The organism is Aureibaculum luteum, assembly GCF_003449015.1.
GTDB lineage: Bacteria > Bacteroidota > Bacteroidia > Flavobacteriales > Flavobacteriaceae > Aureibaculum > Aureibaculum luteum.
In genome coordinates this window covers 1-115343 of record NZ_QRGD01000011.1, presented here as the reverse complement: position 1 = coordinate 115343, position 115343 = coordinate 1, and the positions used below count along the sequence as shown (strand labels likewise).

The window sequence follows — 115343 nt, the reverse complement described above, 5'->3', positions numbered from 1 at the left end:
GTAATTGCCGGTTTGGCAAGGATTCTCGAAAATTTACCTCAGGAGTATAGCAATCGACAAAAATTTGAACAACAATATAAAGAAATGGCTCTAAAGTTACTATCTATTCAGAGTGAAGATGGTCTTTGGAGAGTAAGTTTACACGATCCTAAATATTTAGACATGGGTGAATCTAGCGGTAGCTCTTTCTTTACTTTTGCCTTGGCGTGGGGCATAAATAATGGTTTAATTTCAGAAAAATATAAACCCAATGTTAAAAAAGCATGGGCAGCTTTATGTAGCAATGTTAATAATGAAGGGAGATTAGGTTTTGTGCAACAGGTGGCGGGAGACCCTTATCCATTTCATGAAGATGAGTCACATGTTTATGCTACTGGAGCATTTTTGTTGGCTGGGAAAGAAATGATTGAGCTCGTTAAGGAATAAGTCTAACGGTGTTCAAAAATGTCATACTGTATTTTGTATCGGTATAATGTTTTTTATGAGATTTTGGTCGAAGAGATGTGTAAAATTATTTAATGAGTACTATTTAAATAGTAGCTTATATGTTTTGTGCCTTCCATTTTAAACCATTGAAAAGTACCACGAAAAAAAACCTCGAAATTAATATTTCGAGGTTTTTTAATAGTTGAAAATCAAAAAGATTATTTTTTCTTTTTGAATTTATCATATTTGTTTTTGAACTTGTCAATTCTACCAGCACTATCAACTAATTTAACTTTACCAGTATAGTAAGGGTGAGAAGTTCTTGAAATCTCTAATTTAATTAAAGGATACTCAACACCTTCAACTTCTAACGTCTCCTTTGAATCGGCAGTAGATTTTGTTAAAAAAACATCTTCGTTAGACATGTCTTTAAAAGCTACCATTCTATAATTTTCAGGATGAATTCCTTTTTTCATCTTAGTATTTTTTTAAATGTTATAATTTATTAGCCATTTATGTAAAATAATCTACTTGGCTATTTTGAGACTGCAAATTTAATACTATTTTTGAAAATTCAAACATAATCTGAACTATTTTATATGAAAAAGCATAAAATAATTTTATCCTTGGTATTAATTGCATCATTTTTTGGTTCATGTGGTAACACATATAAGCTGAAATTGAGTTCGCCAAAATCAATGAAAATCAATGAAAAGCTAACACTATCCGTAACTGAAGAAAATAGTAAGCCTATTGATTCTGTTAGATATTATCTAGACGGAAAACGTTTGCCTGGAAATAAGGATGTTACCTTAAACACAAGTAAATTAGGAGCACATGCCATTTCTGCTACGGTTTTTTATGGTGAAGAACAGAAAAAATTAACCAATACTATTCTGTTATTTGCAGAAAAATCACCTGAAATTTATTCGTATGAAATTGTAAACGAATATCCACATGATGAAAATGCTTTTACACAGGGATTAGAGTATCATAATGGGTTTTTATATGAAAGTACCGGACAAAATGGAGAGTCAACATTAAGAAAGGTGGAGCTGAAAACAGGTGAAGTTTTACAAAAAATAGATTTAGATAAGAGTTTTTTTGGAGAAGGCATGACCATTTACAATGATAAAGTGTACATGTTAACTTGGCAATCAGGAAAAGGGTTTGTTTTTAATTTAGAATCTTTTGAGAAGGAAAAAGAGTTTAAATATGATCAAAGTAAGCAGGGATGGGGTTTAACTCATAACGGTGAGAAATTAATAAAATCTGATGGAACCGATAAAATTTGGTTTTTAGATCCAGAAACAGGTACTGAAGAATCTCACATCGAAGCGTATACCATAGATCGAGCGGTACCAAAATTAAATGAATTAGAATTTATTGATGGTAAAATTTATGCCAATGTATGGCAACGCAATAGCTTAGTAATGATTAATCCTAATACAGGTGCATTAGAGGGTATAGCTGATTTGGCAGGATTACAGGAGAAAGTAGGTCAAAAAGGTGATGAAAATGTACTAAATGGAATTGCCTATGACGAAGAAAACGACCGTCTTTTTGTTACAGGGAAAGATTGGAATACTTTATTTGAGATAAAATTAAATAAAAAGTAATAAATAACATAGCAAGTAGTTATACCTTATAAATGCCCTCAATAATGCGATTATTGTATTCAGTTCTTATTGCTCTTATTATTTTAGGGATATCTTCTTGTCGTAAAGATTTTGGTACCATTGTAAGTTCTGGTAATTTAGAATTCTCAGTAGATACGGTATTGTTAAATAGAGTCTTTGATGATATTAGCTCAAGTACACAAACTTTTAAAGTATATAATAGAAGTAATGAAGCCATAACTATTCCTACTATTAAACTGGGAAGGGGCGATAATTCTTTCTATCGCTTAAATGTAGATGGTGTTCCAGGAAAGTCATTTGAAAATATAGATATCTTGGCAAATGATAGTATTTATGTTTTTGTTGAAGCAACGGTTGATTTTGAGCAAATTACGGATACTGAGTTTTTCTATAGAGATTCTGTTGTTTTTCAGTCAGAGACCAGTGAACAAGATGTTAAATTGGAAGCTTTAGTATTAGATGTTAATTTGATAAAACCTGATAGAACAGAACAACCAGATGGCAGTTTTGTTTATGAAACTATTATTCTTGGGCAAAACACAGATGGTGATTTGTTAGGTGTTAGAGGGACAACTTTGTCAGGAAACAATACGTTCACAAATACAAAACCATACCTGATTTATGGGTATGTGGGGGTTGCAGAAAACACAACCTTAACCATTGATGCAGGGGCTACTTTATATTTTCATGACAATTCAGGAATCGTAGTCGGAAAAAACGCGACTTTAAATGTAAAGGGTGCTTTTGAAAATGAAGTGTTATTTGAAGATGATAGGCTTGAACCTGAATTTGATGATACTTCGGGACAATGGGGAACTATTTGGTTGCGGGCCGGAAGTAAAAATAATAGTATCAACTATGCAATAATTAAAAATAATGTTATTGGTGTATTAGCTGATTCTATTGGTAATGTAAATCCAACCCTAACAATTAAAAATACACAGATTTACAATACGTCTAATTATGGAATTTTAGGTAGGGAGACCAATATTTTGGGAGAGAATATCGTAATTGGTAATAGTGGACAATCTACATTGGCGTGCACTGTAGGTGGTACCTATAATTTTACGCACTGTACTTTTGCTAATTATTGGCGAAGTGGTTTTAGACAATATCCAAGTGTATTGGTGAATAATTTCTTTAGCTATTATGATGAAAGCAATACAGAAGTTATTGAAACCCGTAATTTAAATGCGGCAAACTTTACCAATTGTATTATTGATGGTAATCAGGATGTGGAATTTGTTTTAAATAAAGTTGAAGGAGCGGACTTCAATTTTAATGTTAAAAATAGCATGTTAAAATTTAATACGACGAATACAGAAGTGTTAGACAACCCATTATTTGATTTTACAAATGCTTCTTTATATCAAAATGTAATACGTAATGGAAATCTCGATTTTAAGGATACACAAGAAAATGAATTAATCATAGGTGAAGCGTCTGAAGCAATTGGAAACGCAGATGTAAATGCGGCATTTCAAGTACCTAATGATATTTTAAATGTGAGTAGAACTACTTCACCAGATATCGGTGCATATCAACATATTGTTTTTGAAGAGGAAGAGAATTAGTTGGAAGTCGGAAGTCACCAGTTAATAGTAATAATATTACTCAAACCGCCCATACCAGCTCCAATCATAGAATAATTCATGATCTAAATCATACTTACCGTAGTTGGCATTATCGTTTTTATAAACCCTAAAAATTTTCATTTTAGGAAATACATTTAGAATATTTTTAATGGAGTCAATGTGTTGTTCAGAGACGTTTTTATCTGCGATAAGGTTAAAATACAAGTTTTTTATTTCTTCTTCTTCCCATATTGCCCGTTCCGAATAAATATAGGGTTTTATAAAACTTGAAATATCGTTACCATATTCAAGAGGATGATCAAGTTTTACAATTAATTTTTTATTCTTATACCCAACAAATAAGTCAATACCATATTCTATAGCCTCATTTTTGGTCATCTCAAAATTAGCTTCAGGTAAATTAATTTGAAAATCAAATTTTCTTAAATAGTGAATCCAATAATTATTGACTTTGAAAAGACCGTGATGCGAAAAGACTGAATCCTTTGGTAGTTTAGCAAATAAGGCATCTTTATTTTCACTCAATTTGTAGTCGAGCGTAAATTTTGTGTTAAAACCCGCAAGTTCTTTTGGGAAATGAAATTTTATTTGTGACTTATCTACCTGCCACGTACCTTTCCTGTAAATATTGTAAGTGTAATGAATTATAGAATCTTCATAAAACCTAAATTCGTTACTACCTCCTGAGGGAAAATCATTCCAAACTCCAATCAATTCTTTTTCATATTTATTTCTAGAACAATTAACTAGAAACACTAGCAATAAAAATAGAAGACTTCTTTTTATGAAAATACTTAATCTCAAATTATTATTTCTTATAAACCTTTCCTTCTTTCATTACAAAAACAACATTTTCCATAGTATTGATGTTTTTGGTAGGGTCTTCGTCCGTAGCCACTATATCAGCTATAAAGCCAATCGCTATTTGACCAATTTCAGTTGGCATTTCTAATATTTTTGCATTGGTAATCGTTGCAGACTGAATGGTTTCTATGGCTGGCATACCAGCTTCTACCATATAACCAAACTCTTTACCATTATCGCCATGATCAAAAACACCCGCATCGGTACCAAAAGCGATGGAAACTCCTTTTTTATAGGCTTTACCAAAAGTACTTTGAATTTTAGGTCCGATAGCTAATGCTTTCGGAACAATAATTTCAGGAAAGTATCCTTTAATTTTTGCCTTATCAGCAACTGATTTCCCTGCTGTTATTGTAGGTACATAGTATGCATCATGCTTTTTCATGAGCTCCATGGTTTCTTCACTCATTAAAGTACCGTGTTCTATAGTTTTAACACCTCCTATTATGGCTCTTTGCATGCCTTCATCACCATGGGCATGTGCGGCAACATGCATACCATAATCTTTAGCCGTCTCGCAAATCGCTTTTATTTCTTCGATTGTAAATTGTGGATTTTGCCCACTTTTTGCAACACTTAACACGCCTCCTGTGGCTGTAATTTTTATAAGGTCAGCACCGTTTTTATAACGTTGTCTCACCGCTTTTCTAGCATCTTCAACACTATTTACAACACCCTCTTTAGGGCCAGGATTCCCCATGAGTTTCTTGCTAAACCCATTGGTAGGGTCGGCATGACCTCCAGTTGTAGCCAGTGATTTTTCAGCAGTAAATATTCTAGGGCCGTCAACCTTTCCTTGATTAATAGCGTTTCGTAAAGATACGTTTACACCACTTCCTCCAAGATCTCTAACTGTTGTAAATCCTGCTAATAAAGTAGATTTGGCAAAACCTTGAGCGTCAAAAGCAATATCGGCGTCATTCAATACAAAAGGTGCAATATAACTTTTAGGATTCAGTTGCCCTTCTAAGTGAACATGCATATCAATTAGACCTGGCATTACGGTCTTAGATTTTAAATCTATTATATTATCCTTTTTAGATTTCGGATTTATATATCCGCTTTTTACATCTGTAATTTTATTACCAGAAACAATAACTGTCATTTCAGTAAGAACTTTACCGTCTTTGGTGTCAATGAGCTTACCACAATGTAAATAGGTGTTTTGTGCAGGTAAAATGAAACTGAATAAAAGGCAAAAACTAATAAGTAATTTTTTCATAATGTAGGTTGCTGAGTTAATGATTATATTTGATGCTTAAAAATAAGAAATTTTAATGGCTTTTATTGATAATAATATAGAATCAGATATAATGGTTGTGAAAAACATTGTAGTAACAGGGGCAAGCAGAGGTATTGGATACGAGATGGTAAAGCTTTTGAGTGAAAAAGGACATCAAGTTTTGGCGATTTCTAGAAATATTTCAACGCTAGAAGAATTGCAAAAAACACTTAAAAACATTTCGGTTTTGGGAGTTGATATCTCTGATGAAAATCAACTAAATACTATTTCAAAGTTTCTAAAAGAAAAATGGGATTCTGTTGATGTTTTAATTCATAATGCAGGAGCTATAGTCAACAAGCCATTTGCGGAGACGAGTGCAAAAGAATTTTTAGAAGTTTATAAAGTCAACGTATTTGCTGTAGCAAGCTTGACTAAAATTATGTTACCCTATTTGAAAGCAGGCAGTCATGTTGTTGCTATCAGTAGCATGGGCGGTATTCAAGGAAGTATGAAATTTCCGGGATTATCGGCATACAGTTCTTCAAAAGGAGCCGTTATTACTTTAATGGAATTGTTGGCAGAAGAATTTAAGGAAAAACAAATTGCATTTAACACGTTAGCATTAGGAGCAGTACAAACGGAAATGTTGGCAGCAGCTTTTCCAGGATATCAAGCACCCACAACTCCTAAAGAAATGGGAGCGTATATTGCTAATTTTGCTTTGACAGGTAATCAGTTTTATAATGGTAAAGTGTTGCAAGTGTCGTCTTCAACACCTTAAAAAAATGAAAGAAAGACAAATTTTAGAAAAATATATTCCTTTGGCATCTATTGATTTAGTAATTGATTTACTGAATAAATATCCGTGTAAACTAAAAATTGTAAATAATAGAAAGACAAAACATGGTGATTTTAGAAAATTGAATACAGGTCAATTTCAAATTACTATTAATAACGATTTGAATCATTATCGCTTTTTGTTGACTTTAATACACGAAATAGCTCATTTAGTAACTCATCAAAAACACAAACGAGTAAAACCACATGGTATTGAATGGAAAATGAACTTTCAGCATTTGATGTTGCCATATGTTACTCCAGAAATTTACCCAACTGAAATATTACCTTATTTAGCACGTTATTTACAGAACCCAAAGGCGAGTACTGATGCTGATGCAAAATTATCTTTAGCGTTAAAAAAGTATGATGAAACGAATGAATTAAATTATATTTTTGAATTAGCACCAAAGAATAAATTTATTCATAATAATCGTATTTTTGAAATGATAGAAAAGCGAAGAACACGATATGAGTGTATTGAGGTTAGAACAAAAAAGAGGTATTTGTTTCATCAAAATGCAGAAGTAGAGGTGATTAAATAATAAAATATTTATCTTTCATTATAGATATTAAACACTAGAAATAGTACATAAAAAATAAAAAAAAATGCAACAAAATTATTACGCAGTAATTATGGCAGGTGGTGTTGGTTCAAGGTTTTGGCCAGTGAGTACTACACAATTCCCAAAACAGTTCCATGACATGTTAGGGAAAGGAGATTCTTTATTGCAACGTACTTTTAAGAGACTATCAACTTTAATTCCGAAAGAAAATATTTTAATAGCTACAAACGCTATATATAAAGAACTTGTTTTAGAACAATTACCCGAATGCACAGAGAAACAATTATTGTTAGAACCTGCAATGCGTAATACGGCTCCGTGTATTTTATATGCTGCATTAAAAATTCAACAAAAAGATCCCAATGCGGTTATGGTTGTAGCTCCATCTGATCATTGGATTGATAATGAGCAAGAATTTATAAATAATATTCAGACGGCTTTTATTGCTTGTGAGAAAAATGATATTTTAATGACCTTGGGTATACAGCCTAATAGTCCTAATACGGGATATGGTTATATAAAATTTGAAAATAATGACTCCGAAATAAAAAAAGTAATTAATTTTACAGAGAAGCCTGATTTAGAAACAGCTACAAAATTTTTAGAAAGTGGAGATTATGTTTGGAATGCGGGTATTTTTATTTGGAGTGTAAAAAGCATTGTAAAGGCTTTTCAGAATTATTTACCAGAAATGAATACATTATTCTGTGAAGGGAATAAAGCCTATAATACCAATTTGGAAGATGATTTTATAAATAATAATTATCAAAAAGCAGAAAATATTTCCATTGATTATGGTATTATGCAAAAGGCGGAAAATATATATACCTTGCCAGTTGAATTTGGATGGAATGATTTAGGAACTTGGAGTTCTTTACACGAAAAATTAGAAAAGGACGAAGATAATAACGCCGTTGTAAATGCGAAAACCATTTTTAATGATGCTTCAGGGAATATGGTGAGTACCACAAAATACAAGCATGTTGTTATTCAAGGGTTAGAAGATTTTATAGTAGTTGAAAAAGAAGATGTATTGTTAATTTGTCCTAAAAAGAACGAACAGGATATTAAACAAATAGTTTCTCAGGTTAAAGAAAAATTTGGCAAAGATTTAGTTTAAAAAGAATAAGCTCTATAAACCATGGAAGAAAACAAAAAGGTTGAAGTTGATCTTGATGTAAAAAAAGAAGAAACCCAAAAGAAGGTTACTGGTATCTTAGGTGGTATAAAAGAGTTTTTGATAGATCTTTTAGACATAAAACACGATACGAATAAGGAAGGGACAGTACAGGCAATCAAGGATAATATTTCCATGAAAGGTCATACGGCTTGGATTTTGGTCTTTTCAATTCTTATAGCCTCCATTGGTTTAAATGCGAACTCAACAGCAGTTGTAATTGGAGCCATGTTAATATCGCCTTTAATGGGACCAATATTAGGAGTTGGCTTGTCTATAGGTATTAATGATATTGATACTTTGAGACGCTCAATGGTTAATTTAGGGGTTATGGTTGGGTTAAGTTTGCTAACTTCTTTCTTGTTTTTTAGTATCCCATTGTTTCAAGATGCGACTACTGAAATTTTAGCTAGAACAAGACCCGATGTACGTGATGTTTTTATAGCACTTGCAGGTGGTTTGGCACTTATTATAGCGGTTAGTAGACCTTCTGCTCAAACCAATACTGTAGCTGGTGTTGCTATTGCGACAGCATTAATGCCACCTTTATGTACCGCCGGTTATGGTTTAGCTACTGGTCAGTTTTCCTATTTTCTTGGTGCTATGTTTTTATTTACCATCAATACCATTTTTATAGCGTTAGCAACATTTGTAATTGTTAAGTTTTTAAGTTTTCCGATGGTTAAGTATATTAATTCTGCTAAACGGAAGCGAATTAGTCAATTTGCCTCAGTAGTGGCATTTATTATACTGGCTGGAAGTATATATTCATTTTATAATTTATTTAGAGAAAATGAATTTAAAAAAACGGCACAATCTTTTATTCATGAACTAAAAGGAAATGGAGTATCTATAATTGGGGAAGACGATAAAAATATTGATTATACTAATAAAAAAATAACACTGCCTTTATTTAATCCAGTTTCTGATGCTCAAGTTGGTATTTGGAAAGATAGGATGGGGGAGTTAGGTTTGGGAGAAGTTGAATTGAAAATTCAGCAGCAGGATGATACAGAAATGCTAGCACAAGTGAAAAATCTACAGGATCTGTATTCTCAAAATCAAAAAATTATTACTTCCCGTGATGAAAATATCAAAGAAAAAGAGGACAGAATTAGATTGTTAGAAAATGAACTTAATAAGTTTTACAAAGATCAAATTCCTTTTAAATCGGTCAGTGAAGAAGCGAAAATAAATTATGACGGTATTGAGAAGATGAGCTATGCTAAAAAAGTGGTAACTGATTTCTCAAAAATTGATTCCATCGCTTTTTTTAGTATAAAATGGAAAGATAAAATGGCTAAAAAGGAGTTGAACATGCAAGAGGCAAAGCTCAAATTATGGCTTAAAACAAGATTGGCTTTGGATACCTTAAAAATTATCAGAGAATAGTGTATTTATTTAATCTTTAGTTTTAATAGGCGTCATCTTATTAAGAGCCGCTATTGTCTTGTTTTAATTGTGCTTCTCTTACTTTTTTAAATAAGTTAGAGGAATAAACAAAATCAACCAACGATTCATTGTCTGTTTTAAAAACTTCGTCATTGGTACCTTCCCATTCTTTAACACCATGCTTCAATAATATAATTTTTTCACCAATTTCCATCACAGAATTCATGTCATGGCTATTAATTATGGTGGTTATATTATATTCTTTCGTAATTTCTTGAATTAAATTATCAATTACTGTCGAAGTTTTCGGATCTAATCCCGAGTTTGGCTCATCACAAAATAAATACTTTGGGTTCATTACAATTGCTCTAGCAATGGCTACCCGTTTTTGCATACCTCCAGAAAGTTCAGCGGGAAATTTTTTGTTCGCATTTTCTAAGTTTACACGGTCTAAAACAAAATTTACACGCTCAATTTTTTCTTCATATGACTGATCCGTAAACATTTTTAAAGGGAACATTACATTTTCTTCAACAGTAGAACTGTCAAATAAAGCACTTCCTTGAAAAACCATGCCAATATCCTTTTTTAAATCACGTTTCTCATCACCGCTCATTTCATTATAGATCTGACCATCATAAATAATATCACCTTTCTCAGGTTGAATCAAACCCAGCAGACATTTTAAGAATACGGTTTTTCCTGATCCACTAGTTCCAATAACCAAGCTCGTTTTTCCATTTTCGAAAGTGGCATCAATACCCTTCAATACTTGAACCCCGTCAAACTCCTTATTTAAATTTCTTACTTCAATCATTTTCCTAAAAGCATTTGAGTTAAAAAGTAATTCAATACGATTATTACAATACTTGTCCATACTACGGCACGTGTACTGGCATTACCCACTTCAATAGCTCCTCCTTTAACATAAAAGCCTTGATACGCCGGTATTGTAGCAATAACAAAAGCAAATACAGAAGTCTTAATCATAGAATAGACCAAGTGAAAAGGTTCAAATTCACTTCTAATACCCATTATGTAATCAGCTGAGCTTACTAAGCCTGTTAAATTTCCAGCAACCCATCCCCCAAAAATACCAAGCCAAATACTAATAATAATAACGAACGGATAAAAGAAGACGTTGGCAATAATTTTAGGGAGCACTAAATAATTTAATGAATTTATACCCATTACTTCAAGAGCATCAATTTGTTCTGTAACTCGCATAGTACCAATACTAGAAGTAATGTACGAGCCTACTTTTCCTGCTAAAATAATTGAAATAAGTGTTGGTGAAAATTCTAATATTAATGATTCTCTAGATGCATATCCAATTAAATATTTAGGTGTAATGGGATTGTCCAAATTTAAAGCGGTTTGAATAACCACAACACCACCAACAAAAAAGGAAATAAAAGCAACTATTCCTATGGAGTTAATACCCAAATCTTCAATTTCTTTAAAAATGGATTCTCTAAAAATAGATCCTTTTTGAGGTCTTTTAAAAACCTCTTTAAGCATAATAAAATACTTACCAATATATTTAAAATAGTTGATCAAATTATAGGTTTCTGTTATTGGAAATGAATTAACATTAATTTAATTTTCAAATATCAAAAATATAATATTAAATGTAAAAAAAGCCCTAATTTTGATTTTAATATAAAATATCACTGATGAAAAAATTATTATCTTTTGTTATAACCTTAGTTTTATTCACTTCTAGTTTCGCTCAAAATTCTGTTGTAAATGAACCAGAGTTCAGTCTTACTTCAATAGAAATGCAACGCCCTAAATTGGTTGTTGGTATCGTAGTTGATCAAATGCGTTATGACTATTTAACACGATTTTACAATAGATATGGAAATGATGGTTTTAAAAGAATAATTGATGGTGGGTTTAGCTGTGAAAATGGACATTATAATTACATTCCAACCTATACTGCTGTTGGACATACTTCCATATATACAGGTACTACACCAAGTTATCACGGTATAATTGGAAACAATTGGTATGATAAGTTCACTAAAAAGTCTATTTATTGTGTAGATGATAATGATTATAAGAGTGTTGGAGCAGACGATGGTGGTAGAAAATCGCCGCGTAGAATGTTATCTACCACAATAGGTGATGAGCTTAAAATGGCACAAAATAAGAGAGGTAAAGTCATAGGGTTAAGTATAAAAGATAGATCAGCTATTTTACCAGCAGGGCATGCGGCAGATGGTTCATATTGGTTTCAAGGAAAAAAAGAAGGTAAGTTTATTACCAGTTCTTATTATATGGATAAATTACCGAAATGGGTTCAAGAATTTAATAAGAACGGCAATGCTAAAAAATATTTAAATTCCACTTGGAATACACTGTACGATATTAATACATACACAGAAAGTATAGCCGATGATAATAAGTTTGAAGGGTTATTTAAAGGGAAAAAAACACCAACATTTCCTTATGATTTAAAAAAACTGAAGAAGAATAATGGTAATTACGATCTTTTAAAGGCCGTACCTTATGGTAATACTATTGTAAAAGATTTTGCTGAGGCAGCTATAATTGGCGAGAACTTAGGTCAAACACAAAATGTAACTGACTTTTTAGCAGTTAGTTTTTCTAGTACCGATTATGTCGGGCATAAATTTGGGGTTGACTCCAAAGAAATTGAAGATACGTATTTAAGGTTGGATAAAGAGTTGGCTTCATTTTTTAAGTTTTTAGACGAAAAGGTAGGTAAAGGTAATTACACGTTGTTTTTAACTGCAGACCATGCTGCTGTGCAAGTTCCTTCCTATTTAAAGACGTTAAAAATACCTTCCGGTTATTTTGATAATAAAGATTTTAAAAAGAAAGCATCTGCCTTTCTTTTAGATAAATATAAATCGGATGACTTGATTGAAGATATATCTAATTTTCAAATCTTTTTAAACAAGAGTAAAATTAAAGAGTTGAAATTAGATGCAAACGAAGTTGCTCAAAGTTTAGCAGATGAAGTTATTAATTATAAGGGTATTTCAAGAGCAGTAACGGCTCGTACCATGCAAACTGCCAATTTTACGGAGGGTATAATGCACTTTTTACAAAATGGATACAATCAGAAATTTTCAGGTGACGTATTATTAGTGCCAAACCCGGCTACAATAAGCTATTCAAAAACAGGTTCTACGCACGGGTCAGGTTATAATTACGATACGCATGTGCCTATCATTTTTTATGGTAAAGGTATTAAGAAAGGCTCAAGTAAAACTTTGGTAAATATTACAGATATTGCTCCAACAATGTCAAGTTTATTAAACATTACATTTCCTAATGCAACTTCAGGGAAAGTAGTACAAGAGGTTTTAGAGGATTAATTTTAGGTTGTCAAACTATTGTTGAAATTTTTTAATTAGTGATGATTGCTTGATATATGCAAAACAGCAACTAGATAATTATTTCTTCTTTTTTATATAATGAAGAAATTATATGTAGTATAAGTATAAAACTAATGATAAGGGTTTTAGGTCTAATACCTATACACAACAGCATTAATGTTCATACCTGCACCTACGGAGGCTAAAATAATTACATCTCCTTCGTTTAGGTTATGATTTTCTATTTTTCCTTTCAATACCAAATCGAGTAGTGTGGGAATAGTAGCCACAGAGCTATTGCCTAATTTATGAATATTCATTGGCAATACATTTTCTGGTACGTGAGATTTATACAACCTAAAAAAACGTTTGATGATGGCTTCATCCATTTTTTCATTGGCTTGATGTATAAATATTTTTTTTACATCTTCAATAGGCACTCCACTTTTATCTAGAGCCTTTTTCATGGCTAAAGGCACATTGTTTAAGGAGTATTCATAAATTTTTCGTCCCAACATTTTTATATACCGAACACCTTCATTAGTATTGGGTTTATTTGACTCTCCAAAATATAGATAATTAGATTCTTCAATGGTATCAGATAGTGCGGCATAGCTTAAAATTCCGTTATCACTATTTTCTTTGGCTTCCATAATGCAAGCACCTGCACCATCAGCAAAAATCATTGAATCTCTATCGTGATTATCAATTACCCTTGATAAGGTTTCAGAACCAATAACCAAACATTTTTGTGCTTCACCAGATTTTATATAAATATGAGCCTGTATAACACCTTGTAGCCATCCTGGGCAACCGAATATAATGTCATAAGCTACACAATTAGAGTTTTTAATTTTCAAATTATGCTTTACTCGAGCAGCTAAACTTGGTAAAATGTCTGTTTGAACGCTTCCTTTTTTAACGTCACCAAAATTTTGAGCAACTATAATGTAGTCTAATTCTTCTGGGTCAATACCAGAATCATCAATAGCTCTTTGTGCAGCAATTGTCGCAATGTCTGAAGAGTTTAAATTATCTTTTACATAACGTCTTTCTCCGATGCCTGTAATAGATTTAAACTTTTCTATGATTACTTCGTTCGACGTAGTAAAAAGCTTTTTATTGTCATCATAAAACTGACTTTCAATAAAATCACTATTTTTTATAGCTACTGAGGGGATGAAACTGCCGTTTCCAGTGATAACTGACTTCATATAAAAAAAGGTCTAGGGTGCTGAATTACAACCAACGGCTAAATTAATTATTTTAAGCTTAGTAATTAAATTTTAAAAAGAATATTTTAAGAATTACTGCTCATTTTTATTTCCATAACTGTAGCAATAGACAAGGCTCTTGTCTTGGCCATTTCTGATTTTTCGCCTTTATAGTTGTCGTCAATAGACGAAGTGAAATGTAGTAACCACCTTTTAAAATGTTCATGCTTAAAAGGCTTACGTTCATTAAGAATTAAATGAGGTTGCATGGCATTTCTTTGGTAATCAGTGGTGCTAAATAAAATTCCATTCCAAAAATCAGTTACAATATTGAGGTGTTCTTCTAAATGATTTTCATTAATAACATCTTCAAAGAAATGCTTAACAATATCATCTGATAACAATTTCTTGTATAGTTCCGTAATTATAAAATGGATGTCTTTTCTTGTTTTAATGTCTTGCATAAGGTTAAGTAGTTGCTAGTTTATCTGATAATCGAATTTTAATTATAAAAAGCTACTGTCAAATCCAAAAGGTAATAAATCTTTTAAAGCATTTACCTTAACAACTTTTCCTTCCTCTCCCATAAAATAAATTTCTATTGCTTGCTTTTGTTTGTGCTCGTATTCAGCAATACTTTGTCTGCAGGCACCACAAGGACCAACAGGGTTTGTTACTTTATGTTTCGATGAACTTGCTGAAATGGCAATAGATAAGATTGTGCATTCCGGGTAATTGGCACCTGCATTATAAATAGCAACACGTTCTGCACACAAGCCAGAAGGGAAAGCTGCATTTTCTTGATTGTTACCTAGCACTATCTTATTATTATCTAGTAAGATAGCAGCACCGACATTAAAATTAGAATATGGGGCATAGGCTTTTTCACGGGCTTTTATAGCTTCGTTCATTAAATAACGTGCATTGATGTCCAGTTCATCAATATTTTCGAATAACATGTATTCTATTTTACTTTGTATTTTTTGCATAAAAAGCTACACTTTGGGGATGATACCAATTCTTACTTAAAATCACCTCTTTAAAACCGTTCTTTTTGCACTATATTTCAAAAGAAAGATACAACCATAACTATAGTTATGGTTGAACTTTATTCTTCATTTATTACAAAAATATTCAATTTTCATTATCGGTACTTTTAAATAAGAATTGAAATAAAAAAATCATTTTAGCTAAAATACTAAAATGATTTTTGAAATTATATATTTGAACTGATTTATAAGAATCTTAATAATCAAATATGTCACCGAAATTGAAAGTTAAAGAAAAACGTAATGTGTTTTCCAAAGGATTATTAACATCTGATGAGTTTATCAAGTAGGACATATCTAAGTTTAAACTTTTAAATTTAAATCCGGCTCCTAATGTAAAATATTTACGAGCTCCTTTCAATTCATTTTCGTTAAAATATCCAAGACGAAGTCCCAACGTATTGTCATACATATATTCAGCTCCCAATGCCCAAGTAAATTCTTTAAGTTCTTCACTAAATCCGTTTGGAGCATCTCCAAAAGAACTGAACATACCACTTAAAAAGCTAACGTCATCATCTTTTCCTTCTAGAATTTCTCCTGTTGAAGAATCTCTAATTGGTGGCGTAGGTACTAATAATTTATTAAATTCAAGGTTGGTTGTTACTGAGTTCATATCATCTAAGATAAATTCAAATCCACCACCTAATTTTAAATTGGTTGGTATAAAACTTTCTCTTCCTCCATCAGATAATGTGACTTTTGGACCAATGTTAGAAACATTAAATCCACCACGCCAAATACCATTAAAATTACCGTAATTTTTTTCTGGAGATTGATAATAACCAGCAACATCAACGGCAAAAGTATTTACAGTTTTTAAGTCAGAATTTTCAACTTTTAAAGCATAATCAGAACGAATGTAACGTACACCAACAGCTAACGCGAACGTTTCGTTTAGTTTTAAAGAGTACGAACCATCAAAAGATAATTCGTTAGGGTTTTCAGTACCTATTGGGTTTCCACCTGTATCCGTTAAATCTATGGTTCCAAGAGAAAAGTATTTTAAACTGGCACCCCAAGCACTTTGTTCATTGATTTTATTTGAAAAAGTTAAACTACTGACAAATACATCATTCGTTAAGTTACGTAACCAAGGGGTATAGTTAACACCTACTGCGAACTGAGTATCCGAAAAAGCAAATTTTGCTGGGTTATGATGTTGAGAATTGGCATCAGGTTTGGTAGCTACACCAATATCACCCATACCTCCAGCACGAGCGTCTGGTACAATTGTTAAAAATGGAGCGGCCGTTGTTATCGGATTTGGTTCGTCTTGTGCGTTAGCTACATGTAAGCATAAAAATGCTATAAGTAGTAAAAATGAGTTTTTCATCAGAATAGTTAAGTTAGGGATTTTGAACATTTTGATTTTACTGTAAAATGACAAGTTTTTCAAATTTTTCGTTTTTAGTATTTGTTAATGTCGATTTAACATTGAGTTTATAAATGTAAACCCCTTTTCCAATTTTATTACCAAAGTCATCTAAACCATTCCATGATATGGAACGTGATAGATTTTCAGACTGTACGTTTTGGTTAATTGTTTTAATTAGTTTACCAGAAACTGTAAATATCTGAACTTGAACCTCTAAGGGTTCATTTGGTTTATTGTGATTAAACCAAAACTCTGTATAATTTATAAAAGGATTAGGATAATTAAGAACGTTACTCAATACCAAATCGCTGTTATCTACTACAACAAAATTTAACGTTGCTTCTGATGAATTATTGTATGTATCCCAAACTTTAAAATTTAGGGTATGTAAACCCGGTTCTAAATTTCGAAAAGGGAACTTTACTTTTCCTGTTGTAAAGTCGTCTAGTTCTGTTTCATAAAAATCATTTAAGATGTATGGATTGGCCTGATCTCCATCTAAAATAGCAACAATATCGTGGTCAACTGCAGTAATTGAAGTATTGATACCTGAACTATCTTCTAAAATGGCAATTAAATGGGGTGATTCGCTTGTGTTACCTCCATCTGCAAAAGATTCATCATCCATAAAAAGTTGAATGATTGGTCCAACATTATCTTCAGGTGCATTTTTATCAATACCACCAATAATAACCTCTTGATTTACGCCACCTTTGTCAATAGCATCATTGTTGGCGTATAAACTGATTTTAGATTTTCCGTATGCTATTCTAATGTCTTTCGGTACAATAAAATCAAAATTAAAAATACCATTTTTTATGGAAGCTCTTCCTCTAAAAATTTTACTTTCAATAGCATCAAAAGACAATTTGTTACCAAAATTATTATTGTCTAAAGTGATACGGTCTACCGATTTATCATAAATGGTTGCAGACAACTCACCATTAAAATCGGTTAAATTATTTCCGAGAGCATCTTTAACAACTCCTTCTAAACTTATTTTAGATAAGGCTTTTAGCGTATCAGTTGTTGAGGTGATGTTTTGTCCGTTTAATTTAGTAAGCTCAATACTTGGTTTTGGACGGGCAAGTTTCATAGCAGGATCACCTAAATAAAAAACAAATAAACGTTGCGTGGTATTTGGAGCTGTTGGGTCATTTTTCATGGCCATCATAGCTTCAGCAATAGTATAATCTTCTCCGTTGAATCCAAAAAGCTTTTTGGTTAGTATATCATTAAAGCGTTGCCCAACACTAATAAAAATTTCACGTGTTGTCGTTATTAAACTTGTGGCACCTCCGTAAGGATTTAAGAAAACAAATTCGCCAGCAGTAGGTCTAAGTGGGTTATCAAATTTAGAAAACTCACAAGTAACAGTTATAAATAGCGGTAACTTGTTGAGGTTGTTCCAATCATTTATAGCTGAGTTTTCTAAAATACGCTCGTTAGCCCAACCATCTTCCCCACCATGTCCGAAATAATTTATTACTAAAGAACCTGTTTCAACAGCGTTATTTATGGCTTCGTTTACATCAGGATAACGTTCTCCTCCAGCAGAAGTTTCCTGTACATAGGCATCTGCATAAATTTTTGATAAATTATAAATAGGTCGTCTGTTTTTAAGTGTATCGGCTAATTTTTCTACGGTTTCTTGAAGAATAAACTCGCTGGCCACATCTGGATCATCAGCCACTAAAGTGATTCTATTACGCCAATCTCCAAAAGATTCTGTGTTATAATAGTTTAAGGTTTTATCAACTGTAGTTTTGGCTTCACTTACTGTTGATATAGGAAACCTTCCAGTAGCTACATCTTGATTATCAGCATTGCTTAATTCACCTTCATCATCATCCATCATACCATAATAATCATCCGTAACATAAGAACGTGCCAAATCAAAACTTTCTAAAGATTGAAAAGAAGGTACAATATTATTGTTATCATTAATCCGATCCTTAAAATCATAAGAAGCATCGCCAAATAAACAGACATACTTAATTCTGGTTTCTTCAGTAGATGCATTTCGATACAAATGTCTTATAAAATCGCGAATCGACGTTAAATCAGGTGAGCCAGAACCAAATTCATTATATATATGGTCTAAATTGATCACTTGAACCGTTAAATTGGAATGTTCTCTGTGATATGCAGCTAATCGTTCCGCTTCGTTCATTAAAAAATCTTGAGTAATAATTACATAATCGATATCTTTTAAAGCTTGTAAGTTTTGATTAGGTATTTTGCTCTGCTTAATCATTTTAGGTTTGTAATAATCATTTTCGTTCAGTACGATAAACTCTTCCAATGAACCTCCGAACGAATTAAAACTAAATTGATCTGAACTGGATAGATTATTAATAATTTTTGGATTGATACCGTCTGTAACAATCCACACTTGATCGATATTCGTATTGTTTTCTATTTGATAATTATATAGCGTAGAATTTGATTGGGATTCAAAATTTCTAAAGGAAAATTGTTTACCATTTGCAATTAGTTTTTTAACACCTATTAGTTCTACATAATCTAGATAGGCTTTTGCCGAAGGGTTACCATTATTATTATAAGTAATCTCTACTGCTATAGTTGAGGTACTCGCAGATGTGCTCTGTGAACTTTCACGAGGAATGGCAAGTGTTAGATTACCTGACGTTGAGGGTACTGCCGGCAAGCTAATATTCATTAAATTCTGACCATTCACTTTTACATCAAATGAAGATGCCGTAGAAGATATGGCTACACCTCTTACTCTTATAGTAATTGGTTGTAAAATGTCTAGGTTCTCAAATTGAAATATTTTCGTTGTAGTATTTTCAAAACTTAATTCTTTACCAAACCATTGTTGTCCATTGGCAAATAAATTTGTTTTATCGTTTTCAATGAAATCATAATCATTATATGTAGTAATTGTTTCGGTTGGGGTAGCTAAAATATCAGGAACGTTAGTTATTCGTTTACCCAAACCATTATCAATGGTTAAGAAATAATAAGCATTATCGCTATATATATTATTAATGTGTTTAGATTGGGAAGGTTGTGATGGAATGGTATTCCAACCATGTGGTCCGATACCATAAAAGAGGATATAATCATTATTATCAAATCGATTATCTTCTTCACCATTTACAAAAATTGCATTTTCTTGTAATCCGTCATATCTGAAATCTGCATTTTTTTGAGGTAGTAGTTGTCCACCATTTCCAAATATCCTGATATTTTTAGGGTTAATATCAGTCGTGTTTACACCTAGGTTTTTTAAAAATTGATTATCTATTTTAAAAACACCAGTAGTATCAATTGAAAACTTGTACCAAGTACCTTCAGAGAGGATAGAATTTTTAACCACCGACGCTTTGGGGGAATAAGATTTTGTATTAGATATAACATTTCTATCAATGTTTTGCGAATAAACAAAGAGAGGGGCTATATATAATAGGTGTACTAAATATCTAAAATTTTTTTTCAAATGAAATGACTTCATATATAAATTAAAATGGCTCGCAAGATAATCATACTTATTTTATATTAAGCATTAATCAAATCTAAACAGGATAGAGCTTGTTTGGACGGTTTGTTTTAAATGCTTACAAATTTAAATAGAATTAATATCATATTTTATAACACAACATATAATAAAGAAATAAAACAATCGTTATACTAGCATTAACAGGCATAATGTGTCAAAAAAATACACCCCTAATGCCGAATGATTCAACTCTAAAAGAATAAATTAAGAAGTTTAAATATGAGAAGGTATATCGGAAACAAAGTTTTGTTAACAGTATTAGTAGCTGCTACTTTAATAAGTTGTGGTAAAAAGTCCAGAACACATTCTGAACTTACAGGTTGGAAATTTAATGATCCAACTTATGGTGGTTTTACAGCTAATACAAACTATGCTGGTCAAAAAGTTCCACCAGGAATGGTACTAATAGAAGGAGGTACATTTACCATGGGTAGTGTAACTGATGATGTAATGTTCGACTGGAACACTACACCAACAAAACAACAAGTACGTTCATTCTATATGGATGAAGCTGAGGTTACAAACTTAGAATATTTGTTCTATTTACAATATTTAGAGAAAGTATACCCTCCATCAGATGATAGTTATAGAAAAATTTATCAATCTGCTTTGCCAGATACATTGGTTTGGAGAGATGCTCTTGGTTTTAACGAGTTATTAACTGAAGCATATTTACGTCACCCATCATATTCTGATTATCCAGTAGTAGGTGTGTCTTGGTTACAAGCTACTGAATACTGTAAATGGCGAACCGATAGGGTTAACGAAAAAATATTAATGGATAAAGGTGTACTTAAATCTTTATTTGATATGGATTCGGTTACTGTAGAAGGTAAAAATAGATTTGACACAGGTGCCTATTTAGCAAATCCTGATTTGTTATTTGATGGTAACGAAGATATTTATGGAAAAGGTCTATATGATCCAAATGCTCAAGTAAAGAAACAAAGTAAAAAAGAAAGAAAAGCAGCAAAAAATGCTGATGATGCTTCTGGAGATGATGGTGAAAAATTATCAAGAAAAGATAGAAAGTCTAAAAAATCTGATCAAGGTTTTACAGGTCGTCACGTTAAAACGTCTGATGGTATGTTAACACAACGTTTTAGATTGCCTACTGAATCCGAATGGGAATATGCTGCAAAAGCTGAAATTGAAAATAGAGAATATAATACTATTAGAGGTAGAAAAAAATATTCTTGGAATGGTTCAACAACTAGAGATGATTCTAGAAGAAGAGGTGGTGACCAATTAGCAAACTTTAAACAAGGTAAAGGTGATTATAGTGGTTTAGCAGGATGGAGTAATGATGGTGCTGACATCACAATTAGAGTAAAATCTTATGATTCTAATGCATTTGGACTGTATGATATGTCAGGTAATGTTGCAGAATGGGTAGCTGATGTTTATAGACCAATAATTGATAACGATGCAAATGACTTTAACTATTTTAGAGGTAATGTATTTAAAAAACCTTTAATTGATGAAGAAGGTAAGGTAGTTGTTGTTGATTATAACAGCATAGAGTTTGATACTTTAGATAATGGTAAAATTGTACCTAAAGATTTGCCAGGAAGTATTAAATATGTGCCAATTACTAAGCGTGATGCTTTTATGAGACCTAATTATGAAAAAGCTGATAATATTTCTATCGGTGATGGAGATATGGCTTCAACTAAAAATTACTATCAAGATGAGGAAGATATGGAAAATCAACCAAGAATGTATAATTCACCTAAAACACCAAAACAGATTGGAGAAAGTGGATTAATCATTCAACAATATGATACAAAAACTAGGAACACTTTAATTAGTGATCAAGCTAGAGTATATAAAGGAGGTTCTTGGAAAGATAGAGCCTATTGGTTAGACCCAGCTCAACGTAGATATTTGCCAGAGTATATGGCTACAAATTATATCGGATTTAGATGTGCAACTGACAAGTTGGGTGCAATGTCTTACAAAAGAAGACGTAAGGAACCACAAAGATAAGTCTTGCTATAGAATAAATAATTAAAACTCAATACATTTTGTATTGAGTTTTTTTTTAGTTTTAACCCATGAAATGCCAAAGTTAAAATTAGGAAAACAGTCAAAGTGATAATTATGGTATTCCATCTGACTATAAAATTAATATACATTGACGCATGAATATTTCAGAACTCTATAAAATTTATAAACAGTCCTATCAAGTTTCTACAGATACTAGAAAAGTAGAAAGAGGTTGTGTCTTTTTTGCTTTAAAAGGTGATAATTTTAATGGTAATAAATTTGCCGAAGATGCTTTAAAAAAAGGAGCAGCTTTTGCCGTTGTTGATGAAGCTATTTATCAAACAAAACCAACTATTATTTTAGTAAACGATGTTATGGCAACGATGCAGGCATTAGCTACCTACCACAGAAAAGAACTTAATATACCCATCATTAGTCTAACAGGAAGTAACGGTAAAACCACCACTAAAGAATTGATTAATGCTGTTCTTTCTGAGAAATACAATACAACAGCAACAAAGGGTAATTTAAACAATCATATTGGAGTACCTTTGACACTACTTTCAATGACCCCTAAAACTGAAATAGGTATCGTTGAAATGGGGGCGAATCATTTAAAAGAAATTGAACTTTTATGTAATATTGCCCAACCCGATTACGGTTATATTACGAACTTTGGAAAAGCACATTTAGAAGGGTTTGGTAGTATTGAAGGTGTAATAGAAGGTAAATCAGAATTGTATACCTATTTGAAAAATAAAAATAAAACTGCTTTTGTAAATGCGAATGACCCTATTCAATTAGAAAAATCAGTAACTATAAACCAAGTTACATTTGGTGGGAACAATAGCGATGTTCTTGTTAGTTTTGTAGAGGCTAATCCGTTTGTTCATGTTCAATTTAATAATGAAATTGTAAAAAGCCAATTGATTGGGGCTTATAATTATAATAATATTTCGGCGGCATTAGCTATTGGTAATTTCTTTAAAGTGAAAAGTGAAGATAGTATTAAGGCCATAGAGAATTATGTACCAAGTAATAATCGCTCTCAAATAATACATAAAGGATCTAATAAAATTGTTTTAGATGCCTATAATGCTAATCCGAGTAGTATGGAAGTTGCTTTAGAGAATTTATCCAATTTAACGGATTCTCATAAAATTGCAATTTTGGGCGATATGTTTGAACTAGGAAAGACTGCTGAAGCTGAGCATCAATTTATTGTTGATTTGTTAAGTAAACTTTCAATATCAAAAGCATATTTAATTGGAGAGAATTTTTATAAATGTAGAGCTAATGAAGATAAAATTCAACTTTTTAATTCTTATGAATCGTTTAAAAAGCATTTTTCAACTCTCAATATTACGAATGCAACACTACTAATTAAAGCCTCAAGAGGTATGGCTTTAGAGCGAGTGTTAGACATTGTTTAACCTTACTTTTGTTTTAATAAAAATTCTTTAAAAGCGTTCCAATAATTTTCATGACCGTCATTCTTTTCCCATAAGGCTTTAGAACCGTGGTATCCTTTTAACTTAGGCTTAAATTGTGTAATTAAGTTTGGCTTAACTTGACTTAATAGTTTTTCCACAGGTTTGATTTCTCGTTTAGAAGACGTTGCAAATACAGGGATACTTATTGATTTTATAGTTTGCTTTAATTTTATACCTGTTAAATATTCTCCGGGGCTAAAGACAGCAATAGCTTTTGTTTTTGAATTTTCACTACCAATCCACAAAGCTAATGAAGCAGAGTAGGAGCTACCTACTAAAATAACAGGTTGTTCGCCATTTATTTTATACAAATAATCTATAGCGGCCTCAACATCTTGTTTGGCTCCAGCATAACCAACATTTCTTAATTTATTATTTGCATCAATTGCGGTTTGGTTAACAATTCCGTTTATTTCTTGACCAGAACGCTGATCTATTGCCATGCAAGAAAAACCTAATGCATTGAGCTCTTTCGCAGTATTTAAATATTCACCACGACTATAGCCTGCCTGATGACATAACAAAACTGTTGGGGGTATGTTTTCTAAAAAGTAAGTGTCAGCCGTAATAATTACAGAATCTTTGGCATAAAATGTAATCGTTTTAGAATCTAAACTAGATTCTTGGGCCGGAATATCTGATAAATATAATAGACCAATAAGTAAAATATAAAAACGCATAGTATAGATTTATGTTACCAAGATAATAAATTTAAATAACTAATTTTATTGTTCTGATTAACTATTTTTTTAAACTTTTTAGCACAACCTTCAGTACATGGATACCATAATTGTAGCTTATTTTCAATAAGCTTATAATTAATTTTATACTCAGAAGAATTACATTCGTTTTTTACAAAAATAATCTCAGTTTTATCATTAGATGAGCCAACGTTATTCTTTTTCGTATCACTATTTGTAGACCAAAAAAAACCATTTGATATGTTTTTTTTATTTTTAAAGAATTAAATAATTCCCTCACTTACAATAGGTTGATAATCATCACTACCATCTCTTGGGTCCCAATATTGTACAATCAATTTCCATTTTTCAATTAATTCTTCATTTTGTAATAATACATCCTCTTCTTTTGTACAAGAAGAAAGAATAGCTATTGTAAGTACCAAAAATATAGGTCGATTCGTTGTTTAATTTAGAATAATAGATGCTATTGGTCGAAAAAAGTTGCATACGAATAGTATTTTGGTTTATTTTAGATTTTATATTTAAACTCTAATCTAATCAACCCTGTATTATGAATAAAATCTTAATTATTTTATTAATATCAATTCTATTTATTTCCTGTAAAGACAAATCAGATACAGAAATATCGAAAAGTAAAATTCCGGTTTATGCATGGACTGGAGGTCCTGGTGAAGCTACAGATGCAGAACTTTTGACCAGTTTTAAAGGTTTTAAAGATCATGGTGTTGATGGACTAATGTATAATGGAGGTCAAAACCCAGAAACGTATAAACGGGTGGGTAAAATAGCCAAAGAAGCAGGTTTAGAATTCCATACGTGGATTCCAACAATGAGACAAGACCCAAACGATACATTAACCGCTGATTTGTTTGGTGTTAATGGGGAAGGAGATTCTGCCTTTGATAAACCTGTTTATGCAAAGCATTATACTTTTTTATGCCCAAATAAAGAAAAAGTAGTTGATTATTTAACAGACTTATATGGTAAGATAGCTGATGTTGATGAGGTTGATGGAATTCATTTAGATTATATACGTTTTCCAGATGTTATTTTAGCAAGAGGTTTATGGGAAAAATATGATTTAGTAATGGATAAAGAGTTTCCTAAATACGATTATTGCTATTGCGATAAATGTAAGGCTGACTTTAAAGAACAGTCAGGTATTGATATTAATGAAGTGGAAGATCCGTCACAGGTACAAGAATGGAAACAATTCAGATATGATTTAATTACAAATATGGTGAATAAAATTGCTGAGGTAGTCCATGCAAAAGGAAAGCAATTAAATGCAGCCGTTTTTCCGGGACCTTCATTAGCGAAAAAAATGGTGCGTCAAGAATGGGAAAAATGGGACTTAGATGCAATTTTTCCAATGAATTACAATGATTTTTATTTAGAAGATACCAAATGGGTTGGTGAAATGGTTAAAGAAGAGGTAGCGTCAGTTAATAACGCCAAACCAATTTATAGTGGACTATTTATAACACCATTTCCTAATGAAAAGGCAGAGCATCCAGATCCTGAAGATCACGGTGTCTCTCCAGAAGAATTAGTGGATGCTATTGAACAGTCTATGATAAACGGAGCTGCAGGTATTTGTTTGTTTACACCAGGTCGTATGACTGATGAGCACTGGAAAGTATTTAAAGAAGCTATTTATAAGGACTATACCAAACTGAAAATATTAGCAAATAAAAAACAGTAAGAAATTGAAACGAGGAGATTTGTATTTTTTTACAAAATCTTTTTGGGTACAATTTTTCTAGTCCATGCCTTAATACGTTTGACTGTTTTAACTTTATTATCAGGATTGAAGTCTGCAGTAGTTTGCCATGAATTTTCGGGTTTAAACTCAATTTCCATGCCTTTTAAAACATTGTCTGATATCTTTTTATTTTTGATAATTGCCAAACATTCTGTGTTAAGGTTAGCACTTCTAGGGTCTAAATTAAAAGTACCTATCACTGTTGTTTCACTATCAACTACCATTGATTTTGAATGTAAGCCAAAAATGGGTTTAAAATCTAACTTGGCTTGCAAATGGCCTGTCATTATTTTAAAACGCTCTTCAGCATCTGGTTTAAATTCATAGATTTCTACACCAGTTTCTAACAAGGCTTTTCTATCACGTTGATAACCATTAAAGGCTTCTAGATTATCTGTAGAAGCTAAACTGTTGGTCAAAATTCTAATTTTCACACCACGTTTTATGGCATTTTTAAACAGGTTACGACTCAACGCTGTAGTAATTAAATAGGGAGTTTGAATGTCTAAAGACGATTTTGCATTTTTTACTAATTTAATCAAGGCATCTGTGGTATATCCGCCACCACCTAAACCTTCAGAGCCATCATTTTTTCCAGGTGCATCAGAAATAAAGGCAACTTCTTTAGTCCAAACTAAACCGCCAGACTCTTTTATTTTTTTAAGGGTAGTGGGTAAATTTTCAATTTGTGTTCTTATCTGCGGCCAAAAATTATCGGGATTACATGCATATTGATGCAATTTTTCAAACCGATTAGGGTCGGTATAATTTTCGGGTAACTCCTCTGCTAAATTTTTAATTGGCACACTTAAATTATTATTCCAAAACTGTTCAAATGACTGTTCTACTTTTGGAGTAATTTTACCAAGTAGTAATACATCTCTATCCCTAAAGTTATATTCATGGTCATAATCAAAATATTCATCAGCAATATTTCTACCGCCTGTAATTACTACTTTACTATCAACAATAAAGGTTTTATTGTGCATTCTTAAGTTTGCAGATCTAAAGTCAGTTGCAAATTTTTTAAGTTTACTAACGATGCTTTTGCCTAAATTAACACCAGGATTATAGACTTTAATAGCAATATTTTCATGGCTTGCCATCATTAAAATATCTTCTAACTCTGCATCAACCATAATGTCATCAACCAAAATTCTAACTTTTACACCGCGGTCTGCTGCTCTAATCAAATAATCACAGGCTATAAGTCCTACATTATCAGTTGAAAATATAAAATACTGTATATCAATTGTTTTTTCAGCATTTTGTGTAAGCCAAGCCCTTGTGGTCAAAGATCCTCCACCATCTTCTAAAACATAAACACCAGTTTTAGTTTGCATTTCTTCCTCAATATCTGCTAATTCTTTAGAAAGGCTGATGCTATCTTTTCTATGAATGGTTTCGCAGAAGTTTTGACTACTAACTATTTTGGGAATTGGTTTTTTGCAATTGTTAAGTAATAGAATGAGTAGAAACGCTATTAGATAATGCTTTAAGTAATGGATATGAGTCATTTAGTTGTAATAGGAGATTGGTTAAAGGTATTATAGATCATCAGTAAAATGACCTCTGTGTTTTTCTTTTTCAAACTTACTTATATTATAAGTTGAAGACTTATTTTTAGGTATTGAAAGGCTTTTCCATTGTTTGCCTTTTATTAATTTACCAACATAAACGAGCTGACCTATATGATAAGAATAGTGACTCAATTGTCTATTAATAGCTTCTAGAGTAGTGTGGCCTTCGTTCCTGATATAAATAATTCGTTGTAAATCTTCCGCTTTTAAGTTACCAATTATAAGAAATAAACAAGCCCATCCCTTTTCCCATGCCGTTGTCATTTCGATTTTTGAAGTATAATTGTCCTCAAATTCTGTATCTCTATGTCGCCAATCTTTTTCACCATCTTCAGTGTGAAAATTAGTCCATCGAGACAACATATTGCCTACTATATGTTTTACAATAATGGCAATGCTATTGCTATCTTCATTGAGTGACCAATGTATTTCAGTATCACTAACTTGATCAAAAGTCTTATCGCCTAAACTTTTGTAATAACTAAATTGTTTTTGAATACTGTCTATATAATTTTTGTTCATATTGATGTGAAAAAAAAAGTCCTCACTATGAGGACTCTAAATTTAATAAAATAATATTAGTTATTTTTTCTCAGCGGAAACAAACTTTATAGAACTTGTATTTACACAATAACGTTGTCCTGTGGTCTCCTTAGGGCCATCATCAAAAACATGACCTAAATGTCCATCACAATTTGTACACGTTATTTCCGTTCTGATCATACCAGCACTATTGTCTTTTTTAAAATCAACGGTTCCAGGAATCGCATCATCGAACGACGGCCAACCGCAGTGACTTTCATATTTACTACCCGATTTGAATAACTGAGCATTACAAGCTCTACATACATAAGTGCCTTTTTCAAAGTGTTTGGTATAGCCAGTGTCACCTGGTCTATCTGTACCTTTTAGACGCAATACATAATATTCTTGATCTGTTAATTCAGCTTTCCATTCTGCGTCTGTTTTTACAATTTTATCTTTATTGTCTGTCATGTCTTTGTTTTCTTTTTTTGATTTTTGAGCATTACTGGTACAGCTAACTAGTAGTGAAATAAATAATAAAGTGAATATACTTTTCATGTTTTAATTTTTGAGAAAATCTATAATTTTATGTATCGTATTATGATCCCTTAATATTTGTCGATGGCCTAGACCATTAGTAATTAATAATTTACCCTTTACTAAGTTTTGACGTATTTTATACGCAGAACTTACATCAACATCGTTGTCTTGCACATCATGTACTACTAATGTTGGGTTAGTCACACTTTTTGCACTTGTAATGGCTGCTAATGATTCAAGATCTACTTCAAATTTCGACCTAATTTGTTTTTTCATCAACGTTGCCACTTTATTTTTGAGCTTTAATTTTTGCACAAAAAGATCTAAAATTTTATTGTTTGAGGCTTCAATACCGATGATTGCTAGTTTATTTAAAAATTGTTTTTTAGCCAATGATGCTAATAAGGTAATTCCACCAAAAGAGTGGCCAATCGCAGCTTCAAATGGGCCAAATTTATCATTAATGTATTCAACGGTAGCAATACATTCAAGCATGTTAGTAGTTTTGCCCGAAGATAGTCCATGTGCGGGAAGATCAACACTAATGACCATCATTCCATTTTCAAGTAATTTATCGGCAACTTCGTAGAGTTGAGTACCCCGTCCGGCCCATCCATGAACTAAAAGAATTTTAGTTTTGGAAAAACCATATTCATATACATTTACATCTTTTTGGATCGATGGAATATTTATTAAAATGTTTTTTGCACTCTTTCGCATCATTTCTTCTCTTTCAGGAGTTTTAAATTTTGGAGGCGTGGTAAATAGTTTTATGGCAAAATTTGCAGCTAATTTGCTAGAAAATAATTGTAATGTTTTTCCTGTTCGAATTATAGAACTTGGTATTTCAAAATTGTTTTTTTTTGGCATTATTTTGGATTAATTACAATAAATATTCGCAAATACGAAGTTAATCATTTTTTGTATATTTATATTTGCATTCTTAAAACTTAAAAAAACAAGATGAAAAAAATTATTGCATTAACTATTGTAACCTTATTTTTAATTAGTTGCAGTACAGTGCCAATTACTGGAAGGAAAAGAGTAAACTTTGTAAGCGATGCTGAAGTATTACCTATGGCCTTTGCTCAATACAAGGGGTTTTTAGAAGAAAATAAATTGTCTACCAATGCTTCGAAAACTAAAGAAATTAAAGATATAGGTGCTAGAATATCTCAAGCAGTTGATCGATTTATGCGTGTAAATGGAATGAAAGCAGAAGCTGATAGTTATCAATGGGAGTTTAACTTAGTTGAAGATGAAACAGTAAATGCTTGGTGTATGCCCGGTGGAAAAGTCGTTTTTTATACAGGTATTTTGCCTATTTGTAAAAATTCCGATGGTATTGCTGCTGTAATGGGACATGAGGTTGCTCATGCCTTCGCTAAACATGGTCAAGAGCGTATGTCAACGGGTCAATTACAACAGTTAGGTGGCGTTGCAGTAGCTGTTGCAACTGCCAACAAATCAGCTGAGCAGCAACAAATATGGAATACTGCTTATGGTTTAGGTTCTCAAGTTGGAATTATGTTGCCATTTAGTAGAACTCACGAACGAGAAGCAGACAGATTAGGATTAGTATTTATGATTATGGCAGGTTATAATGGTGAAGAGGCAGCCGAAGTGTGGGTGAGGATGAGTGAACGTGCAGGAGGAGAGGCTCCTCCTCAAATTTTAAGTACGCACCCATCTAATGAATCAAGAATAGCCGATTTGAAGGCCTATTTACCTGAAGCAAGAGCTCATGCAAAAAAGTATAATGCGAAAGCATTGACAAGTGAATAAAGATGAATTGATTGATTGGTTTGGATCACTTAAAACTATATTTTATATCTAAAAAAATTTAGATTGGCAAGTAGATTTCCCCAATCTTTTAAAATTAGTAGTACATTGTGAGCCGTATTTCAACTGAAATATGGCTTTTTATTTTACAACCAACCCTATGTTAAAAAGAGGAGATAAGAAACTAATCAATGCTTGGTCATTTTATGACTGGGCAAATTCAGTATATTCTTTAGTAATTGGTACAGCTGTTTTTCCTATTTATTATGAATCTGTTACCGGAGGTGGTAATGGAGTAGTTCAATTTTTAGGTTCTGAATGGTATAACACAACGATTTATTCGTATGCTCTCGGGTTTTCCTTCTTAATTGTGGCTTTATTGTCTCCAATACTGTCTGCTATTGCGGATTATACGGGCAATAAAAAACGATTTTTAAAATTTTTCTGTCTGTTAGGTTCCCTATCCGTAATGATGTTGTTCTTTTTTACAGGTAAGGAAAATGTATGGATTGGAATTGTCTTTACTATTTTAGCGAGCATTGGTTTTTGGGGCAGTATGGTTTTTTATAATGCTTATTTACCTGAAGTTGCTTTTCCTGAACAGCAAGATAAAGTGAGTGCCAAAGGTTTTATGCTTGGTTACGTAGGTTCTGTGATTTTATTGGCATTTAATTTATCAATGGTTATGATGCCTGAGTTGTATGGTATAACTGATGCCACATTACCGGCCAGAATATCATTTTTAACAGTAGGTATTTGGTGGATAGGGTTTGCACAGTATACTTTTAAAAACCTCCCCAATAACCCATATAAACGAAAACCAGAAAGAGATTTTATTTTTAAGGGCTACAAAGAGTTACGAGTGGTTTTAAAAGAAATAAAAACGCAATCGCAACTGAAAATATTATTAATTTCGTTTTTTTTATATAGTGTAGGTGTACAAACAATAATATTATTAGCATCTATTTTTGGCACTAAAGATTTAGGCTTAGAAACAAGTAATTTAATTATAACTATTTTACTAATTCAAATTGTTGGGGTAGTAGGGGCTTATTTTTTTTCCAGACTATCTACTAGAATTGGAAATATAAGTGCGTTAAAAATAACGATAATAATTTGGGCTTTTGCCTGCGTTGGAGCGTATCTTTTGGATAGAGATGATCCTAATGTATATTTAAAATTTTATGTTTTAGGTGCTTTTTTGGGTTTTGTACTTGGTGCTATTCAGACGCTATCTAGATCTACATATTCTAAATTGATTCCAGATGAAACGCAAGATCATGCGACGTATTTCAGCTTCTTTGATGTAACAGAAAAGCTTGCTATAGTTGTAGGGATGGTTATTGCAGGAGTTGTAACTTCTTATACCAGTTCTCTTAAATTGTTTATTTTAATTTTAGGAGTTTTTTTTATTGCAGGATTTATTGTGCTAAGTTTTATGAAAGCATCTAAGTATGTAAAATAAAGTGCTGTTGTTCTAGTTTAAAATGAAGAAGCAACCAATCTTAATTTTGGACATCTATAATAAAATTGACACTTCTAATATGATGTTTAAAACAGTAAAAATTATATGTTTCTTTTTATTTAGTTCACTATTTATTTCATGTCAAAATGATGAGGCTCCAGAAAAAAATCAGGAAATTTATTTTGAGAAATTTAGTATTAATTATGCATGGGGATTAAATTATAACCATTGGATAATTGATAATGAAGGTAATGTAAGGGTGAACAAAGAAAGAGATTCAATAATCTGGATAGATACAGATAACTTGAACAGTTATAAAGAAATGTTTGACTCTATTGTTTTTATAGTTGATAAAAGTGAGCTTGAAAAGTATGTAGCTTTAATTTCCAAAGCTGCTAAGGGGAAAGTTATTGAAAGCAATCAAAATCGTGCCGATTTTGGTAATGTGGGTTTTAATTGTTTTACAAAAAACAATCATAATTTTAAAACAGTAGTGCTTACTGAAATGAGTGATCTTTTAGATAAGAAAAATCTTAGTACAGAAGCTGAAAAAATTGGGATTTGGTTAAGAGAACTGAATCTTAAGATGAATTCTAATTAAAAAATACACCTTAAGATTAAATTCTAATAATGTGATTATTAGTACTCAAAAGTGATTAACGTTTACCACTTCTTTTACTTCCACTAAAACCTCCGCTTTTTTTACCACCTTTATATCCGCCTCCACTAGAGCTTTTTCCTTTATATCCGCCACCAGAGCCACCTCCAGAGCGTCTTTCTCTTCCGCCACCGCTTGAATTTCTATCTCCACCACCGAAGCTGCGTTTTTTGCCACTTCTTCTTCCTCCGCCACCTTTTGGTTTAGTGGTTACTTCTACAATTACAGATCTACCTTCAAATTCTGCATGTTGAAATGCTTCAACTACTTGATCTGCAAAAGCTTTGTCAATTTCAAAGAATGAGAAACTTTTAAGAATTTCTATTTGTCCAATTTCAACATCACTCTTTTTAAGATTTTCGTTGATTAATCCTATTAATCTGGCAGGATTCAATCCGTCCATTTTTCCTAAATTGATATAGAATCTTGTAAAATTCTCGTCAGTACTTCTAGTTCTTCGTTCTCTAGAGTCGTCTCCATTGAGGTCTTCAGCACCTTGGTAATATGATAAGAATTGATTAAACTCGATAGAAACAAATCGTTTTATTAATTCGTCATGTTCAATATCTTTCAATTGAGCATAAATACCTTCTAAATAAGGATTTATTTGATCTTCATTTACTTCAACATCTTTTACCTTTTCAATCAGTTTAAATAATTGCTTTTCGCAAATTTCTTGACCTCCAGGTACTTGTTGAGCTATGAATTTTTTACCAATTTTACTTTCAATTGGTCTTAGAGAATTTTTCTCTCTGTTCGTAATTATTGCAATAGAAATACCTTCTTTACCAGCTCTACCTGTTCTACCACTTCTATGTGTATAGTTTTCCGCTTGATCTGGTAATTTATAGTTGATAACATGCGTTAAGTCATCCACATCTAATCCTCTTGCTGCTACATCAGTAGCCACTAAAATTTGTAAATGTTTAGCTCTAAATTTTTCCATTACTATATCACGCTGAGCCTGTGATAAATCACCATGTAAGGCATCTGCATTATAACCATCATCAATTAAATTGGCGGCTACATTTTTTGTTTCCCTTCTTGTTCTACAAAAAACGATAGCATATATATTAGGGTTAACATCTGCTAATCTCTTTAGGGTCGGGTATCTGTTTTTTTCAGAAACCAAATAATATTCATGTGAAACTTTATCTGCACCAGCATTCTTTTTTCCCGCACTAATTTCTACAGGTTTAGTCATGTAGTTTTTAGCAATAGCATCTACTTCTCTAGGAAAAGTTGCTGAAAATAATAAAGTTTGTTTTTCTTTTGGTGTTACTTCTAATATCTGGTCTAAATCATCTTTAAACCCCATATTTAACATCTCATCGGCTTCATCTAACACGACCCATTTAATGTCTTTCAGTTTTAACTGTTTACGTTTAATTAAATCGACAGTTCTACCTGGAGTACCTACAACAATTTGAGCACCTCTTTTTAATCCACGAATCTGTTCGTCAATATTGGCTCCACCGTAAACGGTAACCACATTAACACGTTTCATGTATTTACAGAATTCTTCAATGTTTTTTCCTATTTGAATAGCTAGCTCTCGTGTAGGAGACAAAATAATAGCTTGTGTAGCCTTACTTTCTAAATCTAATTTTTCAAGAATTGGTAAACTAAATGCGGCCGTTTTTCCGGTACCTGTTTGTGCAAATGCTTTTAAGTCATTAGAAGCATTAATAATTTGCGGTATCGCTTGTTGTTGGATTGGTGTCGGTTTTTCGTAACCTAAATCGGTTAAAGCATCGACAATTTCTTGGCGTAGGCCAAGATCATTAAATAAAGACATATATTAAAAATTTATCAAACTAAGGCTTCCCAATAGTGCTGTCTTAGCAGATAAATAAGCCTTTTCGTTTATGAATGTGCAAAAGTAGTCTTAATTTAATGATTATTAGAGGTTTTTAAAATTAATTAGCAAAATTGACTCATCAATCTTTATTTAATTTGCTTGATTTGTTTCTCAAAACTACGATTTGAGAGATGCGTCATGTTGTTTTGAATTCTTCCTTCTTTGTCTATTAAAATTGCCCTTGGAAAATTAATATCTAACCAGTCAATACCTTCATCAATACGATATTGATTGTCTTTATTTAGCTTTATTAAACTCCTCCACTCGGCTTCCATATAGACAGAAGTAAGACCAATAAAATGATATTCTGGATATTTTTTTTCTAAATAGTTAAAACGTTTGGAAAAATTTTCCATTTCACTAGAGTTTGAAGGCCAAGTACATATTACTGTTTTTTTATTTTTAATAATGGTATTTAACTGAATGGCTTCACCATTAAAATTGTTGGGAGAAATATTTGGTAACTTATAGCCTTTAGCTAATTTTTTTGAAACCTCTATTAAATTTGAAATTTCAGCTACACTTTTTTTATCTGTAGAATGATCAAAAAATAAGCGTACAGCTCTTTCTTTTTCTACAATAGGGGTGTCTTCATTTAACAGAGCATACCAGATACCCATATATAAAAAGTTATTTTTAACAGATTCTGTTTTAATGTTTTCGAGTGCCGCCTGCATCATGTTAACATCTATATCGCTTTTAAAACTATCTAAAACTTGTTTTTCATAAGCTAAATGATGCAAATAAGCTCTTACATAACTTTGATGTGGGTAAAATCCAGTTAAATCTTTATCATCGAGGTCTATGTTTTTTCTAAATTTAAAGAACCTTGGGTTTATGTTGGGATGCTCGTTAGATCCAATAGATTTCATGTGATTATGCGGGTAGATTTCCTTTTTTTTGTATAAGGGATAATTTATGGCAGTATTTACTAATTTGTCAAATAAAATAGAACTTTCAGGTACTTCAGATTTAAACTGCGAGTAAAGTAAATTTTTTAACATTAATATGGAATCAAATTTTAATTGAAATAAGCTATCGCTAAGCTTGTAATATTTGTTAAAATCTCGATCTTCCTTTTGATTAACTAAAAATAGATTGATTAAAAAATTATTACGTTCAGCACCTTTTCCACTAAAAACAAGTGATTCATCAAAATCCCATGTGTTTAAACGAATTAATAAACTGTCATTTGATTCCATATATACATATTGGAACTCATTACCATGTTTAAATTTGTAAAATCCGTTGGTAAATTTTTTTAATTTTATTAAAAATTTATCGTTGATACTTAATTTTGAAGAGTCTAACAATTGGTCTTTGTAATAAAAATAAACCTTGTCTGATTTAGGGTTTATTATTTGACCGCCAAAATAAGCCACATCATTAGTCCCTTTATCTTTGCAACTTACAATAATAAGCGTAACAATAGATAAAGTGAAAAGGTTAGTTGAAAAAAAGGAGAGTAATTTTCTTGCCAAATTTGTTAGGTTTTTTTGAACAACACAAAAATAGCCATTCAAACTCCCAAAATTAGTTAATGGGATGTTAAATTAAGCAGTTGAGTATTTCAAGTGACACTTATTAATTTGCGTAAAATGAGTTTATTCAGCAATACTAAATTGAAGTTAATAATGAAGTTTTAAATATTCTTAAAACTAAGAAAGAGTACTGCGTTTTAAATTATATGGAGTTCTTTTCGCTAATAGCTACGCATTGCTTACTTTTGCACGGAATTTAAAAAAATAATAATGTTATCAGTTTCTAACTTATCAGTACAATTCGGAAAACGCATCTTATTTGATGAAGTAAATACCATTTTTACACAAGGTAATTGCTATGGAATAATTGGTGCAAATGGAGCAGGAAAATCTACATTTTTAAAGATTATTGCGGGTGATATTGATCCAGCTTCAGGGAATGTTTCTTTGGAAAAAGGAAAACGCATGTCTGTGCTATCGCAAGATCATAATGCCTCAGATGAATTTCCTGTATTAGAAGCTGTAATTAGGGGTAACAAGTCACTTTTTAAAATTAAGTCAGAAATTGATGCTTTATATGCTGATTATACTGACGAAAATGCAGAAAAAATTGGTGAGTTACAAGTGAAATTTGAAGAAATGAACGGTTGGAATGCTGAGAGTAATGCGGCAGCAATGTTGTCTAACTTAGGCGTGAAAGAAGATCAGCACTTCACATTGATGAAAGATTTAGATGGTAAGGCGAAAGTACGTGTATTATTAGCACAAGCTTTATTTGGAAATCCGGATGTGTTGATAATGGATGAGCCTACCAATGATTTGGATTATGAAACCATTAAGTGGTTAGAAAACTTTTTGGCCAATTATGAAAATACAGTTATTGTTGTTTCACATGATAGGCACTTTTTAGATGCTGTTTGTACTCATATTTCTGATATTGATTTTGGTAAAATAAACAACTACTCTGGTAATTATTCTTTTTGGTACGAATCTAGTCAATTGGCTGCTCGTCAAAGATCTCAGCAAAATAAAAAAGCTGAAGAAAAGAAAAAAGAACTGGAAGAATTTATACGTAGATTTTCTGCAAATGTTGCTAAATCTAAGCAAGCAACCAGTAGGAAAAAGATGATTGAAAAATTAAATATTTCTGATATTAAGCCATCGAGTAGGAGGTATCCGGCCATAATATTTGACCGTGAGCGTGAAGCAGGTGATCAGATATTAAATATTGAAGGTTTACAAAAATCTATTGATGGTGAATTGTTATTTGATAATATTAATCTCAATTTAACTAAAGGAGATAAGGTGGTAATCTTTTCAAAAGATTCAAGAGCAGTTACCGCATTTTTCGAAATTATCAATGGAAACACAAAGCAAGATGCAGGAAAGTTTGCTTGGGGGGTTACCACAACACAGGCCTATTTACCGTTAGAGAATGCACACTTTTTTGATAATGATTTAAGTCTGGTGGACTGGTTAAGACAATGGGCAACGACAGAAGAAGAAAGAGAAGAAGTTTATATCCGTGGGTTTTTAGGAAAAATGATTTTTAGTGGAGAGGAAGCTTTAAAGCAATGTAATGTATTGTCAGGTGGAGAAAAAGTACGTTGTATGTTATCTAGAATGATGATGCTGAGAGCAAATGTATTGATGTTAGATGAGCCGACAAACCACTTGGACTTAGAATCTATTCAAGCTTTTAATAATTCACTTACGAACTTTAAAGGCACTGTTTTATTTGCAACGCATGATCATGAATTTGCACAAACTGTTGCTAATCGTGTTATTGAATTAACACCGCAAGGAGCCATAGACAGATATACTACCTTTGATGATTATTTCGAAAACGATAAGATAAAAGAACAACGAGAAAAAATGTATCAGGTTTAAAAGTAAAAGACGCGAAACTTCGCGTCTATAATATTAGCCATTGATAAATGGTGCATCAAATGTCTAAGGTTACACTTATTTTGTGTTTATTTTTGTATTTTTTGTAAATTTTAAAGATTTTCAGACTACTTAAAGAATGAATATGGTCAATTTATTTACGGTCTCGCAACTTCGTAGCCACCACCTTTTGATTTTTTATAAAAAACGCCATTTAATTTATAATACTTTACACCTGCCATTACTACATTTTCACCACCTTTAGGTACATTTTTAAGTTTAGCACCTTTTGGAGCTGTTCTTAATACAAATCTCTTTTTGATTTTTGCATACCAAACACCATCAATAATGTAGTAATCAATGTTTTTATATACAATTTTTTCAGGTTGTTTGTCAGAACTGTTTATTGTTTCTTTTTTAGTAGTAGCTGCATCAGATTGGGCGTTCATACTATTGAATGATAACATAGCAATACCCAAAATGGCAATAATTCTTAATTTTTTCATCTTTTTCTTTCCTTTTTTCCAGTGCAAATTTAGAAAATAACATTGTTTTGCCAAATTCTAAGGGGATTAGTTTTTGTTCATATTACCACCTCTATTTCTAAATCGTTTTAATAATTCCTTATTAAAATTTTGTTCTGCACTTATTAATTTTATCATTTTCTTAGAAGATATAACTCCAGTTAAATTTTTTTTTAAGTTTTCTTTGGCTTTGGCAACATTACTATCAATTTCCACAAATTCTTCTAAAATAGTATCAGCTTCGCTTTCAGATAACTGATCAATTCCACCCGCGATTCTAATTTTTTTAAATATTTGACGCGTTTTGGTAATTTTAATTTTCTGATATTCTTTTGAATACGCATTATAAACTGGCCAAAACTTTTCCGCTTCATCAACGGTTAGTTCTAATGCTTCAGTAAGAAAAGCCGTTTTATAAGCCTTTATTTTTTCATTATCATTGCGTTGAGCTATTCCAGTAAAAACTGTAAATAACAAAATTCCAAATATAATTTTTTTTAAATTCATCAGTTTTCTAGTATTAAGTTCTCAATATCCGTGCCATTTAAAAATTCTATAATTTCATCATCTTCGAAAATGGGTTGGCTTTCCAATTCTATATCTTCAAATACATCCGTTATTTCGTAAGTGTCAAAGGCAATTAAGTCATTGTCAATCCATTCTTCTATATCGGCAGACGCCAATTGATCTAAATTGGTATCAGTACTGCTGCTGTTATAATTTATAAAAATAAATAGTAATAATGACGCTGCCGCCGCAAGAGGAATTAACCTTTTTAAGAATATAGTTTTAAAGTCAATAACTTTGGACTTGCTTTTTTTACTTTTAATCTTTTCTAAGACATCATCTTCAATTGAATCTAGATAGTTTTTAGGAATTTTGTATCCTGATTCTTTTTTCTCATTATTCAATTGTAGTTTTTGTAATACATTTTCTTCAATGGAATCAAAATAACCGTCAGGATTATTAAATCCGTCTTTTTTAGGAAATGTTTCACTAGTCATTTTAGCAAAAACAGCATCCTCAACCGTGTCAAAATACGCTTGTGGAGTTTTAAATCCTGATTTTTTAATATGTTCTAGTTTCTTTTTTGGCATCTTATCTTTTAGACTGTAGTTTTTTGTAATGGTTTAATACTTATTTTGTTATATATTTTTCAATCTTTTTTACCGCGTGATGGTATGAGGCTTTTAACGCACCAACGGAGGTTTCTAAAACATCAGAAATATCCTGATATTTCATATTATCAAAATATTTCATATTAAACACCAATTGTTGTTTTTGAGGTAATGTGGCAACTGCTTTTTGTAATTTTAATTGTATTTCATCACCATCAAAATAAACATCTGATTCTAAGTTCTGTATCATCTCACTTTGCAATTCATTGACATCAACTTGCCTCATTTTAGCTCTCTTATTTATAAATGTAATGGACTCATTGGTCGCAATTCTATACATCCATGAGTAAATTTTACTCTCCGCATTAAATTTGTCAATATTTTTATAAACTTTAATAAACGTGTTCTGTAAAACATCATCGGCATCATCATGTGAAATTACTATTTTACGGATATGCCAATACAAACGTTCTTTATATAAAGACATTAATTCTCTAAACGCTTTTTCTTGCGTTGATGGATTTTTTAATTCAGATATGAGATCCCCTTCTACTATCAATAAAGTGTTTTTATACTTAGACTATAAAGATAGTGAAAGGTTTAAATTAGTTGGATTGTTTTTAGTTTTTATGTTTGTAGTTCTCTTGCGGAGTAGGTTTCATGCTATGACCTTAAAGAGATTTGCAAATCCTGTCAAGTTTTAAAGACTTTTACTCTTTTAAACCACAACAAGTGTCAAATAGTTAAACTTAAAGACCAATTTTTAGCTTTACATTCAATACCCTTCCAGATAAATAATTAGGGATTCCGATAGAGCGTGATGAAGAAATATCTCTTACCCAAGTATTGGTAATTGAATTTTGAACATCAAACATATTAAAGAGTTCAATACCCAATGAGAATTCTTTAAAATTTTCTAGCCATTTGATGTTGGTGGTGTTTTCAGCATCTTTAAAAACATAAGACATGCCAATGTCTGATCTGAAATAATCCTTTAATCTACTTTGAAATATATAAGGATCAGCATACGATGGTGAACCTCCTGGAAGTCCCGTGTTATACACCATATTCAGATACATTTTTAAATTTGGATAATTGGGAACGTAATCTTGAAACAACACCGCAAATTTTAAACGTTGATCTGTTGGTCTGGCAATATAACCTTGGTTATCGATATTCTCTTCCGTTTTTAGATACCCAAAACTAAAGTAAGATTCTGTTCCTTCTACAAACTCTCCATTGATTCGAGCATCAAATCCTACAGCATAAGCTTTAGCATTATTTTTAGCTCTATAACGTATTTGTACATTGTCAACAGTAAATGGATTTACATCTGTTAAAGATTTATAATAGGCTTCGGTAACCAATTTAAAAGGTCTATTCCATAACTTAAAACTGTAGTCATTCCCCAATACAAAATGAATAGAGCGTTGGGCTTTTACTTCCGGATGAACTACACCTGAAGAATCTCTTAATTCTCTATAGAATGGGGGTTGATAATAATAACCACCTGAAACTCTGAACAGCATGTCTTTTTTCCAATCTGGTTTTATCGAAAATTGTGCTCGAGGGCTTATAACCGTATGTCCTTTTTCTTCAATGCCTTCAGCTTTAACTTTCCAGTTTTGAGCTCTAACACCTAAGTTAAACCACAATTGAGTGTCATTTATATATGTTGATTTACTCCATTGTCCAAATCCTGAAATTCTGTTGATTTGAACATTGTTTGTAGCTCTTACGCTGGTAAATGGTACAATTGGTCCGGTATAAGAATTATAAGGTTCATCATTACTAGGTAGTAGACTAGGAGGCCTTAAAGAGAAGCCGGCAGAGTCAATCACTTCCCATTCAACAATACGGTCTTTTATGTCTTCTAATTGGTATTTGGCTCCAAATTCAAAAAGGTGCTTGTCTTTTTTTAGCGTTGCTTTTACTTGAACGTTTGTTATTAAAGCATCCAAGTCATTTCGAGCATGGTCTAATTGCGAACCAATGGCTTGTGAAAATTCTACATCTCCAAAGCTATCACTACCAAAATCGGCATTTACATTGCCAATACCATAAAAAGCTAAAATATCGTAATGCTCTTCTTCTTGCGTATTATAAGCAGATGAAGTTAATTCTAATTTAAGGTTGTCATTTACTAAATAAGTACCTTTTAAAGCACCAAAAAGGGTTAAGTATTGATCCGTCTCTTTACCTCTGTAATTTACAATAAGGGCTTTGGGGTCACTAAGAGTACCGAATTTCGTTTCTCTGCTTACAGGTGTGTATTTGTAATTATTAAGAGAGAAATTACCTAAAAAATCTAAACTAAACTTATTATTAAATTGATACGAAACGTAGGTCTGAACATCCGTAAAACTAGGTTTAAAATTAGTTTCTATATCTTTTTGATTGACAAAAAGGCTATTATTTCTATATCTAGCTCCCAGTATGGCAGAAAGCTTTTTGTCTTTAGAGATTCCTTCTGCAGTTAAACTTCCTCCTAAAAGACTTGCCTCTAATCCAATGCCAAAAGATTTTGGTTTTTTATAGGTAATATCCAACACGGAAGATAATTTATCGCCATATTTTGCTTGAAATCCACCGGCAGAAAATTTTACATTTTGCGTTAAATTAGGGTTTACAAAACTTAAACCTTCTTGTTGACCAGAACGGACTAAGAAGGGTCTGTATACTTCAATGCCATTAACATAAACTAAATTCTCATCATAATTACCACCTCTTACATTGTACTGTGTGCTCAATTCATTATTACCACTTACACCTAGTCCAATATTTTTTAAAGTGCCTTCAATTCCCGCATTAGCACTCGGTAATTTTTTTATAGTTTCAATAGGAACTTTATCAATGCCTTGAGCATCATCTTTTTTATCTTTAACAACAACCGTCTCTATTTCTTCAATTTTAATTTTAAGTTTAGGTGAAAAAAACAAATTTCTGTTTTTTGGAATTTTTACTTTTTTATTGAGTGTGGTGTATGCAATATGACTAAAGGTAACTGTTACCTCCGTATTTGCAGGAAGAGAAAGTGTATACCTTCCGTTACTATCAGTATTAGTTCCTTTTTGGTTATAGGTAACAGAAACATCTTCAATAGGTTTACCTTCTTCATTTTTCACAGTACCTTTTATGGTTGCCGTTTGTGCAATAGCAATACTAGTGAAAAAGAAAAATACGACTAAAAAAGAAATTGATGCTTTCAACAATGATTGTCTTTAGTGAAATATGGTTTAATACTCCAATCGGTTTGCTATGCCTAATTTATAAATTACGACTATAGCATACAGCTATCCTACTTGGTATTAAACGATGCAATATACACATTAGTATTGTTTACATTATCAACAACCGTTAGTTTTAACTTGTGTTTTACGCCTTCAATTTTGCCATCGTTAAAATCGTAAGTCAGTACATTTTTTTTAGGCTCATATTCAAACAATACCCACTTACCATCAATCTCTCCTCTATACGATTTTATTCCAGAAAGGTTATCAGTAATTTTTAATTTTAAATAACGGTATTTCGATAACCATTGTTTGTCCTTAAAGTTAACGGGACTAATTTTTGGAGCTACAGAGTCAATAGCCAATGTGTAATTTCCTAAGCTTCTACTTAACGTGTAAACTTTGTTGTCTTTTCTTTTTGTTGAGGCGTAAGATCGTCTTCCTTTGTCATTAATAGATGCAATAATTACTTGCTTTTTATCCTTGGCGGGATAGTCAGAAATATCAAAAGTTAAAGTGAAATTGCGATGCAATGGAATACCTCCATTGTGTAGTTTTACAATATTGTTATCATAACTAAAATCGAAATAAATGTCCTCATAAAAACTATTTTTTGGAAAAGCAACACTTATGTTTTCTTTGTTAATTTTGTTAAACTCATTCGCTCTGAAAAAATGAGGCGTTTTTTTAGATTCCGTTTTTACAATTGTAGTTGTCTTTTTTCCTTTTATAGGAATAATTAGTTTGGTTGTATTACCCTTAAAATCTTTAGCCGTAATTTCAACGTTATAGGATAATCCATCCTCAATCGTTAAATATCCATTGTTAATTAATGATTTATAGATGCTTAATTTGTTAGAAGGTTCTACAAAACACCTTTGAATTTTTTGCCTTTTTTTGAAGTATCGCTCATAATCTATTAAGGTATTTATGTAACGTGTTTCCGCAAAACTGACCGTATTTACTTCATGTTCATAAACCTTTTTACCATTAACGGTCATTTGTAAATTGAAAATACCATTGTTGTTTAAGGCTCCATCCAGTTTATCAACGGCATTAATACCAATACCAATTTTTCCATAAGCGGAAATGGGATTGGCAACTAAATTTCCATTCTTGTTTTTTATAATTAATTCCTTAACGGCATCGGTTCCGTCAACATTTGTAGAATCACCAAAGGAATAAACAACTCCAGCTCTTATCAATGGTTGCTGATGATCGGGAATGTCAATACCAAAAAACATTGGATTTATTGGATTGGATTTTCCATCCCTAATTTCAAAATGCAAGTGTGGTCCACCAGAACTCCCTGAATTACCACTATATGCTACGAGTTTTCCTTTCTCTACTTTTAATGCATTGGCTTGAGGAAATAATTCTAACGTGTATCTCTGTTTTTTATATTGTTGTTGTTTAACATAAGCCTCAATTTCAGGAGCAAACTTCTTTAAATGTCCATAAACTGTTGTGTAACCATTTGGGTGTGTAATATAAAGTGCCTTACCATAGCCCCAATGTGCAACATTTATTCGTGATACATAACCGTCAGCCGCAGCCACAACATTTAATCCTTCACGTTGTTGTGTTTTTATATCCAATCCTCCATGGAAATGATTGGTACGTAATTCACCAAAAGTACCTGATAAAATTAGCGGTACTTCTAATGGTTTAATAAAGTAGTCTTTAGGGTAATTTGCTTGTGAAAATCCTTGGAAAAAGACCAAGAAAAGCAATGTAAATAAAAATGTTTTTCTCATGATAAGGGCAAAAATAATCAATCAAATTTGAATTAAAAAATATAATAGATGATGTTAATTAATGTTATAACAATCAGTAGATTAGGTTGAATAATTAATAATATTTTAAAAAACCTTGTTTAATTCTAAATAGAACACTAAATTTGTTGATAATGTTTAGAATCTCTGTATTTAATGAGTAATGTTTTAGAAATAGTTGATTCCCTGCAAAGTAAGCTTGAAAACTTACTTACCAAATATGAATTATTGAAGATTGAAAACCAACAGTTGTTGGAGAAAAGTGAAAACTTAGTTCAAGAAGTTCAGAAAGGGAAAGAATCTATAAACGCTATTGAAAGTAAATACGAATCATTAAAAGTTGCAAATGCGATGGTAGGCAGCAAAGAAGATAAACATTCAACTAAATTGAAAATAAATACATTAATACGCGAAATTGATAAGTGTATATTGCAGTTAAGTGAATAAACCCGATGGAAGATAAGTTAAAGATAAAAGTAACTATTGGAGATAGAGTTTATCCTTTAACTATAAACAGTGAAGGTGAAGAGGAAGGTGTAAGAAAAGCTGTAAAAAAAATAAACGACTTAATAAAACGTTTTGAAGAGAATTATGAAGTAAGAGATAAGCAAGATGTTTTAGCCATGTGTGCATTACAATTTGCCTCTTTACAGGAAGTAAAAAGTATTTATAATGATCAGGATGGTGAAGAAATAGAAAAAAAATTACTAGAAATGAGTGAAGTTTTAGATGCTCATTTATAATATACGTTCTTTAAAATATAACAATTACTGCCTACATTTAGTTATTTGTTCATTAAACTCAACATTATTTTTTTAAAAAGGGTGAGTCTAAGCTAGTAAAGCATGCCGCATGTGCCAAATTTATTTTGGATTTGGCGGATCCTTGATCAGCCAGTTAGCCCTAAACTTGTCTTACAAGGAGTTTAAAAAACCGTACTAGATGTAGGCTTTTTTTATGGACGCCGTTCAAGTTATTGAGCTGTGTTTTATTACACCAATTTACCTAAAACTAAAACAATGGATGGAATGATATTACCAATAATTATTGGTATTGTAGTAGGTTTGATTATCGGGTTTTTTATTGCAAAAGCCCTTGAGAAAAACAAAGCATTTGCTATACTAAAAAATGCAAAAAGCCAAGCCTCATCAATTATTAAAACAGCAACAAGCGACGCTGAAGTATTAAAAAAAGATAAAGTATTACAAGCTAAAGAAAAATTTATTGAACTAAAATCAGAACACGAAAAGGTGATTCTGAGTAGAGATAGAAAAGTTTCTGAAGCTGAAAAAAGAATACGAGAAAAGGAATCTAAAGTAGCTCAGGAACTGGACAAGAGCAGTAAGCTTAATAAGAAATTAGAAGAAAAAGCCGCTGATTACGATTTTAGAATTGATTTTTTAGAAAAGAAACAAACGGAGGCTGAAAAATTACATAAAAAACATGTTGAACATCTTGAAGTAATTTCAGGACTCTCTGCTGAAGATGCTAAGAAGGAATTAGTTACCTCTTTAAGAGACGAAGCTAAATCAGATGCAATGAGCTATATTCAAGACACACTTGAAGAGGCAAAATTGACCGCTCAACAAGAAGCTAAAAAAATTATTTTAAGTACCATACAGCGTATCGGTGTAGAGCAAACTGTTGAAAACTGTGTCTCTGTCTTTAACTTGGAATCAGATGATGTTAAAGGAAGAATTATTGGTAGAGAAGGAAGAAATATTAGAGCGATAGAATCGGCTACTGGTGTTGAAATTATTGTAGATGATACTCCAGAAGCAATTATTCTTTCATGTTTCGATCCAATACGTAGAGAGATTGCTAGATTGTCGTTACACAAATTGGTAACAGATGGTAGAATTCACCCTGCTAGAATTGAAGAAATAGTAGCGAAAACATCTAAAGAAATCAATCAAGAAATTATTGAAGTCGGTAAACGTACCGTAATAGACTTAGGAATTCATGGGCTACACCCGGAATTAATTAAAGTTGTTGGTAGAATGAAATACCGTTCTTCTTATGGACAAAATTTATTACAACACTCAAGAGAAGTTGCTAATTTATGTGCATTAATGGCTGCGGAATTAGGGTTGAATCCTAAAGTTGCTAAACGTGCAGGTTTATTACATGATATTGGTAAAGTACCAGAAACGGAGAGTGAATTACCTCATGCTTTATTAGGTATGGAATGGGCACAGAAATACGGTGAAAAACCTGATGTTTGTAATGCTATTGGTGCTCACCATGACGAGATCGAGATGAAATCGTTATATGCTCCAATTGTTCAAGTTTGTGATGCTATTTCAGGTGCTAGACCTGGTGCAAGGCGTCAGGTGTTAGATTCTTATATTCAACGTTTAAAAGATCTTGAAAATGTAGCATTTGGTTTTGCAGGTGTACAAAAAGCCTACGCTATTCAAGCGGGTAGAGAATTACGTGTTATTGTTGAAAGTGAAAAAGTAGATGATATAAAAGCATCAGAATTATCATTTAATATTTCACAAAAAATTCAAAATGACATGACCTATCCTGGTCAGGTTCGTGTTACTGTAATTAGAGAAACAAGAGCTGTAAATATTGCGAAATAATTGTGAAAGGATTTATAAATGATAAGCTAATTGATTGTGGTAATGCACAAGTTAGTGCTTATGATTTAGGTTTAAATAGAGGATATGCCGTTTTCGATTTTTTTAGAATCGTAAACGGCAATTTTCGTTTTTTATCAGACCATTTAGATCGGTTTATCAATTCAATTTACTTAGCTAAAATTCCTAATCCATATACTAAATCTCAATTACACGATAAAGTATTAGAACTACAAGCCATAAATAAAGTAGATAATGGTTATATTAGAATTACATTAACTGCAGGTACATCACTCAACTTTGGTTCATTAGCTGCATCTACCTTAATTGTTTTAACTGGTGTTTCAGGTGCGAATACAAATACTGATTATACGGAAGGAGTAAAATTAATTTCTAAAACGCATCAAAGATCTTTTCCTAGAATAAAGAGTACCGATTATTTCTTTCCTCAAATGCTTCATCAAGAATTAAAAGAAGGAAAGGCCACAGATGTGTTGTACGCTACTGATTATATTACAGAGACTTCTCGAGCTAATATCTTTTGTGTAAAAGATGGAAAAATTAGTACTCCAAAAAAGAATATTTTAGAAGGGATCACCCGAAAAAAAATAGTGACTATGGAACCTTCCATAATCTTAACCGATATAACTATTAAAGATTTATATGCTTGTGATGAAGTATTTATTACAAGTTCAAGTAAAGAGTTGATGCCTGTTGTACAGATTGATAATCAAATTATTGGAACAGGAAAAGTTGGACAAGTTTATAGAAACTTACACACTCAATTTTCTACATTTTGTAAGTAATAATTATAACACTAAATTATCATAGGTGGTACAATTGATAAGAACAAATTCTGCAAACAAAGATTTTATTGAATTAGTTAAATTACTCGATGCTGATTTAGCCATAAGAGATGGTGAAGATCATGATTTTTACAATCAATTTAATAAATTGGATAGTATAAATCATGTCGTAGTGTTATACGAAGATGAAATTCTAATTGGCTGTGGTGCGGTTAAAGAGTTTGAATCAAGTACTATGGAAGTTAAACGCATGTTTACATTACATGAGGTTAGAGGTAAGGGAGTGGCAAGTCAAGTTCTTACAGAGTTAGAAAAATGGACAGCGGAATTGTTTTATACACGACTTGTATTAGAAACCGGATTACAACAACCTGAAGCTATTGCATTATATGAAAAATGTGGTTATAATAAAATAACCAATTACGGACAGTATGCATGTGTTGAGAATAGCGTTTGTTTTGAGAAAGTGATATAAAACCTATTCTTTTAATCCGTTTAGTTACACCGTATGCCGCCAACTTATTTCCTCGGATGATATTTTTCTACGACCTCCTTTAAAAAAGACTTATCCACATGCATGTAAATTTCTGTGGTAGTAATGCTTTCATGACCTAACATTTGCTGAATAGAGCGAAGGTCAGCCCCATTTTCTAACAAATGGGTAGCAAAAGAATGTCTAAATGTATGTGGACTTACCGTTTTACCAAGTTCGGCTTTTAGAGCCAACTCTTTAATGATCATAAATACCATATTCCGTGAGAGTTGCTTTCCTCTTCTGTTTAAAAACAGAGTATCTTCAAAACCTTTTTTCACGTTAATATGAACCCTTATTTGTTTTATGTAAATAGTAATAAACTTTTGAGTTTCTATATTTATAGGAACAAAACGCTCTTTATCTCCTTTACCAGTAACTTTTATAAAACCTTCAGCAAAAAATAAGTCTGATATTTGTAAGGTAATTAATTCCGTAACACGTAAACCACAGCTGTATAAAGTCTCTAGCATAGCTCTGTTACGTTCACCTTCTGGTGTGCTAAGGTCAATTTGACTTATGATTAAGTCAATCTCTTCAATAGCTAGAGTGTCTGGTAATTTTCTGCCTATTTTAGGTGTTTCTAGAATTGCTGTGGGATTGTCTTTTCTATAATTTTCAAAAATTAAATAATCAAAAAAACTGCGTAGACCCGAAATTATTCGCGATTGACTTCTCGCATTTACCTCTTTAGAAATGTGGTAAATAAATTGTTGAGTGGTTTCGTCGGTAATATTTTTAGGAGAAATTTTAATCTCATTTTCTTCTAAAAAAAGAATTAATTTTTCAACATCTCTCGTGTAACTTTGAACTGAATTAGCTGATAAGCCACGTTCAATTTTAAGATATAATTGATAATCATATAAAGCGTTTTGCCAAGTCATGCTGAGATGATAGTTTTTTTATATATTGCAATATTAAATTAAAAAAATCGAAACGAGTGAAAATAATCATCATCAACGGACCAAATTTAAACTTATTAGGTAAACGTGAGCCAACTATTTACGGTAATGCCTCGTTTGAGGAGTATTTTAATAGTTTAAAAAAGCAATATCCCAACATTCAACTTGAATATTTTCAATCGAATATTGAAGGTGAACTTATTGATAAAATGCATGAAGTTGGTTTTGATTATCATGGTATCATCTTAAATGCAGCTGCTTATACACATACCTCTGTGGGTATTGGTGATGCTGTAAAAGCTATTGAACCCCCCGTCGTTGAAGTGCATATCTCTAATGTTTATGCTCGTGAAGAGTTTAGACAGCATTCTTATATTTCTCCTAATGCTGCTGGAGTTATAGTGGGGTTTGGACTAAAAGGATATCAGTTAGCTTTAGAAAGTTTTATAAAATAGTGAGATCTACCGTTTGAGTAATTGTGTGATACAATTGAAAAACGTGAATTTGACAATGAGAGTTCTTTTAAGCTAATGCATTACATTTAAAAAAGTAATATATAGCTTATGTATTAATAAGCTCGTTAACACCTATAAATTGCACTCCTTTTTTGCGTAATTCAATTTGTTGCCGGTGATAAACATCTTTATCTAATGCTTGTACGGCTTCATTGATAACAATACATTTAAATCCTTCATTTAGAGCATCAATTATGGAGAAGTAGACACAAATATCTGCAGCCAATCCACAAAAATAAATTTCACGAACTCCTTTATCTTTTAAATACCCAGTTAATCCTGTAGATTTTAAATGGGCGTTGTCATAAAAAGCACTACAACTATCAATTTCTACAGAAGTTCCTTTTCTGAAAATAGCTTCAATAGCTTGATCATTAAGTTTTGCATGCAAGGCAGCACCTGATGTGTTTTGCACACAATGTGTAGGCCATAATGTTTGTGATAGTCCATCAATGGTAATTACGTCAAACTCTTTCTTACCTGAGTGGTTATTCGCAAAACTAATATGGTTTTTAGGATGCCAATCTTGTGTTGCTACCACCAAATCAAAATGTGATTGCACTTGATTGATCATAGGTAAAATGGTGTCGCCGTCAGGCACAGGTAAATTACCATTAGGCATAAAATCTGGCTGAACATCAATTAAAAGTAGAGCTTGCATATGTTTAAACGGGTTAAATTTTACGTGATTTGATCAGTGCTTCTTGCTCTTTTTTGAGTGCTGTACTTATTCCTATTTTGTATTGATGTGGATTGTAAAAACGTTTATATTCTAATGGTAGTTGAGCAAAACGCTCGCGACTATATTCTGCAATTTCTGAAAGCGTACGTAGTTTAATTTTAATTTCTCCTTCGCCCATTACTTCTTTTAGCAACGGTTCTTGTTTTAAACTGTCAATGTCCATTTGCTTAAATGGGTCAAAAGGATGATGCATAGTTGTAACATGATTCTCGGTTTTCAAACTAATAACGTCCGCCCCAATCCATGTGCCCTCCTCAGATGTTACACGGTAAACTTGCTTGGCGTGTGGCAATGTGATTTTTTCTAAATTTTCTGAAATTTTAATTCTTGGTTTTCCATTAGAAAAAGCAAGTTTATATACACCATCTAGAGCTCCATTTGGTTTGCCAATGACCAAATTAGTACCTACACCATAGATGTCAATGGGTGCATTTTGTTCTTGCAAACTTTTTATTACATATTCATCTAATTGATTTGATGCTGCTATTTTTACATAGTGTAGTCCGGCTGCATCTAGAAGCTTTCTGCTTTCTTTGGCAAAATAAGCTAAATCTCCACTGTCCAATCGAATAGCAAATAACTTTTCACCACGTACCTCCATTTCTTTGGCTATGATAATGGCGTTGGGTATACCACTTTTTAAGGTGTTGTACGTGTCTACTAAAAGGACACATTTTTTTGGAAGTTGTAGGGCGAAATCTCTAAAAGATTCGAGCTCATTATCATAACTTTGCACAAAGGAATGAGCCATGGTTCCTGAAATAGGGATATTAAAATCTTCTCCAGCAATAACATTACTAGTGCCATCAAAACCACCAATAAAGGCAGCACGAGAAGCATAATAACCACCTGGTCCTTGTGCACGCCTTAGTCCAAAATCCAATAAAGAGCGATTACCTGCAATAAATCGCATACGACGAGCTTTAGTCGCAATTAAGCTTTGAAAATTAAGTAAATTTAGAACTATTGTTTCAATGAGTTGAGCTTCAATAAGAGTGCCTTCTACACGGAGCGTCGGTCGGTTTGGAAAAATCACATCACCTTCCATAACAGAAAATATTTTTCCATGAAAGCGGAATTTTTCTAAATAATCTAAAAAATCGTCAGGAAAATTTTGAGTTTTTAAAAACGAGATATCTTCCTTGCTAAATCGTAAACTTTTTAGTTTTTGTAATAAATCTTCAAGACCAGCAAAAATAGTATAGCCTCCTTCAAAAGGGTTTTTTCTAAAGTAATAATCAAACACGGCTGTTTGCTCATGTTTATTATTTTTAAAATAGGCTTGTGCCATCCTGAGTTGGTACAAATCGGTATAAGTAGCAGAAATTTTGAACACGTCTTGTTTTTAAACAAATATAAGTATTAGTCTTTAAGTAGGATCTTAATTAATTATACTTTTTTATGAAAAATAGCATAAACTAAAGGGCTATGTTAAGTAATAAGTAGTTGAAAATCCTTATAAATATTGATAAAATTTAAAAAAGAAGGGTGTTTTTTTAAATCGCACGTATTCGTTTATATTTTTAACTTCTAATCATTATCTTTGCACGATACAAAAAAATGCAGAACGCCAATGTTTTCAAATTTAAGTGATAAATTAGATAAAGCTATTCATGTCTTAAAAGGACATGGTCAAATAACAGAAATAAATGTTGCAGAAACATTAAAGGAGGTCCGTAGGGCTTTGTTAGATGCCGATGTTAATTATAAAATAGCTAAAGAATTTACGGCTCGTGTAAAAGAAAAAGCCTTAGGTCAAAACGTGTTAACCACATTAAACCCAGGTCAGTTACTTGTAAAAATAGTTAAAGATGAGTTGACAGAACTCATGGGAGGAGAAACCGTTGGAATTAATTTAAAAGGTTCTCCTACTGTAATTTTAATGTCAGGTTTACAAGGTTCTGGTAAAACTACTTTTTCTGGTAAATTGGCTAATTATCTAAAGACCAAAAAATCAAAAGAAGTTTTATTAGTAGGTTGTGATGTTTACAGACCTGCAGCAATTAATCAATTAAAAGTTGTTGGCGAGCAGATTGGTGTTGAGGTTTATGCGGAAGAAGGTAATCAGAATCCTGTTGAGATTTCTGAAAATGCCGTAAAGTATGCCAAAGCGAATGGTAAGAATGTTGTTATTATAGATACTGCCGGTCGTTTGGCTGTTGATGAAACTATGATGACCGAGATCTCAAATATTCATAAAGCTGTAAATCCACAAGAAACATTGTTTGTGGTAGATTCTATGACAGGGCAAGATGCTGTAAATACGGCAAAAGCCTTTAATGATGTCTTAAATTTTGAAGGAGTTATCTTAACGAAGTTAGATGGTGATACCCGAGGTGGAGCAGCCTTATCTATAAAATCTGTTGTTGATAAACCGATTAAGTTTATTGGTACTGGTGAAAAAATGGAAGCCATTGATGTTTTTCATCCCGATAGGATGGCAGAACGTATTTTGGGAATGGGTGATGTCGTTTCTTTGGTAGAAAGAGCTCAAGAGCAATATGATGAAGAAGAGGCTAGAAAAATACAGAAAAAAATAGCTAAAAACCAATTCGGATTTGATGATTTCTTAAAACAAATTCAGCAAATCAAGAAAATGGGTAACATGAAGGATTTGGTAGGTATGATTCCTGGTGTTGGTAAGGCTATGAAAGATATAGATATTGATGATGATGCTTTTAAAGGAATTGAAGCTATTATACATTCAATGACGCCTCTTGAAAGAAGCACGCCAACGGAAATCAATGCAAGTAGAAAAAAACGTATTGCAAAAGGTTCTGGAACTTCGGTTCAAGAAGTGAATCAACTCATGAAACAATTTGATCAAATGAGTAAAATGATGAAAATGATGCAAGGTGGTGGTGGCAAAAAAATGATGCAAATGATGAAGGGGATGAAATAAAACTGGAGCTGAGGCTTGAGCTATTTGACTTGAGACTCAACTAAAAATAATATTAATATCTCATATTTTTATAATGATAATTCTTGACGGTAAAAAAACATCAGCTGAATTAAAATCTGAAATTGCTGAATCAGTAAAACTATTAAAATCACAAGGAAAAAAAACACCGCATCTTGTTGCCGTGTTAGTGGGTACTGACGGAGCAAGTATGACCTATGTTGGAGCAAAAGTTAAGGCCTGTGAATTGGTAGGTTTCGAGTCTACATTAATAGATTTACCAGAAGAAACTACTGAAGAGAAATTATTACAAGAAATTGAAAGTCTCAACAATAATGATAGTATTGATGGGTTTATAGTTCAATTACCCTTGCCAAAACATATTGATGAACAAAAGGTATTGATGGCTGTAAACCCAGATAAAGATGTTGATGGGTTTCACCCAACTAATGTTGGGAAAATGACCTTAGATTTACCTTCTTTTTTACCTGCTACACCATATGGAATTTTAGAGCTTCTTGAAAGATATGAAGTTGAAACATCTGGTAAACATGTTGTCGTTATTGGTAGAAGTCATATTGTTGGTAGGCCAATGAGTATCTTAATGAGTCAAAAACGTAAAGCAGGTAATGCTACTGTAACCGTTGCTCACAGTCGTACAAAAAATCTAAAGGAATTAACATTACAAGCTGATATTATTGTTGCCGCTTTAGGAATTGCAGAGTTTCTTACTGGTGATATGGTAAAAGACGGTGTGGTTGTTATTGATGTAGGTATTACAAGAGTTGATGATGCTACAAAAAAACGAGGTTATAAATTAGCTGGTGATGTGCATTTTGAAAGTGTAAGCAAAAAAGCGAGTTTTATTACTCCTGTTCCTGGTGGTGTTGGACCAATGACTATTGCAATGCTTTTGAAAAACACACTTTTAGCTTGCGAAAATAAGGAGTAAAGTTTATTCGATTGAATTCCAGATATCTAGATATATTTTCCAGTCTTCATTTACTTTTTTCCAAACAATAACATATTTGCCTTTAAAAGCGGAAGTAGTGTTGTTTTTGTTGTTTTTAGAAGTTCCTTCAAAGTAACCATAATCATATGCATAATTATCAATTACGTTAATTTCTTTTGGAGTAACTTTATGTGATACTATTTTTATGTGTTTGGGTATAGTCCACCGTTTTTTAATGGCTTCATATCCCTCAATTATATCCGAATTCTCAGGGAAAATTTTACCATCTTCACTATAAAGAGAAGTTAATTTTTCAATATCGCCATCTATATAAGCCTTAGAAAATTCTTTGGTATTTTTTAAAATAACACTAACATCCTCACCCTTACCGACATACTCTTGTGCGTTAACAGAAATGGTTAATAGTAAAAACAGTAAAAAAGCATTAATTCTAGATGACATAGTGACTTTAAAATTAACTGAGTATTGAAAGAAGCGTAATAAGAACTGCAACAATAACTTTAACAAGAATCATGGTATATGAATTTTTATCAAAATTACGAATTCTGTTATGGTTACCGTATCATTATTAAAATAATTAGTAAATATTTAACCTTTATTTTAACATAATTTTCATCAAAATAGTTTTACGCTATTTAGCGAAAAGTTGATTCACATCTTTAAAAGCTTTAAATTCTAATGCATTTCCTGCTGGGTCTAAAAAAAACATAGTGGCTTGTTCTCCTATTTCACCTTCAAAACGGATGTAAGGCTCAATTATAAATTCAACATTTTTAGACTTTAATTTACTTGAAAAATCTTGAAAAGTATTCCATTCTAATACCACACCATAATGTGGCACAGGTACACTTTTTCCATCAACAGCATTCGTATGAGATTTTTCTTCTGATTTTGGCTTAAAATGGATTACTAATTGATGTCCAAAAAAATTAAAATCGACCCAATGATCACTACTTCTACCTTCTTCACATTCTAAAACAGTATTGTAAAATTTTCTGCACTCGGCTAAGTTATGAACGGGAATTGCAATGTGGAATGGCTGTACTTTTGTCATCGTTTTTTGTTTTTTTAAGATTCTCTATTTACTGCGTCAATTGAAAAGGCGGGCAAGCAAATTGCGAGATATTCACAAGCTTCATTAAACGGATTTGAATACTGAACTCTTGCATTCTTTTTTATTTTAATAGATTGTCCCGTTTCTAAAACTATTTTTTCACCTTCAATAATAAATTGTTTTTTGCCTTTTATGATATACGTATATTCATCAAATTCAGGAGACTGAAAAGGTTCAGACCAGCCTGGAGGAGCTATCATATGAGCAATGCTTACATCTGAATTGCCATCGGTTGCTAAGCCAAAATGTTCTTCAATTACTTTTCCGTCATCAGTAGGAACGACAAAGGGTGATTTCTGAATTTGATAATATTTCATTTTTTTCATTTTTTGTAAAAATAAGAGTTATTCCTCTTCGTATAAACTTAACCTATTGTTAAGTGTTATAATTTCTGTTTGTAAATTTTCAACACGTTTTAAAAGTTTATCTACAACATCTAATCCTTCCATATTAATATCTAGGTCAAAATGTAAACGTATCAATTTTTCAATAGTACTAATGTGATTTTTAGCTACACATTGTGTCTTTTCTATTTTAACAATTTCAACCAATTCATATTCACTTAATGTGTCTAAGAAAGATGATGGTACGTTATAATGAAGACAAAATTGTTGTATTGATATATAATTATCTGTGTCCATAATTACTGTAATTTTTTAAGTTCTTGAAATAATTCTTTCTCTTTAATGGAAAGATTTTTAGGCATCTCAATGGTATAGGTAATATACAGATTACCATATTCTCCTTCTTTTTTGTACTTAGGAAAACCTTTACCACTCAATTTTACTTTGGTACCATTTTGTGTTTCTGGCTTCACTTTCAATTTTACCTTACCATCAAAGGTGTCTACGGTAATATCACCACCTAAAATAGCTGTATAAATATCAATAGAAGCATCGGTATAAAGATGCTCATGATCTCGTTTAAACTTGGTGTTATTAATTATTGAAAAGGTAATAAACAAGTCACCATTTGGACCGCCATTAACGCCTTTACTACCATGTCCTTTAATTTTAATTACCTGTCCGTTTTCTATACCTGCTGGAATTGTAATTCTTATATTCTTACCGTTTACGGTTAATGTACGCTTATGTGTTGCGTACACATCTTTAAGATTCAGTTGTAATTCTGCATTAAAATCTTGTCCTCTAAACTTAACACCAGCACTACTTCGTTGACCGGAACTTCTACCGCCGAACATCGATTCAAAAAAATCTGAAAAATCATGTTCTGAAGAATTACCAGAGTAGGTACGTTGCCCTGAATTTCCTTGGTATTGATTTTGTTGTTTTGCTTTTTCGAATTGTTCAGCATGTTGCCAATCTTTGCCATACTCATCATATTTTTTTCTGTTTTCAGGATTACTTAAGACCTCATTGGCTTCGTTAATTTCCTTAAACTTTTTTTCAGACGCTTTGTTATTTGGATTTAAGTCTGGATGATATTTTCTGGCTAATTTTCTATAGGCTTTTTTGATGTCCTTTTCTGATGCGGTTTTTGATATCTCTAATATTTTATAGTAATCTATAAATGCCATTTATTTAGATTTTTAAATTTTAATAATATCTGTTGGTGTCTCCACTAAAATAGTAATTTCTCCTCTTAAAGCAATGGGCTGTTTCATTATTTCAGGATTATTTTGTATCATTTTTATCCAATCATCAGTAGAGAAGTTATGATGTTCAAAATGTTTAGCATAAGCAGGATGTTCTTGATTAACCAAATCTTTTAATTCCAAATTTAATTTATCAGCTAATTCAACAAGTTGTGTACCTGTTAATTTGGTTTTTAACATGTCTATTTCATGTATTGGCAATCCTTCTGATTTAGCATAAGCCAATGTTTGCTTTGCCCTTACTGAGTTTGAATTATAATACAGTGTAATTTGTCTGTTTGATGTCGCTATTTCTCCCATCTATTTATAATATATAACTATTGACTTATAAAAGTAGGAAAAAAGAGATAGAATAATACTGATTAATATCATTTTAAATTTTAAACCTTAAGCTTAATATTACGTATAAATTAAAATATATGAAACTTACTTTTTTTGGAGGAGCTGGCACGGTAACAGGTTCTAAAATATTATTAGAAGTAAATTATAAAAAAATATTAATTGATTGTGGCTTATTCCAAGGGCTTAAAGAATTACGTTTAAAAAATAGAGAACCGCTCCCTATAAACCTAAGCGATTTAGATGTTGTGTTATTAACTCATGCTCATTTAGATCATTGTGGTTATTTGCCTGTATTGGTAAAAAATGGTTATCAGGGTAAAATTTATTGTACAGAAGCTACTAGAGATTTAACCGAGATTATATTACTCGATAGTGGTAAAATTCAAAAAGAAGAGGCGGAAAGAGCCAATAGATATGGGTATACCAAGCATAAGCCAGCGGAGCCTTTATACGATGTAGATGATGCTAAAGATACCCTTGCACATTTTAAAACTTTTGAAGAAGATGTATGGCATGCTATTGACGAAGAAATTAAATTTAAGTTTTTAAATAGCGGTCATATTTTAGGTAGTGTTTTTATTGTTTTAGAAGTGAAAGGGAAAACATTTGTTTTTTCGGGAGATATTGGTAGAAAGCAACCTATACTTTTACATCCGTATAATTACATTCAGAAAGCAGATTATTTGGTAATAGAATCTACTTACGGTAATAGAATTCATGAGGATATTTCTATTGAAGATGAATTGTTAAGAACAATAAAACATACCTATACAAAAAGAGGAATATTAATTATACCAACTTTTTCAGTGGAAAGAGCTCAAGAAATTATTTATCTATTAAGTGTTTTAAAACGCAGAAATTTATTGCCGAACATTCCTATTTATTTAGACAGTCCAATGGGAGTAAACGCAACGGAGGTCTATTTTAAACATACAAAAAATCATACATTAACCACGGCAGATATCAATAGTATGTTAGCAACAGTGGAATTAATAAGTAATATTGACGCCTCAAAAGCTATAGTAAATGATGATAACCCAAAGATAGTTTTGGCGGGTAGTGGAATGATTACAGGTGGGCGAGTACTGCATTATTTAGATAATAATATTGGTGATAAAAAAAATAGTGTGTTAATTGTTGGTTTCCAGGCAGAAGGTACAAGAGGTCGGGCTTTATTGGAAGGAGATCGAGAAATCAAATTTTTTGGAAAATACCATAAAATTGAGGCGGAAGTCTTTAAGATTAATGCATTTTCTGGCCATGCAGATCAGAGTGAATTATTAGATTGGTTAACTCATTTTACCAGTCCACCAACACTTACATTTATAAATCATGGAGAACCACATCAAAGTCAAGTGTTAAGAACTAAAATTAAAACGGATTTAGGGTGGAATTGTACTGTGGCTAAAATGAATAAAGAGTATTACCTAAGTTAAAAAGGGTACCTTACTGTTATTCTTGATTGAATAATTCTACTGTATAAGATAGTAATTCTGTTCCTCCGGCTTTACCATGTCCTGGAATGACATGTACTATGTTTGGTAATTCCTTTATTATTTTTGAAACGGTATTTGACCAATCTGCAGTATTAGCATCCTCTAAATTTCCTTTTTTTGCTCCAATTGATTTTATCAAACAACCGCCAAAAAGGACTTTTTCACTGGGTATGTAGCTTACAATATTGTCATTAGTATGTCCTTCTCCAGAATATGAATTTCTTATGATTTCACCATTTAGTACAAGATTTTTTTTAAGGTCTAAAGTGACTTGAGGTAATTCTGCACTTTTATCTTTTATCATTGCTATGGTTTTTTCAGAGGCATATGATTTTATATTGTTTTTGTGAAACTCCTGTAATCCACCAAGGCAATCTTTATGAAAATGAGTTACTACCACTCCTTTAATATCAACCTTTTTCTTATTCTGAAGCCAATCGATAAGTTCTTTTGAAGTGGCATTATCAGTAGGTGTATCAAAGACCATCGCTTCACCTTCTTTAATAAATACCATGCCGTTACAAGCTACTTTTCCAAAATCTTGAGTTTGTAAATAAGAAATATGTATAAACGTATTTTCTGTTACTTGTTGTATCACAAGGTTTTCAGATTTATATATTTCTTTTTCAATTTGCGTTTGACATGAAACTAAAAATAAAAATAGACTTGTTAGCTGTTTAATTTTTATTTTGGTGTATTAATAAGCTTTAAAAATAGTAAATCCTTTATGAATTCATTAATTTTGCCCCCTAATTTTTTATTTTGATGAATATTCAAGAAACCATAGACAAAGCTATTAGAGCTGGATTGCAAGAGATTTATAATGTTGACATTGAAAATGTAGAGTTTCAAGCTACCCGAAAAGATTTTGAAGGAGATATTACTGTAGTGGTTTTTCCGTTTTTAAAAGTAATTAAAGGCAACCCCGTTGAAATAGGTACAAAGTTAGGTGTGTATCTTACTGAAAATGTTACTGAAATAACAAAATTCAATGTGGTCAAAGGTTTTTTAAATCTAGTATTGAGCGATGCTTATTTTATTGAAAACTTTGAGAAGAGCTATCAAATAGATAATTTTGGAATTAAAGAACCTGAATCAGGTCAGAAATCGGTTATGGTTGAATATTCTTCGCCAAACACTAATAAACCTTTGCATTTAGGTCATATTCGAAATAATTTATTGGGTTATTCAGTTGCTGAAATTATAAAGGCGTCTGGTAAAAAAGTTTATAAAACACAGATAATTAATGACCGTGGTATTCATATTTGTAAAAGCATGTTGGCTTGGCAAAAATGGGGAAATGGAGAGACGCCAGAGAGCACAAGCCTAAAAGGTGATAAGTTGGTGGGTAATTATTATGTGAAATTTGATCAAGAATACAAAAAAGAGATTCTCGATTTAGTTTCTAAAGGATACGCTGAAGATGATGCAAAAAAACAAGCACCATTACTTTTAGAAGCTCAAGAAATGCTTCAAAAATGGGAAGCCAATGATAAAACTGTTGTTGACTTATGGAAAGAAATGAACCAATGGGTGTATGACGGGTTTGAACAAACGTACAAAGCTCTTGGAGTTGATTTTGATAAAAATTATTATGAAAGTGATACCTATTTATTAGGTAAAGATATTGTAGCAGAAGGCTTAGAAAAAGGTGTCTTTTATAAAAAGGATGACGGATCAGTTTGGATAGATTTAACTGACGATGGTCTTGATGAGAAAATAGTATTACGTTCTGATGGTACAGCGGTGTATATGACACAAGATATTGGTACGGCAATACAACGTATTAAGGATTACCCAGATGTTGGAGGATTGGTTTATACCGTGGGTAACGAGCAAGATTATCATTTTAAAGTACTCTTTTTGATACTTAAAAAACTAGGGTTTGATTGGGCTAAAAATCTTTACCATTTGAGTTATGGTATGGTTGATTTACCTTCAGGAAAAATGAAATCTCGTGAAGGAACGGTAGTTGATGCAGATGATTTACTACTGGACATGACCAACACCGCCAGAGAAATTTCTGAAGATCTAGGGAAACTAGAAGGGTATACGGATGGAGAAAAAGCAAGCTTATTTAAAACCATAGGCTTAGGAGCTTTAAAATACCATATTCTAAAAGTTGATCCTAAAAAACGAATTTTATTTGATCCCAAAGAATCTATAGATTTTCAAGGAAATACAGGGCCTTTTATTCAGTATACCTATGCAAGAATACAATCTATATTACGAAAAGCAGATTTTGACTATGCTTTAGTAACAAACATAAATGATACAGCCCTAGAAGATAAAGAAAAATCAGTCTTAAAACAGTTGGCTTTATTTCCAGAAGTTGTACAACAAGCCGCAGAAAATTATAGTCCTGCTTTAATTGCAAATTATACCTACGACTTGGTTAAAGAATACAATTCTTTCTATCAAAGTATCCCCATTTTAGCTGCCGAAGACGAGCAAGAAAAGGTATTTAGAGTACAGTTATCCAAAAAAACAAGTGAAGTTATAAAGAGTGCTTTTGATATGTTAGGCATTGAGGTGCCGGAAAGGATGTAAGAGAATAAAATAAATACAAATAAATTTATGAAAAAATTAATTGTGCTAGTTTTAGTTTCAAGTATATTATTTACGTCTTGTACAAAAGAAAATGACCAAGAACCGAAAGATCCCATAATAGGTGCTTGGAAACCTATAAAAGAGGTAGAGGTTTATACGGATAACTCAATTTCTGAATTCTCGAATAATAATTGTAACCAAAAGTCTAGATTTATATTTTTTGAAGATGGCTCATTGGATTTTATTGAATATGCAAATGATGAAGTAAACGATGATTGTGAGAAAAGGACTGAGCCCGTCTTGACTTTTGGAAGTTGGGAGAGAAGTGTTAATGGATCTTATCGTATTATAACAACTTATACATATACTGCCAATCAGCATAGTTATACGGATGACAATATTCCCGATGTTTTTATATTTGAAAACAATAACAATACATTGAAGTTTGGCTATAATGATGATGAGATTATTAATGGTAAGCAATTAAAACACTATTACACTGAGTTTTTAAGAGTTGAATAAAATAGTTTTAATTTATTAGGTGTAGAAGTATCAGAAAGAATAATGCAACTCAAATAGCCAAGATCAATTCCTTATGAATATACAACTAATTTGTTCTGATATTGACGGAACGCTTTTAAACAAAGATAGAGAACTCTCAATTGCAACAATTGAGCAGATAAAAAGATTATCTCATATTCCTTTTATATTAATTTCTTCTAGAATGCCTAAAGCAATGACGCATTTGCAAGGTCAATTGGGGATTAAAAATTTAGCTCTAATAGCATATAATGGTGGTTTGGTTTTAGAAAATGAAACGGTTGTAGATTCTACAGAAATATCTACCAGCATTATCGATAAATTGCATAAAACTATTTTGAACACAGAATTACACTTTAGCTTATATCATGCCAATGAATGGTATGTACCTGAGTTGGACTATTGGGCAAAAAGAGAAGCGAATAATACAAAGGTTGATCCTGAAATTCAGGCTATTGACGTAACTATTGCGAACTGGAAAAAGGAAGACAAAGGAGCTCATAAAATCATGATAATGGGCGATGCGGAAGATATTGATCGCGTAGTTGAGATTATAAAAGACCAATTTGATTCAGAAATAATTGGGTATCGGTCAAAAGATACCTATTTAGAAATTGCTCCAAAATCCATTTCTAAAAAGACAGCTATCGAGGTTTTATTAAATAGTCATTATCCAAAATTAGCATTAGAAAATGTGGTTGCTTTTGGTGATAATTATAATGATATCGAAATGTTGAAAGCTGTGGGTGTTGGTGTTGCGGTATCTAATGCAATTGAAGAGGTTTTGGAAGTTAGTAGCACAGTTACGGATACCAATAAAAATGATGGTGTGGCAAAATTTCTAAGAGATTTTTTATAGTATTTTTGAAGGAATTACAGCGTTAAATGATTTTTATTTTGGAATATCTGTAAAAAAATAGCCGAATATAAACATTACTCGAACTTGGTAACCCATCAATTTTATAAACCTTATCTTTGCCAACTTATAAAAAACTATGACATTTAAAGACTTAGGCATTGTTGAGCCGATATTAAAAGCCTTAAACGAAAAAGGCTATACACACCCAACACCAATTCAAGAACAAGCTATACCCATTTTATTAAAAGGTAAAGACCTTATGGGCTGTGCACAAACAGGTACCGGTAAAACGGCCGCGTTTGCCATTCCTATTATACAACATATTTATAATAACAACCAAAAAGGTAGAGATTCTAAAAAAATTAAAGCTCTTATAGTTACACCAACTCGTGAGTTAGCTATCCAAATTTATGATAATTTCAAAATCTACGGTAAAAATACAGGCATCAAATGCAATGTTATTTTTGGTGGAGTAAAACAACATGCCCAAACCGCAGCTCTTCGACAAGGAGTTGATGTTCTTGTGGCGACACCAGGTAGACTGCTAGATTTGATGAACCAAGGTTTTATCAGCTTAAGAGATATAGAGTATTTTGTATTAGATGAGGCAGATCAGATGTTGGACATGGGGTTTATACACGATATTAAAAAAATATTAGCAAAATTACCTCAAAAAAGGCAATCGCTTTTCTTTTCAGCAACAATGCCTAAAAGTATTGTAGAATTATCTAGAAAAATATTGGGTAATTTTGATACGGTGACGATAAAACCAGAACAAGCCACTGCAGAAAAAGTGGAGCAAGCTATTTATTTTGTCCACAAAAAAGCAAAAATAAAATTATTAGTACATATACTTGAAACGCAGTCCATTAATTCTACATTGGTGTTTTCAAGAACCAAACATGGTGCCAATAAAATTGTAAAGTTGTTGGATAAAGAAGGAATTAATTCCGCAGCTATCCATGGTAATAAATCACAAGGAGCAAGAGTAAAAGCATTAGAAGGTTTTAAAGATGGTAAAATAAAAGTACTAGTTGCAACTGACATTGCAGCAAGAGGTATTGATATTGATGAACTGGCCTTAGTTGTAAATTATGATTTGCCAAATATTGCAGAAACGTATGTGCACAGAATAGGTAGAACAGGACGTGCTAAGGCAAGTGGTATTGCTGTTTCATTTTGCGACCAAGAAGAAAGAGCCTATTTACGTGATATTGAAAAATTAATCAAACAGAAAATACCTGTGATATCAGAACATCCTTTTATTAATTTTAAAGATGATAATCCAGGAAGTGATGAAAAGCCAAGACAACGTTCTAGATCTAATAATTCATCTAACAGAGATAGTCGTAATGGGAATAAAATCAAGAAAAATCCTAATAACAAAAGGCGTGAGTCAAACTCTAGGAATAGATAATAGATATTACATGTATTATGGTACTGTTTGATTTTAATAAAAATACCGACATATCTCATTGGAAAGTTACCAATGATGCCGTTATGGGAGGTAAATCGGTCGGGCAATTTTTACTTGATAATGAAGGTAATGGTGTTTATAAAGGAGAAGTATCTTTAGAAAATAATGGCGGATTTTCTTCTGTGAAAACTACTTTTGAACCAAAAAATATTGCGGACTTCAATACTTTTATTTTAAAAATTAAGGGAGATGGTAAAGCGTATCAATTTAGAATAAAATCAGATACATCTCAGCGTCATTCCTATATTTATAAATTTGATACAACCGGTGATTGGCAAACTATAGAAATTCCTTTATCTGATTTACATCCTGTATTTAGAGGGAGGAAGTTAGATTTGCCTAATTTTTGTGATCACCTATTGGCGGTAGTAACTTTTCTTATTGCCAATAAGAAAAATGAATCTTTTCAATTAAAAATAGCAAGTATTGATTTAAAATAATTAGTTATCTTTAACCTAATGTAAAGCCGAAATCATAAATAATTTAAGGAGGTTATGAGCTTTCTGTTTTATTAATTATTTTAGAAGTCCGTCTATGAAACCAACTATATTTTTACTACTCATGTTTTCATTTCTTTCAAATAATAAGTTATCTGCTCAAGATTGGCCTAACCTCACTAAATTCAAAATAGACAACGCTCCTATAGAAAAAGAAGCCAATAGTGAAAGTCGTATTGTGTTTATGGGTAACTCTATTACAGAAGGGTGGCTGAAATTAGATACTGCTTTTTTTGACAATAAAAATTATATAAACAGAGGGATAAGTGGTCAAACTACACCGCAGATGTTACTAAGGTTTAGGGCAGATGTAATTAATTTGGAACCTAAAGTTGTAGTAATTCTTGCAGGTACAAATGATATTGCTGGCAATACTGGACCAATGAGTTTCGATATGATTATAGATAACATGAAGTCTATGTGTGAGTTGGCAAAAGCTAATGCTATCAAAGTTGTATTATCTTCGGTACTTCCTGCCTATGATTATCCTTGGCGAAAAGGTCTTAATCCTAATGAAAAGATTCCAAAATTAAATAAACTTTTAAAAGCATATGCTGATGAAAATGACATTGTCTATTTAGATTATTTTTCGGCGATGGTTGACGATGAAAACGGATTGAAAAAAATATACACTGCTGACGGTGTACATCCAAATAAAGAAGGTTACCAAATTATGGACCCTCTTGCTAAAATGGCTATTGAAAAAGCTTTAAAAAAATAAATAATGTATAAACAGCTTACGTTTCTTATTCTTGCAGTAATTGTAATTTCATGCAAAGCCCCATCACAAAAGGAAATTACCAAAATAGCATTTGGTTCATGTGGACATGAGACACATCCTTTACCCATTTTTGATGTTGTGGTAAAACATAACCCTGATTATTTTATTTTTTTAGGTGATAATATCTATGGAGATACGAAAGATATGGATGTGTTAAAAACAAAATATCAAAAGCTGGCTGATAAACCTACCTTTCAAAACCTTAAAAAGAATACTGAAATTTTAGCCACTTGGGACGATCATGATTATGGATGGAACGATGCCGGTCGACATTATTCTCATAAGAAAGAATCGAAAGAAATATTTCTCGATTTTTTTGATGAACCTAAAAATTCTGAGCGTAGAAATCATAAAGGTATTTACACATCATATGTAAAAGAAATCGGCAACAAAAAATTACAAATCATTCTATTAGATGTTCGTACTTTTAGAGATGATATTAAAAGGAACGAAGGCGAATTTAAAGATGATAAGCGATATTTTTATAAACTTGATTATGCTCCATATCAAACTGCAGATTCTACTTTTTTAGGTGCTAAGCAATGGAAATGGTTAGAAAAAGAATTAGAAAAACCAGCAGATATAAGAATAATAGGTTCCGGTTCACAATTTGGTATTGAATTTAATGGATATGAAGGTTGGGCTAATTTTCCGCATGAACAGAAAAGATTACTTAACCTTATTAAAAAGACAAAAGCAAATGGAGTCCTATTCATTACTGGGGATGTACATTATGCTGAAATTTCAAAACTTAAAGAACCAGATCTTTACCCCATATATGATGTAACTTCAAGTGGGTTATCATCAACTTGGCATTTTGCAACACCCAATAAAAATAGAATTGAAGGTCCAGTAATGGAAAATCATTTTGGACTAATCAGCATTGATTGGTCATTAAAAATTCCAGAAATAAAAATGGAAGTTTGGGATGTTAACGATAATCAAAGGTTTGAATACACCATCAATTTGGCAGATATTAGTTTTAATTAATACCGTTTAATTTGGAAGATTGGTTGTTCAGCTAAATAATTTATAATAATAAATTATTATGTTTATTTTTAGGGCTTAATCAATCAGTATGAAAAATAAAATATTTTACCCTTATTTCTTAATTATTTGCATCGGACTTATTAGCTTAACTTCTTGTGAAACTAAAAAACCAGCTATTCCTAAAGATTTAGCGAAGCAACAATTGATACCAAAACCAGTTAATGTTAATGCTACAGGTAGTTCATTTGAAATAAATAGCAATACCTCTATTCAGTATCAAACTGACGAATTACAACCTATTGCAGCGTATCTTGCTGAAATGTTACGTCCTGCTACAGGCTTTGAAATTCCAGTAAAAGTAATGGACTCTAAACCATCATCTGATCATATATTTTTAACCCTAACAGATAGTATTACGTCAAATGAAGGTTATAAATTAATAACAAAAGAAAGCGGTATCGTCATCAAAGCAAATAAACCTGCAGGTTTGTTTTATGGTGTACAAACCTTGCGACAATTATTACCAGCAAGTATTGAAAAAGGCACTAAAATATCTGACACCTTATTAGTGGCTACAGGAACAATTACAGATAGTCCATCATACGGTTATCGTGGTGCAATGTTAGATGTATCTCGTCACTTTTTTGGTGTTGATGATGTGAAAAGAGTAATTGATTTACTTTCAATTTATAAAATGAACAGGTTGCATTTGCACCTTTCTGATGATCAGGGATGGCGTATTGAAATTAAATCATGGCCAAACTTAACAGCACATGGTGGAAGCTCAGAAGTAGGAGACGGAGAAGGTGGGTTTTATACCCAAGAGCAATATAAGGACATTGTTAAATACGCTCAAGATCGTTTTATAACTATTGTTCCAGAAATTGATATGCCGGGCCATACTAATGCTGCATTGGCTTCTTATCCTGAATTGAATTGTAATGGAAAAGCAACAGAATTATACCACGGAACAAATGTTGGATTCAGTACCCTATGTATAGATAAAGAAATAACCTATAAATTTATTGATGATGTTTTTGGCGAATTAGCAGCCATGACACCGGGAGAATATATTCATATTGGTGGTGATGAATCGCATGTAACTCCTTTAAAGGACTTTATTCCATTTATTAATAGAGCTCAGAAAATTGTTGAAAAACATGGAAAAAAAGTCATAGGTTGGGATGAAATTGCACATGCTGAGTTATTACCAAATACGGTGGTACAATATTGGTCAAAAGGCGAAAATGCTATCAAAGGTATGGGGCAAGGAGCGAAAGTATTAATGTCTCCAGCAACAAAGGCATATTTAGATATGCAATATGATTCTATTACTCCAATCGGTCTACATTGGGCTGCTTATATAGAGGTTGATGAAGCTTATAATTGGGATTTAGCCACTTTTGAGGAAGGAATCTCAAAAGAAAATATTATTGGTATTGAAGCTCCATTATGGTCTGAAACAGTTGAGACTATGGATGATATAGAATATTTAGTTTTTCCTAGAGTATTAGGTTTGGCAGAAATTGGATGGACGCCAACCTCTCAAAGAAATTGGGATGAGTACAAAGTAAGACTAGGTAATCATAAAGACAGGTTGGAAGCTTTAGGTATAAACTATTATCCTTCTACACGTGTTCCATGGAATTCTATTTCCGCTCAAAATGATAGTATCATTAAAAAATAAAAACAAGGATCAAGGTAACAGCTTTTATTGGAGTTCAAACACGGTGATGTTAGGATTCTTTATTTTAATTAAACATAAAATAGTATTAAAATGAAACAAATTTCAGTTCTATTTTTTCTAGTTATTCTCTTTTTAAGCTGTACGAAGTCAAATAAAGAAGAGAAACTTGAGGTTCAAGTTGATAATGCCTATAGAGTTATTGCTTATGTTCATGGATGGAATGATATTTTAGTAACACACAAAGAAAAAGCCAATCAAATAACCCATATTAATTATGCCTTTGCCAATATTAAAGATGGAAAAGTCACTGAGGGTAATAGTTCTGATTCAGAAATATTAAAAAAGATAAACCAATTAAAATTGGTAAATCCCGATTTGAAAATTCTAATTTCTGTTGGAGGATGGTCTTGGTCTAAAAATTTTTCAGATGCAGTTCTAACGGAGCAATCCAGAGAAGTTTTTGCGAATAGTGCCATTGCCTTTATGCAGAAACATGATATTGATGGTATTGATTTGGATTGGGAGTATCCAGGGCAAATTGGAGATAATAATACGTTTAGACCAGAGGATAAAGAGAATTTTACCTCAATTTTAAAGTTAATTAGAGAAAAGTTAGAAGCTATTAAGCCAAAAACATACCTTTTAACTATCGCTACAGGAGCCAATCAAGCGTATTTGGAGCATACCGATATGGCTGAAGCTCATCAATATTTAGATTTTATAAATATAATGACTTACGATTATTATACCGGTGGATCAAATAGTACTGGGCATCATTCTAATTTATACGCATCTGAACTAAATAAGGACGCTATGAATTCTGCTAAAGCAGTTGAGCAACATATAAATGCGGGTATTCCAATTGAAAAAATAGTTCTAGGAGTTCCTTTTTATGGGAGATGGTGGAAAGGTGTAAATGCAGAAAATAACGGATTATATCAAGATTCTTCTGGAGCAAGAGGAAGTTACAACTTCAAAGACGTTGAAGAAAATTACATTGATAAAAACGGATTTGTAGCTCTCTGGGATGATGAAGCAAAAGTACCTTACTTATGGAATACTGCAGAAACTCAATTTGTAACCTATGAAAATTCTAAATCATTAAAATTTAAAATTGATTATATTAAAGAAAAGAAAATAGGTGGTGTAATGTTTTGGCAATTGAACCAAGATAGTGGTACATTGCTAAATACTATTTCAGATAACTTAAAATAACTTCAGTGTTTAATTGCTTCATTCACGATCTAGTTATTACAATCTTATGTAACGTAACACAGCCTATCTCAATTTTTTCATTATCATTGGACCAATTAGTTTAGAAACTCCTGACGTATTTATCTTCATTCTATTGGCTTACTTTCAGTTCAACTAACCATATTTAACTATATTTGTCGCCACAAAAAAAATCAGGATGTTACAAAGAAAAGTAGGTGCCATATTATTGTTTTGTTTATTATGTAGTGTCTTTACGAATGCACAAAAGGATACCGTAAATTTGAAAGAAGTAATTGTTACGTCAAACAGAATATCAATACCTTATTTTAAAACTTCAAGAACAATAAACCTTATAACCGCAAAAGAAATAAAAAACTCGACAGCAACAAATGTTGTAGAAGTTTTGCAGCAGGTAGCGGGTATTGATGTCAGACAACGGGGTGTAGATGGCACGCAAGCAGATCTTTACATTAGAGGTGGTAGCTTTGATCAGACACTTATTTTAATTGATGGCATAAAAATGGATGATGCTCAAACGGGGCATCATACAATGAATGCTATGGTAGCCTTAGATAATATAGAACGTATTGAAGTCATTAAAGGCCCAGCTGCGAGAGTATTTGGACAAAACGCCTTTGCTGGAGCTATAAATATTGTGACTAAAAAAATCCAATCAAATGCATTGACAGCATCGCTTGGGTATGGTTCTTATAATAATTTAAAGGCTTCTGTAGGTTATAGAAAAGCTTTTACAAATGGAGGAGGTTTTCAAATCCATGCACAAAAACAAAAATCGGATGGGTATAGAACAAATTCTGATTTTGATAACACTTCTGTATTTTTAAAATCGCAAGTTAAAAATTATAATTTTTTAGTTTCTTTAAGTGAGCGAAAATTTGGTGCAGAAAATTTTTACACATCAAATCCTGATTGGAAAGAATATGAAGAAACACAAACAAGTTTATTTGCAGTTTCTTCTGTGTACAGAGCTAAGAACTTGATCATAAAGCCAAGAATTTATTGGAGAAGAAATCAAGATATATTTTTATTGAAAAGATATGAGCCTAGCTTTTTTAGGAATTTGCATATCACAAATAAAATTGCGGCTGAAACTAATTTTGAACTGACCTCTGACTTGGGGAAAACGGGATTTGGAATAGACTTAAATAAAGTGTTTTTGTCAAGTAATAATTTAGGTGATCGTGATCGATTTATGTTAACTTCATTTTTAGAACATCGTTTTGAAATTGGTGATTTAGATGTAACTCCGGGATTAGCATTTACTTACTTTTCTGATTTTGATGCTCAAATATTTCCTGGTTTAGATGTCGGATATGGGGTGACAGATCATATAAAATTATATGGTAATATAGGCTATACCTATCGTATACCAACTTTTACAGATTTATACTATTCAGATCCAGGCACCGAAGGTAATTCTGAATTAAAACCTGAATCTGCCTTGTCTGAAGAAATTGGATTTAAGTTTACCACTGAAAAATTTCAGGTTAATGTTGCTGTTTTTAATCGGACTTCTGATGATTTAATTGATTATACCAAAGAGGTTGAAGCTGATAAATGGAAAGCTCAAAATTTTAGTAAAGTAAATACCAAAGGTTTTGAAACTTCAGTTAATTATAATTTTGAAGTTAGTAATTATAATCAAAATATAAAATTAGGGTATAATTTTATAGATGATGATATAAAAGATGTAAACGTCGCATTTACCAGATATGGTTTAAATAGTTTAAAGCATCAATTTACTTCAAGTTTACATACTCAATTTTTGTCTTTTTTAGACCAAAGCATTAGCTTTAGGTTTGTGGAAAGAACTAACGGACAAACTTATAATTTGGTTGATTTTAAGTTAAGAGCCAAATTCAATAAATTTGAAATTTCAGCAAAGGCTAATAATATTTTTAATACGGAATATATAGAACAAGGTTTGGTACCTATGCCAAAAGGAAATTTTATGTTTGGATTAACTTATAATTTATATTAATCAACTAAAGTTTAAGACGTTAAAAAACGTTGTTTTTATCAGGTAAAAATAGTTAGCTGAGGTTATAATCTTAGTAAAGTAGATAACTTCAGCAGAGTTAATAAACGAATTATAATTTCGATTTCTTTCAATTCCGTATATTTATACTCAAACCCTTTTCCATGAGATTTTTACTGTTATTTGTGTTCGTTTTTAGTATTGCTTGCTCACAATCTAATATAACTCCACTCGAACAAGCTCTAGCATCTGAAAATCAAAAAATTCGTACTGTAATGGACAGCTTAGAGCAGTACGAAGTACAAATTCTATATACAGAAATAATTAGAGATGAAGCTAATCGACCTTCATTTAAAGATGATAGGTTTCAGGTTAATGATAGTAATTATTTTTATCCAGCAAGTACAGTAAAATTTCCAACATCAATTTTGGCTTTGGAAAAGCTAAATGAAGATGATCGTTTTGACAGAAATGCCAATTTTTTTGTTGAAGGCGATACTCTAGTCACAACATTTGGTAATGAAATTAAGAAAATATTTGCCGTAAGTGACAATGCGTCTAACAATAGGCTATTTGAATATTTAGGACAAGATGAAATCAACAACCGATTAGAAAGTAAAGGGATAATTGCTCGTATTTCACATAGATTATCTATTCCAAATTCGGATAAGCTAACCACAAAATCACTGGTTTTTTATTTAAATGACAGTACCACAACCCCTACAATGCCTATAATTAATAAACCTTTAGAATCGCTAACTATTAAAAAAATAAGTAAAGGGGTAGGTTTTTTAGATGATGATGAGTTGATAAATGAACCGATGGATTTTTCTTTTAAAAATTATTTACCTATTACTTCATTACATAATACGATGAAGCAATTGATGTTTCCTGAACTATACCCTAAAGAAAAACAGTTTCATTTAACAGAAAACGACAGGGAGTTTTTAATCAATATGATGAAAATAACACCAAAAGAAGCAGGTTATATAGGTGATGATTATTACGATAGTTATGTAAATTTTTTGGTATTTGGAGATGATAAATCACCAATGCCTGATACTATAGAAATTTACAATAAGGTTGGGTATGCCTATGGTTACTTAACTGATTGTGCATATATCAAAAACAAAGAAACGGATAAGGAATACATTATAACGGCCACTATTCATACCAACAAAAATAAAATTTATAATGATGGTATTTATGAAACAGATTCTGTTGGAATTCCTTTTTTGGCTGAGCTAGGTAGGCAGTTGGTTAAAATATAAGTTTATATTTCCTCCAAAACAGATTTCCCTTTTGATTTGTCGCCTGAAGTCCATTGCCAACTTTCATGTAATCTAATTTTTCCAGAAGGCATAATTTCTGGACTTGATTTACAATTACCAGTCATTATTTCACCTCTTTTATTAATTTGATGATAGCTCATTTCAATGTTTCCATCACCATCTACTAAACCAATTAAATGACCACAAATTATTTGCCCACCTGAATAATTGGAGGTGAGTATAGTGCCTTTTTGTTTATATTCAAAAACGGTTTCGGTTGAAGTTTCACCATTTTCGCTGTTAGCAATGGATCGAAAAAGTTTGTTATTATAATTCATTTTTTTGATGATTTGGCCTTCTTATAAAATTTTTTCAAGAGCTAACTAAATTGGTCTTTTGAAGACTCTTTTTGAATAAATTTATAAAACATACTTGTTAAAGATATCATCTAACTCTTCATCGGGATTATAACAGAGTCCTGAGTGCGTTTTAGAGCTTTGAATAATGGTACTTCTACAAGCTGCTAGCCATCTAAACCTATCAGATAATTCGAGTTTACCTATGGGGCCACCAGCAGTTGCTCCATCACAAATTAATTTCCAAGCATTTAAATATTCATTCAATACTTCTAACTCCGTTTCAGGAGAAAATACTTTTAATAATTCTTGATTAACTTTATATTTTATGCCTAGAAATTTTTTCCGTTTAGAAAACAGAATTACGCCAACATTGAAGAATTCTTCGCGTTCTACTCTAGGAACAACTCTGATTATGGCATATTCAAATGTAACTCTATCTTGCATCGGCTGCTTCTTTAACTAAAATATCAATCATAGATAATTTAGTGGTTATAAATTGAATATATGCTGCTCTCATTTCCTCAGGACCTAAAATATCAGATTCACTTAGCAACCAGTCTTCTGGAATATTTGAAACTATTTCAATAATTTTATCTTTATGAAGTAACTTTTGTATTTCTATAGAAGCTTCTTCTAAACAAGTAGCTCGTTGTAAAAGTACATGGTCTTTTATATAAGGAAAAGTCCTGTCAAGATGGCTTTCCCAATTTTCCCAATTATGATGAAAATAGAAACTAGCTCCGTTATCTATAACCCACAGTTCATTATTCCAGTTAAGTAAATTGGTATTTTTGGCTGTTCGGTCAATATTACTAATTAAGCTATCTAAAATAACCACTTTCGAAGCAGTCATTGCATCTACTTTGGAAACTAAAGGATCAAAAGTAATAGAACCCGATAAATAATGCAATCCTAAGTTTAAACCAATACTAAATTTAAGCAAGTCCTGTATTTCTTCATCAGGTTCTGTTTTACTAAACGAATCATCCAAATTCATAAATACCAATTCAGGAACATTAAGTCCAACGGCTCGAGCTAATTCGCCACCAATGAATTCAGCTATAAGAGCCTTTTTTCCTTGTCCTGCTCCTCTAAACTTGAGCACATATAGAAAACCATCATCAGCTTTTACTATCGCAGGAAGCGAACCACCTTCTCTTAATGGATGTACATATTGAACAACATCTACTATTCTAATATCAATTTTATTCATGAATACTAAAATAGTAAAAATATTAGGTTGAGAGCCTATAGATATTTTTATTATTAAAATATCTTGGTATAAAATAAGGGGTTATGGATTGGCTAATTGTATAAATGGTATGAGCTGTTAAAATTAATCACTTTAACTGTCTATTAAACTGCTCTTCTAATTATGTTTTAGTAAATTTTAAAACGGATCTAAAGACAACTAGCTAAAATGTCATCATTATAAAGTGGTTAGTTTAAAATATAAATGAGAGCATAAATCGAAATAAAGACCCATAACGTAAGTGCCAATAGAATCGGTTTAATACCCGAAGATTTTAGATCGTTAATTGAAATTGTTGAACCTACAATAAAGAGCGTAACTATTAATAAACGTTTTGCCATTAAAACAATTATATGAGTAGCTGGTTCAGGGATAATATGATAACTATTTATGATTATAGCAATGACAAATAAAATTATAAAATAAGGAATCCTTATGCGTTCTCCTTTTGTTTTAAATAGAAACATTGAAAACACGGATAAAGGGATAATCCATAAGGTTCTTGATAGTTTTACAGTCGTTGCAATTTTTAAGGCTTCATCTCCATAACCTATTGTGGCTCCTACAACCGAACTAGTGTCATGTATTGCTACGGCACACCATAAACCAAATTGTTGTTGTGTTAAATTTAATAAATGACCAATCGCAGGGAAAACAAACAAAGCAATAGAATTAAATAGAAATACGATACCTAAAGCGATACTTATAGTATTGCTTTTAGCCTTGATAACTGGTGATATTGCGGCTATCGCACTACCGCCACAAATGGCAGTGCCTGAGGTTATAAGGTAACCTAATTTTAAATCTAATTTAAAAAGCCTTGTAAGGAATAGGCCTAATGATACGGTCAAAAATATTGTAGAAATGGTTAAGCTGAATCCTTCTTTGCTGGCTACTAGCGTTTCTTTTAAGAACATACCAAAGCCCAAACCAATAACCGAAATTTTTAGAAAATAATGAATGGCTTTATTACTATACGATTTATATGGATTATCGAAAATAAGCACAAATACAAAACCTAACAATAATGCGGATGGGCTATTTATTTCACCTAAGAGAGTAGTAATGATTATAAGGAAGTAGACTGCTTTAGCGAAAATAGTCTTCATATCAATTTACTTTGTTTGATACAAAAATAATTTTAACAAATAACTAATAAGCAAAGTAATATGTTATCTTGGATAACTAAAAGTTATAGCTGTGTCGTATAAATTTTTCAAAATATTCTATCTTACTTGATTGATAGCCAGTTCTTTTTACAAAATAAAACCACCGTTCTATACCTGAGCTATTAATATCTATTATTTTTAATTTATTATTAACCAGGTCGTTATTAATAGCATTTATAGAAAGAAGAGCATAATCGTCAGAATGGTATAAATAATTTTTAATGGCTTCTGTGCTATTTAAGGAGACCACACTATTCAGTCTTTTAATGTTATTGTCTTTTAAAAATGAATCAATAATGTCTTTAGTACCAGAGCCTTTTTCACGTTCAATTATTGGGATTTTTTGTAGGGTTTCTATATCTATATTACCTTTTTTGAAAGAATTATTATTAAAATTGGTAACGAGGACAATTTCATCTTTAATAAATTTTTCAAAATGTAGTTTTGTATTTGTTACACTTCCTTCTGTGATTCCAAAATCTATTTCATCATTTAAAATTAGCTCTTCAATGTTGGCTGAATTATCACTTATAATTTCAAATTTAGTTTGTGGAAATTGAACTCTAAATTTGGCAATTACTTTCGGAATAATATAATTGGATAACGTGGTACTTACACCGAAACTGATAAACTCAGGAAAGCGTTCTTTTTTATGTAGAAATTGTTCATCCATTTCAGAATATATAGCAAGAATTTTATTGGTATATAAAAGGAAAGACTTCCCTTCGGTGGTAAGTTCAATTGAGTTTCTCTTTCTAATAAATAATGTGGTTTTGTATTCTTCTTCTAAATTTTTTATAGCTTTTGATACAGCAGGTTGCGAAACAAATAATTGTTCTGCAGCTTTTGTGAAACTTAAATGCTTAGCAACAATTTTAAATATATGTAACTTGGTTTTCATTCGCTTTTGTAAGGGGTTTATTTATGATATTAAATAATAAGATTTTAGAAACATAATTAGAAGCTTAACGAATGCCTAATAAAATTCAAGTGAAAATTGATTACGCTCTTTTATTTCTTTAAGTGGAGTCTTATTTGTGGCATTATTAAATTCAAAACCTATTATTTAGTATTCTACATATTTTTGATTTTTTTTAAAATTACAAACTTTATAGTTTGGAGAATAGAATTAAAACTAATATTTAAATTTTGCTTATTATTTTTTAGTTTAGACTCTGCGTGTCATACGAGATATGTTTGTGTACTATAAGGTGTTTACAAATTGAAATGTGCCTTCATTTTGAATATAAAAGTAGAATAAAATTTTTATTAATTTTTTCATATAACCCTTTGTTAATACATACCTAAAGGAATGAATCTTTATTGTTACTATAGTTGACGATAACCTATTATATAAACCTAATTTATTGAATTATATAGATGTAGGATACACAATTTTATTTTTTTTGTAAGGCTGGTTTCTTTTTCCGTCTACCTAAAAAAATAAACATAAAATACATGAGAAATTTAACATTAGTTATTGCATTATTTATTTCAACAATTTCATTTTCGCAGATTGATGCTGAACATTTAGAAATAGGAGATGCAGCTCCATTAATTACCGGAACTGATCAATTTGATAATAAAATTAATTCTTCAAAAATTTTAGAGGGCAATAAAATTATTCTTATTTTTTACAGAGGTAATTGGTGTCCTCATTGTAGAAAACACTTAAAAACATTACAAGAAAATTTAAAAGCCTTAAATGAAAAAGGATATGCTGTTGTAGTAGTAACACCTGAAAAGGTAGAAAAAACCAAAGAGACTGCAGAAAAATTTGGAAGTACATTTTCTATTTTACACGATGCCGATAATACAATAATGAACAATTATAAAGTGGCTTTTGAAGTAAACGAAAAAAGTGTCCCGAATTACTTTAGTGCAACACAGAAAAAATTAGCAGAATATAATGCTGAAAATAATAATGTCTTACCTGTACCTGCTACATACATCATAAACAAAAAAGGTGAAATTGAGTTTGTACATTACGACCCTAACTATTCTAACCGTTTTGATGTTACTGAGTTACTGAAATAGTAGAAATACGAGAATATAAGATATAAAAATTCCAAATAGTTACTTTTAAAGCAAACTATTTGGAATTTTTATTTTAACACTGAAATAAGAAGTGATGTATTGTTTAACGCTTAACTAATAACACTACATTCTCTACATGGTGTGTTTGTGGGAACATATCTACTGCTTGTGTTTTAACAAGCTTATATTTTTCATCTAATAAGGCTAAATCTCTGGCCTGTGTAGCTGAATTACAACTTACATATACAATTTTTTCGGCTTCAATTTTTAAGAGCTGCTCAATAACATTTTTGTGCATACCATCTCTTGGTGGATCAGTAATAATTACATCTGGTTTACCGTTTTTTGCAATGAATTCATCTGTAAAAACTTTAGCCATATCACCAACAAAAAAGTCAGTATTGCTGATGTTGTTATTTTTGGCATTTTCTTTCGCATCTGCAATAGCTTCAGGCACGCTTTCTATACCTACTACTTTTTTTGCTTGCTTTGAAACAAACTGAGCAATGGTACCTGTACCTGTATACAAATCGTATACAACTTCGTTGCCAGATAAATTGGCAAAATTTCTTGTTATTTTATACAATTCATAAGCTTGTGATGAATTGGTTTGGTAAAAGGACTTGGCATTAATTTTAAATTGTAAACCTTCCATTTCTTCAAAAATATGGTCGCGACCTTTAAAGCAAACTATTTCTTGATCGTAAAAAGTATCATTAGCTTTCTGATTTACCAAATATTGTAATGAGGTTATTTGTGGAAATTTTTCAGCAACAAAATTCAATAACAATTCTCGTTTTTCTTTGTCATCATCATAAAATTGAACAATTAGCATAATTTCTCCATTAGAAGAAATACGAACCATCATGGTACGTAATAACCCACTTTTCTCACGTGGATTAAAAAAACTGAAATTGTTTTCTGTGGCAAATTCTTTAATTGAATTTCTAAGATGATTAGAAGGGTCTTCTTGTAAATGACACTTATTAATATCTAATATTTTGTCCCACATACCTGCAATATGAAACCCTAATGCGTTTTTATTTTCAATAGTAACATCAGAGTTTATCTCTTCTAACGTCAACCAACGACTGCTAGAAAATGAAAATTCCATTTTGTTTCTATAAAAATAATGCTTGCTAGCTCCTAAAATGGGTGTAATTTCAGGTAATTCGATATGACCAATCCGTTGTAGATTATTAGTAACTTCCTTTTCCTTGTAAAACAACTGATCTTCATATTTCATATGTTGCCATTTACAGCCACCACAATTTTCAAAGTGTTCGCAAACAGGTGTTGTTCTTTTGTCAGAATAGGTTTTAAAATTAATGGCTTTACCTTCGTAGTAGGCTTTACGTTGCTTATAAGTTTGTACATCAACCACGTCTCCAGGTATTGCATTTGGTAAAAAAATAACTTTACCATCTGGTGCCTTAGCTACTGATTTACCTTTAGCTCCTGCATCAAGAACTTCAATATCTTCAAAAATTTTATGCTTATTTTTTCTTGCCATTTTGCAAATGTAAGGGTTTGATTAGAAATAAATTTTATAAATCAGTTTCAAATGCTACTATTTAGTATGTAATTCATCTACATGCATCATATAAGTAGCAATGGTGTTCAACATTTCATCGGACAACCCTTTAACAAAACCATTGATGTTGTCTTGCATAATAGCAACTTGGCTGGCGGTTGTATCTACAATTGGTTCAGCTTTACCTTTTAAAAAGGCTACGATATTTCCGTTTTTTTCTTTGTAAATACGCATAATATCTAGGACAGAAGGGCCTATTTTCTTGTTTTTAATATCATGACAAGTAATACAAGTTTTTTCGGAGAAAAGTCTATTACCAAGAAAAATTTGAGAGTCTAAACTTAATGGGCCACGTGTTGGGGCTTCTTTTGTTTTATCATCAACTGATTTTTTATCAGAAGCACAATTACAGCAAAGAAGAAATATGAAAGCAATTAAAAATAAACGCATTTTTTTTTAAGTATTAGTTAGCACTAACAAATATAATTAAAATGGTAATAGCAGTAATGAACTTGTGTAAAACAAAAAAGCATCTGCCTTAGGCAGATGCTTTTTTGTTTTTAAATGATAGATGGCTTATTTACCAGCATCTCTCATGTAAGCAGATAATGCTTGTAATTCTTCAGCACTCATGTCTTTTACAAATCCATCAAGGTTTGCTTTCATTATTGCTACTTGACCAGGGTCAGTGTCAACAATTGCATCAGCATTTCCCTTTAAAAATTTAACAATATTGCCACTTTTTTCATCATAAATTTTTACGATGTCCTTTAAAGAAGGTCCAATAACTTTGGTGTCTAAGGCATGACAAGTAGTACAGGTTTTATCTGTAAACAGTTTTTTACCCATCGCTAATTGAGTATCTTTATCAGAAGCAGTATCAGTAGTCGTACTTTCTTTTACTACTTCTTCATTTACTTGTTCTACATCCTTTTTAACATCTTCTTTCTTTTTGTCGCCACAACTTGTAGCTATCATTGCTAAAGCGATAAACAGAATTGATAATTTTTTCATAATTTTAGTTTTTAATACAGCGTAAATTTAATTAATTATAAATTTCTAACTATATAATTGAATACATATTGTTATAGAATTTCTAATTTAGAGATATTCTAAATTATTTATGGTTAGAATTTTAGTTTAGTTGAAAATTATCCTAAAATTTAACTAAATTTGTCATCGGCTAAATTTACTATTTTATTAAAATTAGCTCTTAAAAAAAACAGTAGATGTTAGATAGATTATATATTGTAAAACAACGTTTTGATGAAGTTTCTGATTTAATTATTCAGCCAGATATTATTACTGATCAGAAACGATATGTAAAACTTAATAAAGAATACAAAGACCTTAAAACTATTGTAGATAAAGGGGAAGAGTATAAAGTTATATTGAGTAGGGTAGATGAGGCAAAAGAAATTATTGATGATGGGTCTGATGCTGAAATGGTGGAGATGGCACAAATGCAATTAGGGGAAGCTTCTGAAAAATTAGAAAAATTAGAATCAGATATAAAATACATGCTAATACCTAAAGATCCAGAAGACGCTAAAGACGTTATGGTTGAAATTAGAGCGGGTACAGGTGGTGATGAGGCTAGTATTTTTGCTGGAGACCTTTATAGAATGTACACGAAATTCTGTTCTGATAAAGGATGGAAAACCGAATTGGTTGATGTTAGTGAAGGTACATCAGGTGGTTTTAAAGAGGTTATTTTTAGTATATCTGGTGATGATGTTTATGGTGATATGAAATTTGAGGCAGGTGTACATCGTGTACAACGTGTACCGCAAACAGAAACCCAAGGTAGAGTACATACTTCTGCTGCAACAGTGATGGTTTTACCGGAAGCTGAAGAGTTTGATGTGGAACTTGATATGAAAGATGTGAAAATTATTAGAACGACATCTACAGGTCCAGGTGGGCAGAGTGTAAATACTACATATTCGGCAATTCAATTGAAACACATTCCTACAGGTATTGAGGCAAAGTGTCAAGATCAGAAATCGCAACATAAAAATTTAGAAAAAGCTATAAAAGTATTGCGTTCTAGGTTATACGAATCTGAATTGGCAAAAAAGCAGGCTGCAGACTCCATAAAACGTAAAAGTATGGTTTCGAGTGGTGATAGATCTGCAAAAATTAGAACTTACAATTATCCTCAAGGTCGTGTTACAGAGCATAGAATTGGATTAACTCTTTACGATTTAAGCAATATTATTAATGGTGATATCCATAAAATTGTTGAAGAATTAAAACTTGCTGAAAATGCTGAAAAGCTGAAAGAATCTGGCGAAATGCTATAAATTACTCTAAACTTTTTTATATTAAACGTACAAACGTTATAAGAATGAAATTATTTTCAAATGCCAGAAAACAAATAGTAAAATCTTCCGGTTTTAGAAAATATTTATTGTACGCTTTTGGCGAAATTATTCTAGTTGTTACTGGTATTTTGATAGCTCTATCAATTAATGATTGGAGTGAAGATAAAAAACAAGAAAAAAATTTAGATAATATTTTACATATTTTCAGAAGTGATATTGTTAGAGATACAACAAGAGCAAACTTTATAATTAAATATTATAAAAAGCAAGATTCTGTTGGTAGATTGGCACTTAGCGATACTATTTCAAAAACTTTTTATAAAAAGAATGGAGATCTACAGTCCATTATTTTTACGGGTATTCCATTGGCAATTACTAAAAACGGCTATGACCTTCTTAAAAATTACAGTTATGATGTAGAAATTGCTCAAGATTCTGTTGTGGTGTATGGATTGGCGTTGTACAATGAAATTAATGCTAGTTTTATAGACTTAAATACAAAAATTGAAAAGGATGTTTATGAAAACACCTTAAACATGAAAGAGAATTACAATTTTGCGGCTGATATGTACATGAGAAGAGAAAATCAAAAGGCAAGAGATTATTTTAAGTCTGAAGATTTTAAGAACCGATTAGCATTGAATCTACAATTGAAAGCTCAAGGAGCTGTTAGCTTATTACAAGGTTTTAATACGGCTTCAAAAATATTGTTAGAGAAGATGGAAAAGCGTTTAAATAATTAATTTTCAATTATTATACTTGTTTAAATACTAACGTATATAAACTATTCGTTTAATTTGAATACATTACCATTAGTTTACAACCCGAATTATTAATTTTGCCTTACAATTGTTAAAAACCAATGAATTTTACAGGTTTAAAAAAGAAAACAGCTGCACAGTATTATCAAAAACAATTAAAAAGATTAAAGAGTACAAACGATAATATTCCGAAAAAAATAATAACAATTGGCGTTTTAGCTGATTCGCGATTATTTGGCGGTTATGATATTTCGAGAAACTTGAGTCAGAAATTAAAAATGCCTCATAAAAGTTTAGAAATTATCATTTTTGAAAACCTAAAAGACGATTTTGTAACGCAACATTACAATACCTTTTCTGAAAAAGATTTGGGTATGTTTGGTAAACCAAAAGCATCTAATGTATTAGATTTCGTAAATGCTGATTATGATTTGTTAATCAATTATTGTAGTCATTCAAGTATTTATACAAATATATTATCAATGCGATCAAAAGCAAAATTTAAAGTGAGTTTTGCCAATGAAGAATTACAAAATTTGTATGATTTTACCATTGCTGTTGAAGGAAATAAAATTGATGTTTTTAACGATGAGTTAGCAAAGTATTTACAGATTTTTAATTTAATAGAATGACACAATTTTATGGTACCGGAGCCGCTTTAGTAACTCCTTTTAAAGTAGATAAATCAGTTGATTATGAGGCTTTAGTAAGACTTGTTAATTTTCAGATTGACAATGGTATTGACTATTTGGTGGTAATGGGAACTACTGGAGAGCCAGCAACCTTAACAAATGATGAAAAACAAAAAGTAATAAAGACGGTTGTTGAAGCAAACAACGGTCAATTACCTTTGGTTATTGGTATTGGTGGTAACAATACGCAAGCTGTTGTTAATGAAGTACAAGAAACGGATTTAGCAGCTTTTGATGCTATTCTTTCTGTTTCTCCGTATTACAATAAACCTACACAAGAGGGTATTTATCAGCACTTTAAAGCAATTGCTTCCATAAGTTCTAAACCAATTATTATATATAATGTACCTAGTAGAACAGGAGTGAGCATGACTCCAGAAACGATCTTAAGATTAGCTTCTGATTGTTCAAATATTATTGGAGTTAAAGAAGCTTCTGGTGATATGGATCAGGCATTTAGGTTGCTGCAAAATAAACCAGAAGGGTTTTTAGTTTTATCTGGTGATGATATGGTTGCGTTACCAATGGTATTAATGGGTGGAGCCGGAGTAATCTCTGTAATTGGACAAGGTATTCCTGGTGATTTTTCTAAGATGATAAAATTAGCTTTAGAAGGTAAAAGTAAGGAAGCCTCTAGGTTGCATTTCAAATTAATGAATAGTATATATTATATTTTTGAAGAGGGTAACCCAGCAGGTATTAAAGCTTTACTTAAAAAACGTTCCATTTGTGAATCTTCAGTAAGACTTCCTTTAGTAGAAGCCAGTTCTGAATTACAAGAAAAAATTAGTAACTTTATCGATAATTATTAATAAAGTTAAACTTAGAAAAATAGATAAAAATGTTAATTAAAGAAGTAGAAAAAGCCCTAAATGAGCAAATAACAATAGAAGCTGAGTCTTCTCAAATTTATTTGGCAATGGCGTCTTGGGCAGAAGTAAAAGGATTAGAAGGTGTTGCTGAGTTTATGTATGCACAATCTGATGAAGAAAGACAACATATGCTAAAATTAGTAAAATATATTAATGAAAGGGGAGGGCATGCTAAAGTTTCTCAGTTGAACGCACCTTCATCTTCGTTTGGTTCTTTTAAAGAAATGTTTGAAACCTTATTTAAACATGAAGTTCATGTATCTGAAACCATCAATGAATTGGTACATATTTGTCTTCAAGTTAAAGATTACGCAACACATAATTTTTTACAATGGTATGTGGCTGAACAGATTGAAGAAGAGGCTGTTGCAAGAAATATTCTTGATAAAATAAACTTGATTGGTGACGATAAAGGAGGGTTGTATTTATTTGATAACGATATAAAACAACTTACCGTTCAGTCTTCAGTTCAAATTGAACCTTAAGGTTTCGTTTTGTACTATTAACAAAGTTTTAGTAATCATTATTCTAACAATAAAATAACAAATTTTACATTTGCTTTCCGTTTAAAGAGATGCTCTACGAAGGGCTATTAAAAAATAGTTTTTATTAATTAGTTTTAAATAAGTACTTTTGCAAAATGTTTAGAATAAAACAACTTGGTTTATTGGTCATTATTACCGTGACTTTTTCAGCTTGTAGTGAATACCATAAGGTGTTAAACAAAGGCACAACTGAAGATCAGTATAAATTGGCTACTCAATTATTTGAAGAGGGTAGTTATAATAAATCTATTAATTTATTTGAGAAGGTAATTCCAAAATATGGTGCAAAGCCTCAAATGGAACGTATCCAATATATGGTGGGTGAAGCAAATTTTAAAACGAAAAGTTATGAATTAGCAGCTTATTATTTTGAACGTTTTATTGGAAACTATCCGTCGAGTTCGAAAATAGAAGATGCTACCTTTTTAGCAGCACAAAGTTATTATTATGATTCGCCAAAATCAAGTAGAGATCAGGCAAATACGCATAAAGCATTAACCGCTCTACAAAATTTTATTGATAAATTTCCAGAATCTGAGAAAATTAAGGAAGCAAATCAGTATTATGATGATTTAGCTACACGATTAGAGAAAAAAGCATTTGATATTGCTAAGCAGTATTATATTACAGAAAAATATCAAGCTGCAATTATGGCCTTTGATATTTTTATAGAAGATAATTTTGGTACTGAATATAAGGAAGAAGCACTTGCCTATAAGTTTTTGGCAGCTTATAAATTGGCAATGAATAGTGCAGAATTTAAAAAAGAAGAACGTATTAATAATGCGACTGCTTCATATGATAGATTAAATAAAAACTTTCCTGAATCAGAAAGGTTAAAAGAGTTTTCTTCTAAATTAGAAGATTTGAATAAAGAGTTAGAAAAGTTAAAAGAACTATACGCAAAATACACGAAAAATGGATTATAAAAATTCTGAAGCACCTATCACTACTATAACTTATGATAGATCTAAAATTGAAGCACCAACTCATAATATTTATGAGTCCATTTCAATTATGGCAAAAAGAGCTAATCAAATTAATGAAGACCTTAAAAAGGAACTTATTGATAAGTTAGAAGAATTTGCTACACATAATGATAGCCTAGAAGAAGTTTTTGAAAATAAAGAACAAATTGAGGTTTCTCGTTTTTACGAAAAATTACCTAAGCCTACTGCAATGGCCGTTGAAGAGTGGTTACATGGAGGTATCTACTATAGAAACCCAGAAGAAACTGAAGATAAGTAATAATGTCTGTTTTAAGCGGTAAAAATATTCTATTGGGGGTAACCGCAGGAATCGCTGCTTATAAAACCACCTACTTAGTTAGACTTTTTATAAAAGCAGGAGCTCATGTTAAAGTTGTCATGACTCCTGCTTCTAAAGATTTTGTAACTCCACTTACACTTTCTACACTTTCCAAGAATCCAGTTTATTCTACTTTTTATGATAAAGAAGATGAGAATGAAGTATGGAACAACCATGTCGATTTAGGTCTATGGGCAGATCTTGTTGTAATAGCTCCAGCAACGGCAAATACTATGTCTAAAATGGCAAATGGAATTTGCGATAACTTATTGCTAGCTACTTATTTGTCCTCAAAATGTAAAGTTTATTTTGCTCCGGCAATGGATTTAGACATGTACATACACAATTCGACCAAAGAGAATTTACAAAAATTAGAGACTTTTGGAAATATTATGATTCCCGCTGAAGTTGGTGAATTGGCTAGTGGTTTAGAAGGTGAAGGTAGAATGGCTGAACCTGAAAATATTTTAGCTTTTATTGAAAACCATATAATTTCAGGATTACCTTTACGAAATAAAAAAGTACTTATTACAGCTGGGCCAACTTATGAAGCTATTGATCCTGTTCGTTTTATTGGCAATCATTCCTCTGGTAATATGGGGTTTGAATTGGCTAAAGAGGCTGCGAATCTAGGTGCAGAGGTTATTTTAATTTCTGGACCATCCAATGAAACCATAAAACATACGTTAATTAAGAGAATTGATGTAGTAACTGCTGAAGAAATGTATACAGCGGTACATCAGCATTATGCAACTTGTAATATAGCAATATTGTCTGCAGCAGTGGCTGATTTTAGACCAGATCATGCAGCAGATGATAAAATAAAAAAGATAGATGCCGTATTAAATATTAAATTAGTACCAACAAAGGATATATTGGCTTCTCTTGGTGAAGCTAAAAAACATCAATTTTTAGTGGGTTTTGCTTTAGAAACTTCTAATGAATTAGAAAATGCTAAAGGTAAATTAAGACGTAAAAATCTCGATTTAATAGTGTTAAACTCTCTAAATGATAAAGGAGCAGGCTTTAAAAAACCCACCAATAAAATAACGCTAATTGATACTAATGAAGAGTGTCAAAGTTTTGAAACGAAGTCAAAAACAGAAGTAGCAAAAGATATTTTTAATGAAATACTCAAAAAACATTAAGCATAGTTTATTATTCGCATTATTTTTATGTGCTACTTTTAAAATGAGTAGTCAAGAATTAAATGCTTTAGTCATTGTAAATTCAGATCAGGTACAAAGCAGTAATAAACAATTATACGATAATCTACAGACTTCTATTTCAGATTATATTAATAACACAAAATGGACTGATAAAAATTATAAACCTCAAGAACGTATAAATTGTGCCATTACATTAACCATATTAGAGCAACCCTCTTCTAATGATTTTAAAGGTAATATTTCCATAATTGCTACACGACCAGTTTATAACTCTACATATCAAAGTCCCATTTTAAATTATAAAGACAATAACTTGTCTTTTAATTATACTGAATTTCAAAACTTGATTTATAACGAAAATAGTTTCCAATCTAATTTGGTCTCTATTTTAACTTTTTATGTTTACACTGTGTTAGGTATTGATGCTGACTCTTTTGAACTTAATGGTGGTGAAGAATATCATAAAAAAGCTGAAAAAGTAGTAAACCTTGCTCAACAAGGAGGTTTTTCTGGTTGGAATAGAATAGATGGTAACAATACGAGATATCAATTAAACGAGAACATTTTATCACCAACGTACAAGGACTTTAGAACTGCACTTTATAAGTATCACTTAAATGGATTAGACTTGATGAGTGAAGATAAGAAAACAGCCAAGTCAAATATTAGTGAAGCTGTTCTACTTTTAAATAATATTTATAATACTCGCCCCAATGCTTTTTTATTAAGAGTTTTTATGGATACTAAATCAGATGAAATTGTTGATGTATTTTCAGATGGCCCGCGAATTAATGCGGTAAAACTAAAAGAGACTTTACTTAAAATTTATCCCTCGTATAACGAAAAATGGGATAAAATTAAAATCTAAAATATCAATTGAATTTCCTTTTTAGAGTATTAAAAATTGTATTTATGCTTATCTTAGCGTAATAATTCAATTTTAATTTGATCTTCTCATATATTTTGGACTTAAAAATAATTTCAAAAAGGGTATTAGTCATTTTCATAATTTTGATAGTATCAAGTTGTGTAAGTAAGACAGGGAATATAAACACCAAACCAAAAGCGAAAAATAGCCCAAATGTTGTATTTATAGCTGTTGACGATTTACGTCCGGAATTGGGTTGTTATGGTAATACCATAATAAAGTCGCCTAACATAGATAATTTGGCTTCAGAAGGTTTAGTGTTTACTAACCATTATGTACAGGTTCCTACATGTGGAGCATCAAGATATAGTCTTATGACTGGTCTTAGACCTAAAAAAACATCTCATCTCTTAAATAATGTATTTGAAAGTGAAATGGGCCATAAGTCAGATACCATTCAACCAGAATCTTTTGTACATCAATTTAAAAAGAACGGGTATTATACAGTTGGTATTGGTAAAATGAGTCATTCTGCTGATGGATTGGTGTATGGTTATGAAGAAACTCCATCTACCATAAGAGAAATGCCAAATAGTTGGAACGAGTTTCTCTTCAATAGCGGTAAATGGAAAACAGGATGGAATGCCTTTTTTGCATACTCCAATGGAGAAAATAGACAGAGTCTTAAAAGACAGGTTAAACCCTATGAATCTGGAGATGTAGATGATGATGGTTATCCTGATGGTCTAACAGCTGAGTTAGCTATTGCTAAATTAAAGGAATTAAAAAATAAGAATCAACCATTTTTTCTGGGTGTAGGATTTTTTAAACCACACTTACCTTTTAATGCTCCAAAAAAATACTGGAATCTGTACGATAGGGATGATATGCCACTGGCACCAAATCCATTTATCCCAGAAGATGTAAATAAGAAGAGTCTTCAGAAAAGTGGTGAGTTCAATGGATATCAACTAACTGATGAAACAGCCGGATTATCTAAGCCATTGTCTGATTCATATTCGAAAAAATTGACACATGCATATTATGCTGCTGTTAGTTATGTCGATGCTCAAATAGGTAAAGTTATTAGTGAGATTAAAGCACTTGGTTTGGATGAAAATACAATTGTTGTAATTTGGGGCGATCATGGTTGGCATTTGGGTAATGATTTAGTTTGGGGGAAACACACCCTGTTTGATGTGGCCTTAAGAAGTGCTCTTATCATAAAAGTACCAGGAAAATTGTCACAAGGAAAAAAGGTGAATGCAATTGTAGAATCTGTAGATATTTACCCTACCTTAATGGAATTATGTGGAATCTCTGCTGATTACCCACTTGATGGAAAGAGTTTAGTAAATACTATTTCTAACCCTGATACTATTCAAAATAGTGTTGCTTACAGTTATTTTAACAATGGAATTTCTATGAGAGCCAATCAATATCGATTAACTAAATATTGGAGAACTGAAGAGCCTACATTGGAATTGTATGATCATGATAAGGACCCTTGGGAGACAAAAAATATAGCTAAAGAAAATCCTGAAATTGTTAAAAGTTTATTGCCTTTATTAGCAAAAGGAAATACAGGACTGTATAATTAGATGTTCAATAATTTTTGATAAAATATTCATAAATCATAGAAAAGTACTTAAGCATTGAAACCAATACAGCACTTCGCCATATTAATTAGTAATCGAGTCAATAAAAAGGAATTGATTAATAGAATTTTATCGCAAAACCTATACGGACAATTGGCCGTATTTAATAAAGCAAAAGGGGTATTGTTTTCTGACATTGCAATTGCTGATTTTATTGCCAAAGAACATAGATATCATACTATAGAAATAACAACATCCGAAAAGAGACAATTAAATACCTTTTCTTCTGGAGAGCGGAGAAAAGCCTTTTTAAAATATTGTCTAGCTCAAAAGCCTGATTATATTATTTTCGATAATCCATTTGATCATTTAGATCATCAATCAAGAATAGATTTAGGAAATCAACTAATAGAGTTGTCTCAAACAATTTCAATCATTCAATTGGCAAATCGAGAAGAAAATATGCTACCATTTATAAAAGAGAAATGGTATTTAGAAAATAATGATTTATTGTTTTCAGAAATTAAAAGACCTAATACAATAAAAACAGCCAATTTAAAATCCGAAATTCCAAGCTCTTTATTATCATTTAGTCAAGATTATAAAAGTGTTGTAAAATTTGAAGAAGTTTCAGTAAGTTACAATGATAATGTAATTGTTAAGGATATTACTTGGGATATTAAAAAGGGTGAGTTTTGGCAATTAATTGGACCAAATGGATCTGGAAAAAGTACTATTCTATCTTTAATAACAGGTGATAATCCAAAAGCGTATGGTCAAAACATATATATTTTCGGCAAAAGGAAGGGAACTGGTGAAAGTATTTGGGATATCAAAAGCAGGATAGGGCATTTTTCGACAAATATAGCAGAGTTGTTTAAAAGAAATCAAACCGTTGAACAGATGATTTTATCAGGTTTTTTTGATTCTATTGGTTTATATAAACAACCGTCAGATTTACAACAACACAAAGCAGAACAATGGCTAGAGATTATTAAAATGACTCATTTAAAAGGTTCCTATTTCAATAAGTTGACGCTTGGGCAGCAAAGGTTGGTATTGATAGTTAGAGCATTAGTGAAACAACCGCCATTGTTAATTTTGGATGAACCAGTCGAGGGGCTTGATCGAGAGAGTGCCAATTTGGTTACACAACTCATTAATACATTATTAGAAAAAAGGGAAATTACAATACTTTATGTATCACATACCATTGAAAAATCATTGGCACCAACTAATGTTTTTGAATTAATACCATCAATAAATGGTTCAAGTGGGGTATTAAAATCTTAATTTTTTTTGAATTATTAACTGTAATTTTGCTATATTTTGAAATTGAATTTTATTATTTCTCAAACATAAAAACTTTAAATCAATTCAATAAAAAAGGCTTAATTTTGAAACCGATTTCAAGCAGTTACTTCTAATAGAATTAAATATAAAATTTCAATACTATTAGTTTTTTTGTTGAGTAAGTTGTGTAAATAAACTACTAATAAATATAAACACTAAATTGACAAGATGTTAGCATCATTATCCATTAAAAACTATGCCCTAATTGATTATTTAGAAGTGAGTTTTCAAGATGGTTTCTCTATTATTACTGGTGAAACTGGGGCAGGGAAATCAATTTTATTAGGAGCATTAGGACTCATTTTAGGAAAGCGAGCTGACCTGTCAAGCCTAAAAATAAAAGATGAGAAATGTATTATTGAAGGTGAATTTTTAATAGATAAATTCGACTTAAAATCATTTTTTGAAACCAATGATCTCGATTTTGAAAAGCGAACAATCATTAGGCGTGAAATTTTACCAAGTGGAAAATCTAGGGCTTTCATTAATGACACTCCAACAACACTCTCTGTTCTTACTAGTTTAAGTGATAAATTGATTGATGTGCATTCACAGCATCAAACATTACAATTAGCAGATAATGCGTTTCAATTTCTAGTTATTGATGCGTTAGCAGGTAACTCCAAAACATTAATTTCCTTTAAAAAAGGGTTGAAAATTTATAAAAAGCTACGTAAAGAATTAGTAGAAATAGAAAAACGTCAGGTTGAAGCTCAAAGTCAACATGATTATAATTCATTTTTATTAGATGAATTGATTGAAGCTGATTTTAAAGAAAATGAACAGGAATTTTTAGAAGAAACTTTAGAGAAACTAAATCATGTTGAAGAGATAAAATTACTCTTGACAGATGCTCAGAATTTGGTAGATTTGGAAGATACTGGGTTAGGTGATGCATTGTTAAATTATGTAAATATCATTCAAAAGTTGTCTAAGTATGGTAAAACGTTTGAGGGTTTGTCAGACAGAATATCAAGTTTAAAAATTGATTTTGATGATATAACAAAAGAACTTGAAAATAGTAATGATGGTGTAGATTATAGTCCACAAGAAATTGAAAAATATAATGACCGTCTTCAATTACTATATAATTTACAAAAAAAACATCAAGTAGCAACTATAAATGAGCTGCTAGAGAAAAAGCAAATTTTAGAGATAAAAGTAAGTGCAGTTGAAAATGCTGAAGGGATTGTAAAAGCAAAGAAAATTGAAATCTTAGAGGTTGAGAAAAAACTAGACAACTGTTCTGATATTTTACATCATAGTAGAAAGAAAGCAATTCCAGAATTAATTAAACAATTAGGAATATTACTTAAGAATTTGGAAATGCCCAATACATCTTTTAAAATTGATTTAATAAAAGGGACAGCGTTTTTAAGTAATGGTAAAGATGAGCTAGATTTTTTAATATCTACAAATAAAGGTAGTAATTATGAAACACTCAAGAAAATTGCTTCAGGAGGTGAAATGTCTAGAATTATGTTAGCTGTTAAATCTATTTTATGTAATTATTCCAATTTACCAACTATAATTTTTGACGAAATAGATACGGGTGTATCCGGAGAAGTTTCAAATAGAATTGCTAAGGTTATGTCAACGATGAGTGAACATATGCAAGTGATTGCAATTACACATTTACCTCAAATTGCAGCAAAAGGGAAATATCATTTTAAGGTTTATAAAACAGATAAGAATAAACAAACATTAACCAATATTAAAATTTTATCTCAAGAGCAACGTATTCAAGAACTAGCAGAGATGTTAAGTGGAAAAGATATTGCAGAAACGGCCATTGTTCATGCGAAGCAATTATTAGATCAAGAAATTGAATGATTGGTTTAGTATTTAAAGAATATTACACTAATTTTACACTTTCTAAAACGGATATAATAAAAGCTTTATATGTATAATTTATTGAAAGGAAAACGAGGAATTATTTTTGGAGCATTAGATGAAAATTCGATAGCTTGGAAAACAGCTGAAAGAGCTCATGAAGAGGGGGCTACATTTGTGTTAACCAACGCTCCAATTGCAATGAGAATGGGGCAAATAGATAAGTTAGCTACAAAAACGAATTCTGAAGTTATACCTGCGGATGCCACTTCAGTAGAAGATTTAGAAAATTTAGTCGAAAAAGCAACAGAAATTTTAGGAGGAAAATTAGACTTTGTATTGCATTCTATTGGAATGTCTGTAAATGTGAGGAAAAAGATACCTTATACCGAATCTAATTATGATTTTACGGCAAAAGGTTGGGATGTTTCCGCTGTATCTTTTCATAAAGTAATGAGCGTGTTATACAAAAAAGATGCAATGAACGAGTGGGGGTCTATTGTGGCATTAACATATATGGCAGCACAACGTGTTTTTCCTGACTATAACGATATGGCAGATAATAAAGCGTATTTAGAATCAATTGCCAGAAGTTTTGGGTACTTTTTTGGTTCAGATAAAAAAGTAAGAGTCAATACTATATCTCAGTCACCAACACCTACAACAGCGGGTCAAGGAGTGAAAGGTTTTGATGGATTTATCGCATATGCGGAAAAAATGTCACCTTTAGGAAATGCCACAGCACAAGAGTGTGCCGATTATACTATTTCATTATTCTCTGACCTAACAAAAAAAGTAACATTACAAAATTTATTTCATGATGGCGGTTTTTCTAATATGGGTGTCAGTCAGTCAGTTATGGATTATTTTATAAAAGAGTAACAATTTAATATTACGAGGAACATATTATATAATTATAATACTTTTTATAACTTTTTTTTATAATTTTTTAAAAAAAAAATCGTTATGGGGGTATTGACAATCTATTTTAATAATAAAATTATGAACAGAAAAACTACATACGGATTTTTAATTGCGTTTTTCTTCGTATTTACGGGATTTGTACAAGCGAATGTAAATGAAATGGACTATATTATTGCACCACCAATCAATGATAATTGTGCTAATGCTACAACTTTAACGGTAAACCCAAATTATTTATGCGGAACAGTATCTTCTGGAACTTTAGTAGATGCAACGGCATCTTCTTTAGCATCAGACGGATTAGGAGGCAGTTGCCTTACGTTAGGTAGTACAAAGGCGAATGATGATGTTTGGTATAAGTTTATTGCTATTAGTGCAATACATAAAGTTAAAATATCGAATATAGCAGGAAGTCCAATTAATTTATATGCCAATGTTTTCGATGGAGGAGTTACAGGTAATTGCCCAACAACAGCAACAGATGTTCCAATAAGTTGCAGTGACCCAGAAAATTTTGATTTAAATGGTCTGACAATTGGTAATACATATTTTATTAGAATTTATAGTAATTCTTCAACCAGCGGAGCTACAACAACCTTTGATGTATGTGTTGGTACAGCTCCATCAGCTCCATCTAATGATGATTGTAATGATGCAATTTCAATTGGTAGCTTACCTCATAATGTTAATTATGATGCATCATCCGCAACAAATAGTGCGGTAGGTACGGGATTTGTTACAGCATCTGGGTGTATTGGATTGAACGATGGAGTTTGGTATAAAATAATAGGTGATGGTGGGACTATTTCTATAATTGCTTCTCCTGATTCATGGGACGTGGGAATTGGTGTATATGCAGGTTCTTGTGGTGCTTTTACTTGTGTTGAAGATAGTAATAGTGGAGGGGTGAACATCGTTGAAGGGGCTACTTTTACTTCAACCCTTGGTACATCCTATTATATTAATATAGCATACCCAAGTGGAACGGTGAATGGTGCCGAAGGAGCTTTTGATTTAGCAATAACATCTTCAACATTATCTATTGATGAAATTACAGCTAAAGGATTTTCTTATTATCCGAATCCAGTGGATAGAGTTTTAAAAATGAGAGCTAATGAAAATATTCAGCAAATTAGTTTGTATTCTGTTTTAGGTAAAGAAATAAAGAGAGTACATCAAAATGATATTCAAGCTGAATTAAGTTTAGACCAATTACCAGCAGGAACTTATTTTGTGAAAGCTATGGTTGGTGGTAGTACAGGAACATTTAAAATACTTAAGAAATAAATAGTTTTAGTTAATATATAAAAGGCTCTCCATTTCGAGAGTCTTTTTTTTATGTCTAAAATATATAAATGCAATCCTTATCTTTGAGATATTAAAAATTAACTAATTGGATCTTCAATTTTCTATAATAATCCCAGTTTATAATCGTCCAGATGAACTTGACGAGCTTTTGCTCAGCCTTGTTACACAGGATTTTAAAGAAAATTTTGAGGTTGTAGTTGTAGAAGATGGTTCAAATTTAACCTCTAAACATATTATTGGTAAGTTTAAGGATAAACTGAATATTAACTATTTGACCAAAGATAATTCTGGACCTGGTTTAAGCAGAAATTTCGGTATGCAAAATGCAAAAGGCAACTATTATATCATATTAGATTCTGATTGTATTTTACCTGAGAATTACTTAACCATAGTTTTAGAGACATTGTTAAATGAATACACAGACGCATTTGGTGGTGCTGATGCAGCACATCCTTCTTTCACAACAATACAGAAAGCAATAAATTACGCAATGACTTCTGTATTAACAACAGGAGGACTTCGAGGAAATAAAAACTTAAAGAAATTCCAGCCTAGAAGTTTCAATATGGGAATTTCAAAAAAAGCGTTTTTAAAAACTGGCGGTTTTAGTGCTTTACATTTTGGAGAAGATATAAATTTGACTTTTAGATTGTGGGAAAATAATTTTGAGACACAGTTTATTGAAGAAGCGTATGTTTATCATAAAAGACGTGTTAATTGGACCAGTTTTTTTAGACAAACATTTAACTTCGGTGCAGCGAGACCAATATTAAATAGACTTCATCCAAACACGGGTAAGATTACTTATTGGTTTCCCAGCATTTTTGTAATTAGTTCATTACTGTCATTAGTAGGACTTCTTTTTCATTTTAACTGGTTCGCCTTATTTTTTACAGGTTATTTTATTTTAATATTTTTTGATGCTTTGTTTAAAAATAAAAATGTGATTGTAGCTATTTTAAGCATTGTAGCTACGTTAGTTATGTTTTTTGGATATGGGTTAGGTTTTTTACAATCAATGTTTAGATTGTCAATACTTTCTAAATCTCCGGAAGATACTTTTCCTAAAATGTTTAGATAAAATATAAAACGTATTTTATGAATTACAATTTAAAACTTGTTTTTTGAATTTTAAACCACAATAATTATAAATAAAAACTTTTATTAATCGCATTACTAGTTGAAAAAAACACAATTAAATAGAAAAAAATAAATGCAGTACGCAAAAAATATATTAGAAACGATAGGTAATACACCATTAGTAAAGTTAAATAACATTGCTAAAGAAATTGATTCATTGGTATTGGCTAAAGTCGAAACTTTTAATCCAGGAAATTCAGTAAAAGATAGAATGGCTGTAAAAATGATTGATGACGCTGAAGCTGATGGTAGGTTAAAACCTGGCGGAACTATTATAGAAGGTACTTCTGGTAATACAGGGATGGGTTTAGCCTTAGTCGCAATAGTGAGAGGTTATAAATTAATCTGTGTAATTAGTGACAAACAATCCAAAGAAAAAATGGATATTTTAAGAGCAGTAGGAGCAGAGGTAATTGTTTGCCCTACTAATGTTGAGCCTGATGATCCTCGTTCATATTATTCTGTTTCTAAAAGATTAGCTACTGAAACACCAAATTCTTGGTACGTAAATCAATATGATAATCCTTCTAATAGTTTAGCTCATTACGAGCAGACAGGACCAGAAATATGGGAGCAAACGGATGGTGAAATAACACATTTTGTTGCTGGTGTCGGTACAGGAGGTACTATTTCAGGAGTAGGTAAATTTCTGAAGGAGAAAAATCCTAATATTAAAATTTGGGGAATAGATACTTATGGATCAGTATTTAAAAAGTATCATGAAACTGGTATTTTTGATGAGAATGAGATTTATCCTTATATTACAGAAGGTATTGGAGAGGACATTTTACCTAAGAATGTTAATTTTGACATTATAGATGGTTTTACAAAGGTGACTGATAAAGATGCAGCTGTTTTTACAAGGAAGTTGGCAATAGAAGAAGGAATTTTTTGTGGGAATTCGGCTGGGTCTGCAATTAAAGGATTATTACAACTGCAGGAACATTTTAAACCAGAAGATGTTGTTGTGGTATTGTTTCATGATCATGGAAGTCGTTATGTTGGAAAAATGTTTAATGACGATTGGATGAGAGAACGAGGCTTTTTAGATGAAGAAATTACCAAAGCTATAGATTTAATTAAAGACAGAGTTTGTAACCAACTCGTAACAGCTAAAACGGAAGAATTAGTTTCTCATGCTATTGAGCGTATGCGTAAGCATGATATTTCTCAAATTCCAGTTGAAGATCAAAACGGTTTTGTGGGATCTATAGATGAGAGTGATTTATTCAGACTTTATTTTGAAGATAAAAATATAGCAGATAAACCAATAAAGGAAGTTATGCGTAAAGCCTTCCCTATTGTAAATAAGGATGCATCGATTGATAAAATTTCTAATTTAATAGATAAGGATAATAAAGCCGTGTTAGTTGATTTAGAAAATGGTACATATCAAATTATTACCAAATACGATGTGATTTCTGCAATACGATAACTTTAAGGAAGTGATTTTACTGTAACTAATTTTATGAATTAATCATATTGAGCATAAACAATTAAAGTAATTATTAGCTAAATTACCATTGTGAAAAAGGGATAAGATCGTAATTAAAGATTGATAAAGCAGAACGAGATAAATGTTTAAAGAAGATTTTCTACATTATATATGGAAGTACAAATTATTTTCTACTGAAAATTTAAGATCAACCCTGCAAGAAACCTTAGAAATAATAAATAGTGGCGAGCGTAATTTTAATTCAGGTTCTGATTTTTTTAATGCAAAACTGAAAATTGGAGATCAACTCTGGGCAGGTAATGTAGAAATTCATATCAAATCTTCAGATTGGTATGTGCATGGTCACGAAAAGGATAGTAATTATGATAATACTATTTTACATGTTGTTTGGCAATATGATGTTGATGTGCACAGAAAAGACAACAGTGTAATTCCAACATTAGAATTAAAAAATTATACTCAAAAAGATATTCTAGATAATTATCATCAATTATTTTCATCACAAGATAAATGGATAAACTGTGAGAATGACATTAAAGATGTAGATAAATTTCAATTAACAAATTGGTTAGAACGTTTATATATTGAACGTTTAGAAGAAAAATCTAAACTTATTGAACAATTACTAGTAAGTTCTAAAAATGATTGGGAAGCTGTTTTGTTTAAAATGTTAGCGAAAAATTTTGGACTAAAAGTTAATGGTGATGCTTTTTTTAATCTTGCCAATAAACTGGATTACACCATTGTTAGAAAGCAATCGAATAATTTAATTTCACTAGAAGCATTGTTATTTGGTCAAGCTAATTTATTAGCTGATGAAATTCAAGATCCATATTATATCAATTTACAGAATGAATACAGTTTCTTGAAATCCAAATTTAAGTTATCACATCAAATAGTTACACCATTTCAATTTTTTAGATTAAGACCCAATAATTTTCCTACAATTCGTATTGCACAATTAGCGGTATTATTCAATAAACATCAGAGTCTATTTTCTGAAATTGTTTCAATTACGGATATTCAAGAAATGTATAAGTTATTTGATATTAGTTTAGCTAGCTTTTGGAAGACGCATTATTCCTTTACTTCACAATCTAAAAAGAGTAGTAAAAAGCTCTCAAAATCTTTCGTCGATTTATTGTTGATTAATACAATTATCCCATTCAAATTCATCTATTTAAAGTCTATTGGTAAATTAAATGAATCAGAGATATTAGAAGCCATTAGACAATTGAAGCCAGAGGTAAATAGTATAATAAATAAGTTTGATCAATTGCGCATTACATCTAAGTCAGCATTAGAAAGTCAGGCTTTATTGCAATTGAAAAATAATTATTGTATTAATCAAAGATGTTTGGAATGTATAGTAGGTAAATCTTTAATTGGTAAATAATATCTTTATATTTTGTACTACCCCTATATTCAGGGATAGTATTATTACGGAAAAGTGTCCTTTTTTTGGTTTGATTCTTGTATAGATTTGTAGTATCAATAAACCTACAAGTATGAAAAAGATAATAAACGAGAACTATGTGCAATTTAATTTGTTAAATTTGCGACTTAGTTCTTATATGAAAAAGACATTAAATATTCTCGTAATCTTTGTTCTGGTTATGCTTACTTCTTGTGCAGAAAAGACCCAAACAAAGAACATAGAAATTCCTAAAACAGATTATAGAGCTGACTTTAATCAGTTCTTTGCCTCTAATCGTAATTCGATTATTAAAGACGAAATAAATGAAATAAGAGTGGACAGTCTGCAATGGTTAGAAACGCTTTATAAAAATGTCAATTATTCTACATTATGGATATCAGACTCTATTACTTTGAATAAAGATGGAAGTAAATTATTAGAAGCTTTGTCAGATGCTAAAGTGTATGGATTAGACACTAGGCTATATCCAATAAACGAGTTAAGAGCAATTCATAAAGAAATTGAAGGTATAGCCGACAAAAAGAGTAGATATGCCTTGTTAAGTCGATTAGAGGTGCTTTTATCTTATGAATATATGAGATTTGGTAGACATTTAAATTATGGTGTTTTAGATTCTTTAAATGAGGTGTCTATTTTACCGCGTAAAAAATTTAATATCAATTTACCTGAATACTTACAAGTTGCTTATGAGAAAGATAGCTTAATAGAAAAATTAATTGATTTTCAGCCGAAACAACCGGAATACAGAAATTTGCAGAAAGGATTGGCAAAATATTTAGAACACGCTAGCTTGTCTACAAAAACTGTAGCTGTAGTTAACTTTAGGCAAGACTCGACAAAATCAGTTGTTCAAGCTAAAAAGGCTCTAGTTTTGCATAATTATTTAACTGAAGATCATAAAGATTCTCTTTACGAAAGTGCCATAGAAAAATTTCAGTTAGATCATGGTTTAAAGTCAGATGGTTTAATAGGTACAAATACGGCGAAAGCATTATCAGTAAGTCCTTATGAATATTACCAACAAATTAAAGCGAGTTTAGAAAGATGGAGATGGAAAGAAAATTGGCCTGCAGATTACTTATTTGTGAATATACCTTCTTACCAATTAAGAGTTGTTAATGATTATAAAGTATCTAAAAAGTTTAATGTTGTGGTTGGAAGTGTTAAAAACCAAACTCCAGAAATAATAGACTCTTTACAATATATTATAGCCTATCCTTATTGGAATGTGCCTAAGACAATATCAGTTAGAGAAATTTTAGTTAAAGCCAAAAGAGATTCTACTTATTTAACAAGAAATAATTTTGAGGTTATTAGCAAGGATAGAAAAAAAATTGATCCTACTTCTGTAGATTGGAGTGAAGTGAATAAAGCTAATTTTAATTATTCTTTTAGACAACAAGGAGGCGGAATAAATGCCTTAGGTTATGTGAAGTTTATATTTCCTAATAAGGATGCAATCTATTTGCATGATACACCTTCGAAATCTTTTTTTAATAGGGAAATTAGAGCATACAGTCATGGATGTGTTAGAGTACAAAACGCATTAGATTTAGCAGATTATTTGTTAGAAAAAGACCAGAATAGCTATACTATGGATACGGTGAATACATATATAAAAAAGAGGATAGAAAAGTGGATGCCAATGAAAAAGAATGTTCCTGTATTTTTATATTACGTATCAGTAGAAGCTGATAGTTCAGGAAAAATTACTTTTTTTAAGGATGTTTATGGCGAAGATAAAAAACTAATAAGAAGCATGTCAATAAACAATATATAGAAATTAGATATATAAAAAACAGCTTAACTTTTGTTAAGCTGTTTTTAAAAATTATTAGTTATGTTTATTTTGTTAGTTTTTTGTATCTAAAATGTTTTCCATCGAAATAAGTTTAGATTTAGATAAGTATTGTTCTTGTGGATAATATACAAACACACAACTGCCTTCTTTAATTTTATTAATAATTACGGCATAATCTTTATCAGGTAATGCAGGACATCCCCAACTTCTTCCTAACCTACCATTTGATTGTATGAAATCAGGATTGGCATAATCAGCAGAGTGTATCACGATAGCACGTTCTCTGGCTTTATTATTAGAATATTCTAATCCATCTAAACGTAAAGAAAGTCCATGTTTACCAATATATGTCTCGGCCGTTTTGTAAAAACCAATACTTGATTGATGACTATTAACTTTATTTGAAAATTTTTTGGCATATTCTAAACCTGACTTTTCACCATGAGCAACAACACTTTTATGTTCAATAGTTTGTGTTTCCATGTTTATAAGATAAAATCTTTCTGTATTTGCAGAAACACTCATATCTATTAAAGTTAAATACTTAGAATTTTTAAGTTGTTGTTTGTTTTGTAACTGAACATAACCTTTTAAAGCATGTTTAAAAGCTTCAAAATCTAAGTTACTATCGTTAATTTTTTGGTATAAATCTTCAGAATAAGAAGTGAAAATACTTTCTGTATTAGTAGTTGCTTTGTCTGTATTGTTATTGTATGAAATTGGAGTTTCCCATGCGTAAATAGGGAAAATTAGAATAAAACTGATAGTTAAGGTAAGAATTTTTCTATACATCTAAATTAGTTTCTTTTGTTATTAAACAATCTAAGTAGTATCGTTCCTACCTAGATAATGTTAATTTTTTTCAAATCTTTTTTAATAATAATTGGGTCGAAAAAAATTATTTAAAAAAACTTAATTCATAGCAACAGAAAATAATAACTCTTAAATCTCAGATTTATTGCATAATACAATGTTAAAAAAAATAATTAATTATTTTTTCTTAGTTGCATTTTCAGAGTATTTCTGTTTATTTAATTCGTCTTGCAACTCTCTTCTTAATTTTTGTTCACGTTCTATAGAGCGTTGTCTATGACTTTCGTATTCTTCTTCAATTTCAGCTTTTGCTTTTTTAGCATCTACAGTTACAGTATTACTTCGTTTAAATTTACCTATAAAAAATAATAATAGTCCTGTTAATGCTGCAATTATTGTCCAAAGTATAGTGTTGTAGCCCGTTTTACTCATAGGAATACCCAAAAGCTTAATACTATCTTTTTCTTCTGTTACCGCCATTAAGTTTCCTTTTGTAGCTTCTAATTTAACATTAAGTGAATCAATTTCTGTTTTTTGAGCACTAACAACGTTTTGACTTTCTGCATATATCTTTCTAGATAGTTTTAAGGAATCAATCACATTGTTTTTAAATTTAAAAAGATTATTAGTTTTTACACTGCGATAATCTTCCCATTTCGGAGATTTTTTGTACATATAATCAAATTGGCTTTCAATAGTACCACTATTTAAGGAGCCTTTTTCTTCCTCTTCTTGAGCGAAAATAATACCTGTTGTAGATACACAAAGGAGAAATGTGATTAGAATTTTAGCGAATTTCATTTGTTTTTATTTAGAGTTGTATAATTCAGCGTTCAAAAGTAAATAATTACTTCTAAACATGAAAGTTAAAGCACAGAAAAAAGTTGAGCAGATTAATATAATTTTTTATATTTTAATGGATTCAGCTCATTCATAACATTATAAAGGCCTTCAAAAATATCTTCGATAGACGGTTTTGAGAAATAATCACCGTCCGTACCATAAGCTGCCCTATGGTTCTTTGAAGTAATCGTCAATGGTTTACTATCTAAAAATTGATATGCGTTTTGCTTGTTTAAAATTTGATCTAAAAGATAAGCTGAAGCACCACCAGGAACATCTTCATCTATAATAACTAGCCTGTTTGTTTTTTCAATACTTTTAACAACTTCTTTATTTAAATCAAATGGTAGTAATGTCTGAGCATCTATAATTTCAATATCAATTTCTGCTTTTAATAATTCCTTCGAAGCTTCCTCTACTAATTTTAATGTAGAGCCATAAGAGACTACGGTAATATCAGAGCCTTCTTTAATTGTTTCAACTACACCAATAGGCGTAGTAAACTGACCTAAGTTCGTTGGTAATTTTTCCTTTAATCTATATCCATTTAAATTTTCAACAATTAATGCCGGTTCATCACTTTTTAGTAGTGTATTATAAAAGCCTGCTGCCTTAGTCATGTTTCGTGGTGTAAGAATGTATATACCTCTTAGTAAGTGTGTAATTGCCCCCATGTGTGAACCAGAATGCCAAATTCCTTCTAATCGGTGCCCTCTAGTTCTAATAATTAATGGAGCCTTTTGTTTACCAAAAGTTCTATAACGAAGTGTGGCTAAATCATCACTTAAAATTTGTAAACCATATAATAAATAATCAAGATATTGAATTTCGGCAATAGGTCTTAATCCACGCATGGCCATACCAATACCTTGTCCCATAATACTAGCTTCTCTTATACCAGTATCAGCAACCCTTAATTCGCCATATTTTTGTTGTAAACCTTCTAACCCTTGATTTACATCACCAATTTTACCCGCATCTTCTCCAAAAATAAGTACATTATCATGTTGTGATAAAATACTATCAAAATTATCTCTTAATACGATTCTAGCATCAACAATTTCTGCATCTTTAGCATATGTAGGTTTAATTTCCTTAATAGACGTGGCAGTATTTTTGAATTCACTATACAAATGTGTACTGTAATTATATTGCTGCTCTTTTTCGTAACTATTTATCCAACTAATTAATGGGACCTTCGCGTTATTGTTTTCGTTTCTAACATAAACCAAGCATTTTCTTGCTGTCGATAAAATATCCTTTTTTAATGGAGCCTCTAACGATTCTAAATCATTTTTTAATTTTGAAATAAAAGGTTTATTCTCACTTTGGTTAGCTAAATCATCTAATAAGTGAACTACTTTTTTTTGCGTTGAAATAATACCTTTCGAGTAAGCAGTCCAAGCGGATCGTTTTGCTGCACTAACTTCTTTTTTAGCATTTTTCTCTATAGTAATAAGCTCTTCTTCATTTTCAAAAACATCAAGTATCCACTCCTTCATTTTAGCGTTGCAGTCATGTGCTACTTCCCACTCAAGGCGTTCTGCACTTTTGTATCTTTCGTGCGATCCAGATGTAGAATGCCCTTGAGGTTGTGTTAGCTCTTTTACATGTATTAAAACAGGTACATGGTTTTTTCTGGCTATAGTAGATGCTTCATTGTAAACATCGATTAGTTTAGAATAATCCCATCCATTGACTACAAATATTTCGTAACCATCAACATCATTTGTACGGCGAAACCCTTCTAAAACTTCTGAAATACTTTCTTTTGTGGTTTGATGTTTTGCATGAACAGATATACCATATTCATCATCCCATACACTAATAACCATTGGTACTTGTAAAACACCGGCAGCGTTAAAAGTTTCAAAAAAATGACCTTCAGATGTGCTTGCATTACCAATTGTACCCCAAGCTATTTCATTACCGTTATTAGAAAAAGTATTATATTTTTTAAGTTCAGGAATTTCCCTAAACATTTTAGACGCTTGGGCAAGTCCAAGTAAACGCGGCATTTGTCCTGATGTTGGTGAAATATCTGCACTAACATTTTTTTGCTTCATTAGGTTTTTCCATGAGCCGTCTTCATTAAGAGAATGTGTAGTAAAATGTCCTCCCATTTGCCGTCCTGCAGAATAAGGTTCTGCCTCAATATCAGTGTGAGCATAAAGCCCTGCAAAAAACTGTGCTGGTGATAATTCTCCAATAGCCATCATAAAAGTTTGATCGCGATAATAACCTGAACGCCAATCTCCATTTTTAAAGGCTTTTGCCAATGCCAATTGTGGTACCTCTTTTCCGTCTCCAAAAATACCAAACTTAGCTTTACCTGTTAAGACTTCTCTTCTACCTAATAGGCTACATTCTCTGCTAATAACCGCAATTTTATAATCTTCAAGAATTTCTTTTTTAAATTCTTCATACGATAATTTATGCTCTGGTTCTAAGGTTTTTTCTGACATGTATTACTTTTATTGGAGTCTCGCAAAAGTACGATTTTTATAGTAGAATGTCAAATGCAATCAGCTGTCTGTTTTTAGTTGAATACACTTGAAAATTACAGATGAAAAGAAATTGTAAAAAAGTTTAATTGTGGATGTTGAACAAGGATTTAGATTAGAAAAATCCTCTTCTAATTAATCCTATCAATTTTTCAGGGGCTAAAGTAATTACAAATCTAATTTTAGAGGCGTAATTTGGTCTCGTAGGTTCAAACCCTAAACTAGATTGTATGGGGAAATAAACCTCAAAAAAGTTATGGACAAAGTTTAATCTGATACCACTGTCATACCTAAATAACGCTCGGTTGTTTTTATTTTTATAAAAACCAGCATCGGCATATGCCTCAATCCAACTCCAAATACTCATACTATTATTAGTTGAAAGCATCCATTGATTGGCATATGGGTTCTCAAACATAGATTTAAAACCTCCTTCTGCAATAATAATTTGCTGACTTAAAAATCCTGATTTTTCAGATCTTCCTAAAAAGTTGTAATCAAATAAATAATCTGAAGGACGATCTAAAGAAAAGCTAAAGAAATCGCTTTCTGTTTTATTTGATAGGAATGTACCAAAATAAAGCCTAAAATCATACTGTCTATGAGTATCAGTTAATTTTCTATATCTAAAATCTAACGATAGCTTGCTAAATTTTTCAGCCAGCTGAAAATCTACATTATAACGTAAATCTTGAATAATATCAGGTTTGGTATAACCATAACGAAGATTTAAAATATTATAATTGTCTGATTCTAATTTGGGTGCAAATTTAGGAATCTCTTTATTTACAATTACATAACGTGCTGATAAGGAACTGCCGCCAACATCACGTAAACTTTTACGTTTAAATTCAACTGAAGCAAACGGTGATATTCTGACATAGCTCAAGTTCTCATCATAATGAAAATTACTGGCACTTATTCCAATTCTATACCTGTATACCGAAGTCTCCTCAGGTATGTGTTGATACACAAAAGATGTTGCACCCGTAATTTTCCCACTGTTTGTACCGTACGTGGGAGTAATTTTATACAACCATTTTTTCTTAAATATAGCTTCATTATATAGGCTAGGGCCTAAAATTAGACCATCATACAAATTATAACCTGCATAAAAATTATAAAAAACTTGATTGTAATAAGGATTCTCTACATCTTTAAAGAATCGAAATTGTATTGGCTTATTTAATAAGCCTTTTAAATTTTTCCAATTATCTCTTAGGTTTAATTCAGGATATAAATATTCGTAATTTAATGATAACCGGTCATAGTCTCCTTTTGGAATTGAAATGGTAGTGGTAGAGTCAATATCAGTTAACCATTTTCTGAATGTAATTTCCTTTTTATTAATGCCATAGAGTGCAATAGGAACAGTTATATTTCTTCTGTTTTTAATTGTAATTTCAACAGAATCTTTGTTTTGTTTTATTTTCTTTATAGTGTAATCTATTTTTTTCTTAGTATTAATATAGTCACCAAAAAACCAACTTAAATCCATATCAGATTTTTCAGTAATGATGGTTTTAAACAAATTACTGTTAGTTTTCTTATTCAAACTTTCTGAATAAAATTGTTTTATACTTTTGAAGACAATACTATCATTTAAATATTCATCTAAATATTGTAAACCTAGCCCTGCCTTATATTTATTGACAATTTTTCTGTTAAAATTAGATAATGAATCGGCTCTAGTAGTTAACGCTTGGTCATAATTTTTACGTGCTGCAAATTGATATACAAAGGGGTATTTATCATTAATACCTAATTTGGCTACATTGAAACTTCTTACTCCCCAAATTTTAGAAATATTACCTAATGCCTTAATTTCAGGATAATATTTCTCAACATATTTTATCATTAAAAAGTTCTGAATTCCATCTAAAATCCAGGCATCTTTTCTTCGATTTACAATAATTGTATTCTCTAAATATTTTCTAGTTAATGCTTTAAACATTTTTATATCCCATTCAAAAGCTCCAGAAAAAGGATTAAACATTTTTGGTAATTGGTTTAAACCATATATGGGGTTTTTGCTATAACTAATACTGTTAACTAAAAGTTTGTCATGTGGATATTTACCAATGTGCTCTTCAATAAAAGCTAACTCTCTAGTAACGATATCTGTTTTTAAAGAATTACTTAAGGATGTTCCATTTAAGTTTGTAATAACTTTCGGGCTAGTTTCAAACTCAATAAAATCGTTAATTACATTAAAATTTAGTTCAATATCAATTCTATTTTTACCTTTTAAATGGTAGGTTGTAAACGGTGGATTAATAGTTTTTGTATACTTTAAATCAGTATTAAAATGTACTCCTTGAGGTATTGAAAATTTTATATCATATGCTGAAGGTTGCATATATAAGTCATCCATGTTTAAATTACTCATGGTTTGCCATTCTCCATCAAAAACAGCAGGGGTTATATACCAATATCTTAAATTATAAGTGTTGGCTCTTTGTCCATATTCTGTAAATATTGAAGAAGGAACTTTTGTTATATAAGTTAATGATAGTACAACCGAGTCTAGTGACTTTAAAGGTTTATTCAAAATTACCTTTATAATGTCCGGCTCATTTTTATCAATGAGCCATTTGTCAGAAACATAATTACTAGAAATGTTTTTAATGCTTGTTCCTCCTCTTAAATTAGACTTTGCAAAGTATAAACTTTTATCATAATCTTCAATCAACCTTTTAGATAAAGGTGTGTGTCTATTTTTATATGCCGCCGCCCAGTTATGAAAATAAAGTGTATCTAATGTGACTTTAGAAGTATTATGATACGTTATTTTTTGTTGAATTTTAAGTTCTTTATTTAGATAATCAAGTTTAGCATCAATACTAGTTTTGTTTTGTTGAGCATGACAAATAAAGGCTGAAAAACAGCATAAAGCGATAATGTATTTTGGTATCCTCAATTTATAGTTTTATAAATTTTAACGTTGAGGTTGTGTTTTGTAGTTTTATATAATAGATGCCGCTTGTCAAATTGGTTGCGTCAATATTTTCATTTTCTTCGTTTAATGTAATTGATTGAATTTTTTGCCCCATACTATTATATATAACAATTTGCCCTTCAAAAATACTAGCATTTACTTCTAAAGAAAAATGGTCTTTTACTACATTACCATTTTTAAACTTTAAATAATTTCCCGTATGTGTTAAGTTTTTAGTAGCTAGCGTCTTATCCGTTTCTAGTTGCATAACTACAGGTAAATGGTCACTCATATTATATAATGCTTCTCTTATTTCTTGATTAAATGTACCAGTACAAGTTGGGTCATTTATAGATTTATTATAACAATTACCATTATTTCCAAACGCTTTATAGGAGTCTGGGGTATATTTTAATGTGCTACTGTTTTTCAAATTCTCAGATATTAAAATAAAATCAAACCTATCGTCCATTCCACCTTCAGCACCTCTATCGCCAAAATCATCTTTGGAAACTCTACTGGATTGGGTATGAATATCTTGGTATGTTAAATTATTATGCCAATTTCCGTCTTTATTAATCGGGTCATGCAAAACAATTGCATTTGTTGGGTCTAATAATTCTTGATACGCCCCCTCTTGACCAGTGTATAGGTTAAAATCACCAGAAATTAGAACAAAATGGTCTGATGGAATGTTAACTAATGTACTTGTAAAGTCCAAAACCATATCTAATCGTTTATCTTCATTTTCAAAACCTTGACTGGATTTTAAATGTGTAACAAAAACATTTAAATAGATAGGATTTGTAGTGTTATCTGTCGTGTTCAATTTAAAAAGATAATGATTAATATCTCTAATGCCAGTTGTAATTAAATCTTGACTAACTAAAATTAATTTATTTTTATTAAAAAAAACCAATTGCTGTAAATCCGTTGTCAAATTGGATTGATTAGAAACAAAAGCAGCTTTAGCATATCTATTATCACTTGTTTGTAACGAAGTACTTAAAATTGAGTTAGCACCTTCTTCTGATTGTAATTCACAAACCATAAATAAGTCTGGTTGATAATCATCTAAAATTGCTTTTAAAATAGTGAGCCTATTTGTAGGTGGTGCTTCCGGAAATTCTAGTAAGTTATAAAACATAGTCTTAATAATGTTTTGAGCTTCTATTACAGAAGTCAAAAGAATCATTAATAAGATGACTAGTTTTAGTTTCATTATTTCAATGTTAAGATTGTACTACGTATATTTCTTATCTGTTTTTTAAATTAATATTACCTCAATAAAAAGGGTGTGTATATTAGAAGTTAGGACTCAAACTATATTTTTTATAAAAGTTATTTAGTATATCTACAACTTCTTTTTCAGTATCAACAATTTGAATCAGATCCATATCTTCAGCACTTGCATTACCAAATTTTCCAATTAAAACTTCCTTTACCCAATCAAAAATACCATTCCAAAATTCAGAGCCAACTAAAATAATTGGAAATTTTCCAATCTTTTTAGTTTGAATTAATGTTACAGCCTCAAAAAGTTCATCTAATGTACCAAATCCACCAGGCATTACTACAAACCCTTGAGCGTATTTTACAAACATTACTTTACGAACAAAAAAGTAATCAAACATTACATTTTTATCATGGTCTATATATGGGTTGTCATGTTGTTCAAAAGGTAAATCAATGTTTAGTCCAACAGATGCACCTTCGCCTCTATGAGCTCCTTTATTACCTGCTTCCATAATACCAGGACCACCACCAGTAATAACACCAAAACCATTTTGTGTTAATTCATAGGCAATATTTTCAGCCAATTTGTAATATTTTTGATCAGGTTTTGTCCTTGCTGAACCAAAAATACTAACACACGGTCCTATCTTACTCATTTTTTCATAACCATTTACAAACTCAGCCATTATTTTAAAAATGGCCCAAGTATCATTGGTTTTTATTTCATTCCAAGTTTTGTGTTGAAATTTTTCAATTATTTTTCGCTCTTCATTTAAATTTAACGCTGACGACATATATTTTACTCTTTTAGTTTAATTTATTCCTATAAGTTGCTAATGTAATTCTTTTTTTAGAAACTGTGCTGTATAGCTATTCTCAACTTTGATGATTTCCTCAGGTGTTCCGGTACATAAAACATTACCACCATTTTTCCCACCTTCTGGGCCAATATCAATAATATAATCGGCCAATTTTACAACATCTAAGTTGTGTTCTATAATTAATACAGTATTACCTTTATCAGTCAACTTGTTTAATACTTTCATTAATACATCAATATCTTCAAAATGCAAACCGGTAGTAGGCTCGTCCAAAATATAAAAAGTATTACCTGTATCCTTTTTCGATAGTTCAGTGGCTAATTTAATACGTTGTGCCTCTCCACCAGATAGGGTAGTAGATTGTTGTCCTAGTGTTATGTAACCTAAACCAACATCTTTTATGGTTTTAACCTTTCTATGTATTTTTGGAATGTGTTCAAAAAACTTGACACTTTCGTCAATAGTCATATTAAGCACATCAGAAATTGATTTTCCCTTATAACGAATTTCTAATGTTTCTCTATCAAAACGTTTACCCATACACGTTTCACATTCCACATAAACATCTGGTAAGAAATTCATTTCAATAACACGTACGCCACCTCCTTCACATGTTTCACATCTACCTTCTTTAACATTAAAAGAAAATCTTCCAGGTTTGTAACCTCTAATAAGGGCTTCGGGCGTCTTAGCAAAAAGATTACGAATTTCACTAAAAACACCTGTGTATGTGGCAGGATTTGATCTTGGGGTTCTGCCAATAGGAGATTGATTTATATCTATGATTTTATCAACATGTTCTAATCCTGTAATACTTTTGTACGGCATTGGTACTTTAACACCTCTATATATATACTGGTTTAAAATAGGATATAACGTTTCATTAATTAAAGTTGACTTTCCACTTCCAGAAACTCCTGTAACACAAATCATTTTACCTAATGGTAAAGTAACCGTTACATTTTTTAAATTATTTCCTGTAGCTCCCTCTAGAATAAGAACTTTACCGTTTCCAATTCTTCTTTTATTAGGAATCTCAATTTTTTTAGTACCATTTATATAATCAGCTGTTAAGGTATGGCTTTTCAACAACTCTTTTGGAGTAGAACTACTGATAATCTCACCACCAAACTTTCCTGCTTTGGGGCCAATATCAATTACATAATCGGCTTGCTCAATCATATCTTTGTCATGTTCAACAACCAGAACAGAATTTCCAATGTCTCTCAATTTTTGAAGAGAATCTATAAGTCTGTGGTTGTCTCTTTGGTGCAGACCGATACTTGGTTCATCTAAAATATATAATACACCAACAAGTTGAGATCCAATTTGGGTTGCTAATCTTATTCTTTGTGCTTCACCTCCTGATAAGGTTTTCGAACTTCTATTCAATGCTAAATAATCCAAGCCTACATCTAATAAAAATTGAATTCTAGTTTCAATTTCTTTTATGATTTCAGAAGCAATTGCCGTTTGTTTTTTACTAAGTTTATTTTTAACTTTTTTAAACCAATCTGCCAACTGAACAATATCCATGTCTGCTAAATCGGCAATGTTTTTACCTTGAATTTTAAAATGTAACGATTCTACTTTTAAACGAGAACCACCACAAACAGAGCAGTTATTCTCATCCATATAGGTAGATGCCCAACGCTTTATAGAAACTGAACTCGTTTCATCAAATTGATATTTTATAAAATTGGCAATTCCTTCAAAATCAATAGAGTAAGATCTGGTTATGCCCATTTCTTTAGATAATACTTCAAATTTTTCTTTACCACCATATAATATAACATCTAACCCTTCTTTAGGTATTTTGTTAATTGGTGTAGTTAATTTGAACTGATACCTTTCCGCAATAAGTTCAATTTGTTTTAAAATCCATTTACTCTTTTGCTCATTGATTGGTGCAATACCACCATTGGCAATAGAAACTTCTGGGTCTGGAATTATTTTGTCAATATTAACTTCATTTACTGTTCCTAAACCATTACAATTATCGCAAGCACCCTTTGGTGAATTAAACGAAAATGAGTTAGGCTCAGGCTTAGGGTACGAGATACCCGATGTTGGACACATTAAACTTCTACTAAAATATCTAGTTTTATTGGTCTCAACGTCTAAAACTAAAATAGTATCGTCGCCATGGTACATCGCCGTCTTAATAGTTTCTTCTACTCTTTTTTGTTGCTTTTTTTCAACCAATAATCTATCAATAACTATTTCTATATCATGCGTTTTATAACGATCTAAACGCATGCCTTTTTCAATATCTATAACCTGACCGTCTACACGAACTTTGACAAATCCTTGTTTTGAAATTTGCTCAAAAAGTTCACGATAATGTCCCTTTCGGGATTTTATCACAGGTGCTAATATATTTACTTTTTTAGAATCAAAATCAGTTAAAATCAAATCAATAATTTGTTCATCTGAATAACTGACCATCTTTTCACCACTATTGAAAGAATAAGCATCGGCCGCTCGGGCAAATAGTAACCTTAAAAAATCGTAAACTTCAGTAATTGTACCTACTGTAGATCGCGGACTTTTACTCGTAGTTTTTTGCTCAATTGCAATCACTGGAGATAAACCATCAATTTTGTCAACATCAGGACGTTCTAATCCTCCTAAAAACTGTCGGGCATAAGCTGAAAAAGTTTCAATATACCTTCTTTGTCCTTCCGCATAAATGGTGTCAAAAGCCAATGACGATTTTCCACTACCACTTAAGCCAGTAATAACAACAAGTTTCTCTCTAGGTATTTTAACATCAATGTTCTTTAAATTATGGACTCTTGCCCCTTGAACATCTATATAATTTTCAGACATATTTTTATAAAAAGTTGGAAAAATGCAAAGATAATTAATTGAGAACACAATTAATGGTAAATTCAGCTCTTAATGATAATTATAATACATATTCAATTATAAAATTATTAAATTGCATCAAAATATAATAAAATGAAAATTGTCCAATCGTTGCGATATTTTTTTGAAAAAAGAGGTTTTGAAGTTTCTTCAAGGTTGGCTGATAAAATGGGAATGAGAGTAACCAACGTAAGGTTATTTTTCATCTATATATCTTTTATTACACTGGGTTTTTGGTTTGGAATTTATTTGACCCTAGCATTTTTATTAAAATTAAAAGATATGGTCTATACTAAACGTAGTTCAGTTTTTGATCTTTAGACTATGAACATTTTTAAACCTAAATTATATATAGCTCTTTTATTATTTATTGGGGTAATTTGTGTCGGTGTTTTTGGCTATATGTATTTTTCAGATGACACCTTTATCAATGCCCTTTACATGACTATCATAACCATAACAACAGTTGGTTTTGGTGAAGTTCATCCTTTGAGTCAATCTGAAAGATTATTTACAATTTTTCTGATTTTAATGAGTGTATTAACGTTGGGTTACGCGGCGTCTGTAATAACTCAATATATTGCTAGTGGAGAATTCCTTAAAAACATAAAAACTAAAAAGGTGCAGAAAACAATTGATAAGCTAAGCGGTCATACTATTGTTTGTGGCTATGGAAGAAATGGTAAGCAGGCAACTGTAAAATTAATTAAATATAAAAAGCCATTTGTTATTATTGAAAATAACGAAGAACGAATTTTAGAAATTGAAGAACAAAATTTACTATATATTAAAGGAGATGCAACTATTGATGATTTTTTGGTAAAAGCAGCGATTGGTAAAGCATCTAGTTTAATTACAGCATTGCCTTCTGATGCTAATAATCTCTATGTAGTGTTATCAGCTAGACAGTTAAACAAAGATTTGACTATTGTAAGTAGAGCATCAAATGATTCCTCTGACACAAAATTACGAATAGCGGGTGCTAATAATGTAATTATGCCAGATAAATTAGGTGGTGAGCATATGGCTTCCTTATTAGTTACACCAGATATTGTTGAATTTGTAGATAAATTGGCAGCTGATTCTGAAAACGCTACACATCTTGAAGAAATTGTTGTAGACAATCTGCCAAAGGAATTTTTACTAAAGTCAATCCGAGATTTAGATTTACGAAAAAAAACGGGTTGCTCGGTTATTGGCTTTAAAACGCCAGATCATGAATATGTAATTAATCCAGATGCCGAAACTAAACTTGTCATAAACTCTAAGTTGATTGTATTAGGGAGTGCGAATCAAATTCAAAAATTAAATAAATTATTCTAATGGGAGGGAGGTTAGTGATTACTGGCAGCAATGGTCTGCTTGGTCAAAAATTAGTGAATTTATTTTCGCAATTGGAAAGTTTTGAGGTTACAGCAATTTCTCGTGGTGTTAATAGGAACGAAACCGCAAAAAATTATACCTATACTAGTATAGATATAACTGACCACATAAAATTAAACACTTTACTTGATGATATAAAGCCTAATTATATTATTAATTGTGCTGCGATGACTAATGTAGATCAATGCGAAAAGGAACAAGTTGAATGTGATAAGATCAATGTTGAAGCACTGAAGGTAATTACAAAAGCTACGAAGAAACATGATGCTCATTTAATTCATATCTCTACTGATTTCATTTTTGATGGAGAAAATGGACCTTATTCCGAAGAGGATAAACCGAATCCAATTAATTATTATGGTCTCTCAAAACTGAAAGGAGAAGTAATTCTAAAAGAGGCTCAAATTAACTATACTATATTAAGGACTATACTTGTTTATGGATTGGTAGATAATATGAGTAAGAATAATATTGTTTCTTGGATAAAGAATGGTGTAGAAAAGAAGCAAACACTAACCATTGTAAATGACCAATTCAGAATGCCAACCTTGGTGGATGATTTGGCAGAAGCCTGTTTTTTGGCAATACAAAATACTGCTTATGGTATTTTTAATGTTTCTAGCAGTGAATTATTAAGTATTTATGAGGCTGCTTTGCAAGTTGCAGAAGCTTTTAATCTTGATACTTCTTACATCAAATCAATTCCAACTAGTCAATTAAAGCAGCCTGCCAAAAGGCCAAGCAAAACAGGATTTGATTTAAGCAAGTCAGAAAAGATATTAAAGTTACCTATCGTAACTTTTAAGAATCGACTTCAAGTGTTTAAAAATCAGCTCTTAAAACTAGAATAATAATAATTGAAGTTAATATCTCTAATTATTGTTAATAACTTTAAATCTTGTTAAGTGTGAATCTATAAAGATATTGTTTATATTTGTAGCCCTTTTAGAGGTTTTTGTATTGGTTTTAAGGCGTTTATATAAATGACGAAAAAAATATAAAATAAAATTGAAATTATGTTGTTAGATAATAAAAAGTGGTGTATGTTTGCACCCGCAATTGAGAGGGGTATATGACAAGAGGTAATTGCGATGAAATGTTGATTTGGTGGTGTTGAAAAAAAATAAAATAAAAATTTAATTTTTTTCTTGCAGGTTTAAAAAAAGGTTTTATATTTGCATCCGCTT

106 protein-coding genes and 1 other RNA gene (1 of these 107 running past the window's edge) are annotated in these 115343 nt (G+C 31.3%); 58 read left to right on the top strand and 49 right to left on the bottom strand.

The genetic code is table 11. The annotated features are described in order from the left end of the window. On the top strand, nt 1-426 hold the final stretch of the coding sequence (locus D3P13_RS19940; RefSeq protein ID WP_117885054.1) for a glycoside hydrolase family 88 protein. It extends 1992 nt beyond the left edge of the window; 426 of the gene's 2418 nt are visible here — the last part of the coding sequence; its start codon lies beyond the left edge, outside the window; the stop codon is at nt 424-426. 218 nt (nt 427-644) lie between these two features. Here D3P13_RS19940 and D3P13_RS19935 read toward each other — a convergent pair whose 3' ends face one another. Then, a complete protein-coding gene (locus tag D3P13_RS19935) occupies nt 645-902 on the bottom strand; it encodes a type B 50S ribosomal protein L31 (RefSeq protein ID WP_117885052.1) in 258 nt (85 codons plus the stop codon). A 123-nt stretch (nt 903-1025) separates the two neighbouring features. Between D3P13_RS19935 and D3P13_RS19930 the strand changes: the two genes are divergently transcribed. Both D3P13_RS19930 and D3P13_RS19925 read left to right on the top strand, forming a co-directional pair. Beyond that, on the top strand, nt 1026-2045 hold the full coding sequence (locus D3P13_RS19930; protein WP_117885050.1) for a glutaminyl-peptide cyclotransferase: 1020 nt from the start codon (nt 1026-1028) through the stop codon (nt 2043-2045). Between the two features lie 32 nt (nt 2046-2077). Further along, nucleotides 2078-3640 (top strand): hypothetical protein, encoded by a 1563-nt coding sequence (locus D3P13_RS19925; protein WP_232829256.1) that lies wholly within the window; start codon nt 2078-2080, stop codon nt 3638-3640. Nucleotides 3641-3676: 36 nt separating this feature from the next. Here the strand turns inward: D3P13_RS19925 and D3P13_RS19920 are convergent, their stop codons facing one another. Continuing rightward, nucleotides 3677-4417, bottom strand: coding sequence for a hypothetical protein (locus D3P13_RS19920; protein ID WP_117885046.1), 741 nt, complete (start codon nt 4415-4417; stop codon nt 3677-3679). Between the two features lie 52 nt (nt 4418-4469). Beyond that, the gene (locus tag D3P13_RS19915; protein WP_117885044.1) at nt 4470-5747 is read right to left on the bottom strand and encodes a metal-dependent hydrolase family protein; all 1278 of its coding nucleotides are present in this window, start codon (nt 5745-5747) and stop codon (nt 4470-4472) included. Between the two features lie 55 nt (nt 5748-5802). On the opposite strand from D3P13_RS19915, the gene D3P13_RS19910 reads away from it, so the two are divergent. From D3P13_RS19910 to D3P13_RS19895, 4 genes are all read left to right on the top strand, one after another. After that, nucleotides 5803-6531, top strand: coding sequence for an SDR family NAD(P)-dependent oxidoreductase (locus D3P13_RS19910; protein WP_232829255.1), 729 nt, complete (start codon nt 5803-5805; stop codon nt 6529-6531). 4 nt (nt 6532-6535) lie between these two features. Then, entirely contained in the window at nt 6536-7132 is a 597-nt protein-coding gene (locus D3P13_RS19905) for a SprT-like domain-containing protein (RefSeq protein WP_117885042.1), read from the top strand. A gap of 64 nt (nt 7133-7196) precedes the next feature. Continuing rightward, nucleotides 7197-8273, top strand: a complete 1077-nt coding sequence (locus tag D3P13_RS19900; protein WP_117885040.1) for a mannose-1-phosphate guanylyltransferase — start codon at nt 7197-7199, stop codon at nt 8271-8273. Between the two features lie 21 nt (nt 8274-8294). After that, nucleotides 8295-9722 (top strand): DUF389 domain-containing protein, encoded by a 1428-nt coding sequence (locus D3P13_RS19895; protein ID WP_117885038.1) that lies wholly within the window; start codon nt 8295-8297, stop codon nt 9720-9722. A gap of 40 nt (nt 9723-9762) precedes the next feature. Here the strand turns inward: D3P13_RS19895 and D3P13_RS19890 are convergent, their stop codons facing one another. Both D3P13_RS19890 and D3P13_RS19885 read right to left on the bottom strand, forming a co-directional pair. Continuing rightward, on the bottom strand, nt 9763-10539 hold the full coding sequence (locus D3P13_RS19890) for an ABC transporter ATP-binding protein (protein ID WP_117885036.1): 777 nt from the start codon (nt 10537-10539) through the stop codon (nt 9763-9765). Further along, a complete protein-coding gene (locus tag D3P13_RS19885; RefSeq protein WP_117885034.1) occupies nt 10536-11243 on the bottom strand; it encodes an MlaE family ABC transporter permease in 708 nt (235 codons plus the stop codon). The genes D3P13_RS19890 and D3P13_RS19885 overlap by 4 nt, the downstream gene beginning before the upstream one ends. A gap of 155 nt (nt 11244-11398) precedes the next feature. Here D3P13_RS19885 and pafA point away from each other — a divergent pair, with 155 nt between their 5' ends. Then, nucleotides 11399-13072: an alkaline phosphatase PafA gene (gene pafA / locus D3P13_RS19880; protein ID WP_117885032.1), complete on the top strand. Its 1674-nt coding sequence runs from the start codon at nt 11399-11401 to the stop codon at nt 13070-13072. Between the two features lie 152 nt (nt 13073-13224). On the opposite strand, the gene D3P13_RS19875 is transcribed toward pafA, so the two are convergent. From D3P13_RS19875 to porU, 5 genes are all read right to left on the bottom strand, one after another. Continuing rightward, complete coding sequence (locus D3P13_RS19875; RefSeq protein ID WP_117885030.1) at nt 13225-14286, bottom strand: 3-oxoacyl-ACP synthase III family protein; 1062 nt, start codon at nt 14284-14286, stop codon at nt 13225-13227. Nucleotides 14287-14372: 86 nt separating this feature from the next. Continuing rightward, on the bottom strand, nt 14373-14750 hold the full coding sequence (locus tag D3P13_RS19870) for a group III truncated hemoglobin (RefSeq protein ID WP_117885028.1): 378 nt from the start codon (nt 14748-14750) through the stop codon (nt 14373-14375). A 42-nt stretch (nt 14751-14792) separates the two neighbouring features. After that, nucleotides 14793-15275 carry a cytidine deaminase gene (gene cdd / locus D3P13_RS19865; protein ID WP_117885026.1) on the bottom strand — a complete coding sequence of 161 codons (483 nt, stop codon included), beginning with the start codon at nt 15273-15275 and terminating at the stop codon, nt 14793-14795. A gap of 256 nt (nt 15276-15531) precedes the next feature. Then, a complete protein-coding gene (gene porV / locus D3P13_RS19860; RefSeq protein WP_117885090.1) occupies nt 15532-16671 on the bottom strand; it encodes a type IX secretion system outer membrane channel protein PorV in 1140 nt (379 codons plus the stop codon). 37 nt (nt 16672-16708) lie between these two features. Next, nucleotides 16709-20179 (bottom strand): type IX secretion system sortase PorU, encoded by a 3471-nt coding sequence (gene porU, locus D3P13_RS19855; protein WP_232829254.1) that lies wholly within the window; start codon nt 20177-20179, stop codon nt 16709-16711. A gap of 279 nt (nt 20180-20458) precedes the next feature. On the opposite strand from porU, the gene gldJ reads away from it, so the two are divergent. Next, entirely contained in the window at nt 20459-22228 is a 1770-nt protein-coding gene (gldJ, locus tag D3P13_RS19850) for a gliding motility lipoprotein GldJ (RefSeq protein WP_117885022.1), read from the top strand. A 155-nt stretch (nt 22229-22383) separates the two neighbouring features. Then, nucleotides 22384-23661 (top strand): UDP-N-acetylmuramoyl-tripeptide--D-alanyl-D-alanine ligase, encoded by a 1278-nt coding sequence (locus D3P13_RS19845; protein ID WP_117885020.1) that lies wholly within the window; start codon nt 22384-22386, stop codon nt 23659-23661. A gap of 2 nt (nt 23662-23663) precedes the next feature. On the opposite strand, the gene D3P13_RS19840 is transcribed toward D3P13_RS19845, so the two are convergent. Both D3P13_RS19840 and D3P13_RS21980 read right to left on the bottom strand, forming a co-directional pair. Next, nucleotides 23664-24401 (bottom strand): serine aminopeptidase domain-containing protein, encoded by a 738-nt coding sequence (locus tag D3P13_RS19840; protein WP_117885018.1) that lies wholly within the window; start codon nt 24399-24401, stop codon nt 23664-23666. 284 nt (nt 24402-24685) lie between these two features. After that, nucleotides 24686-24847, bottom strand: a complete 162-nt coding sequence (locus D3P13_RS21980) for a hypothetical protein (RefSeq protein WP_157972973.1) — start codon at nt 24845-24847, stop codon at nt 24686-24688. Between the two features lie 128 nt (nt 24848-24975). On the opposite strand from D3P13_RS21980, the gene D3P13_RS19835 reads away from it, so the two are divergent. Continuing rightward, nucleotides 24976-26130, top strand: coding sequence for a glycoside hydrolase family 10 protein (locus D3P13_RS19835; protein WP_117885016.1), 1155 nt, complete (start codon nt 24976-24978; stop codon nt 26128-26130). A 29-nt stretch (nt 26131-26159) separates the two neighbouring features. Here the strand turns inward: D3P13_RS19835 and D3P13_RS19830 are convergent, their stop codons facing one another. Genes D3P13_RS19830 through D3P13_RS19815 form a run of 4 tightly spaced genes read right to left on the bottom strand, consistent with a single transcriptional unit; the run spans nt 26160 to nt 29705 of the window. Further along, nucleotides 26160-27707, bottom strand: coding sequence for a phospholipase D family protein (locus tag D3P13_RS19830; protein WP_117885014.1), 1548 nt, complete (start codon nt 27705-27707; stop codon nt 26160-26162). Between the two features lie 30 nt (nt 27708-27737). Next, a complete protein-coding gene (locus tag D3P13_RS19825; protein WP_117885012.1) occupies nt 27738-28292 on the bottom strand; it encodes a DUF1572 family protein in 555 nt (184 codons plus the stop codon). 60 nt (nt 28293-28352) lie between these two features. Continuing rightward, nucleotides 28353-28853, bottom strand: coding sequence for a peptide-methionine (R)-S-oxide reductase MsrB (msrB, locus tag D3P13_RS19820; protein WP_117885010.1), 501 nt, complete (start codon nt 28851-28853; stop codon nt 28353-28355). Between the two features lie 3 nt (nt 28854-28856). Next, nucleotides 28857-29705, bottom strand: a complete 849-nt coding sequence (locus D3P13_RS19815) for an alpha/beta fold hydrolase (protein WP_117885008.1) — start codon at nt 29703-29705, stop codon at nt 28857-28859. A 93-nt stretch (nt 29706-29798) separates the two neighbouring features. On the opposite strand from D3P13_RS19815, the gene D3P13_RS19810 reads away from it, so the two are divergent. The 3 genes from D3P13_RS19810 to D3P13_RS19800 all read left to right on the top strand — a co-directional run bounded on the left by D3P13_RS19810 (nt 29799) and on the right by D3P13_RS19800 (nt 32683). After that, complete coding sequence (locus tag D3P13_RS19810) at nt 29799-30620, top strand: M48 family metallopeptidase (protein WP_117885006.1); 822 nt, start codon at nt 29799-29801, stop codon at nt 30618-30620. 157 nt (nt 30621-30777) lie between these two features. Further along, a complete protein-coding gene (locus D3P13_RS19805) occupies nt 30778-32082 on the top strand; it encodes an MFS transporter (protein WP_117885088.1) in 1305 nt (434 codons plus the stop codon). A 22-nt stretch (nt 32083-32104) separates the two neighbouring features. Continuing rightward, a complete protein-coding gene (locus D3P13_RS19800) occupies nt 32105-32683 on the top strand; it encodes a hypothetical protein (RefSeq protein ID WP_117885004.1) in 579 nt (192 codons plus the stop codon). Between the two features lie 55 nt (nt 32684-32738). On the opposite strand, the gene D3P13_RS19795 is transcribed toward D3P13_RS19800, so the two are convergent. Next, nucleotides 32739-34538, bottom strand: a complete 1800-nt coding sequence (locus tag D3P13_RS19795) for a DEAD/DEAH box helicase (RefSeq protein WP_117885002.1) — start codon at nt 34536-34538, stop codon at nt 32739-32741. Nucleotides 34539-34687: 149 nt separating this feature from the next. Next, complete coding sequence (locus D3P13_RS19790; protein WP_157972972.1) at nt 34688-36082, bottom strand: TlpA family protein disulfide reductase; 1395 nt, start codon at nt 36080-36082, stop codon at nt 34688-34690. Nucleotides 36083-36352: 270 nt separating this feature from the next. Between D3P13_RS19790 and D3P13_RS19785 the strand changes: the two genes are divergently transcribed. Beyond that, entirely contained in the window at nt 36353-37972 is a 1620-nt protein-coding gene (locus D3P13_RS19785; protein ID WP_117884998.1) for an ABC-F family ATP-binding cassette domain-containing protein, read from the top strand. A gap of 155 nt (nt 37973-38127) precedes the next feature. Here D3P13_RS19785 and D3P13_RS19780 read toward each other — a convergent pair whose 3' ends face one another. The 6 genes from D3P13_RS19780 to D3P13_RS19755 form a co-directional block, all read right to left on the bottom strand. Continuing rightward, nucleotides 38128-38475: a DUF6515 family protein gene (locus D3P13_RS19780; RefSeq protein ID WP_117884996.1), complete on the bottom strand. Its 348-nt coding sequence runs from the start codon at nt 38473-38475 to the stop codon at nt 38128-38130. A 66-nt stretch (nt 38476-38541) separates the two neighbouring features. After that, nucleotides 38542-39000: a hypothetical protein gene (locus D3P13_RS19775; RefSeq protein ID WP_117884994.1), complete on the bottom strand. Its 459-nt coding sequence runs from the start codon at nt 38998-39000 to the stop codon at nt 38542-38544. Then, nucleotides 39000-39590, bottom strand: a complete 591-nt coding sequence (locus tag D3P13_RS19770; RefSeq protein WP_117884992.1) for a hypothetical protein — start codon at nt 39588-39590, stop codon at nt 39000-39002. The genes D3P13_RS19775 and D3P13_RS19770 overlap by 1 nt, the downstream gene beginning before the upstream one ends. A 40-nt stretch (nt 39591-39630) precedes the next feature. Beyond that, the gene (locus D3P13_RS19765; RefSeq protein ID WP_232829253.1) at nt 39631-40170 is read right to left on the bottom strand and encodes an RNA polymerase sigma factor; all 540 of its coding nucleotides are present in this window, start codon (nt 40168-40170) and stop codon (nt 39631-39633) included. 190 nt (nt 40171-40360) lie between these two features. Continuing rightward, entirely contained in the window at nt 40361-42820 is a 2460-nt protein-coding gene (locus D3P13_RS19760) for a TonB-dependent receptor (protein ID WP_232829252.1), read from the bottom strand. Nucleotides 42821-42909: 89 nt separating this feature from the next. Continuing rightward, complete coding sequence (locus D3P13_RS19755) at nt 42910-44598, bottom strand: M23 family metallopeptidase (protein WP_117884990.1); 1689 nt, start codon at nt 44596-44598, stop codon at nt 42910-42912. A 174-nt stretch (nt 44599-44772) separates the two neighbouring features. Here D3P13_RS19755 and D3P13_RS19750 point away from each other — a divergent pair, with 174 nt between their 5' ends. The 6 genes from D3P13_RS19750 (at nt 44773) to D3P13_RS19725 (ending at nt 48482) form a co-directional block, all read left to right on the top strand. After that, a complete protein-coding gene (locus D3P13_RS19750; RefSeq protein ID WP_117884988.1) occupies nt 44773-45063 on the top strand; it encodes a hypothetical protein in 291 nt (96 codons plus the stop codon). A 5-nt stretch (nt 45064-45068) separates the two neighbouring features. Then, nucleotides 45069-45359, top strand: coding sequence for a cell division protein ZapA (locus D3P13_RS19745; RefSeq protein ID WP_117884986.1), 291 nt, complete (start codon nt 45069-45071; stop codon nt 45357-45359). Nucleotides 45360-45415: 56 nt separating this feature from the next. Continuing rightward, nucleotides 45416-45543: non-coding RNA, 6S RNA (ssrS, locus tag D3P13_RS19740), on the top strand. A 92-nt stretch (nt 45544-45635) separates the two neighbouring features. Beyond that, on the top strand, nt 45636-47204 hold the full coding sequence (gene rny / locus D3P13_RS19735) for a ribonuclease Y (protein ID WP_117884984.1): 1569 nt from the start codon (nt 45636-45638) through the stop codon (nt 47202-47204). Nucleotides 47205-47206: 2 nt separating this feature from the next. After that, nucleotides 47207-48007: an aminotransferase class IV gene (locus D3P13_RS19730; protein WP_157972971.1), complete on the top strand. Its 801-nt coding sequence runs from the start codon at nt 47207-47209 to the stop codon at nt 48005-48007. 25 nt (nt 48008-48032) lie between these two features. Then, entirely contained in the window at nt 48033-48482 is a 450-nt protein-coding gene (locus tag D3P13_RS19725) for a GNAT family N-acetyltransferase (RefSeq protein WP_117884980.1), read from the top strand. A gap of 44 nt (nt 48483-48526) precedes the next feature. Here D3P13_RS19725 and xerD read toward each other — a convergent pair whose 3' ends face one another. Then, complete coding sequence (gene xerD, locus D3P13_RS19720) at nt 48527-49423, bottom strand: site-specific tyrosine recombinase XerD (protein ID WP_117884978.1); 897 nt, start codon at nt 49421-49423, stop codon at nt 48527-48529. A 56-nt stretch (nt 49424-49479) separates the two neighbouring features. On the opposite strand from xerD, the gene aroQ reads away from it, so the two are divergent. After that, nucleotides 49480-49896 carry a type II 3-dehydroquinate dehydratase gene (gene aroQ / locus D3P13_RS19715; RefSeq protein WP_117884976.1) on the top strand — a complete coding sequence of 139 codons (417 nt, stop codon included), beginning with the start codon at nt 49480-49482 and terminating at the stop codon, nt 49894-49896. 106 nt (nt 49897-50002) lie between these two features. On the opposite strand, the gene pncA is transcribed toward aroQ, so the two are convergent. Both pncA and D3P13_RS19705 read right to left on the bottom strand, forming a co-directional pair. After that, entirely contained in the window at nt 50003-50617 is a 615-nt protein-coding gene (gene pncA, locus D3P13_RS19710; RefSeq protein WP_117884973.1) for a bifunctional nicotinamidase/pyrazinamidase, read from the bottom strand. Between the two features lie 13 nt (nt 50618-50630). Next, complete coding sequence (locus tag D3P13_RS19705) at nt 50631-52034, bottom strand: nicotinate phosphoribosyltransferase (protein WP_117884971.1); 1404 nt, start codon at nt 52032-52034, stop codon at nt 50631-50633. Nucleotides 52035-52271: 237 nt separating this feature from the next. On the opposite strand from D3P13_RS19705, the gene ffh reads away from it, so the two are divergent. After that, nucleotides 52272-53600 (top strand): signal recognition particle protein, encoded by a 1329-nt coding sequence (gene ffh, locus D3P13_RS19700; RefSeq protein WP_117884969.1) that lies wholly within the window; start codon nt 52272-52274, stop codon nt 53598-53600. Nucleotides 53601-53673: 73 nt separating this feature from the next. After that, on the top strand, nt 53674-54549 hold the full coding sequence (locus tag D3P13_RS19695) for a bifunctional 5,10-methylenetetrahydrofolate dehydrogenase/5,10-methenyltetrahydrofolate cyclohydrolase (RefSeq protein WP_117884967.1): 876 nt from the start codon (nt 53674-53676) through the stop codon (nt 54547-54549). 3 nt (nt 54550-54552) lie between these two features. On the opposite strand, the gene D3P13_RS19690 is transcribed toward D3P13_RS19695, so the two are convergent. The 6 genes from D3P13_RS19690 to D3P13_RS19665 all read right to left on the bottom strand — a co-directional run bounded on the left by D3P13_RS19690 (nt 54553) and on the right by D3P13_RS19665 (nt 57599). Continuing rightward, entirely contained in the window at nt 54553-55011 is a 459-nt protein-coding gene (locus tag D3P13_RS19690) for a YybH family protein (RefSeq protein ID WP_117884965.1), read from the bottom strand. Nucleotides 55012-55201: 190 nt separating this feature from the next. Continuing rightward, on the bottom strand, nt 55202-55624 hold the full coding sequence (locus D3P13_RS19685; RefSeq protein WP_117884963.1) for a VOC family protein: 423 nt from the start codon (nt 55622-55624) through the stop codon (nt 55202-55204). A gap of 14 nt (nt 55625-55638) precedes the next feature. Beyond that, nucleotides 55639-56001, bottom strand: a complete 363-nt coding sequence (locus D3P13_RS19680) for a cupin domain-containing protein (RefSeq protein WP_117885082.1) — start codon at nt 55999-56001, stop codon at nt 55639-55641. Nucleotides 56002-56028: 27 nt separating this feature from the next. Then, nucleotides 56029-56325, bottom strand: a complete 297-nt coding sequence (locus D3P13_RS19675; RefSeq protein WP_117884961.1) for a chaperone modulator CbpM — start codon at nt 56323-56325, stop codon at nt 56029-56031. 2 nt (nt 56326-56327) lie between these two features. After that, a complete protein-coding gene (locus D3P13_RS19670) occupies nt 56328-57221 on the bottom strand; it encodes a DnaJ C-terminal domain-containing protein (protein WP_117884959.1) in 894 nt (297 codons plus the stop codon). A 12-nt stretch (nt 57222-57233) separates the two neighbouring features. After that, a complete protein-coding gene (locus D3P13_RS19665; protein WP_117884957.1) occupies nt 57234-57599 on the bottom strand; it encodes an arsenate reductase family protein in 366 nt (121 codons plus the stop codon). A gap of 119 nt (nt 57600-57718) precedes the next feature. Between D3P13_RS19665 and D3P13_RS19660 the strand changes: the two genes are divergently transcribed. Next, nucleotides 57719-59077: an MBL fold metallo-hydrolase RNA specificity domain-containing protein gene (locus D3P13_RS19660; protein WP_117884955.1), complete on the top strand. Its 1359-nt coding sequence runs from the start codon at nt 57719-57721 to the stop codon at nt 59075-59077. 16 nt (nt 59078-59093) lie between these two features. On the opposite strand, the gene bla is transcribed toward D3P13_RS19660, so the two are convergent. Continuing rightward, nucleotides 59094-59825, bottom strand: a complete 732-nt coding sequence (gene bla / locus D3P13_RS19655; RefSeq protein WP_117884953.1) for a subclass B1 metallo-beta-lactamase — start codon at nt 59823-59825, stop codon at nt 59094-59096. A 77-nt stretch (nt 59826-59902) separates the two neighbouring features. Between bla and argS the strand changes: the two genes are divergently transcribed. The 11 genes from argS to D3P13_RS19600 all read left to right on the top strand — a co-directional run bounded on the left by argS (nt 59903) and on the right by D3P13_RS19600 (nt 73003). After that, nucleotides 59903-61687, top strand: coding sequence for an arginine--tRNA ligase (gene argS, locus D3P13_RS19650; protein WP_117884951.1), 1785 nt, complete (start codon nt 59903-59905; stop codon nt 61685-61687). A gap of 27 nt (nt 61688-61714) precedes the next feature. Then, nucleotides 61715-62209, top strand: a complete 495-nt coding sequence (locus tag D3P13_RS19645) for a hypothetical protein (protein WP_117884949.1) — start codon at nt 61715-61717, stop codon at nt 62207-62209. A 73-nt stretch (nt 62210-62282) separates the two neighbouring features. Continuing rightward, entirely contained in the window at nt 62283-63086 is an 804-nt protein-coding gene (locus D3P13_RS19640) for an HAD family hydrolase (protein ID WP_117884947.1), read from the top strand. A 136-nt stretch (nt 63087-63222) separates the two neighbouring features. Beyond that, on the top strand, nt 63223-64503 hold the full coding sequence (locus D3P13_RS19635; protein ID WP_117884945.1) for a DEAD/DEAH box helicase: 1281 nt from the start codon (nt 63223-63225) through the stop codon (nt 64501-64503). Between the two features lie 17 nt (nt 64504-64520). Next, a complete protein-coding gene (locus tag D3P13_RS19630; protein WP_117884944.1) occupies nt 64521-65003 on the top strand; it encodes a CIA30 family protein in 483 nt (160 codons plus the stop codon). 94 nt (nt 65004-65097) lie between these two features. Further along, on the top strand, nt 65098-65781 hold the full coding sequence (locus D3P13_RS19625; protein WP_117884941.1) for an SGNH/GDSL hydrolase family protein: 684 nt from the start codon (nt 65098-65100) through the stop codon (nt 65779-65781). Nucleotides 65782-65784: 3 nt separating this feature from the next. After that, on the top strand, nt 65785-66831 hold the full coding sequence (locus D3P13_RS19620; protein WP_117884939.1) for an alkaline phosphatase D family protein: 1047 nt from the start codon (nt 65785-65787) through the stop codon (nt 66829-66831). A gap of 88 nt (nt 66832-66919) precedes the next feature. Continuing rightward, nucleotides 66920-68518, top strand: a complete 1599-nt coding sequence (locus D3P13_RS19615; RefSeq protein WP_117884937.1) for a beta-N-acetylhexosaminidase — start codon at nt 66920-66922, stop codon at nt 68516-68518. Between the two features lie 90 nt (nt 68519-68608). Continuing rightward, nucleotides 68609-69733 (top strand): glycoside hydrolase family 18 protein, encoded by a 1125-nt coding sequence (locus D3P13_RS19610; protein WP_117884935.1) that lies wholly within the window; start codon nt 68609-68611, stop codon nt 69731-69733. Between the two features lie 196 nt (nt 69734-69929). Next, the gene (locus tag D3P13_RS19605) at nt 69930-71735 is read left to right on the top strand and encodes a TonB-dependent receptor plug domain-containing protein (RefSeq protein WP_117884933.1); all 1806 of its coding nucleotides are present in this window, start codon (nt 69930-69932) and stop codon (nt 71733-71735) included. Between the two features lie 161 nt (nt 71736-71896). Further along, complete coding sequence (locus tag D3P13_RS19600) at nt 71897-73003, top strand: serine hydrolase (RefSeq protein ID WP_117884931.1); 1107 nt, start codon at nt 71897-71899, stop codon at nt 73001-73003. 2 nt (nt 73004-73005) lie between these two features. Here D3P13_RS19600 and D3P13_RS19595 read toward each other — a convergent pair whose 3' ends face one another. The 5 genes from D3P13_RS19595 to D3P13_RS19575 form a co-directional block, all read right to left on the bottom strand. Next, nucleotides 73006-73341, bottom strand: coding sequence for a n-acetylglutamate synthase (locus tag D3P13_RS19595; protein WP_117884929.1), 336 nt, complete (start codon nt 73339-73341; stop codon nt 73006-73008). Nucleotides 73342-73422: 81 nt separating this feature from the next. Continuing rightward, nucleotides 73423-73806, bottom strand: coding sequence for a DUF3037 domain-containing protein (locus D3P13_RS19590; protein WP_117884927.1), 384 nt, complete (start codon nt 73804-73806; stop codon nt 73423-73425). After that, nucleotides 73796-74575 (bottom strand): HipA family kinase, encoded by a 780-nt coding sequence (locus tag D3P13_RS19585; protein ID WP_117884925.1) that lies wholly within the window; start codon nt 74573-74575, stop codon nt 73796-73798. The genes D3P13_RS19590 and D3P13_RS19585 overlap by 11 nt, the downstream gene beginning before the upstream one ends. 227 nt (nt 74576-74802) lie before the next feature. After that, nucleotides 74803-75723 carry a YeiH family protein gene (locus tag D3P13_RS19580; protein ID WP_117884923.1) on the bottom strand — a complete coding sequence of 307 codons (921 nt, stop codon included), beginning with the start codon at nt 75721-75723 and terminating at the stop codon, nt 74803-74805. A gap of 76 nt (nt 75724-75799) precedes the next feature. Next, a complete protein-coding gene (locus D3P13_RS19575; RefSeq protein WP_117884921.1) occupies nt 75800-76684 on the bottom strand; it encodes a LysR family transcriptional regulator in 885 nt (294 codons plus the stop codon). A 557-nt stretch (nt 76685-77241) separates the two neighbouring features. On the opposite strand from D3P13_RS19575, the gene D3P13_RS19570 reads away from it, so the two are divergent. Next, nucleotides 77242-77820 (top strand): peroxiredoxin family protein, encoded by a 579-nt coding sequence (locus D3P13_RS19570; protein ID WP_117884919.1) that lies wholly within the window; start codon nt 77242-77244, stop codon nt 77818-77820. A gap of 103 nt (nt 77821-77923) precedes the next feature. Here D3P13_RS19570 and rlmD read toward each other — a convergent pair whose 3' ends face one another. The 3 genes from rlmD to D3P13_RS19555 all read right to left on the bottom strand — a co-directional run bounded on the left by rlmD (nt 77924) and on the right by D3P13_RS19555 (nt 80368). After that, nucleotides 77924-79333 (bottom strand): 23S rRNA (uracil(1939)-C(5))-methyltransferase RlmD, encoded by a 1410-nt coding sequence (gene rlmD, locus D3P13_RS19565; RefSeq protein ID WP_117884917.1) that lies wholly within the window; start codon nt 79331-79333, stop codon nt 77924-77926. 57 nt (nt 79334-79390) lie between these two features. After that, nucleotides 79391-79804, bottom strand: coding sequence for a c-type cytochrome (locus D3P13_RS19560; protein ID WP_117884915.1), 414 nt, complete (start codon nt 79802-79804; stop codon nt 79391-79393). 126 nt (nt 79805-79930) lie between these two features. Further along, on the bottom strand, nt 79931-80368 hold the full coding sequence (locus D3P13_RS19555) for a c-type cytochrome (RefSeq protein WP_117884913.1): 438 nt from the start codon (nt 80366-80368) through the stop codon (nt 79931-79933). A gap of 215 nt (nt 80369-80583) precedes the next feature. Here D3P13_RS19555 and prfA point away from each other — a divergent pair, with 215 nt between their 5' ends. The 18 genes from prfA to D3P13_RS19465 all read left to right on the top strand — a co-directional run bounded on the left by prfA (nt 80584) and on the right by D3P13_RS19465 (nt 100726). Next, nucleotides 80584-81660: a peptide chain release factor 1 gene (gene prfA, locus D3P13_RS19550; protein ID WP_117884911.1), complete on the top strand. Its 1077-nt coding sequence runs from the start codon at nt 80584-80586 to the stop codon at nt 81658-81660. Nucleotides 81661-81704: 44 nt separating this feature from the next. Then, nucleotides 81705-82424 (top strand): DUF6090 family protein, encoded by a 720-nt coding sequence (locus tag D3P13_RS19545; RefSeq protein ID WP_117884909.1) that lies wholly within the window; start codon nt 81705-81707, stop codon nt 82422-82424. A gap of 119 nt (nt 82425-82543) precedes the next feature. After that, on the top strand, nt 82544-83074 hold the full coding sequence (locus tag D3P13_RS19540; protein WP_117884907.1) for a DUF6913 domain-containing protein: 531 nt from the start codon (nt 82544-82546) through the stop codon (nt 83072-83074). After that, complete coding sequence (gene dapA, locus D3P13_RS19535) at nt 83071-83946, top strand: 4-hydroxy-tetrahydrodipicolinate synthase (protein ID WP_117884905.1); 876 nt, start codon at nt 83071-83073, stop codon at nt 83944-83946. Before D3P13_RS19540 ends, dapA begins: the two co-directional genes overlap by 4 nt. Before the next feature lie 29 nt (nt 83947-83975). Further along, complete coding sequence (locus D3P13_RS19530) at nt 83976-84491, top strand: ferritin (RefSeq protein WP_117884903.1); 516 nt, start codon at nt 83976-83978, stop codon at nt 84489-84491. A gap of 155 nt (nt 84492-84646) precedes the next feature. Further along, nucleotides 84647-85480, top strand: a complete 834-nt coding sequence (locus tag D3P13_RS19525; RefSeq protein ID WP_117884901.1) for an outer membrane protein assembly factor BamD — start codon at nt 84647-84649, stop codon at nt 85478-85480. Next, nucleotides 85470-85799 carry a DNA-directed RNA polymerase subunit omega gene (locus D3P13_RS19520; protein ID WP_117884899.1) on the top strand — a complete coding sequence of 110 codons (330 nt, stop codon included), beginning with the start codon at nt 85470-85472 and terminating at the stop codon, nt 85797-85799. Before D3P13_RS19525 ends, D3P13_RS19520 begins: the two co-directional genes overlap by 11 nt. 2 nt (nt 85800-85801) lie before the next feature. Continuing rightward, on the top strand, nt 85802-87007 hold the full coding sequence (coaBC, locus tag D3P13_RS19515) for a bifunctional phosphopantothenoylcysteine decarboxylase/phosphopantothenate--cysteine ligase CoaBC (protein WP_117884897.1): 1206 nt from the start codon (nt 85802-85804) through the stop codon (nt 87005-87007). After that, nucleotides 86985-87896 carry a type IX secretion system protein PorD gene (porD, locus tag D3P13_RS19510; protein WP_117884894.1) on the top strand — a complete coding sequence of 304 codons (912 nt, stop codon included), beginning with the start codon at nt 86985-86987 and terminating at the stop codon, nt 87894-87896. Before coaBC ends, porD begins: the two co-directional genes overlap by 23 nt. A 143-nt stretch (nt 87897-88039) precedes the next feature. Next, nucleotides 88040-89497 carry a sulfatase gene (locus D3P13_RS19505; protein ID WP_232829250.1) on the top strand — a complete coding sequence of 486 codons (1458 nt, stop codon included), beginning with the start codon at nt 88040-88042 and terminating at the stop codon, nt 89495-89497. Between the two features lie 111 nt (nt 89498-89608). Beyond that, nucleotides 89609-90787: an ATP-binding cassette domain-containing protein gene (locus D3P13_RS19500; RefSeq protein WP_232829249.1), complete on the top strand. Its 1179-nt coding sequence runs from the start codon at nt 89609-89611 to the stop codon at nt 90785-90787. Nucleotides 90788-91015: 228 nt separating this feature from the next. Next, on the top strand, nt 91016-92680 hold the full coding sequence (gene recN / locus D3P13_RS19495; RefSeq protein ID WP_117884892.1) for a DNA repair protein RecN: 1665 nt from the start codon (nt 91016-91018) through the stop codon (nt 92678-92680). 69 nt (nt 92681-92749) lie between these two features. Then, on the top strand, nt 92750-93562 hold the full coding sequence (locus tag D3P13_RS19490; RefSeq protein WP_117884890.1) for an enoyl-ACP reductase FabI: 813 nt from the start codon (nt 92750-92752) through the stop codon (nt 93560-93562). Nucleotides 93563-93682: 120 nt separating this feature from the next. After that, entirely contained in the window at nt 93683-94891 is a 1209-nt protein-coding gene (locus D3P13_RS19485; protein ID WP_157972970.1) for a T9SS type A sorting domain-containing protein, read from the top strand. Between the two features lie 106 nt (nt 94892-94997). Further along, on the top strand, nt 94998-95993 hold the full coding sequence (locus D3P13_RS19480; protein WP_117884886.1) for a glycosyltransferase: 996 nt from the start codon (nt 94998-95000) through the stop codon (nt 95991-95993). 132 nt (nt 95994-96125) lie between these two features. Next, on the top strand, nt 96126-97487 hold the full coding sequence (locus tag D3P13_RS19475; RefSeq protein WP_117884884.1) for a pyridoxal-phosphate dependent enzyme: 1362 nt from the start codon (nt 96126-96128) through the stop codon (nt 97485-97487). A 142-nt stretch (nt 97488-97629) separates the two neighbouring features. Further along, nucleotides 97630-98904: a DUF2851 family protein gene (locus D3P13_RS19470; RefSeq protein WP_117884882.1), complete on the top strand. Its 1275-nt coding sequence runs from the start codon at nt 97630-97632 to the stop codon at nt 98902-98904. Nucleotides 98905-99016: 112 nt separating this feature from the next. Next, nucleotides 99017-100726 (top strand): L,D-transpeptidase family protein, encoded by a 1710-nt coding sequence (locus tag D3P13_RS19465; RefSeq protein ID WP_117884880.1) that lies wholly within the window; start codon nt 99017-99019, stop codon nt 100724-100726. 72 nt (nt 100727-100798) lie between these two features. Here the strand turns inward: D3P13_RS19465 and D3P13_RS19460 are convergent, their stop codons facing one another. From D3P13_RS19460 to uvrA, 7 genes are all read right to left on the bottom strand, one after another. Continuing rightward, entirely contained in the window at nt 100799-101539 is a 741-nt protein-coding gene (locus D3P13_RS19460; RefSeq protein ID WP_117884879.1) for a murein L,D-transpeptidase catalytic domain family protein, read from the bottom strand. A 198-nt stretch (nt 101540-101737) separates the two neighbouring features. After that, nucleotides 101738-102361, bottom strand: coding sequence for a tRNA (guanine-N1)-methyltransferase (locus D3P13_RS19455; RefSeq protein ID WP_117884877.1), 624 nt, complete (start codon nt 102359-102361; stop codon nt 101738-101740). Nucleotides 102362-102453: 92 nt separating this feature from the next. Then, nucleotides 102454-104868 (bottom strand): alpha-ketoacid dehydrogenase subunit alpha/beta, encoded by a 2415-nt coding sequence (locus D3P13_RS19450; protein WP_117884875.1) that lies wholly within the window; start codon nt 104866-104868, stop codon nt 102454-102456. 154 nt (nt 104869-105022) lie between these two features. Beyond that, nucleotides 105023-107827 carry a gluzincin family metallopeptidase gene (locus D3P13_RS19445; protein ID WP_117884873.1) on the bottom strand — a complete coding sequence of 935 codons (2805 nt, stop codon included), beginning with the start codon at nt 107825-107827 and terminating at the stop codon, nt 105023-105025. Nucleotide 107828: 1 nt separating this feature from the next. Next, entirely contained in the window at nt 107829-109067 is a 1239-nt protein-coding gene (locus D3P13_RS19440) for a T9SS type A sorting domain-containing protein (protein WP_117884871.1), read from the bottom strand. An 82-nt stretch (nt 109068-109149) separates the two neighbouring features. Then, nucleotides 109150-109875 (bottom strand): LOG family protein, encoded by a 726-nt coding sequence (locus D3P13_RS19435; RefSeq protein ID WP_117884869.1) that lies wholly within the window; start codon nt 109873-109875, stop codon nt 109150-109152. Nucleotides 109876-109914: 39 nt separating this feature from the next. Beyond that, nucleotides 109915-112734, bottom strand: a complete 2820-nt coding sequence (uvrA, locus tag D3P13_RS19430; RefSeq protein ID WP_117884867.1) for an excinuclease ABC subunit UvrA — start codon at nt 112732-112734, stop codon at nt 109915-109917. 132 nt (nt 112735-112866) lie between these two features. On the opposite strand from uvrA, the gene D3P13_RS19425 reads away from it, so the two are divergent. Genes D3P13_RS19425 through rfbD form a run of 3 tightly spaced genes read left to right on the top strand, consistent with a single transcriptional unit; the run spans nt 112867 to nt 115007 of the window. Continuing rightward, the gene (locus tag D3P13_RS19425) at nt 112867-113094 is read left to right on the top strand and encodes a PspC domain-containing protein (protein WP_117884865.1); all 228 of its coding nucleotides are present in this window, start codon (nt 112867-112869) and stop codon (nt 113092-113094) included. A gap of 3 nt (nt 113095-113097) precedes the next feature. Next, complete coding sequence (locus tag D3P13_RS19420; protein ID WP_117884863.1) at nt 113098-114096, top strand: potassium channel family protein; 999 nt, start codon at nt 113098-113100, stop codon at nt 114094-114096. Beyond that, nucleotides 114096-115007 carry a dTDP-4-dehydrorhamnose reductase gene (gene rfbD / locus D3P13_RS19415; protein WP_117884861.1) on the top strand — a complete coding sequence of 304 codons (912 nt, stop codon included), beginning with the start codon at nt 114096-114098 and terminating at the stop codon, nt 115005-115007. Before D3P13_RS19420 ends, rfbD begins: the two co-directional genes overlap by 1 nt. The last annotated feature ends 336 nt before the right edge of the window (nt 115008-115343 follow it).

Excerpts from the sequence above, each read along its gene's own strand:
- D3P13_RS19935 (WP_117885052.1), bottom strand. The coding sequence starts at position 902 with ATGAAAAAAGGAATTCATCCTGAAAATTATAGAATGGTAGCTTTTAAA.
- D3P13_RS19930 (WP_117885050.1), top strand. The coding sequence starts at position 1,026 with ATGAAAAAGCATAAAATAATTTTATCCTTGGTATTAATTGCATCATTT.
- D3P13_RS19925 (WP_232829256.1), top strand. The coding sequence starts at position 2,078 with ATGCCCTCAATAATGCGATTATTGTATTCAGTTCTTATTGCTCTTATT.
- D3P13_RS19915 (WP_117885044.1), bottom strand. The coding sequence starts at position 5,747 with ATGAAAAAATTACTTATTAGTTTTTGCCTTTTATTCAGTTTCATTTTA.
- D3P13_RS19910 (WP_232829255.1), top strand. The coding sequence starts at position 5,803 with ATGGCTTTTATTGATAATAATATAGAATCAGATATAATGGTTGTGAAA.
- D3P13_RS19905 (WP_117885042.1), top strand. The coding sequence starts at position 6,536 with ATGAAAGAAAGACAAATTTTAGAAAAATATATTCCTTTGGCATCTATT.
- D3P13_RS19900 (WP_117885040.1), top strand. The coding sequence starts at position 7,197 with ATGCAACAAAATTATTACGCAGTAATTATGGCAGGTGGTGTTGGTTCA.
- D3P13_RS19895 (WP_117885038.1), top strand. The coding sequence starts at position 8,295 with ATGGAAGAAAACAAAAAGGTTGAAGTTGATCTTGATGTAAAAAAAGAA.
- D3P13_RS19890 (WP_117885036.1), bottom strand. The coding sequence starts at position 10,539 with ATGATTGAAGTAAGAAATTTAAATAAGGAGTTTGACGGGGTTCAAGTA.
- D3P13_RS19885 (WP_117885034.1), bottom strand. The coding sequence starts at position 11,243 with ATGCTTAAAGAGGTTTTTAAAAGACCTCAAAAAGGATCTATTTTTAGA.
- pafA (WP_117885032.1), top strand. The coding sequence starts at position 11,399 with ATGAAAAAATTATTATCTTTTGTTATAACCTTAGTTTTATTCACTTCT.
- D3P13_RS19875 (WP_117885030.1), bottom strand. The coding sequence starts at position 14,286 with ATGAAGTCAGTTATCACTGGAAACGGCAGTTTCATCCCCTCAGTAGCT.
- D3P13_RS19870 (WP_117885028.1), bottom strand. The coding sequence starts at position 14,750 with ATGCAAGACATTAAAACAAGAAAAGACATCCATTTTATAATTACGGAA.
- cdd (WP_117885026.1), bottom strand. The coding sequence starts at position 15,275 with ATGCAAAAAATACAAAGTAAAATAGAATACATGTTATTCGAAAATATT.
- porV (WP_117885090.1), bottom strand. The coding sequence starts at position 16,671 with ATGAAAAACTCATTTTTACTACTTATAGCATTTTTATGCTTACATGTA.
- gldJ (WP_117885022.1), top strand. The coding sequence starts at position 20,459 with ATGAGAAGGTATATCGGAAACAAAGTTTTGTTAACAGTATTAGTAGCT.
- D3P13_RS19845 (WP_117885020.1), top strand. The coding sequence starts at position 22,384 with ATGAATATTTCAGAACTCTATAAAATTTATAAACAGTCCTATCAAGTT.
- D3P13_RS19840 (WP_117885018.1), bottom strand. The coding sequence starts at position 24,401 with ATGCGTTTTTATATTTTACTTATTGGTCTATTATATTTATCAGATATT.
- D3P13_RS19835 (WP_117885016.1), top strand. The coding sequence starts at position 24,976 with ATGAATAAAATCTTAATTATTTTATTAATATCAATTCTATTTATTTCC.
- D3P13_RS19830 (WP_117885014.1), bottom strand. The coding sequence starts at position 27,707 with ATGACTCATATCCATTACTTAAAGCATTATCTAATAGCGTTTCTACTC.
- D3P13_RS19825 (WP_117885012.1), bottom strand. The coding sequence starts at position 28,292 with ATGAACAAAAATTATATAGACAGTATTCAAAAACAATTTAGTTATTAC.
- msrB (WP_117885010.1), bottom strand. The coding sequence starts at position 28,853 with ATGAAAAGTATATTCACTTTATTATTTATTTCACTACTAGTTAGCTGT.
- D3P13_RS19815 (WP_117885008.1), bottom strand. The coding sequence starts at position 29,705 with ATGCCAAAAAAAAACAATTTTGAAATACCAAGTTCTATAATTCGAACA.
- D3P13_RS19810 (WP_117885006.1), top strand. The coding sequence starts at position 29,799 with ATGAAAAAAATTATTGCATTAACTATTGTAACCTTATTTTTAATTAGT.
- D3P13_RS19805 (WP_117885088.1), top strand. The coding sequence starts at position 30,778 with ATGTTAAAAAGAGGAGATAAGAAACTAATCAATGCTTGGTCATTTTAT.
- D3P13_RS19800 (WP_117885004.1), top strand. The coding sequence starts at position 32,105 with ATGAAGAAGCAACCAATCTTAATTTTGGACATCTATAATAAAATTGAC.
- D3P13_RS19795 (WP_117885002.1), bottom strand. The coding sequence starts at position 34,538 with ATGTCTTTATTTAATGATCTTGGCCTACGCCAAGAAATTGTCGATGCT.
- D3P13_RS19785 (WP_117884998.1), top strand. The coding sequence starts at position 36,353 with ATGTTATCAGTTTCTAACTTATCAGTACAATTCGGAAAACGCATCTTA.
- D3P13_RS19780 (WP_117884996.1), bottom strand. The coding sequence starts at position 38,475 with ATGAAAAAATTAAGAATTATTGCCATTTTGGGTATTGCTATGTTATCA.
- D3P13_RS19775 (WP_117884994.1), bottom strand. The coding sequence starts at position 39,000 with ATGAATTTAAAAAAAATTATATTTGGAATTTTGTTATTTACAGTTTTT.
- D3P13_RS19770 (WP_117884992.1), bottom strand. The coding sequence starts at position 39,590 with ATGCCAAAAAAGAAACTAGAACATATTAAAAAATCAGGATTTAAAACT.
- D3P13_RS19755 (WP_117884990.1), bottom strand. The coding sequence starts at position 44,598 with ATGAGAAAAACATTTTTATTTACATTGCTTTTCTTGGTCTTTTTCCAA.
- D3P13_RS19750 (WP_117884988.1), top strand. The coding sequence starts at position 44,773 with ATGAGTAATGTTTTAGAAATAGTTGATTCCCTGCAAAGTAAGCTTGAA.
- D3P13_RS19745 (WP_117884986.1), top strand. The coding sequence starts at position 45,069 with ATGGAAGATAAGTTAAAGATAAAAGTAACTATTGGAGATAGAGTTTAT.
- rny (WP_117884984.1), top strand. The coding sequence starts at position 45,636 with ATGGATGGAATGATATTACCAATAATTATTGGTATTGTAGTAGGTTTG.
- xerD (WP_117884978.1), bottom strand. The coding sequence starts at position 49,423 with ATGACTTGGCAAAACGCTTTATATGATTATCAATTATATCTTAAAATT.
- pncA (WP_117884973.1), bottom strand. The coding sequence starts at position 50,617 with ATGCAAGCTCTACTTTTAATTGATGTTCAGCCAGATTTTATGCCTAAT.
- ffh (WP_117884969.1), top strand. The coding sequence starts at position 52,272 with ATGTTTTCAAATTTAAGTGATAAATTAGATAAAGCTATTCATGTCTTA.
- D3P13_RS19695 (WP_117884967.1), top strand. The coding sequence starts at position 53,674 with ATGATAATTCTTGACGGTAAAAAAACATCAGCTGAATTAAAATCTGAA.
- D3P13_RS19690 (WP_117884965.1), bottom strand. The coding sequence starts at position 55,011 with ATGTCATCTAGAATTAATGCTTTTTTACTGTTTTTACTATTAACCATT.
- D3P13_RS19685 (WP_117884963.1), bottom strand. The coding sequence starts at position 55,624 with ATGACAAAAGTACAGCCATTCCACATTGCAATTCCCGTTCATAACTTA.
- D3P13_RS19680 (WP_117885082.1), bottom strand. The coding sequence starts at position 56,001 with ATGAAATATTATCAAATTCAGAAATCACCCTTTGTCGTTCCTACTGAT.
- D3P13_RS19675 (WP_117884961.1), bottom strand. The coding sequence starts at position 56,325 with ATGGACACAGATAATTATATATCAATACAACAATTTTGTCTTCATTAT.
- D3P13_RS19670 (WP_117884959.1), bottom strand. The coding sequence starts at position 57,221 with ATGGCATTTATAGATTACTATAAAATATTAGAGATATCAAAAACCGCA.
- D3P13_RS19665 (WP_117884957.1), bottom strand. The coding sequence starts at position 57,599 with ATGGGAGAAATAGCGACATCAAACAGACAAATTACACTGTATTATAAT.
- D3P13_RS19660 (WP_117884955.1), top strand. The coding sequence starts at position 57,719 with ATGAAACTTACTTTTTTTGGAGGAGCTGGCACGGTAACAGGTTCTAAA.
- argS (WP_117884951.1), top strand. The coding sequence starts at position 59,903 with ATGAATATTCAAGAAACCATAGACAAAGCTATTAGAGCTGGATTGCAA.
- D3P13_RS19645 (WP_117884949.1), top strand. The coding sequence starts at position 61,715 with ATGAAAAAATTAATTGTGCTAGTTTTAGTTTCAAGTATATTATTTACG.
- D3P13_RS19640 (WP_117884947.1), top strand. The coding sequence starts at position 62,283 with ATGAATATACAACTAATTTGTTCTGATATTGACGGAACGCTTTTAAAC.
- D3P13_RS19635 (WP_117884945.1), top strand. The coding sequence starts at position 63,223 with ATGACATTTAAAGACTTAGGCATTGTTGAGCCGATATTAAAAGCCTTA.
- D3P13_RS19630 (WP_117884944.1), top strand. The coding sequence starts at position 64,521 with ATGGTACTGTTTGATTTTAATAAAAATACCGACATATCTCATTGGAAA.
- D3P13_RS19625 (WP_117884941.1), top strand. The coding sequence starts at position 65,098 with ATGAAACCAACTATATTTTTACTACTCATGTTTTCATTTCTTTCAAAT.
- D3P13_RS19620 (WP_117884939.1), top strand. The coding sequence starts at position 65,785 with ATGTATAAACAGCTTACGTTTCTTATTCTTGCAGTAATTGTAATTTCA.
- D3P13_RS19615 (WP_117884937.1), top strand. The coding sequence starts at position 66,920 with ATGAAAAATAAAATATTTTACCCTTATTTCTTAATTATTTGCATCGGA.
- D3P13_RS19610 (WP_117884935.1), top strand. The coding sequence starts at position 68,609 with ATGAAACAAATTTCAGTTCTATTTTTTCTAGTTATTCTCTTTTTAAGC.
- D3P13_RS19605 (WP_117884933.1), top strand. The coding sequence starts at position 69,930 with ATGTTACAAAGAAAAGTAGGTGCCATATTATTGTTTTGTTTATTATGT.
- D3P13_RS19600 (WP_117884931.1), top strand. The coding sequence starts at position 71,897 with ATGAGATTTTTACTGTTATTTGTGTTCGTTTTTAGTATTGCTTGCTCA.
- D3P13_RS19595 (WP_117884929.1), bottom strand. The coding sequence starts at position 73,341 with ATGAATTATAATAACAAACTTTTTCGATCCATTGCTAACAGCGAAAAT.
- D3P13_RS19590 (WP_117884927.1), bottom strand. The coding sequence starts at position 73,806 with ATGCAAGATAGAGTTACATTTGAATATGCCATAATCAGAGTTGTTCCT.
- D3P13_RS19585 (WP_117884925.1), bottom strand. The coding sequence starts at position 74,575 with ATGAATAAAATTGATATTAGAATAGTAGATGTTGTTCAATATGTACAT.
- D3P13_RS19580 (WP_117884923.1), bottom strand. The coding sequence starts at position 75,723 with ATGAAGACTATTTTCGCTAAAGCAGTCTACTTCCTTATAATCATTACT.
- D3P13_RS19575 (WP_117884921.1), bottom strand. The coding sequence starts at position 76,684 with ATGAAAACCAAGTTACATATATTTAAAATTGTTGCTAAGCATTTAAGT.
- D3P13_RS19570 (WP_117884919.1), top strand. The coding sequence starts at position 77,242 with ATGAGAAATTTAACATTAGTTATTGCATTATTTATTTCAACAATTTCA.
- rlmD (WP_117884917.1), bottom strand. The coding sequence starts at position 79,333 with ATGGCAAGAAAAAATAAGCATAAAATTTTTGAAGATATTGAAGTTCTT.
- D3P13_RS19560 (WP_117884915.1), bottom strand. The coding sequence starts at position 79,804 with ATGCGTTTATTTTTAATTGCTTTCATATTTCTTCTTTGCTGTAATTGT.
- D3P13_RS19555 (WP_117884913.1), bottom strand. The coding sequence starts at position 80,368 with ATGAAAAAATTATCAATTCTGTTTATCGCTTTAGCAATGATAGCTACA.
- prfA (WP_117884911.1), top strand. The coding sequence starts at position 80,584 with ATGTTAGATAGATTATATATTGTAAAACAACGTTTTGATGAAGTTTCT.
- D3P13_RS19545 (WP_117884909.1), top strand. The coding sequence starts at position 81,705 with ATGAAATTATTTTCAAATGCCAGAAAACAAATAGTAAAATCTTCCGGT.
- D3P13_RS19540 (WP_117884907.1), top strand. The coding sequence starts at position 82,544 with ATGAATTTTACAGGTTTAAAAAAGAAAACAGCTGCACAGTATTATCAA.
- dapA (WP_117884905.1), top strand. The coding sequence starts at position 83,071 with ATGACACAATTTTATGGTACCGGAGCCGCTTTAGTAACTCCTTTTAAA.
- D3P13_RS19530 (WP_117884903.1), top strand. The coding sequence starts at position 83,976 with ATGTTAATTAAAGAAGTAGAAAAAGCCCTAAATGAGCAAATAACAATA.
- D3P13_RS19525 (WP_117884901.1), top strand. The coding sequence starts at position 84,647 with ATGTTTAGAATAAAACAACTTGGTTTATTGGTCATTATTACCGTGACT.
- D3P13_RS19520 (WP_117884899.1), top strand. The coding sequence starts at position 85,470 with ATGGATTATAAAAATTCTGAAGCACCTATCACTACTATAACTTATGAT.
- coaBC (WP_117884897.1), top strand. The coding sequence starts at position 85,802 with ATGTCTGTTTTAAGCGGTAAAAATATTCTATTGGGGGTAACCGCAGGA.
- porD (WP_117884894.1), top strand. The coding sequence starts at position 86,985 with ATGAAATACTCAAAAAACATTAAGCATAGTTTATTATTCGCATTATTT.
- recN (WP_117884892.1), top strand. The coding sequence starts at position 91,016 with ATGTTAGCATCATTATCCATTAAAAACTATGCCCTAATTGATTATTTA.
- D3P13_RS19490 (WP_117884890.1), top strand. The coding sequence starts at position 92,750 with ATGTATAATTTATTGAAAGGAAAACGAGGAATTATTTTTGGAGCATTA.
- D3P13_RS19485 (WP_157972970.1), top strand. The coding sequence starts at position 93,683 with ATGAACAGAAAAACTACATACGGATTTTTAATTGCGTTTTTCTTCGTA.
- D3P13_RS19475 (WP_117884884.1), top strand. The coding sequence starts at position 96,126 with ATGCAGTACGCAAAAAATATATTAGAAACGATAGGTAATACACCATTA.
- D3P13_RS19470 (WP_117884882.1), top strand. The coding sequence starts at position 97,630 with ATGTTTAAAGAAGATTTTCTACATTATATATGGAAGTACAAATTATTT.
- D3P13_RS19465 (WP_117884880.1), top strand. The coding sequence starts at position 99,017 with ATGAAAAAGATAATAAACGAGAACTATGTGCAATTTAATTTGTTAAAT.
- D3P13_RS19460 (WP_117884879.1), bottom strand. The coding sequence starts at position 101,539 with ATGTATAGAAAAATTCTTACCTTAACTATCAGTTTTATTCTAATTTTC.
- D3P13_RS19455 (WP_117884877.1), bottom strand. The coding sequence starts at position 102,361 with ATGAAATTCGCTAAAATTCTAATCACATTTCTCCTTTGTGTATCTACA.
- D3P13_RS19450 (WP_117884875.1), bottom strand. The coding sequence starts at position 104,868 with ATGTCAGAAAAAACCTTAGAACCAGAGCATAAATTATCGTATGAAGAA.
- D3P13_RS19440 (WP_117884871.1), bottom strand. The coding sequence starts at position 109,067 with ATGAAACTAAAACTAGTCATCTTATTAATGATTCTTTTGACTTCTGTA.
- D3P13_RS19435 (WP_117884869.1), bottom strand. The coding sequence starts at position 109,875 with ATGTCGTCAGCGTTAAATTTAAATGAAGAGCGAAAAATAATTGAAAAA.
- uvrA (WP_117884867.1), bottom strand. The coding sequence starts at position 112,734 with ATGTCTGAAAATTATATAGATGTTCAAGGGGCAAGAGTCCATAATTTA.
- D3P13_RS19425 (WP_117884865.1), top strand. The coding sequence starts at position 112,867 with ATGAAAATTGTCCAATCGTTGCGATATTTTTTTGAAAAAAGAGGTTTT.
- D3P13_RS19420 (WP_117884863.1), top strand. The coding sequence starts at position 113,098 with ATGAACATTTTTAAACCTAAATTATATATAGCTCTTTTATTATTTATT.
- rfbD (WP_117884861.1), top strand. The coding sequence starts at position 114,096 with ATGGGAGGGAGGTTAGTGATTACTGGCAGCAATGGTCTGCTTGGTCAA.